General features: G+C 69.6%; 103 protein-coding genes and 1 riboswitch (1 of these 104 running past the window's edge). Of the genes, 33 read left to right on the top strand and 70 right to left on the bottom strand.

Annotation, left to right across the window (positions count from 1 at the left end; translation table 11 throughout):
* On the bottom strand, positions 1–4345 hold the 5' portion of the coding sequence (locus SSP08S_RS17220) for a PDDEXK-like endonuclease domain-containing protein (protein WP_019068852.1). It extends 275 nt beyond the left edge of the window; 4345 of the gene's 4620 nt are visible here — the first part of the coding sequence; its start codon is at positions 4343–4345; its stop codon lies beyond the left edge, outside the window.
* Between the two features lie 882 nt (positions 4346–5227).
* Positions 5228–5854 carry a TetR/AcrR family transcriptional regulator gene (locus SSP08S_RS17215; protein ID WP_019068851.1) on the bottom strand — a complete coding sequence of 209 codons (627 nt, stop codon included), beginning with the start codon at positions 5852–5854 and terminating at the stop codon, positions 5228–5230.
* Positions 5855–5937: 83 nt separating this feature from the next.
* On the opposite strand from SSP08S_RS17215, the gene SSP08S_RS17210 reads away from it, so the two are divergent.
* Positions 5938–6885: an aldo/keto reductase gene (locus tag SSP08S_RS17210; RefSeq protein WP_026178569.1), complete on the top strand. Its 948-nt coding sequence runs from the start codon at positions 5938–5940 to the stop codon at positions 6883–6885.
* Positions 6886–6963: 78 nt separating this feature from the next.
* Here SSP08S_RS17210 and SSP08S_RS17205 read toward each other — a convergent pair whose 3' ends face one another.
* Positions 6964–7851, bottom strand: a complete 888-nt coding sequence (locus SSP08S_RS17205; RefSeq protein WP_019068849.1) for a phytanoyl-CoA dioxygenase family protein — start codon at positions 7849–7851, stop codon at positions 6964–6966.
* Positions 7852–8359: 508 nt separating this feature from the next.
* On the opposite strand from SSP08S_RS17205, the gene SSP08S_RS17200 reads away from it, so the two are divergent.
* Positions 8360–9742, top strand: a complete 1383-nt coding sequence (locus tag SSP08S_RS17200) for an amidohydrolase family protein (RefSeq protein WP_019068848.1) — start codon at positions 8360–8362, stop codon at positions 9740–9742.
* A 157-nt stretch (positions 9743–9899) separates the two neighbouring features.
* Here SSP08S_RS17200 and cobT read toward each other — a convergent pair whose 3' ends face one another.
* The 4 genes from cobT to SSP08S_RS17175 form a co-directional block, all read right to left on the bottom strand.
* Positions 9900–11021: a nicotinate-nucleotide--dimethylbenzimidazole phosphoribosyltransferase gene (cobT, locus tag SSP08S_RS17195; RefSeq protein WP_019068847.1), complete on the bottom strand. Its 1122-nt coding sequence runs from the start codon at positions 11019–11021 to the stop codon at positions 9900–9902.
* Between the two features lie 91 nt (positions 11022–11112).
* Positions 11113–11292: riboswitch (cobalamin riboswitch) on the bottom strand.
* A 465-nt stretch (positions 11293–11757) separates the two neighbouring features.
* Positions 11758–13437 carry a sensor histidine kinase gene (locus SSP08S_RS55425; RefSeq protein ID WP_078532439.1) on the bottom strand — a complete coding sequence of 560 codons (1680 nt, stop codon included), beginning with the start codon at positions 13435–13437 and terminating at the stop codon, positions 11758–11760.
* Positions 13434–14144 carry a response regulator transcription factor gene (locus SSP08S_RS17180; RefSeq protein WP_019068844.1) on the bottom strand — a complete coding sequence of 237 codons (711 nt, stop codon included), beginning with the start codon at positions 14142–14144 and terminating at the stop codon, positions 13434–13436. Before SSP08S_RS17180 ends, SSP08S_RS55425 begins: the two co-directional genes overlap by 4 nt.
* Before the next feature lie 200 nt (positions 14145–14344).
* On the bottom strand, positions 14345–15799 hold the full coding sequence (locus tag SSP08S_RS17175; RefSeq protein ID WP_281176148.1) for a streptophobe family protein: 1455 nt from the start codon (positions 15797–15799) through the stop codon (positions 14345–14347).
* A gap of 415 nt (positions 15800–16214) precedes the next feature.
* Here SSP08S_RS17175 and SSP08S_RS58200 point away from each other — a divergent pair, with 415 nt between their 5' ends.
* On the top strand, positions 16215–16796 hold the full coding sequence (locus SSP08S_RS58200; RefSeq protein WP_051105916.1) for a TetR/AcrR family transcriptional regulator: 582 nt from the start codon (positions 16215–16217) through the stop codon (positions 16794–16796).
* Positions 16797–16841: 45 nt separating this feature from the next.
* Entirely contained in the window at positions 16842–18359 is a 1518-nt protein-coding gene (locus tag SSP08S_RS17165) for an MDR family MFS transporter (RefSeq protein ID WP_019068842.1), read from the top strand.
* 732 nt (positions 18360–19091) lie between these two features.
* Here SSP08S_RS17165 and SSP08S_RS55415 read toward each other — a convergent pair.
* Positions 19092–20066: a TrmB family transcriptional regulator gene (locus tag SSP08S_RS55415; RefSeq protein WP_019068841.1), complete on the bottom strand. Its 975-nt coding sequence runs from the start codon at positions 20064–20066 to the stop codon at positions 19092–19094.
* Between the two features lie 50 nt (positions 20067–20116).
* The gene (locus tag SSP08S_RS17155) at positions 20117–20911 is read right to left on the bottom strand and encodes a maleylpyruvate isomerase family mycothiol-dependent enzyme (protein WP_019068840.1); all 795 of its coding nucleotides are present in this window, start codon (positions 20909–20911) and stop codon (positions 20117–20119) included.
* Between the two features lie 104 nt (positions 20912–21015).
* On the opposite strand from SSP08S_RS17155, the gene SSP08S_RS17150 reads away from it, so the two are divergent.
* Entirely contained in the window at positions 21016–21681 is a 666-nt protein-coding gene (locus SSP08S_RS17150; RefSeq protein ID WP_019068839.1) for a TetR family transcriptional regulator, read from the top strand.
* 158 nt (positions 21682–21839) lie between these two features.
* Here SSP08S_RS17150 and SSP08S_RS17145 read toward each other — a convergent pair whose 3' ends face one another.
* From SSP08S_RS17145 to SSP08S_RS17130, 4 genes are all read right to left on the bottom strand, one after another.
* On the bottom strand, positions 21840–24014 hold the full coding sequence (locus tag SSP08S_RS17145; protein WP_019068838.1) for an MMPL family transporter: 2175 nt from the start codon (positions 24012–24014) through the stop codon (positions 21840–21842).
* Positions 24015–24126: 112 nt separating this feature from the next.
* Positions 24127–24795: a response regulator transcription factor gene (locus tag SSP08S_RS17140; protein WP_019068837.1), complete on the bottom strand. Its 669-nt coding sequence runs from the start codon at positions 24793–24795 to the stop codon at positions 24127–24129.
* Positions 24792–25988, bottom strand: a complete 1197-nt coding sequence (locus SSP08S_RS55410; protein ID WP_158697174.1) for a sensor histidine kinase — start codon at positions 25986–25988, stop codon at positions 24792–24794. The genes SSP08S_RS17140 and SSP08S_RS55410 overlap by 4 nt, the downstream gene beginning before the upstream one ends.
* 21 nt (positions 25989–26009) lie before the next feature.
* On the bottom strand, positions 26010–26522 hold the full coding sequence (locus SSP08S_RS17130) for a MarR family winged helix-turn-helix transcriptional regulator (protein ID WP_162473529.1): 513 nt from the start codon (positions 26520–26522) through the stop codon (positions 26010–26012).
* A 188-nt stretch (positions 26523–26710) separates the two neighbouring features.
* Between SSP08S_RS17130 and SSP08S_RS17125 the strand changes: the two genes are divergently transcribed.
* Both SSP08S_RS17125 and SSP08S_RS17120 read left to right on the top strand, forming a co-directional pair.
* Entirely contained in the window at positions 26711–27580 is an 870-nt protein-coding gene (locus SSP08S_RS17125; RefSeq protein WP_019068834.1) for an SDR family NAD(P)-dependent oxidoreductase, read from the top strand.
* 78 nt (positions 27581–27658) lie between these two features.
* Entirely contained in the window at positions 27659–28924 is a 1266-nt protein-coding gene (locus tag SSP08S_RS17120) for a metallophosphoesterase (protein WP_019068833.1), read from the top strand.
* A gap of 34 nt (positions 28925–28958) precedes the next feature.
* Here the strand turns inward: SSP08S_RS17120 and SSP08S_RS17115 are convergent, their stop codons facing one another.
* The 6 genes from SSP08S_RS17115 to SSP08S_RS17090 all read right to left on the bottom strand — a co-directional run bounded on the left by SSP08S_RS17115 (position 28959) and on the right by SSP08S_RS17090 (position 35291).
* Entirely contained in the window at positions 28959–29576 is a 618-nt protein-coding gene (locus SSP08S_RS17115) for a hypothetical protein (RefSeq protein WP_019068832.1), read from the bottom strand.
* Positions 29577–29633: 57 nt separating this feature from the next.
* Positions 29634–31766: a xanthine dehydrogenase family protein molybdopterin-binding subunit gene (locus SSP08S_RS17110; protein ID WP_019068831.1), complete on the bottom strand. Its 2133-nt coding sequence runs from the start codon at positions 31764–31766 to the stop codon at positions 29634–29636.
* Positions 31763–32755, bottom strand: coding sequence for an FAD binding domain-containing protein (locus tag SSP08S_RS17105; RefSeq protein WP_019068830.1), 993 nt, complete (start codon positions 32753–32755; stop codon positions 31763–31765). Before SSP08S_RS17105 ends, SSP08S_RS17110 begins: the two co-directional genes overlap by 4 nt.
* Entirely contained in the window at positions 32752–33318 is a 567-nt protein-coding gene (locus tag SSP08S_RS17100; protein WP_019068829.1) for a 2Fe-2S iron-sulfur cluster-binding protein, read from the bottom strand. Before SSP08S_RS17100 ends, SSP08S_RS17105 begins: the two co-directional genes overlap by 4 nt.
* A 127-nt stretch (positions 33319–33445) precedes the next feature.
* Positions 33446–33931 (bottom strand): FMN-binding protein, encoded by a 486-nt coding sequence (locus SSP08S_RS17095; RefSeq protein WP_019068828.1) that lies wholly within the window; start codon positions 33929–33931, stop codon positions 33446–33448.
* Between the two features lie 7 nt (positions 33932–33938).
* Positions 33939–35291 (bottom strand): ferredoxin reductase family protein, encoded by a 1353-nt coding sequence (locus SSP08S_RS17090; RefSeq protein ID WP_019068827.1) that lies wholly within the window; start codon positions 35289–35291, stop codon positions 33939–33941.
* A gap of 194 nt (positions 35292–35485) precedes the next feature.
* Here SSP08S_RS17090 and SSP08S_RS17085 point away from each other — a divergent pair, with 194 nt between their 5' ends.
* Together SSP08S_RS17085 and SSP08S_RS17080 are read left to right on the top strand one after the other, a co-directional pair.
* The gene (locus tag SSP08S_RS17085) at positions 35486–35998 is read left to right on the top strand and encodes a MarR family winged helix-turn-helix transcriptional regulator (protein ID WP_228049389.1); all 513 of its coding nucleotides are present in this window, start codon (positions 35486–35488) and stop codon (positions 35996–35998) included.
* A 149-nt stretch (positions 35999–36147) separates the two neighbouring features.
* Positions 36148–36906, top strand: a complete 759-nt coding sequence (locus tag SSP08S_RS17080) for a dienelactone hydrolase family protein (RefSeq protein ID WP_019068825.1) — start codon at positions 36148–36150, stop codon at positions 36904–36906.
* A gap of 83 nt (positions 36907–36989) precedes the next feature.
* Here SSP08S_RS17080 and SSP08S_RS17075 read toward each other — a convergent pair whose 3' ends face one another.
* Both SSP08S_RS17075 and SSP08S_RS17070 read right to left on the bottom strand, forming a co-directional pair.
* Positions 36990–37736, bottom strand: coding sequence for an SDR family NAD(P)-dependent oxidoreductase (locus SSP08S_RS17075; protein ID WP_026178564.1), 747 nt, complete (start codon positions 37734–37736; stop codon positions 36990–36992).
* A gap of 184 nt (positions 37737–37920) precedes the next feature.
* On the bottom strand, positions 37921–39195 hold the full coding sequence (locus tag SSP08S_RS17070; RefSeq protein WP_019068823.1) for an amidohydrolase family protein: 1275 nt from the start codon (positions 39193–39195) through the stop codon (positions 37921–37923).
* Positions 39196–39678: 483 nt separating this feature from the next.
* On the opposite strand from SSP08S_RS17070, the gene SSP08S_RS17065 reads away from it, so the two are divergent.
* The 3 genes from SSP08S_RS17065 (at position 39679) to SSP08S_RS17055 (ending at position 42699) form a co-directional block, all read left to right on the top strand.
* Positions 39679–40305: an NAD(P)-dependent oxidoreductase gene (locus SSP08S_RS17065; RefSeq protein ID WP_019068822.1), complete on the top strand. Its 627-nt coding sequence runs from the start codon at positions 39679–39681 to the stop codon at positions 40303–40305.
* Positions 40306–40380: 75 nt separating this feature from the next.
* Positions 40381–41244, top strand: a complete 864-nt coding sequence (locus SSP08S_RS17060; protein WP_019068821.1) for an aldo/keto reductase — start codon at positions 40381–40383, stop codon at positions 41242–41244.
* Between the two features lie 27 nt (positions 41245–41271).
* Positions 41272–42699 carry an FAD-binding oxidoreductase gene (locus tag SSP08S_RS17055; protein WP_245607894.1) on the top strand — a complete coding sequence of 476 codons (1428 nt, stop codon included), beginning with the start codon at positions 41272–41274 and terminating at the stop codon, positions 42697–42699.
* 22 nt (positions 42700–42721) lie between these two features.
* Here the strand turns inward: SSP08S_RS17055 and SSP08S_RS17050 are convergent, their stop codons facing one another.
* Both SSP08S_RS17050 and SSP08S_RS17045 read right to left on the bottom strand, forming a co-directional pair.
* Entirely contained in the window at positions 42722–43348 is a 627-nt protein-coding gene (locus tag SSP08S_RS17050; protein ID WP_019068819.1) for an NAD(P)-dependent oxidoreductase, read from the bottom strand.
* Between the two features lie 116 nt (positions 43349–43464).
* The gene (locus SSP08S_RS17045) at positions 43465–44046 is read right to left on the bottom strand and encodes a TetR/AcrR family transcriptional regulator (protein WP_019068818.1); all 582 of its coding nucleotides are present in this window, start codon (positions 44044–44046) and stop codon (positions 43465–43467) included.
* A gap of 241 nt (positions 44047–44287) precedes the next feature.
* Here SSP08S_RS17045 and SSP08S_RS17040 point away from each other — a divergent pair, with 241 nt between their 5' ends.
* Together SSP08S_RS17040 and SSP08S_RS55405 are read left to right on the top strand one after the other, a co-directional pair.
* The gene (locus SSP08S_RS17040) at positions 44288–45433 is read left to right on the top strand and encodes an XdhC family protein (protein ID WP_043259497.1); all 1146 of its coding nucleotides are present in this window, start codon (positions 44288–44290) and stop codon (positions 45431–45433) included.
* A 45-nt stretch (positions 45434–45478) separates the two neighbouring features.
* A complete protein-coding gene (locus SSP08S_RS55405) occupies positions 45479–46012 on the top strand; it encodes a nuclear transport factor 2 family protein (RefSeq protein ID WP_019068816.1) in 534 nt (177 codons plus the stop codon).
* 57 nt (positions 46013–46069) lie between these two features.
* On the opposite strand, the gene SSP08S_RS17030 is transcribed toward SSP08S_RS55405, so the two are convergent.
* The 7 genes from SSP08S_RS17030 to SSP08S_RS17000 all read right to left on the bottom strand — a co-directional run bounded on the left by SSP08S_RS17030 (position 46070) and on the right by SSP08S_RS17000 (position 53716).
* Positions 46070–46738: a response regulator gene (locus SSP08S_RS17030; protein WP_019068815.1), complete on the bottom strand. Its 669-nt coding sequence runs from the start codon at positions 46736–46738 to the stop codon at positions 46070–46072.
* Positions 46735–48024: a sensor histidine kinase gene (locus SSP08S_RS17025; protein ID WP_019068814.1), complete on the bottom strand. Its 1290-nt coding sequence runs from the start codon at positions 48022–48024 to the stop codon at positions 46735–46737. The genes SSP08S_RS17030 and SSP08S_RS17025 overlap by 4 nt, the downstream gene beginning before the upstream one ends.
* A 19-nt stretch (positions 48025–48043) precedes the next feature.
* Positions 48044–48877, bottom strand: coding sequence for an ABC transporter permease (locus SSP08S_RS17020; protein WP_026178562.1), 834 nt, complete (start codon positions 48875–48877; stop codon positions 48044–48046).
* Positions 48874–49812, bottom strand: a complete 939-nt coding sequence (locus tag SSP08S_RS17015) for an ABC transporter ATP-binding protein (RefSeq protein WP_019068812.1) — start codon at positions 49810–49812, stop codon at positions 48874–48876. Before SSP08S_RS17015 ends, SSP08S_RS17020 begins: the two co-directional genes overlap by 4 nt.
* A 183-nt stretch (positions 49813–49995) precedes the next feature.
* On the bottom strand, positions 49996–52215 hold the full coding sequence (locus SSP08S_RS17010; RefSeq protein ID WP_019068811.1) for a xanthine dehydrogenase family protein molybdopterin-binding subunit: 2220 nt from the start codon (positions 52213–52215) through the stop codon (positions 49996–49998).
* Entirely contained in the window at positions 52212–53207 is a 996-nt protein-coding gene (locus tag SSP08S_RS17005) for an FAD binding domain-containing protein (protein ID WP_019068810.1), read from the bottom strand. The genes SSP08S_RS17010 and SSP08S_RS17005 overlap by 4 nt, the downstream gene beginning before the upstream one ends.
* Positions 53204–53716, bottom strand: coding sequence for a 2Fe-2S iron-sulfur cluster-binding protein (locus tag SSP08S_RS17000; protein ID WP_019068809.1), 513 nt, complete (start codon positions 53714–53716; stop codon positions 53204–53206). Before SSP08S_RS17000 ends, SSP08S_RS17005 begins: the two co-directional genes overlap by 4 nt.
* A gap of 166 nt (positions 53717–53882) precedes the next feature.
* Between SSP08S_RS17000 and SSP08S_RS16995 the strand changes: the two genes are divergently transcribed.
* Positions 53883–54464: a TetR/AcrR family transcriptional regulator gene (locus SSP08S_RS16995; protein ID WP_019068808.1), complete on the top strand. Its 582-nt coding sequence runs from the start codon at positions 53883–53885 to the stop codon at positions 54462–54464.
* A 300-nt stretch (positions 54465–54764) separates the two neighbouring features.
* On the opposite strand, the gene SSP08S_RS16990 is transcribed toward SSP08S_RS16995, so the two are convergent.
* Complete coding sequence (locus tag SSP08S_RS16990; protein WP_043259496.1) at positions 54765–55466, bottom strand: siderophore-interacting protein; 702 nt, start codon at positions 55464–55466, stop codon at positions 54765–54767.
* 135 nt (positions 55467–55601) lie between these two features.
* Between SSP08S_RS16990 and SSP08S_RS58195 the strand changes: the two genes are divergently transcribed.
* From SSP08S_RS58195 to SSP08S_RS55395, 3 genes are all read left to right on the top strand, one after another.
* A complete protein-coding gene (locus SSP08S_RS58195; protein WP_078532437.1) occupies positions 55602–56183 on the top strand; it encodes a TetR/AcrR family transcriptional regulator in 582 nt (193 codons plus the stop codon).
* Between the two features lie 91 nt (positions 56184–56274).
* The gene (locus SSP08S_RS63040) at positions 56275–56493 is read left to right on the top strand and encodes a hypothetical protein (protein WP_218006650.1); all 219 of its coding nucleotides are present in this window, start codon (positions 56275–56277) and stop codon (positions 56491–56493) included.
* Positions 56490–57188, top strand: a complete 699-nt coding sequence (locus SSP08S_RS55395) for a Rossmann-fold NAD(P)-binding domain-containing protein (RefSeq protein ID WP_019068805.1) — start codon at positions 56490–56492, stop codon at positions 57186–57188. The genes SSP08S_RS63040 and SSP08S_RS55395 overlap by 4 nt, the downstream gene beginning before the upstream one ends.
* Before the next feature lie 338 nt (positions 57189–57526).
* Here the strand turns inward: SSP08S_RS55395 and SSP08S_RS63400 are convergent, their stop codons facing one another.
* Positions 57527–58072 (bottom strand): hypothetical protein, encoded by a 546-nt coding sequence (locus SSP08S_RS63400; protein WP_019068804.1) that lies wholly within the window; start codon positions 58070–58072, stop codon positions 57527–57529.
* 632 nt (positions 58073–58704) lie between these two features.
* Here SSP08S_RS63400 and SSP08S_RS16970 point away from each other — a divergent pair.
* The 4 genes from SSP08S_RS16970 to SSP08S_RS59305 all read left to right on the top strand — a co-directional run bounded on the left by SSP08S_RS16970 (position 58705) and on the right by SSP08S_RS59305 (position 63612).
* Positions 58705–58968, top strand: a complete 264-nt coding sequence (locus SSP08S_RS16970; protein WP_019068803.1) for a helix-turn-helix transcriptional regulator — start codon at positions 58705–58707, stop codon at positions 58966–58968.
* Between the two features lie 168 nt (positions 58969–59136).
* Positions 59137–60060: a DUF6083 domain-containing protein gene (locus SSP08S_RS63395; RefSeq protein WP_228049386.1), complete on the top strand. Its 924-nt coding sequence runs from the start codon at positions 59137–59139 to the stop codon at positions 60058–60060.
* Entirely contained in the window at positions 60057–61526 is a 1470-nt protein-coding gene (locus SSP08S_RS16965; protein ID WP_019068802.1) for a UvrD-helicase domain-containing protein, read from the top strand. Before SSP08S_RS63395 ends, SSP08S_RS16965 begins: the two co-directional genes overlap by 4 nt.
* A gap of 142 nt (positions 61527–61668) precedes the next feature.
* Positions 61669–63612: a TniQ family protein gene (locus SSP08S_RS59305; RefSeq protein WP_102133353.1), complete on the top strand. Its 1944-nt coding sequence runs from the start codon at positions 61669–61671 to the stop codon at positions 63610–63612.
* 260 nt (positions 63613–63872) lie between these two features.
* Here SSP08S_RS59305 and SSP08S_RS16955 read toward each other — a convergent pair whose 3' ends face one another.
* The 3 genes from SSP08S_RS16955 to SSP08S_RS16945 form a co-directional block, all read right to left on the bottom strand.
* On the bottom strand, positions 63873–65063 hold the full coding sequence (locus tag SSP08S_RS16955; protein WP_019068800.1) for a polyamine ABC transporter substrate-binding protein: 1191 nt from the start codon (positions 65061–65063) through the stop codon (positions 63873–63875).
* A gap of 109 nt (positions 65064–65172) precedes the next feature.
* On the bottom strand, positions 65173–66453 hold the full coding sequence (locus tag SSP08S_RS16950) for a sensor histidine kinase (RefSeq protein ID WP_078532435.1): 1281 nt from the start codon (positions 66451–66453) through the stop codon (positions 65173–65175).
* 8 nt (positions 66454–66461) lie between these two features.
* Positions 66462–67118: a response regulator transcription factor gene (locus tag SSP08S_RS16945; protein ID WP_019068798.1), complete on the bottom strand. Its 657-nt coding sequence runs from the start codon at positions 67116–67118 to the stop codon at positions 66462–66464.
* Positions 67119–67252: 134 nt separating this feature from the next.
* Between SSP08S_RS16945 and SSP08S_RS16940 the strand changes: the two genes are divergently transcribed.
* The gene (locus SSP08S_RS16940; RefSeq protein WP_019068797.1) at positions 67253–67861 is read left to right on the top strand and encodes a hypothetical protein; all 609 of its coding nucleotides are present in this window, start codon (positions 67253–67255) and stop codon (positions 67859–67861) included.
* A gap of 76 nt (positions 67862–67937) precedes the next feature.
* On the opposite strand, the gene SSP08S_RS16935 is transcribed toward SSP08S_RS16940, so the two are convergent.
* Complete coding sequence (locus tag SSP08S_RS16935; protein WP_019068796.1) at positions 67938–69377, bottom strand: gamma-aminobutyraldehyde dehydrogenase; 1440 nt, start codon at positions 69375–69377, stop codon at positions 67938–67940.
* Positions 69378–69542: 165 nt separating this feature from the next.
* Here SSP08S_RS16935 and SSP08S_RS16930 point away from each other — a divergent pair, with 165 nt between their 5' ends.
* The 7 genes from SSP08S_RS16930 (at position 69543) to SSP08S_RS16900 (ending at position 76150) form a co-directional block, all read left to right on the top strand.
* Entirely contained in the window at positions 69543–70058 is a 516-nt protein-coding gene (locus tag SSP08S_RS16930) for an Lrp/AsnC family transcriptional regulator (RefSeq protein WP_026178557.1), read from the top strand.
* A complete protein-coding gene (locus tag SSP08S_RS16925; protein WP_026178556.1) occupies positions 70043–71422 on the top strand; it encodes an aspartate aminotransferase family protein in 1380 nt (459 codons plus the stop codon). Before SSP08S_RS16930 ends, SSP08S_RS16925 begins: the two co-directional genes overlap by 16 nt.
* 202 nt (positions 71423–71624) lie before the next feature.
* Complete coding sequence (locus SSP08S_RS16920) at positions 71625–72365, top strand: ABC transporter ATP-binding protein (RefSeq protein ID WP_019068793.1); 741 nt, start codon at positions 71625–71627, stop codon at positions 72363–72365.
* The gene (locus SSP08S_RS16915; protein ID WP_019068792.1) at positions 72347–73687 is read left to right on the top strand and encodes a hypothetical protein; all 1341 of its coding nucleotides are present in this window, start codon (positions 72347–72349) and stop codon (positions 73685–73687) included. The genes SSP08S_RS16920 and SSP08S_RS16915 overlap by 19 nt, the downstream gene beginning before the upstream one ends.
* A 63-nt stretch (positions 73688–73750) precedes the next feature.
* Entirely contained in the window at positions 73751–74158 is a 408-nt protein-coding gene (locus SSP08S_RS16910; RefSeq protein WP_019068791.1) for a VOC family protein, read from the top strand.
* Positions 74159–74183: 25 nt separating this feature from the next.
* Positions 74184–75305 carry an LOG family protein gene (locus SSP08S_RS16905; RefSeq protein ID WP_019068790.1) on the top strand — a complete coding sequence of 374 codons (1122 nt, stop codon included), beginning with the start codon at positions 74184–74186 and terminating at the stop codon, positions 75303–75305.
* Between the two features lie 161 nt (positions 75306–75466).
* Complete coding sequence (locus tag SSP08S_RS16900; protein ID WP_019068789.1) at positions 75467–76150, top strand: LAETG motif-containing sortase-dependent surface protein; 684 nt, start codon at positions 75467–75469, stop codon at positions 76148–76150.
* A 61-nt stretch (positions 76151–76211) separates the two neighbouring features.
* Here SSP08S_RS16900 and SSP08S_RS16895 read toward each other — a convergent pair whose 3' ends face one another.
* From SSP08S_RS16895 to rpsB, 10 genes are all read right to left on the bottom strand, one after another.
* The gene (locus SSP08S_RS16895) at positions 76212–77246 is read right to left on the bottom strand and encodes an ABC transporter ATP-binding protein (protein WP_019068788.1); all 1035 of its coding nucleotides are present in this window, start codon (positions 77244–77246) and stop codon (positions 76212–76214) included.
* Positions 77247–78848 (bottom strand): ABC transporter permease, encoded by a 1602-nt coding sequence (locus SSP08S_RS16890; RefSeq protein WP_019068787.1) that lies wholly within the window; start codon positions 78846–78848, stop codon positions 77247–77249.
* A gap of 47 nt (positions 78849–78895) precedes the next feature.
* On the bottom strand, positions 78896–79975 hold the full coding sequence (locus SSP08S_RS16885) for a thiamine ABC transporter substrate-binding protein (protein WP_019068786.1): 1080 nt from the start codon (positions 79973–79975) through the stop codon (positions 78896–78898).
* A gap of 134 nt (positions 79976–80109) precedes the next feature.
* The gene (gene rlmN / locus SSP08S_RS16880) at positions 80110–81216 is read right to left on the bottom strand and encodes a dual-specificity RNA methyltransferase RlmN (RefSeq protein WP_019068785.1); all 1107 of its coding nucleotides are present in this window, start codon (positions 81214–81216) and stop codon (positions 80110–80112) included.
* Between the two features lie 62 nt (positions 81217–81278).
* On the bottom strand, positions 81279–81725 hold the full coding sequence (locus SSP08S_RS16875; protein ID WP_019068784.1) for an SRPBCC family protein: 447 nt from the start codon (positions 81723–81725) through the stop codon (positions 81279–81281).
* 121 nt (positions 81726–81846) lie between these two features.
* Positions 81847–83037: a phosphatidate cytidylyltransferase gene (locus tag SSP08S_RS16870; protein WP_043259495.1), complete on the bottom strand. Its 1191-nt coding sequence runs from the start codon at positions 83035–83037 to the stop codon at positions 81847–81849.
* On the bottom strand, positions 83037–83594 hold the full coding sequence (frr, locus tag SSP08S_RS16865) for a ribosome recycling factor (protein WP_019068782.1): 558 nt from the start codon (positions 83592–83594) through the stop codon (positions 83037–83039). Before frr ends, SSP08S_RS16870 begins: the two co-directional genes overlap by 1 nt.
* Before the next feature lie 130 nt (positions 83595–83724).
* Positions 83725–84483 (bottom strand): UMP kinase, encoded by a 759-nt coding sequence (gene pyrH, locus SSP08S_RS16860; RefSeq protein WP_019068781.1) that lies wholly within the window; start codon positions 84481–84483, stop codon positions 83725–83727.
* Positions 84484–84687: 204 nt separating this feature from the next.
* The gene (gene tsf, locus SSP08S_RS16855; protein WP_019068780.1) at positions 84688–85524 is read right to left on the bottom strand and encodes a translation elongation factor Ts; all 837 of its coding nucleotides are present in this window, start codon (positions 85522–85524) and stop codon (positions 84688–84690) included.
* A gap of 188 nt (positions 85525–85712) precedes the next feature.
* Positions 85713–86657 (bottom strand): 30S ribosomal protein S2, encoded by a 945-nt coding sequence (rpsB, locus tag SSP08S_RS16850; RefSeq protein ID WP_019068779.1) that lies wholly within the window; start codon positions 86655–86657, stop codon positions 85713–85715.
* 281 nt (positions 86658–86938) lie between these two features.
* Here rpsB and SSP08S_RS16845 point away from each other — a divergent pair, with 281 nt between their 5' ends.
* On the top strand, positions 86939–87508 hold the full coding sequence (locus SSP08S_RS16845) for a murein hydrolase activator EnvC family protein (protein WP_051105914.1): 570 nt from the start codon (positions 86939–86941) through the stop codon (positions 87506–87508).
* A gap of 89 nt (positions 87509–87597) precedes the next feature.
* On the opposite strand, the gene SSP08S_RS16840 is transcribed toward SSP08S_RS16845, so the two are convergent.
* The 18 genes from SSP08S_RS16840 to proS all read right to left on the bottom strand — a co-directional run bounded on the left by SSP08S_RS16840 (position 87598) and on the right by proS (position 102356).
* Positions 87598–88155, bottom strand: a complete 558-nt coding sequence (locus SSP08S_RS16840; protein ID WP_019068777.1) for a TetR/AcrR family transcriptional regulator — start codon at positions 88153–88155, stop codon at positions 87598–87600.
* A gap of 118 nt (positions 88156–88273) precedes the next feature.
* Positions 88274–89116, bottom strand: coding sequence for an RNA polymerase sigma factor WhiG (gene whiG, locus SSP08S_RS16835; protein WP_019068776.1), 843 nt, complete (start codon positions 89114–89116; stop codon positions 88274–88276).
* Positions 89117–89399: 283 nt separating this feature from the next.
* Positions 89400–90560, bottom strand: coding sequence for a DNA-processing protein DprA (gene dprA / locus SSP08S_RS16830; protein WP_019068775.1), 1161 nt, complete (start codon positions 90558–90560; stop codon positions 89400–89402).
* Entirely contained in the window at positions 90557–92185 is a 1629-nt protein-coding gene (locus tag SSP08S_RS16825; protein ID WP_019068774.1) for a YifB family Mg chelatase-like AAA ATPase, read from the bottom strand. The genes dprA and SSP08S_RS16825 overlap by 4 nt, the downstream gene beginning before the upstream one ends.
* Before the next feature lies 1 nt (position 92186).
* Positions 92187–92549, bottom strand: a complete 363-nt coding sequence (locus SSP08S_RS16820; protein WP_019068773.1) for a YraN family protein — start codon at positions 92547–92549, stop codon at positions 92187–92189.
* Positions 92550–92676: 127 nt separating this feature from the next.
* Positions 92677–92985, bottom strand: coding sequence for a DUF2469 domain-containing protein (locus tag SSP08S_RS16815; RefSeq protein ID WP_003965949.1), 309 nt, complete (start codon positions 92983–92985; stop codon positions 92677–92679).
* A gap of 56 nt (positions 92986–93041) precedes the next feature.
* Positions 93042–93581 carry an NUDIX hydrolase gene (locus SSP08S_RS16810; RefSeq protein ID WP_019068772.1) on the bottom strand — a complete coding sequence of 180 codons (540 nt, stop codon included), beginning with the start codon at positions 93579–93581 and terminating at the stop codon, positions 93042–93044.
* Complete coding sequence (lepB, locus tag SSP08S_RS16805) at positions 93571–94350, bottom strand: signal peptidase I (protein ID WP_026178555.1); 780 nt, start codon at positions 94348–94350, stop codon at positions 93571–93573. Before lepB (SSP08S_RS16805) ends, SSP08S_RS16810 begins: the two co-directional genes overlap by 11 nt.
* 78 nt (positions 94351–94428) lie before the next feature.
* A complete protein-coding gene (gene lepB, locus SSP08S_RS16800; protein WP_078532434.1) occupies positions 94429–95403 on the bottom strand; it encodes a signal peptidase I in 975 nt (324 codons plus the stop codon).
* Complete coding sequence (gene lepB, locus SSP08S_RS16795) at positions 95291–96403, bottom strand: signal peptidase I (protein WP_019068769.1); 1113 nt, start codon at positions 96401–96403, stop codon at positions 95291–95293. The genes lepB (SSP08S_RS16800) and lepB (SSP08S_RS16795) overlap by 113 nt, the downstream gene beginning before the upstream one ends.
* Positions 96396–97112, bottom strand: coding sequence for a signal peptidase I (gene lepB / locus SSP08S_RS16790; RefSeq protein ID WP_019068768.1), 717 nt, complete (start codon positions 97110–97112; stop codon positions 96396–96398). Before lepB (SSP08S_RS16790) ends, lepB (SSP08S_RS16795) begins: the two co-directional genes overlap by 8 nt.
* A 46-nt stretch (positions 97113–97158) precedes the next feature.
* Positions 97159–97509: a 50S ribosomal protein L19 gene (gene rplS / locus SSP08S_RS16785; RefSeq protein ID WP_019068767.1), complete on the bottom strand. Its 351-nt coding sequence runs from the start codon at positions 97507–97509 to the stop codon at positions 97159–97161.
* Between the two features lie 133 nt (positions 97510–97642).
* On the bottom strand, positions 97643–98476 hold the full coding sequence (gene trmD, locus SSP08S_RS16780) for a tRNA (guanosine(37)-N1)-methyltransferase TrmD (RefSeq protein ID WP_019068766.1): 834 nt from the start codon (positions 98474–98476) through the stop codon (positions 97643–97645).
* Positions 98476–99021 carry a ribosome maturation factor RimM gene (gene rimM / locus SSP08S_RS16775; protein ID WP_019068765.1) on the bottom strand — a complete coding sequence of 182 codons (546 nt, stop codon included), beginning with the start codon at positions 99019–99021 and terminating at the stop codon, positions 98476–98478. The genes trmD and rimM overlap by 1 nt, the downstream gene beginning before the upstream one ends.
* A 115-nt stretch (positions 99022–99136) precedes the next feature.
* On the bottom strand, positions 99137–99376 hold the full coding sequence (locus tag SSP08S_RS16770) for an RNA-binding protein (protein WP_005479813.1): 240 nt from the start codon (positions 99374–99376) through the stop codon (positions 99137–99139).
* A 2-nt stretch (positions 99377–99378) separates the two neighbouring features.
* Positions 99379–99798, bottom strand: a complete 420-nt coding sequence (gene rpsP, locus SSP08S_RS16765; RefSeq protein WP_019068764.1) for a 30S ribosomal protein S16 — start codon at positions 99796–99798, stop codon at positions 99379–99381.
* Positions 99799–100083: 285 nt separating this feature from the next.
* On the bottom strand, positions 100084–100680 hold the full coding sequence (locus SSP08S_RS16760) for a hypothetical protein (RefSeq protein ID WP_019068763.1): 597 nt from the start codon (positions 100678–100680) through the stop codon (positions 100084–100086).
* A 260-nt stretch (positions 100681–100940) separates the two neighbouring features.
* Complete coding sequence (gene proS, locus SSP08S_RS16755; protein ID WP_019068762.1) at positions 100941–102356, bottom strand: proline--tRNA ligase; 1416 nt, start codon at positions 102354–102356, stop codon at positions 100941–100943.
* Positions 102357–102554: 198 nt separating this feature from the next.
* Between proS and SSP08S_RS16750 the strand changes: the two genes are divergently transcribed.
* Complete coding sequence (locus SSP08S_RS16750; protein ID WP_174479391.1) at positions 102555–103412, top strand: class I SAM-dependent methyltransferase; 858 nt, start codon at positions 102555–102557, stop codon at positions 103410–103412.
* A gap of 19 nt (positions 103413–103431) precedes the next feature.
* On the opposite strand, the gene ftsH is transcribed toward SSP08S_RS16750, so the two are convergent.
* From ftsH to nsdA, 6 genes are all read right to left on the bottom strand, one after another.
* Positions 103432–105369: an ATP-dependent zinc metalloprotease FtsH gene (gene ftsH, locus SSP08S_RS16745; protein ID WP_019068760.1), complete on the bottom strand. Its 1938-nt coding sequence runs from the start codon at positions 105367–105369 to the stop codon at positions 103432–103434.
* A 100-nt stretch (positions 105370–105469) separates the two neighbouring features.
* Positions 105470–107023 (bottom strand): signal recognition particle protein, encoded by a 1554-nt coding sequence (ffh, locus tag SSP08S_RS16740; protein WP_019068759.1) that lies wholly within the window; start codon positions 107021–107023, stop codon positions 105470–105472.
* Positions 107024–107245: 222 nt separating this feature from the next.
* A complete protein-coding gene (locus SSP08S_RS16735; RefSeq protein WP_019068758.1) occupies positions 107246–109696 on the bottom strand; it encodes a [protein-PII] uridylyltransferase in 2451 nt (816 codons plus the stop codon).
* A gap of 25 nt (positions 109697–109721) precedes the next feature.
* Positions 109722–110060, bottom strand: a complete 339-nt coding sequence (locus SSP08S_RS16730; protein ID WP_003997576.1) for a P-II family nitrogen regulator — start codon at positions 110058–110060, stop codon at positions 109722–109724.
* Complete coding sequence (locus SSP08S_RS16725) at positions 110057–111391, bottom strand: ammonium transporter (RefSeq protein ID WP_019068757.1); 1335 nt, start codon at positions 111389–111391, stop codon at positions 110057–110059. The genes SSP08S_RS16730 and SSP08S_RS16725 overlap by 4 nt, the downstream gene beginning before the upstream one ends.
* Before the next feature lie 573 nt (positions 111392–111964).
* Entirely contained in the window at positions 111965–113449 is a 1485-nt protein-coding gene (gene nsdA, locus SSP08S_RS16720; protein ID WP_019068756.1) for a transcriptional repressor NsdA, read from the bottom strand.
* A 446-nt stretch (positions 113450–113895) separates the two neighbouring features.
* Between nsdA and SSP08S_RS16715 the strand changes: the two genes are divergently transcribed.
* Positions 113896–114561 (top strand): bifunctional DNA primase/polymerase, encoded by a 666-nt coding sequence (locus SSP08S_RS16715; RefSeq protein WP_019068755.1) that lies wholly within the window; start codon positions 113896–113898, stop codon positions 114559–114561.
* Positions 114562–114623 lie beyond the last annotated feature (62 nt).

Here is a 114623-nt window from a genome sequence, read left to right as displayed (position 1 = left end):
GCCAGCCCACCCGGCGCAGTTCGCGGTCACGCTGGTGGTCGCGGTCGATCTGCTCGCGTGTGGTGTGGTGGAAGTACTCCCCGTCGCACTCCACGGCGAGTCGTCCTCGGGCGCCGACGACGACCAGGTCGATGCTCTTCGTACCGGCGGGGTACTGGGGCAGGACGTGGTAGCCGCGTTCCTTGATCTGCAGATAGACCTGCTGCTCGAACAGGGACTGGAACGGCTGGGTGGGCACGTCGGGGCGGACCGGGCCGATGTCATGGGCCAAGGCCAGTGCCGCGGGCGGGTTGTCCATGTAGGTGAGGAGGTTGAGCCGCAGGTCGTTCGTCCTGAGGCGGTCGTGCGGCACGGAGTGGAAGAGCCACATCTGGTCCTGGGCCCGGCTGGCGGCGACGTTGTAGGCCTGCTGTTCGGGGCGGGAACCGCCGGCGATACGCGGTGGATCGGTGACGACCATCGACAGCAGGATGACGTGCCGTTCGTCGCCCTGGAACGATGCGGCGTTGCCGACCCGGATGCGGTGGTGCTCGCGGGCGGTCGGCGAGATCCGCTTCTCGATCAGGTTCTGCAGGAATTTGGTCTGCCCGAAGCCCTGCAACACGATCACGCCAATGGTCTTGTCCTGGTAGACCGCATCGGCCGTCATCCGTTCCAGGGTCTCGACGATGGCTTCGGCTTCCTTGGGGTTGTGGATGCGGCCTTCCCTGCCGACGGTCGCGGCGTCCTCGACGAAGGTGGTGCGCAGGGGTTCGAGGCGTTCGCCGCCGTACTGGCGCAGGGGCAGCAGCTTGTTGTCGTAGAAGGTGCTGGACGACCAGTTGATGATCTCCGGGACGCAGCGGAAGTGCTCGTCGAGCCGGATCACCTCGGGGAAGAAGGTGGTCAGCAGGCCGTAGAGGTTGGTGTGGGGCATGTACAGCTCGCGCAGGCCGGTGGGCATGTCGGGCAGGTGGGCCGCGAGTTTGTCGCGGATCGCCTGGTGGCGGCCCTTGCCAGAGAGCGGAGGGGCGCACTGTTTGTCGTCGCCGACGACAATCACCCGCGGAGCCAGCCACAGCAGGAACAGGGCGTCCATGCCGGCCTGGCTCGCCTCGTCGACGATCACGACGTCGAACGAGTGGCGCTGGGCCTGGATCATCTCGGCGACCTGAGCGATCGGCATGACCCAGGCGGGCACCGCGCCCTGCGCCACGGTCATCCGTTCGCGGGCGGCGGCCCGGAAGTGCCCGGCACTTCGTCCCTTGCCGCGTCCGACGGACGCCATGTGGGTGCGGTATGCCTGAAGGGCCGACTTCTGTTCCTGTGTCATGTTCTGGCGGCAGTGCAACCGGCCCCAGGCCGCGGCGAGTTCACCGGTCACCTCCTCCAGGCGTGTTTCCTGTTCGGTCAGCTGGGCATCGAGCTTGTGTTCCAGGCCGGGCGTACGTCGTACGGTGATGAACTGGGCGGCCTTGCCCCAGGCCCAGGCGCGTTCCAGCGCCGCCAGGCGGTGATCCCACGCGGGATCGTGGGCCTCGTCCAGCAGACGACCTGCCAGGAGCGGGTGCGCGGCGCGCAGGGTGTTGAGGAGCTGGGCGCACTGCCGTCGGTTCGCGTCCTGCCGGTGCGCCAATTCCAAGGCCTCGACAGCCTTGGCGTAGGCGTCGAGGTCCTGGTCGCGCAGGGCCGTGACGAGCGCCCGGGCCTCTTCTGATGGATGCTCGCCAGCCGGCGTGGCGCTCAGGTCCGCGTCCCAGCGGGCGAGTTGGGCGAGCGCGTCGTCGGCGGCGCGGCGCCCGGACAGCGCGGTCATCGCGAGCACCAGGTCCTGCCACGTCTCCCGGGTGGTGAGCAGCAGGCGCACACCTTGCCGGACCAGGAGCGCGTCGACGTTCTCGCGCGCCCGGGCGAATGCGGCGATGTGCTGCAACTGGGCCGTGCGGCCGTCGAGTTCGGCGAGCTGCACCTCGATGTCGGCGTTGGGGAGCGGGGCTCCGGCCTGCTGCCAGCGCACGGCCACCGCGTCCAGCGCGATATGGGCGCGCAACCGGGCCAGAACGTGGTCGAGGTCCTCGACCGTGCGTGGGGCGCGGCCGTCGATGGTGCACAGGGTGAGGATCTCGTGGGCGTTCTTCTGCGCGCGCGAGGCCAGAGGCTGCATCCGTTCGCGCACGGGGCGGCCGCCCTTGGCCTCCAGATGATCGCGTAACGCCTGGCCAGTGGTGACCATGCGCCCGGCTTGGTCAGCGTCCAGGTCCTGCGGCAGGCGGATGGGCCGCAGCCCGGACGCTTCCATGGAGCGCCGGGCTGCGGAGATCTCCGTGGTGGTGGCGGCGACGCGGTCCCACAGGGCGAGGTCGGTGCGAGCCAGGCGCTGGGTGAGTGCGCGGGTGATCCAGGAGTCGTTGCCCCAGCGGGTGGTGTCAGCGGTGAGACCGAGGTGGTGCAGGGAGGTGGCGGCACTCTCCAGGAGGAGAGTGACCTCGTCGGTGATCTCAGGGGCGAGCGTGGCGAGTTCATTGCGCAGCTTCACCGTCTGCGGCGTAAGCCCCTCGTCGGTGAGGCGGCTTGCGGCGAACGTGTTTGCCACCTCGTGCGCGGAAGGCACCTGCTCCAGCGCGGGCAGCGCGCCGCCGGACCGCGGTTCGCCCGCGCCGTCGCGCAGCAACAGCATTAGTTCCTGAGCCTGTTCGGCGGTGAGGGGCGGTGCGGTCGTGGCGCCCTCGGGCAGTGCTCCGATCCAGCCGTTCGCCTCTGCCTGGTCCTGGACCCGTTGCACGATCTGGGCGAGTGTCCCGTCGTAGCCGGGGGCGACAGCGCGGTGCCGGTACTCCTCCTCCCGCAGTGAGAGCACCTGTTCGGTGAGGGTGTTGATCCGGCCGCGGGTGTCCAGGCGCAACCTGCTGAGCCGCTCGATCTCGCCGTGCAGCGTCTCGGTGTCGGCGCCGGCCACCTGTTCGGTGAGCGCGGTGACGGTGCGGTCCAGCTCACTCGTGCCGTCCTGACGGGTGGAACTCAGCAGCAGCACGCACAGGTCACGAACGGCAGGCGGCAGCTTGTCGCGCAGCACCGTCAAGGGCTGGTCCCTCGCGCTGGTCACCAGGACGCGCTGGCCCTGCGCGAGCAGGGCAGACAACAGGTTGGCGATCGTGTGCGTCTTGCCCGTGCCCGGCGGACCCTGCACTACGACTCCGGTCTCCTTCTCCAGGCGCCGTAGCACGCTGCGTTGCTGTTCGTTCGTCTTGCCGGGGAAGAGCGGGTCGTCCCCGAACAACGGGGCCCGGTCCATCCCGCGACCGTCCCACGCCGCACGCTCGGCCGGGTCGGGGTTCATCACCATCTGGGCGAGCCCGAGCGGCGCGTGTCCCTCGGCCACGATGGCGTCGGCGATCTGGCTGTACACGCGCAGCAGAGCGTTGAGGTTCCGGGGCCGCAGCACCAGGGCCGGGGCATACGTCAGGCGTGCTGCGGGCTCCGGCGCCTGCGGCGGTTGCCAGCGTGCGCTGAAGGCGATGCGCTGCTCGGTGGCCCGCTCCTGCCACTGCGACAGCAGCTCCAGCGCGTCAGGGTGCAACGGGTGCGTCGACCGTGCGGCGATCTCCTCCGCCAGAGCCGCGCCCCGCTCCCGTACCCAGCCGTCACCGGTGTCCAGAAAGTCCTGGTCCTCCAGACGCAGAGCGCCCTCCGCGGACAGCCGCACGGTCACCCGTGCCGTACGGCGGTCCACGGATGTCTCGAGCCGCTGGGTGAGCAGATGCCGGTGCACCGTGTCCGCGTCCGGCTGGCTCCACGTCAACAGGCCGACCGCAAGCACGAGTTCGGTCCGGTCGTCCTCCAGGGCCAGCCGCTGGTGCCAGGCGTAGACCTTGTCGTACAGCGCGCGCAGCGGACGCTCGCGCCGCTCCCGCTCGGCCCACTTGCGCCACCGGTCCAGCCAGGGCCCGTACGCCCGCTGCACCTCGCCGGCCTCGTCGCGCGACACGGTGGCGCCGTCGTCCTCCGCCGTGGCGCCGCTGAGGGCCGGCAGGTGACTGCGCCCCGGTCCGTGCTCGGCCAATGGCGGGTCGATCCCGTCCGCGTCCATGCACAGCAGCGGGTCGACCCATCCGTCGAGTACCTCAGGCAACTCTGGCGGCGTGGACTGCGATACGTGGTCCAGCCGAAGGATCATTCCGTCGTCGCGCGGCGTGGGCCTGCTCACCTGCTCAGGCAGGTCGGCCAGCCACAGCCGCTCCCGCTCCCGGCTCCGGTCGTCGCGCTGCCGTTGATGGCTGCTGTGCACCATGTCCCGCAGGAAGTTCACAAGGCCGGTGGTCTGTGCGACGACATCGGGGTGGGCGGCGTGGCGTCGTTCAGCGTTCACTCTTCTCCTCCCGGTCGCTGACGAACGTTCCAGGATGAGGGGCGCCCCGGCGTGCGATGACGCGCTTCGATGAAGATGGCCTGATCGCCTCCACGGAAGGGATGTGGGCGGCAAAGAGCAGGCGTGCCACATCAGTTCGAGAAGGTGGTTGCGGCACCAGGTTGAAGCGCTTCGATCGTGGCGAGCAGGGTGTATCGCCTGTGTGCCGCCGCCGGGACTCTCGTTCAAGGCGCTTGGCGTGAAATCGGCTGATTCCCGGAACAGTGGGCACAGGACGCCCGCCCGTCCGACGGCGGTCATGACAAGGGGCTCTGATCAATAGTTCCGGCGGCGATATGGGTGCGCGGCTGGCTGAACGAACTGTTCACAGCCGAGTACTTCACTGACCGGTTATCCCGGCCGACGGGCGGCTTGACCTGTCGCCGGCCCGTCTCACGATGGTCTCGGTGCTGCTGCGCAGTACGCGGAGAACCCCACCGGCCGGCAGGCCGCCGAGTCCGTGCGATGCCGACTGGACCGGAAGTACCGCCTCAGCCTGAAGCTGGATGCCCCGGGCTCCGACTGCTCGCTGCTCGGCGACTTCCGGCGACCGCATGGCCGAGGGGGACCGCGCCGCCCCGGCTGCTTGCCGTGATAGTTGACCGCCTCGCGTCCGCGGACCTGCTCAAGCGGCACGCTCGGCTACGTACCGATGCACTCACTTGCTCGCCGCGGTCCGTCGACTCAACCGCGGCGAACTGGTCGCCGAAATCCTGCGGTTGACCCCGGGTGAACTCGCGGCGTAAGCCGAGGCCTGGTTTGCCGAGCTCATCACGCCACGGTGGGCCGACCGCGACGGCCTGCCGGTCCGCTTCGACCGGCTGCCTCGAATGGGGTGGACCCTCACCCCGCAGCACCGCTCCCCCGTGGCCTGAGCGCGTCACAGACGAGGTCGAGCAGGCGATCGACCTGCTCCCTGGGGGCGTCGGCCGCGATGGCGAAAAAGACGCCGACGAGCATCGCGGTGACGTCGTCGGGGTCGACGTCCGGCCGGAGGACGCCGGCCGCGGCGCCCCGCTCCAGGAACTCGGCGATCGCCGCGGTGACGCGCTCCCGCGAGGGAGGTGCGATACGTCCGGCAGCGAACCCTGCCCGCAGTGTTTCCATCATCCCGTGCTTGGTGGCAACAAAGGTGGCATAGCGGCCCATCCAGGCCCGGAACGCGACATCGGCAGGGTGCTGTGCCAGCAGGGCGGAGACACTCGCCGTGACGTCTGCCAATTCGCTTGCGTAGACGGCGTCAACGAGGCTTTCGCGGGTGGGGAAGTGGCGGTACAGGGTCCCGATCCCGACTCCGGCCTGGCGGGCGATCGCCTCCAGCGCGACGGGACCGTCGGCCGCCGCGAAGGCGGCCTGGGCGGTGGCGATGAGCTTTTCGCGGTTGCGCTGCGCATCGCGGCGGGTCGGCCGACCGCCGACATCGGACGTTCCGCCCGACTTGCGGGCCGGTGACGCTTCGGGCGGACTCAAAACGGAGGCTCCTCCGGTAGTGCTACGGTGAACGTAACGGAGACTCCTCCGCTTTCGTCATTTTCCCATGAGAGCAGGTAGCCATGACGTCCGCAGGCACCCCCTCCTCCGAAGCCGCTCCTGCCGGAGCCTCGCGCCCCGGTGGCATTGGTTCGCTGGCCGGTCGTACCGTGTCGCGCGTCGGGTATGGCGCGATGCAGCTGGCGCGTCTACAGGGCGACCGCAGCGCCGCCGTCACCCTCGTCCGCCAGGCGATCGACCTCGGCGTCGACCACGTGGACACTGCCCAGTTCTACGGCAACGGCTTTGTCAACGACGTACTCCGCGAAGCGCTTCACGGTCAGGACGACGTCCTGACCGTGAGCAAGGTCGGCGCCACCGCCGACCCCGACGGCCCGGTGCCGGTGCGTCTGGCGCAGCGGCCCGAGGAGCTGCGGGCCGAGATCGAGACCGAGCTCGCCACGCTCCAGCGGGAGCAGATCCCGGTGGTGAACCTCCGTCGCGTGGATGGGGGTCACACGGGGGTCCCCGTCCCGGACGACCAGATCGTCGACCTCGACGACCAGCTCGCGGAAATGATCGCGTTGCGCGAGGAGGGCAAGATAGGTGCGATCGGGCTGAGCAGCGTGACGCTGGACGTTCTGCGCCGCGGCCTGCCCGCGGGCATCGTCTGTGTGCAGAACCCCTACAGCCTCGTGTCGCGCGAGGACGAAGACATGGCCCAGTTCTGCGCGGACGAGGAGATCGCCTGGGTGCCGTACTTCCCCCTCGGCGGCGCGTTCCCGGGTCGACCGAAGGTGACCGACGAGCCGGCTGTGCTCGCCGCGGCCGAGAAGCTGGGGTGCGCCCCGGCGCAGGTCGGCCTGGCCTGGCTGCTGCACCGATCCCCCAACGTACTGCTCATCCCGGGCACCACCGACACCAGCCATCTCGTAGCGAACCTGGCGGCGGGCGCGATCACCCTGGACGAGGAGACTCTCGCCGCCCTCGACGCGATCCCGACACGCCCGGCCGCCGCGCCGGGCCACTGACGCAGCACCGGTTCCACCACGCCACCGCCACTCGATCCGCCGCCGGCCATTCCGGTCGGACACCAAGAGGGACCGCGCTCAGGACGAGCCGTCGAGCAGGCGCTTGGGGTGCATGCCGTCGACCATCCCGAGGAAGGGCGGATGGATGCTGTAGCCGAGCATCCGGCGGATGTCCTCGGTCACCGCTCGCACAGTGTCCCTGGTGGTGGAAAGGGTGAACGCCTCCTGCGGCCTGAGCCATGGCTCACAGTACTGGGCCGTGACGGCCAGTCGAGCGCGGTCGGAGGCGTTGGCGCCGCCTCCGTGCCACAGAGTGCCGACGAAGAAGACGCATGAGCCGGGTGACATAACGGCCTTCACTCGGGCGTCGCCGTCCTCCGGCCGACGGTCACCCCAGAGCTGGCTTCCCGGCAGGACCACGGTGGCTCCGTTGTCCTCCGTGAAGGCGTCGATCGCCCATACCGTGGCCGCGCTCAGCGGCGGCCGGGGACGGGGAATGGGGTACATGCCGTCGTCGGGGTGCAGAAGTTGGGGGTTCTCCCCGGGGAGGATATTGATGACCTGGAGCTGTGAGAGCAGGTAGTTCGGCATGAGCAGCCGGTCCAGAAGGGCCAGCACGCGCGGATGGTCGACCAGCCGGTCACAGGCCCGGGTCTTGTCGAGGACGCTGTAGAGGCGCTGCGTCAGCCGGCCCTCGAAGGTGTTACGGCCGGTCCTGTCCAGCAGAGGCGTCACGGCCGCCCGGATGTCCTGGCACTCCGCTTCGGTGAGCAAGTTGTCCAGGATGACGTATCCGTCCCGTCGCAGGGCGGCGAAGTCGGCATCGACCACGGCTTCAGGGACTGCGGTTCCACTGCTTTCCGTCGCCTTGTGCCGCCGAGCCAGGTCGGCGTGCAGGCCGTCGAGCGAGTCGATGGTGCCCACAGGGCTGTGGCCGGGTTCGGGCAGGTGGGGCGAGTGAGACATGGTGTCGTGCTCCTCGATGGGGAGGGCGGCTCAGCCGGGTCCACAAGCCCCAGGGGGCTGACCCGTTACGCCTGACGGTTGTAGTTGTCATGAACCAAACATGTCCTGCAGCCCGCACCGAGTGCGCCCGCCCGAGGTCACACCCCCAGGGCCATCTACGCCCGGTCCGAGCTCATGCGCATGATCTCGATGTCGACCCTGCCGAGCCTGCGTTCCTCGACCATTCCGTCTCGGCGGGTTCACGGCACCGAGCAAAGCGGACAACTGTCCACTACCAGGAACGATACCCGGCCCCCCGCTTGAACGGCAAGCGCGCCCCACGCGAGAAGCTCAATTCCTTCACTCTTGCCAACCGGACAGTCGTCCGGTACGTTCTCCCCAGCTACCGGACGACTGTCCGCTTAGCTTCATCCGTGACGTCCAGGCCAGCGGACGGCGCCCCAAGGCAGCGCCGCCGCAAGCGACGTCCCCCTCCCCCGCCAACGTCCCCAGACAACGGAGTTCCACCATGCATCTGCCTCGCCGAACCGTCCTGACGGGGGCAGCCGCCGCGGCCGCCGCCCTCTCGTCATCACCGGCGATCGCGGCACCCTCCAGGAGTCGGCACACCGGCCCGGCGCACCTGTCGAACACCCGCATCCTGCTGCGCAACGGTCATGTGATCGACACCGAGCCTCAGCCGGTCGCCCACGCCGGTACCGACGTCCTGATCGAGAGAGGCCGGATCACCGCCGTCGGCCGCAACCTCCGCGCGGGCGGCGCCACCGTCATCGACGCCACCGACCGGATCGTGCTTCCGGGCTTCGTCGACACCCACCGCCACGTGTGGCTGTCGGCGCTGCGCACCTCGACCGTGGGCCTCGACCTCAACGCCTACCTCGGCGTCCTGGGCCAGTACGGCCCGCGGCTGCGCCCCCAGGACATGTACAACGCGACCCTGGCCGGCCTGCTGGAGAGCCTCAACTCCGGGGTCACCACCCAGCTCGACTACAACCACGGCCTGTACTCGCCCGACCATGCCGACGCGGCCCTCGACGCAATGCAGGCGGCAGGTCTGCGCGCGGTGTTCGCCTACGGCGCCCCGATCGGACCGGCCGCCGACCTCGCGGATGTCCGCAGGGTCCGCACCAAGCGCCTGTCTGACGACAAGGCACTCGTCACCATGGCCTACGGTCCGCTCGGCCCTTCCTTCACACCGATCCAGACGGTGATCGAGGAATGGCGTATGGCGGACGAACTGGGCCTCCCCCTGACCTTCCACGTCAGCGCCGGCCCCGTCACGCAGACGCCCATCGCCGCACTGAAGGAGCGCGGTCTGCTGCGCCCCAACACGCTCTACGTGCACGGCAATTCGCTCTCCGACAGCGAGATCAAGCTGATCAGCGACTCGGGCGGCAAGGCCGCCGCCGCGCCCAGCTCCGAGGCCGGGATGCGCGTCGGCGCGCCCGTCTCCAGCCGCTTCCAGCGCCTCGGTGTCACCGCTGGCCTCGGCGTCGACGCGGTGTCCTCCGTCCCCGGCGACATGTTCTCCCTCATGCGGGCGGCGCTGCTCGCCAGCCAGGTCACCGACGACGCCCCGCTGACCGCCAAGGACGTCCTGCGGATGGCCACGATCGACGGCGCCTCCGCGCTGGGGCTCGACGACCGGATCGGTTCGCTGCGCCCCGGCAAGCAGGCCGATGTCGTCCTGCTCCGCCTGGAGGACCTCGACATGCTCACCGCCGAACGCGATCCGATCGCGGCCGTGGTCCAGTCGGCGAACCCGCAGAACGTGGACACGGTCATCGTCGCGGGACGGGTGATGAAGTCCGCGGGTCGGCTGCTCCACGCCGACCTCCGCCGCACCGCCCGGGCCCTGCGCTCCACGGCGGCCACGATCAGCGGCAACTGACCCTGCCTCCGACTGTTGGCCGCCCCCGAAACGGGACGTCGATCGCCGGCGTCGACGCTCTGATGCCCCTCCGCATCAGAGCGCGGGCCGGTCGCTCTGCGAGCCCGAAGCCGTGATGTTCCCCCCCACGACCTCGGGCTCGGGCCTGCCCGGCGTGTCAGGCGTTCTTCTCGGAGACCCCGGCAGAGTCGAAGGTGGCCATGTCACGCAGGGCACGGACCGCCGCCTGGACGAGGGGCAAGGCCAACAAGGCGCCGGTGCCTTCGCCGAGCCTCAGCCCCAAGTCGACCAGGGGATGCAGGTGGAGATGCCGCAGGGCGATGGCGTGCCCCGGCTCGACCGAGCGGTGTCCCGCCACACAGACGTCCAGGGCGGCCGGAGACAATGCCGCCGCGACCAGCGCCGCCGCCGCGGCGATCACACCGTCCAGGATCACCGGGACCCGGTGCGCGGCGGCGGCCAGTACGAACCCGGCGAGCGCGGCGTGTTCCAGACCGCCGACCGCCGACACCACGCCGATGGGGTCGCGAGGGTCCGGCTGATGCCGTGCGAGAGCCGTGCTCACCACCTGTGCCTTGCGCCGACGGGTCGGCTCGTCGACGCCCGCTCCATGGCCGGTGACCTCGTCCGGGTCGGCACCGGTGAAGGCGGCGATGAGCGCCGCGGACGCCGTGGTGTTGGCGATGCCCATGTCGCCGGTCAGCAGGCAACGGCTGCCACGGTCCACGAGTTCGTCGGCGACGCCGATGCCGACCTCGATGGCGCGGACGGCCTCCTGTCTGGTCATCGCGGGCCCAAGGGTCATGTCCGCGGTCCCACCCCGGATCCTGCGGTGCAGCAGTCCGTCCGACGCGCCCTCCCCATCTGGCACCGGAGTCGCCACGCCCACGTCCACCACGACCACCTCGGCTCCGAACTGCGCGGCGAAAGCGTTCACGGCACCGCCCGAGGCCAGGAAGTTGTTGACCATCTGAGCCGTCACCTCCTGCGGCCAGGCGCTGACGCCCTGGGCGTGGACACCGTGGTCGGCGGCGAAGACGGCGACTGCGGCGGGCTCGGGCATCGGCGGCGGGCAGACGCCGGCCAGGCCCGACAGTCGTATCGACACGTCCTCCAGGAATCCCAGCGACCCGGGCGGCTTGGACAGCCTGTTCTGCCGGTCACGGGCCGCGGCGAGGGCGCCGGGGTCCGCGGGGGTAATGGCGGCCAGTGTGCTGTCGAGCAGCAGGCCTTCGGCCAGGGACGACGAAGAGACCGGCTCGAAGCCGGGTGCGGGCATCACGAAGGAACACCTTCCGATGTCGGCGGTTTTCCACGCCACCGTGACGGACCGTGCCTGGGCGGGAGGTGCCTGGCCGCGGGACGGGCGGAATATCCTGGCTCCCGGATCTCGGTACGCGGCCGTACGACCTGGTGTCCGACGCCGACTCCCGGCCTTCCCAGCGGTCGGCTCACGCCGGTTGCCAGTGGCCATGCGCGGGAGGCGGCTCCCCGGTTACAGTGGCGGGCCCGCCCCGGAGTTGGGCCGTTCCGCCCGCACCGGAGTTCCTCCGCATCCGTCCCGCGCATCGTGCCATACGCCTGCTGCCGGTCAGCAGGCGGGGACCGGCCAACAACAGGTCCTGGATCTCCTCCGCGTCCCAGACGTCGGCAGGGTCAAATTGCGGCTCGGAGCCGGCGCCGATCGTCTGCTCGGCCCAGACGGTCTTTTGGTGGAACCGGCTGCCTCCGCGTCTGGCGAGTCGGGCCACCAGGAACAGGTCTCGCCCTCCGCGGTGACAGCGACCTCACTCGCCGCACGTCCTACGACACCTTCTGCCCCGTTGGCCCCTGGCTCGTCACCGCCGATGGCGTCAGCGAGTTCCAGCGACGGTGAACACCGGCACGATGAAGGTCCCGATCGACCAGATGATCACCTACGCCTCCAGCGTGATGCCCCTGCGACCAGGTGACCTGTCACGACCGATGCCCCCTCCGGGCGGCGCCCCCAGCGGCTGACCGGGGCTGCTGCGGGCTCACCACGTAACACGCGACCGGTGCGCGACCAGGCCCTGCGGACCGTCTCCGTTCCCCTCCTGGAGCGTTTCCGCTTCGGAGGGATCGACCGGTGTCTGCTCATGAGCCAGCAGGGGCAGCGAAAGCCGAAAGGTCGCCCCCTGGCCGGGGACGGATTCGACCTCAATCGTGCCTGCGTGAGCGGTGGCCAGAGAGTGCGCGATGGAGAGACCGAGACCGGCGCCCCCGGTGGCACGGGTGCGGGAGGTGTCGGCGCGGTAGAAGCGCTCGAAGATGCGGGCTCGCTGGCCCGGGGTCAGCCCCGGCCCCTCGTCGGCCACTTCCAGGACCGCGTGGTCGGCGATGACGCCCACGCCGATGCGGATGGGCGTACCGGCCGGTGTGTGGGAGACGGCGTTGCCGACCAAGTTGGTCACCACCTGGCGCAGCCGAGCCTCATCGGCGAGGGCCGGCGCGGAGGCCGGTGGGGTGTCGCCTGCCGGACCGGTGAGCGTGACGGTCCGCGCCGCGTCCAGGGCACGTACGTCGTGCAGGGCGTCCGCCGCGAGCGTGCGCAGGTCGGTGGGGGCTAGGTCGAGGTTCGACGCGTCGCCCGGCGCGCGACCGGCCGTGGGTTGCCCCGTGGCTTTGAGCGCGTCTTCGTCGAGACGAGCCAGCAGAAGCATGTCCTCGACAAGGCGGGTGAGGCGCTCGGACTCACGCGCGATGCGGGCCATCGTGGCGTCGATGTCCTCTCGGTCCGCGAGGGCACCCATGCCGTGGAGGTCGGTGAGGCCCTTGATGCCGGCGAGCGGCGTGCGCAACTCGTGGCTGGCGTCGGCTACGAAGCGGCCCATCCGGGCCTCGGACTCGGCACGGGCAGCGAACGCGGCCTCCAACTGGCCGAGCATGCCGTTCAGCGCCGTGGCAAGACGTCCCAGCTCCGTGTTCGGACCAGCCAGTTCGGGAACCCGGCGGGAGAGGTCACCGCCGGCGATCTCGGCTGCCGTCTGCTCGACACGGGACAGCGGCCGCAGCCCGGACCGCACGGCGAACCAACCCGCTACGGCCAGGACCGCGAGCAGAGCGAGCCCGGTGGTGCGGTAGTTCTCCCACATACGACCCACCGTGCCGTCCACCTGCTCCATCGACGTCGCCACGACCACGCTGCCGGAGCCGGAGGCCGACGTCACCGTGCCTCCCGGCAGCACGGCACGCGTCACCCTCGGCACCGCGATCACTCGCCAACGTGTGTCCCCCTCCGTACTGCCGACGGTGAAGGGGCGGCCACCGCGGGCGGCGACTGCGGCCACGTCCAGACGCGAAAGAGCCGGGCCCCGCGCCTCTCCGGCCCGGTGCTGTGACCCGACGGAGTCGATGCTGTTCTCGATGGCGCCGTCCGCCGCGACATAGGTGATGACCGGGTTGCCCAGGATGTCGGCGCGGAACTCGCTCACCCGCGCCGGCGGATCCCGGTCCGCTCCGTTCTGCGCCATCGTGGGCGGCAGGACAGCGAACACCTGGGCGGTCGCACGGAGTTGGGAATCGACGCGATCCTCCATGTACCCGCGCAACGCATTGCCGGTGACCAGAGAGAACGCCGTGAACCCAGCCGTCAGCAGGGCGACGGCCAGCACCAACACCCGATTGCGCAGGGATGCTCGCGCCCACAAGACACGCACGCGCCGGTGCCGGGTCATGACCTGGGGCCGCGCAGTACGTAGCCGACACCGTGCACGGTGTGGATGAGTTTGGGACCACCGTTGTCGATCTTGCGGCGCAGATAGCTGATGTAGGTGTCGACGATGCCGGTGTCGCCGTTGAAGTCGTAGTCCCACACCCTCTGGAGGATCTGCGGTTTGGCGACCGTGCGCCCAGCGTTGCTCATCAGGTGATGCAGCAGACGGAACTCCGTGGGTGACAAGCGCAGCGGCTCGCCCCCGCGTGCCACCTGGACCGCGTCGGGGTCGAGTTCCAGGTCGGCCACGCGCAGCAGGCCGGTAGGGGCGCCGCTGGTGCGTCGTAGCACGGCCCGGATGCGGGCGATCAGCTCCTGGAGGTCGAACGGCTTGGTCACGTAGTCGTCACCGCCCAGCACGAGTCCCTCGACCTTGTCCCGGGTCGCGTCACGAGCAGTGAGAAACATGACTGGGATGTGCGCGGTACGGGTTCCCGCGGCCGGGCGGTGCCGCTCGCGCAGTCGCCGGATCACTTCGAAGCCGTCCAGATCGGGCAGCATCACGTCCAGCAGCACCAGATCCGGCGCGACCTCGTGCGCACGGTCCAGGGCCTCCTGGCCCGTCCCGGCCGCAGCGACGGTGAAACCGGCGTACCGCAGGGCCGCGCACAACAGTTCTCGGACGGTGGGCTCATCATCCACGATCAACAGGTTCACGCCCGTGTCCATCACCGCCGGGTCGCTTCCAACTCCGGTACCGGGCAGGACGGAGCGCTCAACAGATGTCAAAAGATGCCTCCAGGCGAGCGGGAACAGGCTCCCGGCTCTGCCGGACTGGAACGTGCGACGGAAGTCACGGGACCCACGGCGGCCGGAATGCTGCCGGGCAGGATACGAAGGGGGCTGTTGTCACCGCGTAAAGCCCGGCGTCAGCGCACGCCACGGCCACGCACTGTGGACAGCAGGGCTCCGGTGAATCCGGCGACGCTGCCGACGAGACGGCCACCGCGCACCACGGACAGCAGGCTTCCGGCGAACCCCGCTGCCGCACCGATGAGGAGCCCGAAGCCGACCGTCGTCAGCACACTGCCGCTCAACTCGGCCCGCATGCCTCCCATTTCGCTGCCGAACATGCTGATGCCGAAGTTTCCGGACGCCCCGACCTCCCAGGTCGCCAGGCCCAGGACCACGGCGGTGACCACACCGAGCCGCTCGGCCATGACGAAGTGCCCGGCCAGCGGGCCCCGGTAGGGGAGCATTGGCCGCTTTCGGCGGGAGTGGGTCGTCCGAGCTGCCCGGCAGGCACAGGCGACCAGGATGAGGCCGGTCACCGTGAGAGCCACAAGCCACAGCGGCCAGCCGGCCACCGACAAGGACCTCAGATGTTCGACGCGGTCGGGTTGTTGTGTGTCCCCCATCCCGCCGGTGTCGGCCATTCCCCCCATGAGAGCGGCCATCGGATTGCTGCCGTCGCTCTGCACCTGGTGCATCGCGGCCGTCCACGAGGAACCGACGCCCAAGGTCAGGAACACCACCAGGGCATTCGGGGCGACCAACAAGGCGGCGCCCGCTGCCGAGCCCGCCCGGCCCCCGACCACCGCCCCGACGAATGCCACGGTCACCGTCGGCAGGGCGGCCAGGACGAGAACCGCGCGGACGACAGCCGAGAGGCTCCGCCCCCAGTCGGTGCGCAGCTTGTCGAGCGCACCGCCCAACGGCAGCCGCCCCCGGCGGCTGATCAAGCACCCTGTGCCGATCACGACGGCCACCCACAGCAACGCGCCCAGGCCTGCCAGCCCTGCATTCACCTCGTACGCCATCGACTGCGCCCCCGCACCGCCACCGCCCATGAGACCACCCATGCCTTCCGCGGACTGGTCTTCTCCTGGCCTCATCCCGGACATCGCCCCCTCGGGCAGGGTGGCCGATCCGTGACCGAGGCCCGCCACGATCATGAACGTGACCATGGCCGCGGCAGCCGCTCCAGCTGTCCGGACGGCCACTTCGCCGCCGGTGAACCGTCGTTGTCGCCCTTGACGCAGCCGTCGGGAGAAGGCGAGCCAGAGGACGACGGCACCGGTCATCGTCACGCCAAGCGGCACCACATGGGCCGCACCGGTCATCGACGCTCCCATTCCACCGCCGCCGAACATGGAGGTCAGCGCGTCCGTCGAGCCGGAGTCGGCGGAGGGATCCGGGCCCACGGTGACCGGGCCCCCGACGGCCATGGCCGTCACGGTCATTGTCAGACGCCACAGCGATCCGAAGGAACTCGCGCCGAGCAATGCGAGCGCGAGTACGGACACGGTCGCCATCGCGACCAGTGCGCACAAGGCGGCAGCCGCTCCTTCCGCCGCGTTCTGCCACGGACCGATCAACCCCACTGGCACGGTGCGCCGCTGGGACTGCCGCTTGCCGCCCGGCTGCGGGCCGTTGCCTGGCCTCTGACCGTCTCGAGGCCGCGGACTGTTCCGCGACCGTGGACTTGCAACAGTCCGACTCTGAACACGGGGCGTGGTGGCAGCCATGCGGGAAACTCTCCGCTCGCTCACAGGGGAGCACGCGGCGCCGACGGGGGAATTACGACGCCGCGTGCCATGGGGACTCGCACACCTTGGCGGTCCCGGCTACGACGCCCCCGAGAGGTTCTGGGAGATTTCTGAGAGTCGGCGGGAGAGCGTCCCAGGTCACGCAGTACGCACCGACGGAGTCTCCGGCCTCCTCTCAGAAAGTTCCCAGAAGGGCCTGCCACCTTCGACTCGATTGCACTACAGGAGTCGGCGTGCAAGGCTTGCATTTATGAAGGAAAGTGCAATCACGTTGAGGCGGAAGTGGGTCGCGGCACGCATCACTGCTTGCGCCCAGGCGCTCGCCGAGGAGCGCGGCATCGACGGATTCACGATGGACGATGTCGCCGAGTGCGCCGGGGTGTCGAGACGGACGCTGTTCAATTACGTGCCCGGGAAGCTGGACGCGATCCTCGGTGTGCCGCCCGATCCGGACCCTGCGCTGTTCTCCGAGTTCCTGGCCGGCGGGCCGACCGGCCGGCTCGGGGACGACGTCAGGGCGATCGTGGGCGCGCTGCTGGAAAGCAAGGACAGCGAGCCGGGTGACGTGGAACGCGTCCGACGGCTGATCGCCTCGGACGTCCGGTTGCACAAGGCGATGCACGAACGGTTCGGCAAGGTCACCACGTTCTTCGCCGAAGCGATCCTGACCCGCGAGGGCCCGGACGCCGATCCGCTCCGGGGGCGAGCGGTCGCCACGGTGACGTTGGCGCTGTTCGACCTGGCGCTCCACAACTTCGTCGCCGACCCGAAGACGAGCCTGGTCGACCACTACATGCGGGCCTTCGACAGCGCAGCGACCCTCTTCGACTGATCACCCGCCCCATTTCCTCGACACTCCCAGTCACTTGGAGCCGGCATGGCAAGCACCACCGTCCAACAGCCGGAAAAACTCGATCGCAGTGTCATCGTCACCGGGCTCGTCGTCGTGTCCGGAATGATCATGGTGGTCCTCGACTCCACGATCGTGAACGTGGCCCTGGACACGTTGAGCACAAAGCTCGACGCGCCGCTGTCCACCACCCAGTGGGTGATCACCGGCTATCTGCTCGCGGTGGGGCTGGTCATCCCACTCACCGGCTGGGCCATGGACCGGTTCGGAGCGAAGGCGACATGGATCACCTCCGTGACGCTCTTCGTAGCGGGTTCGGCCCTCTGCGCGATCTCCTGGTCGATCGAGAGCCTGATCGCGTTCCGGGTGATGCAGGGACTCGGCGGCGGAATGCTGCTGCCCGGTGGACAGGCGATCATCACCAGGGCCGCAGGTCCGCAACGCCTGGGACGCGCGATGAGCATCCTGGGCGTACCCATGCTGTTGGGGCCGGTGTTCGGTCCCGTGATCGGCGGTCTGCTCGTCGAGTACACGAGCTGGCAGTGGATCTTCCTGGTCAACGTCCCCGTCGGTGTCCTCGCCGTCGCACTCGCGGTATGGAAGCTGCCCGCCGGCGGCGCCCTGACCGAGCCCGGCCGCCTCGACCTGCGCGGCCTCGTGCTGCTTTCCGGCACCCTCGCCTCCCTGCTCTACGGGCTCTCCCAGGCCAGCTCGCACGGCGGCTTCGGCGAATGGAGCGTGCTCGGGTGGCTCATCGGCGGCGCCGCCGGCCTGGTCCTGTACACCTGGCACAGCCTGAGCAGGGGAGCCGCGTCAATCATCGATGTCCGCCTGCTGGCGGACCGGCTGTTCGCCAGCGGTACCGTGGCGATCTTCCTGGTCGCCATCGGGATGTTCGGCGGCATGCTGCTGCTTCCGCTGTACTACCAGACCGTCCGCCGCGAAGGCGCGCTGAACGCCGGCCTGCTGCTCGCCCCGCAGGGCCTCGGCGCGATCGTGGCGATGGTGATCGGGGGCAGGCTCACCGACCGGATCGGCGCAGGCTATGTGGTGCCCGTCGGCATCGTGCTCGCGCTGCTCGGCACCTTCCCGTTCACGCAGGTGGGCGTCGACACCTCGTACGCCTGGCTGAGCGCAGCGCTGTTCGTGCGCGGCATGGGGCTCGGGTCGGTGATGATGCCGACGATCGCCGCCGCTTACACGAAGCTCAGCAAGGACGCGGTCTCGCGGGCGGCGCCGACACTGTCCGCCATCCAGCAGGTCGGCGCGTCGCTCGGCAGCGCCCTGCTGGTGACGGCACTGACGCAGCAGTTCACCGACCGACTCACCTCGCAGGGTGTCCAGGCGTCCGGCGGCGGGGCCGACCAGATCAGCTCGGTTCCGCCGGAGCAGATGTCGGTTGTCGGGCCGCTCCTGGCCGACTCGTTCGGTTTCGCGTTCTGGGTCGCCTTCGCGCTCACGGCGGTGATCATCATCCCCGCGATGTTCCTGCCCCGCCACGCGGCCCGCGACCGGAAGGAGACACCAACGGCTCCCGGCGTCTAGATCCGGTCGAGCACTCCTCCGCGTGGGCCGACGACGATGACGTTGTCGCCATGGCGGGTGGAGGGCCGGGCCCTGCGCCGGAGGTGCCGCCGGTGATCAGGATGGCTTCGCGGACATGACGGCGGCAGCGCGTGCCGGTTCCAGGATCAGCACCGCCGCGGCTAGACCCACGGCCCACATGCCGGCGATCCCGGCACAACTCACCGCCCGCGAGCGAGGCCAGAACGCCTCCGGTGCTGATGACCGCGCCTCCCTCCGCGTAAGCATGCCTGACCGAAGCACGGCCGGAACGCGGCCACCTCGTCGGTGCGATGTGTGGAGATATCTGTCTCGTGTCCGGTCAGGCAGCCGGCGGAGCGCTCGGGCGGTCGCGTCGCCGTGCGGCGCGGGCTCGGTGATGAGGTACGAGCTCAGGCTCGCGTCGTTGGAGCGGTAGGTGCCGATGAAAGAGGCGATGCCCCAGCCGTTGTTCTGGCCCCGGTCCCAGTTGAGGAAACCGGAACACCGTCGCCAGACTGCAGTTGGACGTGATCATCGAAGGAACCACGTCCCAGTCTCAACGATCGATGGGCGCGTGGAACCGCAGGGCGGGCTCGGTCACTTCGGGCACGGTCGCGGAGTGCGGAGAATCGTTGCACCAGTGCATAGTTAGGCTACAAACGACGAACGCGGGCACAGGATGTCCGGCCTTGGGCCGGGGGCCGTCCGCTTCGGGAACGTTCAGAGGGGGGTTCAGGAGCCTGTGCGCGGACCCTTCCGGCGAGCCGTTGCCTGCCGTCCGGCCGTGTCGCCGCCGCGGCGGGGTCCGGCCGGCCGCAGCGGTTCTCGGGACGGTTCGACGGTGAAGGCCGACTGGTTCAGGCGCTGCAGCAGGGCCGCGGCGCGTCCCGGCGTCCTAAAGCGCTGCACCTCGGGATCGGTGGTGAGCACCTCCCGCGCCTCCCGCTCGACCCCGAGCTTGGACAGCACCAGCTGCATGCTCAGCTCGTAGCGGACCAGTTCGGTCGCGACCAGCACGATGGCCGGATCGTCCGCGAACACCCCCCAGGCCTCGTCCTCCACCAGACCACCGATGACAACCTGCTCGTTGTCCATCCCGACGATCAACAACCGGCAGCCCAGACTGGCGAGCGCCTCCACGTCGTTCGTCGTCCGGTGCAACACCGTGTAACCGACCGGCTCCTCCGGCTCGACCAGACTGGAGTACACCGTCTCCACCCGGACGCCGTTGCCGGCCGCCTGCCGCAGCAACGGCACCAGCTCCGCATACTCGTCCGGCCACGCGAACAGCAGCAGACTCTGCTGCGCCGCACCGATCAGATCCTCACACCGCTCGATCAACTGCTTACGGCCACCCAGCGGATGCGTCAGATGCGTCGTCTGCTGCGTCGTCACATGCCGCAGCGAACGCTCCAGACCATCCAGCGAAGCCTCCGTCTCCCGACGGATCCGACTCAGCAACATGTTCGGAGGCATCGGCACATACGCCGTCGCACCGCCCTCGCCCTTGACCTCGTACGCCGCGTTCCGGGCCGTGAGCTTGCCGAGAATCTCATACACCGTGCTGCGCGGGACTCCGGAGCGCTTGGCCACCTCATACCCGTTCAGCGCCTCACCCGCCGAGATCAGCGCGATATACGCCTTAGCCTCGTAACCCGACATACCAACGAACTGAAGCTGCGAGATGAGATCGTCCACACCGAACATCGTAGTCGTTGGCCAACACACGTCCAGCGTCATCGGCCCGGCCTGCTCGGTCAGTAGCCCGGGAAAACCGCCCGGAGCAGACCAAGATCAGCGGCGCCGGCCGACTCCACCCCAGCGGGGGAATTCCGGGGTGTGAGCCGACCGGCGACCAGCCGCACCCATGCCTCAGCGGGCAGGGTGAGTGTGCCGTCGGGCCGGTCGGGTACGTCGAAGTCCACGCTGACCGGCGCCTGGAGGCGCAGCGCGAACGTGGACGCGGGATCGGTCGTGTTGACCTGGATCACCGCTCGCAGGCCCTTCAGCCCTTCTGTCTCGCTGATCCAGGGGAGCAGGTTCGGCTTGCCGTGCAGCAGTATGGCGGTGGCCGCCGGATCCAGCGTGGCATGCTCGTCGAAGGCGACGCGCACGTCCCACGAGTGCAGGGTGAACTCACTCAGACGCAGCCGCGCGGTGCCCGCCACCACGTCGAACGGCTCGGTCAGGAAGCCCAGGTCCACGCGGAGCCGCGCGCGGGTGCCGACGTCCAGGGACTCATAGAGCGCCACGAGGGATTCGTTCGCCCGCAGGAAGGAACGGGCGCGCACCTGCCGGGACATGGCGTTCCACCGGTCCCACACCGCGAAGTTGAAGCCGTCTCCGAGGCCGACGCAGCCGTCGAGGGCGGCCAGGATCACGGATCGCGCGATCTCGGCGCCGCTCCCCAAGTGTCCGAGAACCTGCGAGACGTCCCAGTCGGACGCGCCCGAGCGCCGGGACAGATCGTCTTCGTCGAACCCGCGGACCACTGCGGCAAGGCTGTCGTGCCCGACGCGCAGGGCGTTGATGACCACGTCGACGTCGCTCACTTCCCAGTGCTCCGTTCGCTCGACCGGCTCCACTTTAACCGAACAATGTTCCCTTAACAACAGGTCTGGTGTTCTGTTAACGCAGGTCGTGACAGGATGCACGCATGTCCGAGTTTCTGCGCGCCAGGCGGCCTGAGCACAAAGAACAGCGTCGGCAGGCCATCCTCGACGCGGCGCGGAGGCTGGCTGTCGATTCCGGCGTCCACAACGTCACGCTCAGCGGTGTCGCCGCGGAGGTCGGGCTGGCCAAGTCCAACATGAGCCGGTACTTCGGTACTCGCGAGGAGATGTATCTGGAGCTGGCCTCGGAGTGCTGGCGCGACTGGGGCCGGGCCGTCGTCGAACGGCTCTCGACCGGTGACGCCGTCGTCGCGACGCTCACCGAGACCCTGCAAGCCCGGCCTATGTTCTGCGACCTGCTCGGCCACACGGCGACCAGCCTCGAACACAACGTCTCCGTCCCGGCGGCGAGTGGCCACAAGCGCGCCATGATCGTCGTCATCGACGAACTCGGCGACGCGATCGCCGCGGCCGACCGGCGCCTGACCGAGAAGGAGGGCCGTGATCTGGTCATGGCGGCGGCCGGGCTCGCCGGCGCCGTCTACGCGGCAGCCAACCCGCCCTCCTCGCTGGCCGAGGCGTACGAGCGCAACCCCGAACTCGCGGCGGCGCGGCTGGAGTTCGAGCCGACCCTGCGGCGGCTCCTGGGGGCGATTGCCGCAGGGCTGCCCGCTCTGCGGCCACACACGGCCTCCAGCGCGCCGAGTTGACCGGGACACAGACAGGGCGCACATCGCTGCCACTCCCCTCCTCGGGTCTCACATCTTCCGGAACACGGCCTGACGCTGACGAGATCTCATGTCAGGGCGCTCATGCCTCGGCCCGAGAACGAACCGGGGCATGAGCAGCCCCACGATGCGGACAAAGATCAGCGGGAGACCGGCTCGGGCTGCCGGTCCTCCTCGACCGTCTCCGCCGGGCCTTCGACGGACAGGTGCGGGAGGCGCTTGTCGAGCCAGCCGGGAATCCACCAGTTGGCCTTGCCGAGCAGGTACATCGTCGCCGGGACCAGGACCGTGCGCAGGACGAACGCGTCGATCGCCACGGCGGCGGCCAAGCCGATCCCGAACTCGGCGACGATCCGCTCACCGCCGAAGGAGAAGGCGATGAACACGCAGAACATGATGGTGGCCGCGGCGGTGATGACACGCCCCGTCTCCGCGATGCCCACCGAGACGGCCCGCTTGTTGTCGCGGGTGTGGATCCACTCCTCGTGCATCCGGCTGACGAGGAACACCTGGTAGTCCATCGACAGACCGAACAGCACCGACAGCATGATCACCGGCAGGAACGCCTCCACGGGTCCGGCCGCACCCCAGCCGAGGCGCTCCGAACCCCAGCCGTACTGGAAGAACGCGACGATCACGCCGAAGGAGGCGGCGGTGGCGAGGATGTTCATCACGGCGGCGACGAGCGGCACCATCAGACTGCGGAACGCCAGGAGCAGCAACAGGCAGCCGAGCGCGACGATCACCGTGAGGAACAGCGGGAGCTTGCCGGTCAGCACCTCGGCGAAATCGTCGAAGATCGCCGTCTGGCCGCCCACGTAGACCTGGAGCGTCGTGCCCTTCTCGGCGGCCGGGATCACATCGTCGCGGAGGTGGTTGATGAGGTCCGCGGTGTCCTCGGACTGCGGGGACGTTGTCGGGAAGACCTGGACGATGCCGACCTTGGCATCGGCCCCCGCCGGGAGCAGGGTCACGTCGGCGACGCCCTTGGTGTCGGAGACCTGCGTGGCCAGGCTCTCCAGAGCCTGCCGGTCGCCGGAGCCCGGCGTCTCCGCGACGAGCTGGAGCGGACCGTTGAACCCGGGGCCGAAGCCGTCGGCCAGGAGGTCGTATGCCTTGCGGGTGGTGGTGTCTTCGGGGTTGTTACCGGCGTCCGAGGAGCCCAGCCGCAGTGAGAGCACCGGCAGGGCGAGCACGGTGACCACCGCCAAAGAGATCACCGAAAGGACCACCCGGCGCCGTTCGGCGATCACGGCCCAGCGAGCCCACATGCCCGGCCGGTTTTCGCGGAGATCGGTCTGCGTGCGGCGTTCCTTACGGCTCAGCACCCGCATGCCGATGAAGCCGAGCAGCGCGGGCAACAGGGTGACCGCGGCGAGAACGGTGAAGACCACGGCCGTCGCCGACGCCACCGCCATGCCGTTGAGGAAGTCCACGCCGAGCACGAACAGGCCGAACAGGGCGACCACGACGGTACCGCCGGCGAACAGCACCGCGCGGCCGGAGGTGTCGATGGCCTTGATGACCGACGCCTCCATGTCCATGCCGGACTTCAGGTTGGAGCGGTGCCGGGTGACGATGAACAGCGCGTAGTCGATGCCGACGCCGAGACCGATAAGCGCGCCCAGGATGGGGCCGACCTCGCCGATGTTCATGACGTGGGTGAGCAGGGTGACGGTCATGAGGCCGACGCCGACCCCGGCGATCGCCGTGGCGATCGGCAGCAGCATCGCGAACAGCGAGCCGAACGCCACGAACAGCACGATCGCGGCGGCGACCACACCGACGAGCTCGCTCAGGCTCTGCTCGGACTCCTCGACCTGCCCGATCGGATCGCCGCCGAGCTCCACCTTCAGCCCGTCGACGCGCGCCTTCTCGGCCGTGTCGACGAACTTCTCCAGATTGGCCTTGTCCAGGTCCATGGCCTGCTTGGTGAAGTTCACGGCGGCGTAGGCGATGTGCCCGTCGTCGCTGATCTGCTTCGCGCCCTGCTTGCTGTACGGGCTGGTGATCGCGGCCACTTGCGGGATGTCGGCCAGTTGGTCGAGGGTGGCGGTCATCCGGTCCTTGACGGCGGCGTCCTCGACGTCACCGTCCGACTCCCACACGACCGTCGCGGTGGCGCCGGACTGGGCCGGCATTGTCTCCTGCAGCAGTTCGAGCGCCTTGGACGACTCGGTACCGGGCAGGGAGAAGCTGTCGCTGGCCTTGGTACCGGCGGCAGTCGACGCCAGGCCCACACCGGCTAGCAACGCCACCCAGAGGAGCACAACGACGAACCGGTGGCGGTAGCACCAGCGGGCAAGGGCGGACAAGGGAACTCCTCACGAGCGAGGCGGACACGATGCCTCCAGCGTCATCCGCGCGAGCCACCCGACCCGTCCGTCTGACGGATGGTTTCCGCCCTACCGCGATCGCGGTACCGCCCTACACCACGGGCGGAGAGCCAGCCCGGACCAGGCCCGTCTCGTAGGCGAGCATGACCAGTTGGGCCCGGTCATGCACACCGAGCTTGGCCTGCGTGCGGTTCACATGGGTCTTGGCGGTGGACGGGCTGATCCCCAGCCGTCCGGCGATCTGGTCGTTGCCGAGCCCGGCCGCCACCAGGACGAGGGTCTCCCGCTCCCGATCAGTGAGCACCCCAAGCCGCTCGGCGGCGGCACCGGTGTCCTGCGCGGGCCCGCGCAGGAACCGGGCGATCAACGCCCGCGTCGCAACCGGGGACAGCAGTTCCTCCCCCCGCGCCACCAAGCGGATCGCCTGCTGAAGCTCCGCCGGCTCCACGCCCTTGCCGAGGAACCCGCTTGCCCCGCTGCGCAACGCGGCAAACACGTACTCGTCGACCTCGAACGTGGTCAGCACCAGGACCCGGACGTGCGGCAGCGCGGAGGTGATCTGCCGGGTGGCGGTGAGGCCGTCCGCGCCGGGCATCCGGATGTCCATCAGCACGACGTCGGCCCCGGCGGCGAGCCGGACCGCCTCCCTTCCGTCGGACGCCTCGCCCACCACCTCCATGTCGGGCGTGGAGTTCACCAGGACCTTGAAGCCGGCCCTGACCAGCTCTTGATCGTCGGCCAGCAAGATTTTGATCGTCATGTTCCCGCCCCTTCGTGCGGCAGGAGGACGCGCACCTCGAACCAGCCGTCGGCCGTGCGCGCCGTGAACGTTCCGCCAAGGGCATGCGCGCGTTCCCGCATGCCGAGCAGCCCATGGCCGCCTTCCCCGCGTTCCAGGGCGTCCAGCCCGGTGGAGAGTCCCGAACGCGCCGCGGGATCCGACCGGTTGCGGACGTGGATCCGCAACGCGGACGGCAGATAGTGGAGTTCCAGCTCGGCGAAGGGTTGACAGGCGTACTTGCTCGCGTTCGTCAGCGCCTCCTGGACGACCCGGTACGCGGTGAGCCCCACCGCCGCAGGCAGGTCGACGGGCGGTCCGGTGACCTTCTGGTCGACGATCAGGCCAGCGGCTGCGAACCCCGCGATGAGGTCGGGCAGCGCGTCCACCCCGGGGGACGGCTCCACGGCCGCCTCGTCGGGGGCGTCCGGCCGCCGCAGCAGCCCGATCGAGGTGCGGACCTCCGTCAGGGAGGACCGGGCGGCCCGCCGGATGTGCGCGAGGGACTCCCTGGCCTGCCGGGGGTCCGTCTCCAGTACGTGGTCCACGACCGCCGCCTGCACGTTGATGAGGGCTATGTGGTGGGCCAGGACGTCGTGCAGCTCCCGGGCGATACGCAGCCGCTCGTCGATGACCCGGCGGTGCGCCTCCTCCTCCCGCGTCTGCTCGGCCCGCCGCGCCCGCTCCTCGACGGCGGCGATGTAGGCGCGCCGGTTGCGGACCGCGAAGCCGACCGCAGCGGCCGAGGCGCTCAACGCGATCAGCGCGATGCTCTCCGGGCCCAGCCATCCGCCGTGACCGAACACCACGCTCACGCCGGCCAGCAGGACCGCGACGACGGTGACCGCCGCCACCGCCTCGCGCCGCGGCCGGTGCAGTGCGCAGGTGTACATCGCGATCATCGTGGCCGGCATCAGCGGGCTCTTGTGCGGGCTGGACGCCAGGTAGACGGCCGTTCCCGAGGCCGTCGCGAGGAGCACCGCCCACGGCAGGCGCCGCCGGAAGACCAGGGACGCGCAGATCACGGCCCCGAAGAACGCGCCCCGGGCGGTCCACGGCCCGGTGCTGCTGTTCCCGTCCATGACCGGCACCAGCATCGAGATGCCGTACACCGCTACGGCCAACAGCACGTCCATGGCCGGTGGGCGCCCGGGACCGCTGGTTGCTGAAGTCACCTCTCGCCTCCCGAGCCGGGGTCAGCCTTGGCCGTAGGAGGGCATCTCTATGCCGCGTGCGCGCAGGGAGTCGCCCACCTTGGCCAGAAGCCTGAGCAGTTCGCTGCGTTCTTCGGACGTGAAGTCGTCGAAGAGTGCCGCGGCGGCTGCTTGCGAGGGGGCGAGTTCCTGCTCGACCACCTGTCGACCGGCCGGGGTGAGCTCGACCAGCCTGATTCGGCGATCACGGGGATGGGTGACCCGGCGGACGAGTCCTTCCTTCTCCAGTCCGTCGACCAGGACGGTCATGTTTCTGGGGGACAGGCCCAGGGGTTCGCCGAGCTCGCTCATTCCGGCCGGTTCGCTCTTGAGCGTCAGGCCGAGGAGCAGGATGGCGCGGGGCACCGTCATCGCGCCGATGGCCGCGGGCATGTTGACCTGTACCCACCGCCGCAGGCCCTTGCGGAGACCCGCGAACGCCGCGAGCAGCTGTTGGCCGGTCACAGAGGAGACGATCCCGCCGGGTGTCCCTGAGTCGTAAGTCGAAGTCGACACGGGACTCCTTATCAATTGACAGTATCTCCTTGGTTACATTAACAATGGTGTCAGAGGTGGTGCAGTTCCGGCAACCGGCAGTGAGTCGCCACCGTCGAGCCGCGCTCCAGGCCGCGCCGACAGAACCCCCACAGACCAGAACGGGACAACCAGCCATGAACCAAGTCACACCGCAGCGCGTTGTCGTCATGACCGGCGCCACCGCCGGGCTCGGCGCCCATGCGGTGCAGCGCATCGCTGCCCAGCCCAATACGCGGGTCATCATCGGTGCCCGCGGAAGCGGCACGGCACCGCGTGGCGCCGAGGTCATCCCGCTCGATCTGGCCTCGCTCGCGAGCGTCCGGGCATTCGCCGCCGCGGTGATCCAGGAGCTCGGTGAAGCCCGGATCGACATCCTGGTCCTGAATGCCGGCCGGCAGGCGGTCGGTGACGACCAGCGAAGCGCGGACGGCTTCGAGCTGACGTTCGCCGTCAACCACCTGGCCCACTATCTGCTGGCCCGACTCCTGATGCCGCACATGGCCAACTATGGCCGCCTGGTGATCACCACGAGTGACACGCATGACCCGAAGGTCACCCCTATCGGGCCCAAGACCCTTGAGCCCCAAGAGCTGGCGCACCCGAGCAAGAGCATCGGCGTGCGCGCCTATTCCTCGTCCAAGCTGTGCAACATGCTCACCGCGTTGTCCTTCGCGTCGCTGGACGAGGTGAAGGCCCGCGGCATCAGTGTGGTCGCCTTCAATCCCGGTCTGACCGGGGGCACCTCGCTCGGCCGCGAGGCCTCACGTGCCCGGCGGGTGCTCCTTACGGTCCTGATGCGCACCATCTTCCGCGTGGCCGGTCTCTTCAAGCCCGAATACGTCATGGGCACAGCCGAACGCTCCGGTGAAATGCTGGCGGAGGTCGCTCTCGGTACCGTCGCTCCACCGCCCGGACGGATCTACGTCTCCCTGGTCAAGGGCGACCCGACGTTCCCCGACCCCTCGGAACTGGCACGCAGCCGAGACGCCCAGGACATGCTGTGGCGCGAGAGCGCGGCGATGGTCGGCATCGCGTAGAAGCCGCCGAGGAGCGACGCGCGGAACACCGGGGCGTCGCAGCGCAAGACGTGGAACGCAAGAGAGGTCTGCTGCACTGTGGGAATCCTGTTCGTCCTGCTCATCCCGGTGGTCGTGGGGGTGATGGGCGGCCTGCACTGGTATGTCTGGCGCCGCGTCGTCCGAGACACGACCATGCCCGGCACAGTGGGGCGGCGGCTGGGCACCGCGGTGCTCGTCGCGGCCCCCGTCATCATGCTGGCGGCCTTCGTCGGCTCGCGGGTCGGGCTGCCGTTCCCCGTGGTGCAGGTCCTTTCATGGCCCGCATATCTCTGGGTCGCAGTCGCGCTCTACCTGCTCCTGGGCGTGCTCGCGGGTGAGGTGGTCCGGCCCGCGCTGACCTGGTGGCTGCGGCGCCGGGCCGGGCGGGCACCGCTTCCCGAGCGGAACGCCGAGCCGGTCAAAGTGCCTGATGACGCGACTGCTCCGACGCCACTCTCCGCACCTGCGGCCGACATCGGCGGCGAGGCCTCCGCAGACCTGTCACGGCGGATGTTCGCGGCCCGGCTGGTCGGCGGAGCGGCGGCCGCGGTGGCACTCGGCACCGTCGGCTACGGCACCTACGGAGTACTGCGCGGACCGCGGGTGAAGCGGGTGACGGTACCGCTGGCGAAGCTGCCCAGGTCGGCGCACGGCTTCCGGATCGCGGTGGTCAGCGACATTCATCTGGGCCCGATCCTCGGGCGCGGGTTCTCCGAGCGGGTCGTGGAGATCGTGAACTCGACTCAGCCCGACCTGATCGCCGTGGTCGGCGACCTGGTGGACGGGTCCGTGGCGGACCTGGGAACTGCCGTGGAGCCGATCTCCGGGTTCCGGGCTCGTCACGGGACGTTCTTCGTGACCGGCAACCACGAGTACTTCTCCGGCGCGGAGGAGTGGAAGGCCCATGTGCAGGAACTGGGACTCAAGCTGCTGGCGAACCAGCGGGTGGAGCTCCCGGCCTTCGATCTCGCCGGAGTGAACGACGTGACCGGTGAGGACCACCACGACGCCCCCGACCTCGCAGCCGCGCTGCGAGACCGGGACCCGTCACGGACGTCGGTTCTGCTGGCCCACCAGCCGGTGTTCATCGACGAGGCCGTACGGCACGGAGTCGACCTGCAGCTGTCGGGCCACACCCACGGCGGTCAGTTGTGGCCGATGAACTACGTGGCGGAGCTGGCGAACCCGACGGTGGCGGGGCTGGAGCGGTACGGCGACACACAGTTGTACGTGTCCCGCGGCGCCGGTGCCTGGGGCCCGCCGACCCGGGTCGGGGCGCCCTCAGACGTGACGGTGGTGGAACTGGCGTCGCTCCAGGCCTGAGACGGGTCCGGTCGGCGGGTTCGGTGCGACGACGCTATCTGCGCCATTCGGAAGCCAGGTGCGTCCCGGCCAACGCAACGACCAGTCCCCCACCCAGCGCCACCGCCAGCAGCGCCCCTCGCCCGGCACGCCACGGGATCACCTCCCCGTCGCGTCCGGGGCGGCGGCGCACTTCCGCGCCGATGAGGCGCGGAATGCGCCACACGTAAGCGAGGACATGCACCGTCATCACGGCGAGCCACGAAACGAAGCCAACTCTGTGCAGCATGAGCACGACATCCGAACCACTGCCGGGACCGAGCAGAGCCAACGCCACCCCGGTGCCCAGGACTACGACGCTCGTAATCACGACCAGCGGGCCCACGACCCGCAACAGCAGCGTCGGCGGCCCCTTGCGACGGTATGGGGACGATCCCGTGTAGTAGCGATAGAACCGGTAGCTGGTCGAACCGATCTTGAGGAAGACCGGGCCGATCAGCAGCAGCCCGACGAAGAAGTGCAGGGCGAGAAGTCGCCCAAGCAGGGGGATGGTGACGCCCTCGACGGCGAACAGCACCAGCAGCATCGCCCCGGTCGCGGCGGTCAGCCGCTCGTTCCCCTCCGGGCCGCCGGGCATCGCCCCCTGCCGATCGGCTCTGTCGTCCACCTGCATGTGGCGTCCGAGGGCGCGAGGTCTCATGGTTCTCTCCAACCCAACTCTCCCGAAGTATCAAGCACTTGGTGCTGCCAGGAGAACGCGGTCCGGTCGGATCGGCAGATGGCGGTGACGCACGCCGGTCGCGTGCCAGACCGCGTTGGCGATCGCCGCGGCGGCGCCCACGTTGCCGATCTCACCGATGCCCTTGACCCCGACCGGGTCGCCCGGGTCCGGGTCGTCCACCCAGTCCGCCTCGACGGCCGGAACATCGGCGTGCGCGGAGATGTGATAGCCCGCGAAGTCCGCACCCACCAGGCTGCCCGTGGCCTCGTCCAGGGCCGCCTCCTCGTGCAGGGCCATGGAGATGCCCCAGGTCATGCCTCCGATGAGCTGGCTGCGGGCGGTGAGCGGGTTGATGATCTGGCCCGCCGCGAACATGCCGAGCATGCGCCGCACACGCACCTCGCCGGTGGCGGGGTCGACTGCCACCTCGGCGAACTGCGCACCGTACGTGTGCCGTTCCTTGTCGTCGTGGTGGAGAGCACCGGCCTCCGCGAAGGTGTTGGCCATCACCGTGACGCCTTCCGGTGGAACGGCGGCGCCCTGGGACAACTGCTCCCGGAGTTGGGCGACCGCCTTCCTGATGGCAAACACCCAGGAACGGGTGCCTGCCGAGGCGGCCGCGACCATCGCGAACCCGAAGGCGGTGTCCCCGATCTCGACACGGACACGCTCGGGCGCCACCTCGAGCGCGTCGGCGGCCGCGAGGGTGAGCGCGGTGCGTGCTCCGGTCCCGAGGTCCGACGCCGCGATCCGCACCGTGAAGGTTGCGTCCGCGTTCGCGGTCACGGAGGCCGAGGACGGCATGACGTGCATGGGGTACGTGGCCGCGGCCGTGCCGGTCCCCAGCAGCCAGCGGCCTTCGCGGCGTACGCCGGGACGCGGATCACGTTCGGCCCAGCCGAACCTGCGGGCGCCTTCACGGAAGCAGGCAACCACGTTGCGGGCGCTGTACTCCCTCCCGGAGATCGGCCCACGCTCGGGCTCGTTGCGCAAGCGCAGTTCGATCGGGTCGATGCCGCACTTCTCGGCGAGTTCGTCCATCGCGCACTCCAGCGCGAACGAGCCCGGCGCCTCTCCCGGCGCCCGCATGAACCCGGGCGTCGGCACGTCCAGCCGCACCGCCAGGTTGGCCGTGTGGTGCGCGTCGGCGTCGTACATCATCCGGGTCATCATCGTGCTCGCCTCGACGTACTCGTACGTGGTCGAGGTCTGGCACAGGGAGCGGTGCTCCACCGCCCGCAGCTTCCCCTCGGGATTCGCACCGAGCCGGATCCGCTGGATCGTGGCGCTGCGATAACCGGTGAGGGAGAACATCTGGCGCCGGGTCAGCACCACACGGACCGGCCGGTCCAGGATGCGCGCGGCCATCGCGGCGGCCACATGGTGCGTCCGGGCCTGCGACTTGCTGCCGAACGCGCCGCCCACGTGCTCGGTCCGCACCCGGACAGCGGTCGGTTCGAGCGAGAAGACCTGCGCGAGAGCACCGGCCACGAACGGGCTGCCCTGGTTCGAGTCGAGGACTTCGAGCCGCTCCCCCTCCCAACGGGCCGTCACCGCGTGGGGCTCCATGGGATTGTGGTGCCCCTGCCCAGTGGTGTACTCGGCCTCGACGACGACGTCGGACGCGGCCAGCTCGGCGGCCAGGTCCCCCTTCTCCTCCGTCGCCGGCCTCAGCGGGCCGACCAGCGGGTAGACGCCAGGGTGGTCGTAGGAGAGGTCTACGTCATGCGACTCCTGGTCGTAGTCGACCTTGAGTGCCTCGGCGGCCTCCCTGGCCTGCTCGGACGTCTCAGCGACGACCAGTGCCACCGGCCATCCCGCGTAGGGCACCCGGTCGTGCTGGAAGACACCGAGCGTCGCGTCCGGGGGGCCCAGCTGCGGATCGACCCAGCTGATGTCGACCGGAAGGGCGTTGCCGTGATGCAGGACGGCGAGCACACCCGGCATGTCTAGGACGGGAGCCGTGTCGAGGGAGCGGACGCGGCCCCGGGCGATGGTGGACAGCACCAGCCAGCCGTGGGCGAGGCCTGGGAAGGGAACCTCCCCGGCGTAGCGGGCGGCCCCGGTGACCTTGTCCCGGCCCTCCACCCGGACATACGGGAGTCCGATGACTTTGCCGTGCGCCCCTGTTGTCGTGCTCATCGGGCGACCTCCTGGACCATCTCAGTCAGCACAGCCGCCACGAGGTTGTGCATCAGCCTCACCTTGTAGGCGTTGTGCGCAAGCGGCCTGGCCGCCGCGAGTTCGGCGTCGGCGGCCGCAGCGAAACTCACCGCCTCGGCCGGCGCCCCGGTCAGCATCTGCTCGGCGACGCGGGCCCGCCACGGCCGGGACGCCACCGCCCCGAAGGCCAGACGCACATCCCGTACGACGCCGTCCTGGATGTCGAGCGCGGCGGCGATCGAGCCGATCGCGAAGGCGTACGAGGCCCGCTCACGCACCTTGCGGTAGCGGGAGTTGGCCGCGACTGGGGTGGGCGGCAGGGTGACGCCGGTGATCAGCGCACCCGGCGGCAGTGCGGTCTCCCGGTGTGGGGTGTCGCTTACCGGCAGATAGAAGTCGGCGAGCGGCAGCTCTCCCGGCCCGTCGACCGTTTCGTACGAGACGACGGCGTCGAAGGCGGTCAGCGCCACGCCCATGTCGGAGGGGTGGGTGGCCACGCAGTGCTGGGAGGTACCCAGGATCGCGTGGTTGTGGTGCTCACCCTCGATGGCGGGACAACCGCTCCCGGGGACACGCTTGTTGCAGGCTTTGGTCACGTCGGTGAAGTAGCCACAGCGGGTGCGCTGGAGGAGGTTGCCGCCGACGGTGGCCATGTTGCGCAGCTGTCCTGAGGCGCCGGCCAGCACAGCCTGGGCCAACGCCGGGTAGCGGCGCCGGACTTCGGGGTGGACGGCGAGGTCCGTGTTGGTGACGGTGGCGCCGATGCGCAGGCCGCCGTCCTCGGTCGTCTCGATCCGGTTCAGGGGCAGTTCGCGTACGTCGACGAGCCGCGCCGGCCGCTCGACACCCGTCTTCATCAGGTCGACAAGGTTGGTGCCGCCGCCGAGGAACCGCGCCTCAGGATCGGCGTCGAGCAGTGCCACTGCGACGGAGACATCTGCCGCCTTCTGGTAGCCGAACTCCCTCATGCCGCTGTCGCCTCCTCGGTCCCGGCCTGCTCCGCGACGGTCGCCGCGGCCTGGGCGACGGCTTCGACGATGGCCACGTAGGCACCGCAGCGGCACAGGTTGCCGCTCATCCGCTCCCGGATCTCCTCCGCGCTCAGCGGCGCCGGCTGGGCCTCGGGTCGCACGTCATCCGTGACCGCGCTGGGCCAGCCGGCCGCGTGTTCCTCAATCACCGCGACGGCCGAGCAGATCTGCCCGGGGGTGCAGTAGCCGCACTGGTAACCGTCCAGGTCGAGGAACGCCTGCTGCACGGGGTGCAGTCGGCCGTCCTCGGACAGACCTTCGATCGTGGTGATCTCGCGGCCCTCGGCGGCCACCGCGAGTTGGAGGCAGGACACCGCCCGACGGCCGTCAAGCAGCACGGTGCACGCACCGCACTGCCCCTGGTCACAGCCCTTCTTGCTGCCGGTCAGATCGAGTCGCTCGCGCAGTGCGTCCAGCAGGGTCGTGCGATGGTCCACGGACAGCGTGTGTTTCTCGCCGTTGATGTTCAGGGTGACGGAACTGGACGTCGCTGGGGCCATGATCAGCCTTCCTGTAGCGCGCTCACGCGCCTTCGTTCATCCGTCGTCAAGCTATCTGAACACCGTACTCTTAACAAGAGGACAGTGTTCACTTAACTCCGCACGGGCGAAGCCCGGCCCCCCCGGGTCACTTCTTCGCGGCATCCAGCGCCGACTGGAGGGACTGCTGGTACCCCTGGCTCGTGTACGTGGCCCCGGACACCACGTCGATGTCCGCGCTCTGCGCGGAGAGCGCCTCCTGCTCCAGCTGCGCGACGGCGTAGTCGTTGAGCTGCTCCTCCAGCGGGTCGGCCTTGGGATACTCGACGGCCGCGACCTTGGTGATCTTGCCGTTCCGCAGCGTGACGCGGACCTGGACCGGACCGAACACTGTCTGAACCGAGTCACCGGTGACGGTCTTGGTCGCACGGGTGCCCATACCCGGGGACGCACTCGACCCGCCCGAATCGCCCGCCACGCTGTCACTGCTGGACGGAGCGGGCGCGGGCGCGGCCACGGTGATCTCCGGGGACGAATGCGGCTTCAGCGACAGCAGCAGCACCATCCCGGACACGGTGACGGCACTCGCCAGCACGATCCGGCGCAGCGGGCTCTTCCTCTTCAACGGGTGCATGACGACCTCACAGCTCGAACGACTCGTGATGGATCCGACGGGCCGGAACCCCTGCCGCACACAGCACTTCGTACATGTCCTCGGCGAACCCGGACGGCCCGCACAGGTACACGTCGTGGTCGACAAGCTCGGGCACCATGTTGTGCAGCGCGCCGGGCGTGAGGCGGGGCCGTTTGCCGTCCGCGCCGTTGAGTGCGTAGAGCACCTTGGCGCCGCGCCACCGGGCTATGGACTCCAACTCCTGCGCAAGGGCCAGGTCCTCGGCCGAGTGCGCCCGGTACAGCAGCGTCACCTCACCCGGCAGCGTCTCGAACAGGGCGCGCAGCGGGGTGATGCCCACTCCGGCCCCGATCAGCAGCGTCATGCCGGAGGTCTGCCGGTCGGCGGTCAGCGCGCCGTATGGGCCCGCCGCCCATACCCGGGTGCCCGGTCGCAGACGTGACACGGACGCGCTGTGGTTTCCGAGCGCCTTGACCGTGATGCGCAGCCGGTCGTGGCGGGGTGGCGCGGACAGCGAATACGGCGTCGACGTCCACCACATGCCGCTCGCGAGGAACCGCCACCGGAAGAACTGCCCGGGCTCGACACCGAGCTTCTCCAGGCGCCGGCCCCGGACGACGACGGACCACACATCCGGCGTTTCCCGTTGCACCGACTCCACCCGCAGCATGTGGCGCAGGTTGAGCCACACCGGGGTGAGGACCCGGAACCACACCACCAGCGCCAGGACACTCAGGTACAGAGCGAACCAGGCGGCCTTGGCGACCGGGCTCCCGATGAACTCAGCGCCGAGCTCGATCTGATGGCCGAAGGAGAGGAAGACCGACCCGTACGTCAGCAGATGCAGGTAGTACCAGAACTCGTAACTGACCCTGCGACGGACGGCGCGCGCCGAGACGACGCCGACGGCGAACAGGACGATCGTGCCGAGGGTGGCCGGGAGGACCCTAGGAAAGTGGAAGACGATGGTGGTCGTCTCACGCAGGAACGACGTCTGAGTGCGGGCCGCGTACCCGGCGATGATCAGCACGACGTGCGCGACCAGCAGACAGATCGTGTACCGCCCGGCCATCGCGTGCCAACGGGCCACCCGGTCCGAACCGATCCGCCGCTCGAGCAGCGGCACCCGGGCCATCAAGCCGACGAGCACCGCGCAGGAGTAGCCGCACAGCAGCCCCGCGATCCGCCCAGCCTCGGTCAGCCAGCCCGCGGCACCCACCACCGAGGTGGCGCTCTGCCACCACAGGGCGACCACGGCAGCCGCGCCGGCCCACAGCACAACCAGCAGCGGGATCGCCGGGGAACGACGTCCGGCGACCGGCGAGAAAGGAGGCGCCTGCTCCTCGTACACCGTGGTCATGATCTTTTCCTTTCGGGCGCGTCGACGCCGGAACGCGCAGGCGCAACTTCCGAGGCGGATGAGTGGGGCTCTGCCGGCCGCGGCATCGATCGCGACCCGACGGTGACGGCTCACTGCCGGTTGCCGGCACGGCGCCACCCTTGAGATCATTGTGAACGTAACCTCGGAGATAGTATCAATTGGTAAGGAAACAGTTGTCAAGATCTACTCATGAGTCAGGAACGCCCGGCAGATCCGGCTCGTCCGCGACCGGCCACCAACTGCTCGCCGGATTCGCGGGCCTACGCAAGGGCCTGCGGCAGTGGATGCAGATGAACATGCCCGCGGCCACCGGCACGATGACGGTGCCCCGCGCCACCCTGCTCCTCGGCCTGACCCTCAAGAGCGAACCGGCCGGCATGAGCGAACTCGGCGAACCCCTGGGCTTGTCCCCCAGAAACATGACCGTCCTGGTCGACGGGCTGGAGAAGGAAGGGCTCGTCCGCCGGGTCGCCCACCCCGACGACCGCCGGATCAAGTTGGTCGAACTGACCCCGGCCGGAAAAGACGTGGTCGAGCAGGAACTCGCCCCCTCACAGGCGGCCGCCGCGGCTCTCTTCGACGACTTCACCCCCGAAGAGCGAGGTGAACTACTCAGACTGCTGACAAAGGTGGGCGACTCCCTGCGCGCACGCGGCATCGACATGCCCTCCCGCGACCAGGGCTGACGCCACCTTGCCAAGCGGACTGCTGTCCACTACGGTCGAATACTAGTGGACAGCTGTCCGCTTAGCCTGTATTGCCGCATCCCAGTTGTTCACCGTTCAGAGGTGACGGCGCCACGGCCAGGCTCCACTCCCTCTGAATGGAGATCCCCATGACTGGAGTCCACGCGACGACCCTGAATCTGCCCACCCAGGGCGGAGTCGCCGACGCGTACCTCGCGCGCCCCGACGACGACGCCCCGCACCCGGCCGTCCTCTTCTACACGGACATCATGGGCGTGCGCCCGAGCATGAAGGGGATGGCGGACCGCCTGGCGGCGGCCGGCTACACGGTCCTGGTACCCAACGTCTTCCACCGCAGCAGCCCGGCACCTGTCGTGGAGATGCCCGAGGCCGTCACCGAAGACATCCTCTGGGACGTCGTCGGCAAGGCCGTGCCGGTGGCACAGGCGCTGACCCCGAGCGATGCGATGCGCGACGCCCAGATCTGGCTCGACTGCCTCCAGGCCAGCGAGTTCACCACCGACGGCCCAGTGGGCATCACGGGGTACTGCAATGGGGGCATGCTGTCCCTGCGCACGGCAGGCTCCTACCCGGACCGGGTCGCCGCCGCGGCCATCATCCACGGCTCCCACCTGATCACCGACGCGCCGGACAGCCCCCACCTGGCTGCCGAGCACATCAAGGGCGAGGTCTTCTTCGCCAACGGCGACAAAGACACGATCAACCCACCCGAGGAGGTCGAGCGCTTCAACGCGATCCTCTCCGCCGCCGGCGTCCGCCACCGCAGCGAGATGTACGCCGATGCCCAGCACGGCTTCTCCGCGCCCGACCTCCTGCCCCTCTACGACAGGGCGGCGGACGAGCGTCACTGGGCGGGCCTGCTCGACCTGTTCGGCCGCACCCTCTGACAGGCACAGACACCGCATCGACAGCGACGCCGCGTCCCGCACAGTGCGGGACGCGGCGTCGACTGGTACTTGCCGTACGAATGTCAGCGACGGGTGAGTCCCCCGTCTACGGCGATGATCTGGCTCGTGATGAACGCCGCCTCGTCGGAGGCGAGGAACGCCACCGTGTTGGCCACGTCCTCGGGCGTCTCCTGCCGCTTCAGGGCTTGCAACTGCATGTGATGCTCGAACACCTGCTCAGGAAGCCTGGAGAGCGTGAAGGGGGTCCGGACCACACTGGGAGCCACCGCGTTGACCGTGATGTTGTACTGCGCGAGGTCCGCCGCCATCGAGTAGGTGAGCCCGTTGATGGCGCCCTTGGAGGAGAGGTACGAGATAAAGCGCGGAGTGTTCTCCCAGTAGGCCGTGGTCGTCATATTGATCACCCGGCCGGCGCTGGATTCCTTGAGCTGGTCGAGGAACGCCTTGCACGTCAGGAAAATGCCTCCGGCGTTCACCGTCATGATCTTGAGCCAGCTGTCGAAGGTCGCGTTGTCGAAGTCGACCAGTTCCACGAGGGCCGCGTTGTTCGAGACGATGTCGACCGAGCCCAGAGCGTCCCGCACCCGCCCGGCGAAGGCGTTCATCTGCGCTTCGTCGGTGATGTCGACCTGCGCGCTGAAGAACTTCTGCCCCGTTGCTTCGACGAGTTCCCTGGTCTCGTCCGCCGGGTTGATGTCGGCGACCGCGATGTCGGCGCCTTCGGACGCCAGCTTCTTCGCGATCGCCTGACCGATTCCACTGGCGCCGCCGGTCACCACGGCGATCCTGCCTGCCAACTTTCCAGCCATGATGCAACTCCTCGGATTGAGATGAATCAGAAAATGACCCTCCACTGCCTGTCGAGCGAGCAGCGCGATACCCGCGCGCACCAGGTCGGGTATGACAGCTGTCTTGGAGCGGAGGGCCAGTTGGCCCGGCTGGACCGGTCGGCATCGCCGACCGGTCGTCGGGTCGTTCTTGGACGGGCCGCGGTCAGCTGCCGTTGACGACGGCCGCCGCGGCCCGCAGGGCCCGGGCCGCCCGGGGGAGGTCACCGTTGACCAGCCGACCCTCGGACTTCACCACCTGTCCGGCGACGAGGACCGTGTCCACGTTCTGGGGGTGGGCGGCGGTGACCACGGCCGCGATCGGATCACGGTCGGCGGTGAGGAGGCTGAGGTCGTCCAGTCGGAGCAGGATGACGTCGGCCTGCTTGCCGGGACGCAGCGAGCCGATCCGGTCGGCCAGCCCGAGCGCGGTGGCACCGTCCAGTGTGGCCATCCGCAGCACGTCCTTGACGCTCAGCCGCTGGTCGGCGTCGTCGGCGAGCTGGCTGGCGATCAGCGCGGCCCGCATGACGGAGAACATGTCGCCGGGCGCGGAGGTCACAGCGTCGGCGCCGAGCCCGGTGGTGACGCCGGCGCGGCGGTAGCGGCCCGTGACAGGCCGGCCGATGCTCAGCATCGCCTCCGTGCTCGGCGTGACCGAGGCGGTACCACCGGAGTCGGCAATCAGCTTCAGCTCGTCGTCGTCGAGCGAGTTGCCGTGCACGTAGAGGGCCTTGACGTCCAGCAGACCCTGCTCGCGCAGAACGGAGACCGGTTGCGTGGCGACGGGACCGGCGCTGACGTGGAACGTGACCGGCAGACCCAGCTCGGCCGCCAGACGCCAGTCCTCGGCCACCACCTCGGCCGGCGTGTACGACGGCCCGAGCGGGGCGAGCGCCATGGTGACGAGCGCGTCGTCGTCACCCAGCCGCTCTGCACGGATCCGGCGGGCATCGGCGTAGTTCCCGGCTCCGGTGAGAGGGAAGCCATAGCCGAAGACGGCGCGCAGCCCTGCCGCCCGCAAGCTGTCGACAGCCGCGTCGGCATGCTCGGGGGTGTGCAGCGCGTGCGAGAAGTCCATCAGGGTGGTGATGCCGGAGTCGAGGCTCTCCAGCGCGCCGACCAGGGTCGCGGCGTGGATGTCCTGCGGCCCCAGTCGCGCACCGAGCTGCCCCATGACACCGAGGTAACCCATGAGGTCCATGTCCACGGCCGCGCTGCGGAGCGCCGACTGCCACACGTGCCGGTGGGTGTCGACGAACCCGGGGAGAACGATCCGGTCGGTGGCGTCGATGACGGTGGCGCCTTCCGCGGGCAGGTCAGGGCCTACGGCGGTGATCCGGCCGTTCTCGATCAGGACGTCCGTGTGGGAGTGGACGACCGGTTCGGGCTCCGTGTCGATGACGTGGCCGTTGCGGAGCACGATGCGGGGGTCGGTCATGGTGTTGCCAATCTCTTCGACTCGAGAACGGGGCTGAAAGGCAGCGGTGAGCCGCGCGCCTCGACTCGATGGACGGGGGGTGCCGGCGTCGGCGAGCGATCACCCGCCACACCGGGCCGGAGTGTCCGCCGTGGTGGCCGGGACGGCCTCACAAGGTGCTCGCCGGGGCCGAGGCCGCTGATGCGGCCAACCTAAGCGGACTATTGTCCGCTAGGGAGCAACGTAGCGGACAGGTGTCCGGTTGGCAAGCGGTCCGAACCTCATCGTTCGCCATGAAGCCATGCACAGCGCTTCGCGCTGGACCGTTGGAGTGACAGCAGAGCGGACGCGCGCCCCACCACTGAACCCCTGGAGCACACCCCGCGACAGCCGCCTCGACGCAGCGTGCGGTTGCTAACCGGATAGCTGTCCGGTACGTTTAGAAGGCGCAACGGACAGTTGTCCGCTTAGGCTCCGCACACACCTCACGAAAGGTTCCACGCCATGAATCTGCTCATCCTCGGAGCGACCGGGCCCACTGGCCGCCACGTCGTCGATCTGGCCCTCGCGGGTGGCGACACCGTCACCGTCCTCGCGCGCAGGCCGGAGGCGTTGGAGGACCTGGCGGGCCAGGTCACCGTCGTCGCCGGAGACGCCACCTCGCAGCGCGATGTCGCCAAGGCCATGGCCGGGCAGGATGTCGTCGTCTCGGCTCTCGGCCGGAGCACGTCCGTGCGCGCCGACGACCTGTTCACGCGTGCCGCGACGGCCGTGACAGGCGCGGCCAGGGAAATGGGCATTTCCCGCCTGGTGTGGCTGTCCTCGTTCGGCGTAGGTGACACCTACCGGTCGGCGAGCCCCATGCAGAAGGTCATGTACAGCACGTTCCTGCGGAACATCTACGCCAACAAGGAGCTCTCCGAGAAGGAGATCCGCTCCAGCGGCCTGGACTGGACACTGGTCTACCCGACCATGCTGACCAAGAACCCCGCCAAGGGCACCTACCTCGTCGGCGACCGTCTCCCCATGAAGGGCAACCCGACGATCAGCCGCGCGGACGTCGCCGACTTCATGTACAAGGCGGCCCACAGCCCCGAGTGGATCCACCGCGACGCCGTCATCACCGACTGACGACGGGTCAAGCATCACCACGCACGCACGACTTCCGCCGCCACATTCCGTGGCGGCGTTCCGAACGGACCGACGATGAACCCTGTTTCCCCCACCTTCCTGCTCGGCGGTGACCTGCCGATCAACCGCATCGGCTTCGGAGCCATGCGACTGTCCACCAACGGCTTCACCGGTCCGGCCCGCGACCCCGAAGCCGGCCGCGCGGTCCTGCGCCGCGCCGTCGAGCTCGGCGTCAACCACATCGACACCGCCTCCTTCTACCGCAGTGACGACGGCACCGTCAGTGCCAACGCCCTGATCCACGAGGCGCTGCAGCCCTACCCGGCCGATCTGGTCCTGGCCACCAAGGTCGGCCCGTCGGACACCCCCGAGGGCGGACTGCACCAGACCACCGACCCCGCCGCCCTGCGCCCGATGATCGAGGCGAACCTCAAGACCCTCGGCGTCGACCGCCTCGACCTCGTCTACCTGCGCATCGGCACGATGGAACCGCCCCACGGCGAGTCCCTCGCCGCACGCTTCGAGACACTCGCCGCGATGCGCGAGGAGGGCCTTATCCGCCATCTCGGCCTCAGCAACGTCGACACGGAGCACCTCGCCGAGGCCCGCGCGATCGCGCCGGTCGCCGCCGTGCAGAACCACTTCCACGCCGGCAAGCGCGACGACGCCGAGCTCCTGGCGGCCTGCGAAGAGGCGAACATCGCCTTCGTGCCGTTCTTCCCGCTCGGCGGTGGCACGAGCGACGTCGACGCCGACCGTCTGGCACGGGTCGCCGAGCGCCATGGCGCCACGGTCCGCCAGATCGCCTTGGCCTGGCTGCTCGCCTCCTCCCCCGTCACCCTCGCCATCCCCGGCACGGGGTCTCCCGTCCACCTGGCGGAGAACATAGCCGCCGGGTCGATCGCCCTCACGCCGGAGGACCTCTCCGACCTCGAGTGACGCGGGAACCACTTCAGAAAGGCACACGTGAGCCCGACCAGCTCCATCCCCACATTGCCTGCCTACGACGACTTCGCGGACGGCTTCCGAGGCTCTGTCCTGCGCAGCAGGGACGACGGTTTCGAGGATGCCAGGGTCGTCTTCAACGGCCGTACCGCCGACACGACCCCCGCGCTGATCGCCCGCTGCACCGACAAGGACGACGTCGCCGCAGCCCTGCGGTACGCCTCAGCGCGCGACCTTCCTGTCGCGGTGCGCGGCGGCGGCCACGGCGCCGACGGCCACGCCATGCCGGGCGGCGCACTCGTCCTGGACCTGTCCGGCATGCGGGAGACCAGCGTTGATCCGCAAACCCGTACCGTGCGGGCCCAGGCCGGTGTCGTACTCGGCGAACTCGACGCAGCCACCCAGGAACACGGCCTGGTGGTGCCGTCCGGCACGGTCACCACGACCGGCATCGCGGGACTCACCCTCGGCGGCGGTATCGGCCACCTGATGCGCCGCTTCGGGGCCACCGTCGACAGCCTGCTGGCCTGCGAGATGATCACCGTCGACGGCCGGAAGGTCCGCGCGGACGAGAAGGAGAACCCGGACCTGTTCTGGGCCCTGCGCGGAGGCGGCGGCAACTTCGGCGTCGTCACCGCCTTCGAGTACCGCGCGCACCCCCTGGGCCCCGGCGTCGTCTCCGGCCAGATCGTCTTCCCCGGCGAACAGGCCGCCGCCGTACTGTCGAAGCTGCACGCCTTGATGGCCGACGCACCCCGCGAACTCGGCCTCGGGACCACGCTCACCGTCGCGCCCCCGTTGCCGGAGCTGACCGAGGCGACGCACGGCAAACCGGTCCTGATCCTCATCCCCTGTTACACCGGGCCGCTCCAGAACGCGGAGGAAGTCATCGAGCGGCTTTCCATGCTCGGCACGCCCGTCCTCAACACCGTGGGGCCCACCACCTGGCTCGCAACGAACAGCATGCTGGACGCAATCGTCCCGTACGGCCGGCGCACGACGATCCGGGGCGGCTACCTCGCCACACTCGACCAACCTGTGGTCGACGCACTGCTCGAGCGGCTGGCCGACGTGCCGGACACACCGGGCACGATGAGCACGATCAACGTCTGGTCGCTGGGCGGCGCGATCTCCGAGGACGTCGGCGAGGACGCCACCGCCTTCTCTCGTACCGGGGCCTCCTGGCTGTGGGAGTGCGCCCCGGTGTGGACGGAGCGGGACCACGACGCGCAGTTCGACAAGTGGGCCGACGCGACTGTGTCAGCGCTGCGCCCGTACACGCTTCCCAACGCCTACACCAACCTCACCCAGGACATGGGCGAGGCCTGGCGACGGGGGGTGTTCGGCAGTGAGGCCAAGTACCGGCGACTCGCCGAGATCAAGGCCGTATGGGATCCGCGGAACCTGCTTCGCCACAACAAGAACATCGCTCCTGCCACCGTCGAGTAGGTCCGGGAGCCCTCGACCGCCGTCAGTCGGTGATCACCGCGTCACGCCGGATCCACTCACTGCCGTGCACCGCCTGGTACATGAAGGCAGCGACGTCGGCACGGCTGATCATCCGGGCGCCCTTCATCTTGATCCGGTCGTCGACGCGGTAAGTGCCCTTGGCGGGGCGGTTGTTCAGCCCGGTCGGGAAGACCAGCGTCCAGTCCAGGCCGCTGGCTCGGATGCGGTCGTCGGCGATCTTCTTGTTCGCGTAGACCCGGCGCAGCAGTGTGCGGTACATGGTCTTCTGCACAGGGGTCGCCCAGTCGAAAGTCTCCCCCACGCCGAAGGACGACATCCACACCAGGCGGGAGACCCCCTGCTCCTTGGCCGCGCCGACGACAGCTGCGGACGCGCGGTCGAAGAGGCCGTCAGGGTTCAGTGATTTGCCCTGGCCCAGTGCGGAGATGATGGCGTCCTGTCCCAGGGCGGCTGCCGCGACATCGCGTTGCGAGGTGGCGTCTCCCATGACGACGGTGATCCGGTCCGCCAGATCGCCGAGGGCCGCTGGGTTGCGTACGAGGGCCGTGACCGAGTCACCAGATCGCAGGGCGAGGTCGACGAGTTGGCGACCGGTGGGACCGGTCGCGCCGAGGATGAGCAAGTTCATGGTGGGGGAATCCTCCACGCGCGACAGAGATAAGCGGACAGGTGTCCGATACGAAACCGTATCGGACACCTGTCCGCTTCGCAAGCTCGGTCACACAGGAGCCGACCTTCGGGCCATCAGCCAGGCCCGGGCGCCCCCGCACACAGCCCGTCCATGACGAGATCCAGAAGCCGCGCACTCTGGGCCTGCCAGTCCCCGCTGGAGTCGATCTGCCAGATGCCGGCGATGGCCAGGATGAAGTCGTCGGCCGTCAGCCCCGGACGGAGGGTGCCCACCTCGTGATTGGCGGCGAGCAGCGCCTCGATCGCCTCGACCACGAGCGCGTAGCCCGGCTGGGCCGGGCCGGCCGACGTTCCGACGATCTGCCGCATCGCGTCCGACAGGCCGACCTTGGCGACGGCGAAGCGGGCGAGCTGCTCCATCCACTCACGCAGCGCTTCGTCCGGAGCCCGGGTCTTGAGCAGTTCCGCCGCCGCGTCGGTGAGCACCATCACCTCGTGACGGTAGACCTCCAGGACGAGCGCTTCACGGTTGGGGAAGTTGCGATAGAACGTGCCCTGCCCGACCCCCGCCTTCTTGGCGATCAGGCTCAGCGGGACGTCCTCGGCGCGCGACAGCTCGGCAAGCGCCACCTCCAGGATTCGCTCCCGATTGCGCTGCGCGTCCGAGCGCTGAGGCCCGTCGTTCCTGGAGTCCACTTCCCCTCCTCCGGGGCTCATGCCCACAACCCTTGCTAACCGGATAACTGTCCGCTACGTTCTGACTTAGCGGACACCAGTCCGCTTATATCCACCATAACGCCCTCCACGTGCGCATCAGTGGGCGAGACCCCCGCAGGTCCGCATTGTCCTCCACTCTCCTCGCTGGCGCGGTCTGGCGTGCCCTGACGCATCCAGGCGCCCTCCCGTACTGATCGGGCCCTGTCCACGGAGTAACCAAGTGCTTGATATTTCCCGAGAATTGGGTCGCTGGCTCGAAGAGGGCCGGGAGTTCGCGGTGGCGACCGTCGTCGGCGTCAGCGGCAGCGCGCCGCGCGGGCTCGGGGCGGCCCTCGCCGTGGACAGCGACGGGACGGCCGTCGGATCGGTGTCCGGCGGGTGCGTCGAGGCGGCGGTGTACGACCTGTGCAGACAGGCGCTCCAGGACGGCAGGAGCCGCATCGAGCGGTTCGGGTACAGCGACGAGGACGCCTTCGCCATCGGATTGACCTGCGGCGGCACCATCGACATCCTCGTCACACCCGTCACCACCGACGCGCCGACCAGGGCTGTGCTCGGCTCCGCCGTGAGCGCCATCAGCCGCGGCGAACCCGTGGCCCTCGCCCGGATCGTCCGCGGCCCGGCCGACCTCCTCGGCGCAAGCCTGCTCGTCCACGCCGACGGCACCCACGAGAGCTCGCACACAGACGACCGCCCCGAGTTGGCACGCGCAGCCGCCACCCAAGCGCAGGGGCTGCTGCGGGCTGGGCGCACCGGCACGGTCGAACTCTCCGAAGACGGATCCCTCTGTCCCGGCGGCCTGACCCTGCTCGTCGAGACACACGCCCCGCCACCCCGCATGATCGTGTTCGGCGCCATCGACTTCGCCGCCGCACTCGTCCGCGCCGGCAAGTTCCTCGGCTACCACGTCACCGTCTGCGACGCCCGCCCCGTCTTCGCCACCCGCGCCCGCTTCCCCGAGGCCGACGAGATCGTCGTCGACTGGCCCCACCGCTACCTGCGCAACACCCAGACCGACACCCGCACCGCCCTGTGCGTCCTCACCCACGACGCCAAATTCGACATCCCCCTCCTCCAGCAGGCCCTGCGCATGCCGGTCGCCTACATCGGCGCCATGGGCTCCCGCCGCACCCACACCGACCGCGAGCGCAGGCTGCGTGAAGCCGGCCTGACCGAGCGCGAGTTGGCCCGGCTCCGCTCACCCATCGGCCTCGACCTCGGCGCCCGCACGCCCGAGGAGACCGCCCTCTCCATCGCCGCCGAGATCATCGCCGCGCGACACGGCGGCACCGGTGTCCCCCTCGCCGGCACCCAGACCCCCATCCACCGCACCCCGGCACCGCCCGCGGCCGTGGATGCAGCCTGAATCCCCGAAATCACCGCACTTCACCACACCCCACTGGAGACAGTCATGAAGTCCCGCAGACTCAGCCGCCGCGTCACTCTCGTCGGTGTCGGTGTCCTCACCACGGCCGCACTGACCGTAGGCACCACCGCGTTCGCCAACGCGGACACCGACACCGCACCCAGGTCGTCCACCACGGTCGCCACGCCGTCCGGTCACACCGCCAAGGAGACCCGCAACAAGCGGATCGTGCTCGGCTTCGTGGACCTCGGTATCAACCAGAAGCAGCCTCAGGAGGCCGCCGACCGCTACCTGGGCGACCTCGTCCAGCACAACCCCAACGTCGCCGACGGCAAGGAGGGGTGGGTCACCTGGGCGACGGGGTTCGTAAAGGCGGTGCCGAACGTGAACGTGGACTTCAAGCGGGTCCTCGTCGACGGTGACTTCGTGACGCTGCACACGCACATCACGGTCTCCCCGACCGACCGCGGCACCGCGGCGATCGACATCTTCCGGGTGCAGAACGGCAAGATCGTCGAGCACTGGGACGCCTCGACGCAGGTGCCCGAGACCTCGGCCAACGACAACGGCATGTTCTGACACACGCCACGTCCACCGCGTCCCGCCGGCCGCTCGGTCGGCGGGACGCGGTGCCGCTCAGCCGGACTTGGGGCGGGCGAGTCCCAGGTCGTAGGCGAAGATCACCGCCTGGATGCGGTCGCGGGCGCCGATCTTGGACAGGATGCTGCGGACGTGGCTCTTGACCGTTGACTCGGCCACGACGAAGTGGGCGGCGATCTCGCCGTTGGTCCAGCCCTTGCCGATGGCGACGAGGATCTCGCGCTCCCGGTCGGTGAGACCGTTCAACCTCGCTTCCTGGGCCGGGCCGTCGACCGGTTCCGGGACGTGCTGGGCGTACTCGTCCAGGAGACGGCGGGTGAGCGCGGGCGCGATCACAGCATCCCCGGCGGCTACGGCCCGGATACCGGCCAGAAGTTCCTCGGGGCGCACGTCCTTCAGCAGGAACCCGCTGGCGCCCGCGCGCAGAGCGGCGTGGACGTACTCGTCGAGGTCGAAGGTGGTCAGGACGAGGATGCGGGAGCGGTCCCCGGCGGCGACGATACGGCGGGTCGCCTCGATGCCATCCATGCCGGGCATGCGGATGTCCATGAGGACGACGTCGGGGCGCAGTTCGGCCGTGAGGCGGACCGCTTCGGTGCCGTGCGCGGCCTCGCCCAGCACGGTGGTCTCGGGGGCGGATTCCAGCAGCAGGCGGAAGGCGTAGCGCTGGAGCGGCTGGTCGTCGACGATGAGCACCGTGGTCACCGGTCACCTCCCTGGGGCGTGAGGTCGAGGGTGACCTCCACACTCCAGCCTCCCTCCCCCGACGGTCCCGCGCTCACGATCCCGCCGTAGAGTGCCGCTCTCTCCCGCATGCCCACCAGGCCGTGTCCTTCCTCGTTGCGCGGTGTCGCCGGGCCGCCCGGCGCGCCGGTGTCCTGGACGCGGATCTCCAGTCGCGTGTCCTCGACGGCGATCGACAGATTCACCCAGGTCTCGGCGCCGGCGTGCTTGAGCGCGTTGGTGAGGGCTTCCTGGACGATGCGATACGCCGTCAGCTGCACCCCTTGGTCCAGGGCGTCCAGGTCACCGCTGGTCCGATAGACGACCCTGGGGCCTGCGGCCCGAACGCCGGCACACAGCATCTCGATGTCCGTCATGCCGGGCTGCGGGCTGAGCGGAGGCCCGGACGACGGGCTGTTCGCAGCCTCGCGCAGCACGCCGAGCGTCCTGCGCAGCTCGCCGAGGGCCTGGCGGCCGGTGTCGCCGATCAGGTGCAGCGCTTCCTTGCCGCGTTCCGGAGCGGTGTTCGCGGCGTACGCGCCCGCGTCGGCGAGGCTGACGATGACGGCCAGGTTGTGGCCGACGATGTCGTGCATCTCCCGGGCCACCCGGGCGCGTTCGGTGGCGGTCGCCAGCCTGCTGCGCTGGTCGCGCTCGATCTCCAGCCGGGCCGCCCGCTCCCGCAACCCGGCGAGCTGGGCCCGGCGGAACCGGATCACGAGGCCGAGCGCGAGGGCCGCAGTCGCCGTGCTGAACAGGAAGAACAGCGCGTCCCAGACGGGCACGGACGCCGACACCCGGACCGCGGCCAGCGTCATCGCCCCCGCCGTGACGGCGCCGGCCCACGGCAGCTGCGAAAGTCTGCCGTGCAGGGCCAGGCTGTACAGGGCGACGAAGAGGGCGATGTCCGCGCGCAGTCCGGCACCGAGCGCCCACTGGAGCACGAACACGGCCGCGATGACCCCGAAGGCAGTCAGCGGTCTCCGTCGCCGCCACAGCAGGGGCAGTACCAGCCCGGCCTGCAGCGCCAGCGTCGCCGCCAGGGGCAGCTCGGTGAGCGTGAGACGAATCTTGCGCGGACCGTCGTCCCCGCTCCCCGCGGGCAGTACGTCCGGCAGACAGAACATCACGACGGCCACGACGACCACGGCGGTGTCCAGCACCCAGGGACGGGCACGGTCCGCGTTCCGCAACCGCTGGGCGCCGCGGTTCAGCCGGGCGACCAGGGGTCCCATACCGCCGGTGTCGTCGATGCTCACGAAGGTCACCTGTCTGCTGTCCAGGCGGTCAGACGTCGTTGCGCTTGAGCCGGTAGGCCGCGCCCGCCAGCGTGAGCGCCGTCCAGCCGAGGAAGACCACCAGTCCCGCCCCGGGGGACAGGGTGGTGGAGTCGTGTGTCAGGGCGAACATGGACTCGCCGGCGTTGCTCGGCAGGTAGGGGCTGATGTTGTCCTCCCAGGAGCTGGGCAGCAGCGAGGTCAGCCCGGGAAGCAGGACGAACACTCCGACCAGCACCGAGATGCCGCCCGCCACCGACCGCAGCAGCGCGCCGAGGCCCACACTGATCACCCCGATCAGACCGAGGTAGAGGCCCGCGCCCAGCAGCGACCGCAGGACGCCCGCGTCCGACAGGCTCTGCGCCGCCTCGGTGCCGGAGACGATCTGGCTGCCGACGAGGAAGGCCACGAACGCGCCGGCCGAGGCGACCACCGCCGCCACCAGCCCGTACAGCGCCGCCTTGGACCACAGCACCGGCAGCCGGCGCGGCACCGCCGCCAGCGTGGACCGGATCATTCCGGTCGAGTACTCCCCTGCCATCACGAGCACTCCGAGGACTCCGAGGGCCAGTTGCGCGAAGGGGACACCGAACAGGGACAAGTCCACGGCCTTGGACGTGTCGAAGTCGCTGTCCAGGTTTCCGGCGTTGAACTGCCAGGAAATGATCAGTCCGAACACGAGCAGGAACATCAGGCCGAGCGTCAGCGTGATCCATGTCGAGCGCAGGGACCAGAGCTTGGCCCACTCCGAGCGCAGCACGCGCCATCCGGTCACCCTGTAGGCGGGGCGGGGCGATTCGGCCGGGCTGAGCCGGGGCTCGGGGGTAGCGGTAAGGGAACTCATGCCACCCTCCCAAGGGTGTCGATGCCGGTCGTGGTGCCGTGGTACTCCACCGCATCCCTGGTCAGGTCCATGAACGCCTCTTCCAACGAGACCGTTCGCTGGCTCAGTTCGAACAGCGCGATGCCGTGCTCCGCCGCCTTCAGCCCGATCTCGCGGGCGCTGATCCCGGTGACGTGCAGTTCCTCGGTGCCGACCTGGCCGGTGATGTCGACGCCGGGTCCCGCCAGCACGTCCCGCAATCGCGCGGGGTCCTGGGTCGCCACCCGCACGGTGTCGCCGCCCGCCTCGCGGACGAGGTCCCGCACGGTCGTGTCGGCCAGCAGCCGCCCGCGCCCCACGATGATCAGGTGGTCCGCCACCAGTGCCATCTCACTCATCAGATGCGAGGAGACGAACACCGTCCGCCCCTCCTGCGCGAGCCCGGTCAGCAGATTGCGGATCCACAACACGCCCTCCGGATCGAGGCCGTTGACCGGCTCGTCCAGCATCACGATCTGCGGATCACCGAGCAGCGCCGCCGCGATGCCCAGCCGCTGGCCCATGCCTAGGGAGAAGGCCCCGGCCCGCTTCTTCGCCACGCTGCCGAGCCCGGCGAGGTCGATGACCTCGTCGACACGGCCGCGCGGGATGCCGTGCGTCAGCGCGAGCGCGTTGAGATGGTTGTAGGCCGAGCGGCCCGGGTGGATCGACTTCGCCTCCAGGAGCGCGCCGACCTCCTGGAGCGGGGCCCGGTGCTGGGCGTAGCGCCGGCCGTTCACCGTCACGGAGCCGCTCGTCGGGGCGTCCAGTCCGACGATCATGCGCATCGTGGTCGACTTCCCCGCGCCGTTGGGGCCCAGGAAACCGGTCACGGTCCCCGGCTTCACGGTGAAGTCCAGCCGGTCCACCGCGGTCTTCTCCCCATACCGTTTGGTCAGTACCTGTGCCTCGATCATCAGCGTGCCTTCCCTCGGCCACGGACGCCTGTCGGGCGCCTCACCAGCAACGCTAGGAGCGGGTGGGCCCCGATCCGGTCCCCCCGCGGGCGGGACCGCGGGGCGGGCGTCGTACCCCGGTACGAGACGGGTGTGCGACTCAGGTCCGGTGGTGCCGCCGTGGCAGCTCCCCCGCACGGACGATCACAGCAGCTTGTCCAGGGTGAGGGGCAGGTCGCGGATCCGCTTGCCGGTGGCGTGGTGAACGGCGTTCGCGATCGCGGCGGCGACCCCGGTGGGACCGACCTCTCCGATGCCGGTCAGGCCCAGGGGCATGGTCGGGTCGGGCTCGTCGAGGCACATGACCTCGATCTGCGGGATGTCGGCCTGGACGGGGAGGTGGTACTCCGCGAGGCTCGGGTTCATGATCCGCCCGTTGCGGGGGTCCACGAGGGTCTCCTCGCCCAAGGCCATGCCGATCCCCGCGATGATGCCGCCGCGGAGCTGACTGGTGGCCGTCTTCGTGTTGATCACGCGGCCGAAGTCGAACACGCCGGTCCAGCGCGCGACCCGCACCTCGCCGGTGTCCTGGTCGATCCGTACCTCGCAGAAGTGGGCTCCGTAGGCGGCCTTCATCCAGCGCCGCTGTTCGCGCAGGAACCTCGTGAAGAACTTCACCTGACCGGTCACCTTCCCGACCCGGGTGTCCGAACCGATCGCCACCTCAAGGGACGGCAGGCCCGCCCTGGCCAGCGTCTCCCCGTGGCTCTGGCCGGTGGTGCCGTGTCTGCGGGCCAGACTGCGCAGCCGCTTCTTGAGCTTCTCGCAGCCCTCCAGGAGACTGTTGGCGACGGTGGCGGTCTGGACCGAGCCGATCGCCGCGGCGCTGCTCGGCAGATCCGAGTCGCCGTATTCGACTCGTACGTTCTCGAACGGGACGCCGAGCGCGTCGGCGGCGATCTGCGCCTGTACCGTCGCGGCGCCCACGCCGATCTCCTGGAAAGCGCAGCGGACCACCACACTGCCGTCGACGGACAGCCGGACCGTGACGTTGGCCGCCATCTGCTGGGCCGGATGGAAGGCCGTGGCCACGCCCATGCCGACCAGCCAACGGCCGTCCCGCATCGACCCCGGCTCCGGGGTGCGCTCGCTCCAGCCGAACTGCTCGGCGCCCAGCGCGTAGGCCTCCGGCAGCCACCGGCGGGAGAACGCCTTGCCGTCGACGGGATTGGTCGCGGGCTCGTTGAGCATGCGGAACCGGATCGGGTCCATGCCGACCTGGTAGGCTAGTTCGTCTATCGCCGACTCCAGTGCGAAACTCCCGATCCCCTCGCTGGGCGTGCGCATCGGCGACGGCGGGATGAGGTCCATCTCGACCAGGTGCTGCTGGAGCAACATGGTCGGGGTGGCGTAAAGGTGTCGCGACGGGCTGGTCAGCGTCTCCGGGAGACCGCCCACCCGGCTGGTGCGGGCGACGGTGGTGTGGATGAGCGAGGTCAGCCTGCCGTCCTCGCCGGCGCCGAGCGCGACCCGCTGCGTGGCGGCTCCCCGCGCGCCGACGGTGTGGTAAACCGCTTCCCTGGTGAGCATCATGCGCACCGGCCGGTCGATGGCGCGCGCGGCCAGGGCTGTGAGAATCGTGCCGGCCCAGACCACGCTCTTGCCGCCGAAGCCGCCGCCCACGTACGTCGAGACGACCCGCACGTTCGCCGGTTGGACGTCGAACCGCAGCGCGAGGTGGGTGCGCAGCCAGTCGATGCTCTGCGTGCTGTCGTGCACGGTGAGCCGGTTGCCGTCCCACACCGCCGTCGTGGCGTGCGGTTCGATCGCGTTGTGGTTGTGGGGCGGGGTGGTGAACCGCAGGTCGACCTTGACCGGTGACGCCGCGAACGCCGCCTCGGCGTCCCCCTTCTTCGCCCCGCTCGGCAGCACCATGTTGGCCTTCTGGGGCTGGGCATTGCCTTCTTCGGCGGCGAAGTCCACGGCGGACGGACGTTCTTCGTACGCGACGCGGACCAAGGCGGCGGCCTCGTGTGCCGCCTCCAGGGTCTCGGCCACGACGAGCGCCACCGGCTGGCCGTCCCAGAAGATCTCGTCGGTCTTAAGGTAGTTGACTTGGGTGCCGGCCGCGAACGTGGCGAAGTTGAATGGATTGAACGGCTGCGGCGGCTTCAACTCGGGCGCGTTCTCGTGGGTGAGGACGGTGATCACGCCACGTACGGCGGTCGCGGCGGCGGTGTCGATCGAGGTGATCCGACCGCGACTGATCGTCGCGGGGACGAGCGTGGCGTACGCGAGATCCGGATAGGCGACCTCGGCGGAATAGACGGCGGCTCCGGTGGTCTTGGCGGGGCCGTCGACGCGGTCGATCGGCCTGCCGACGACGGGGTCGCCCGCCCCGGCGCGGGGCAGAGTCTCGGTCATGCGGCGCTCCCCTCCGTGAGAAGCCGGCGCAAGGTCGCCACGAGGGTGCGTCGCGCCAGGTCGATCTTGAAGTCGTTGTCACCCTGCCCGACCGCTGAGGCGAGTGCGGCGTCGGCTGCCCGGCCGAAGGACTCCTCGGTGGCCGGAGCCCCGAGCAGTGCCTCCTCGGCCTCGTGTGCCCGCCAGGGCTTGGGGGCGACGCCGCCGAGCGCCAGCCGTACGGCACTGACGCGCCCATCCCGGACCTCCATCGCCGCGGCCACCGAGACCAGGGCGAACGCGTACGAGGCCCGGTCGCGCACCTTGCGGTATCGGGACATCGCCGCGACCGGCACGCCGGGCACCTCGACGGCGGTGATCAGTTCGTCCGGGGCGAGTTCGGTCTCGATGTGCGGGGTGCTGCCAGGAAGACGGTGGAAGTCGGCCAGCGGAATCCGCCGGGTCCCGTGCTCGCTGCGCACCTCGACGACCGCGTCCAGGGCTACCAGCGCCACGGCCATGTCCGACGGGTGGGTGGCGATGCAGTGCTCGCTGGCGCCGAGGATCGCGTGGCCGCGGGTGAAGCCGCCGATCGCGGTGCAGCCGCTGCCCTGTTCGCGCTTGTTGCATGGTGACGCGCTGTCGTAGAAGTAGAGGCAGCGTGTGCGCTGCATCAGGTTTCCGCCGACCGTCGCCATGTTCCGCAGCTGTGCCGAGGCGCCGTGCAGGATCGCCTGGGACAGCATCGGATAACGGGTCCTGATCACGGGATGCGCGGCGAGTTCGCTGTTGCGCACCAGCGCGCCGATCCGGATGCCGCTGTCCGGCAGCTCCTCGATCCCGTTCAGCGGAAGGCGTGTGATGTCCACAAGCACGTCCGGACGCTCAACGTTCTCCCGCATGAGATCGACGAGATTGGTGCCGCCGCCCAAGAACTTGGCGTTGGGTTCGGCCGCGATGGCCCGGACCGCGTCTTCGACGTCGGACACGGCCACATAGGAGAAGGACTTCATCGGGCCACTTCCCCGATCGCGGCCACGATGCCGTTGTACGCGCCGCACCGGCACAGGTTCCCGCTCATCCGTTCCCGGATCTCCGCGTCGGACAGCTCACCGTCGCTCTCGGACAGGTGCTCGGTCGCGGCACTCGGCGCTCCGCCCTTGTGCTCGGCCAGCATCCCGATCGCGGAACAGATCTGGCCCGGCGTGCAGTAGCCGCACTGGAATCCGTCGTGCCGGACGAACGCCTCCTGCAGCGGATGGTCGACGCCCTCGATGGTGGTGATCTCGCGATCGTCGTACTGCACGGCCAGCGCGAGGCAGGAGTTGATCCGCACCCCGTCCAGCAGCACAGTGCAGGCGCCGCACGCCCCCTGGTCACACCCCTTCTTCGTACCGGTCAAGCCGACGTTCTCGCGGAGGACGTCGAGCAGGGAGGTGCGGTGGTCGACGCACAGCTGGTGCTTCTCGCCGTTGATGTGCAAAGAGATGACGCTGGATGCCGTCGAAGGGGTCAGACCCATGGTCATCCTCCTTTCCCGCCGGTCACCCATGCCACCGGCCATTCACACCGGCGCCGTCGGCCGGTTACAGTGAAACTAAGCGGACAACCGTCCGGTACCGAGGGAAAGTAGCGGACTGCTGTCCGGTTATCAAGTGCAGGGTCGGGTACGCCCGGGAGGAGGACGAGTGGAACCGAAGAGCGGGGCGCCTCAGCGCTCGGACGCACAACGCAATCGAGAGCGCATCCTCGCGGCGGCGTTGACCGAGCTGTCCTTGTTCGCGGACGCACCACTCAGCCTGATCGCCAAAAGAGCGGGAGTCGGGCAGGGGACGCTGTACAGACACTTCCCCAGCCGCGAAGCGCTCGTTCTCGAAGTCCACCAGCGCGAGGTGCAGCACCTCGCCGAAAGCGCGCCCCAGCTTCTGCTCAACGGAAGCCCCGATGAGGCCCTGCGCGAGTGGATGAGCCGTCTCGCATACTTCGCCACGGCCAGGGCCGGCCTGGCCGACGCGCTGCGCCAGGCCATCAGCGCGACGGGAGGCCCGGCGAAACCCGGATACTCCGTGGTCGTCGATGCGATCGAACTCCTCATCAAGGCCAACCACGAGGCCGGCACGATCCGCCCGAACATGACCACCGACGACTTCATCCTCGCCATTGCCGGCGTCTGGCAGATCAACGGCCGCGAGGACTGGCGGACCCGGTCCTGCCGCCTTCTGGACCTCGTGATGGATGGCCTGCGCGCGGGGGCACCCGGGCCGCGGTGAGGGTCCGCGGACCTGGGCACGTCGATGCCTGCGGCCTCGTCGGACGACGCGCCCCCGCAAACGCCGTAGCCCACCGATGGGCTCTTGGCCCCGAGGACGCAGGCGCGAGCTTCTCGTCACCACCAGCCGGGACAGGACGCTCGGCTCGTCCCGCCCCAGCCGCGGCAAGAAGCACTCAGCCTGGACCTCCCGAAGGCCGCGCACAGGCCGCGATCATGACGTACGACGCCAGCCTCGGCCGGGCCGGGCCACAGCCGCGCCCAGCAGGACGAAGCCGAAGAAGATCGTCGACCGAGCCGGTCAGTCCATTCCTCGGCGGCCCGGGGTCCAGAAGGGTTTGACCACGATGTCGCGGCGCGACCAACCGCGGTCGTTGAGCAGGTGGCGTTTGACGGCTTGGCAGGTCTTCGCCTCACCGGCGATGTAGGCGACGGTTCCCGGTATGAGCCCTTGCAGGGACGCGACGGCCTCCACCAGCCGTTCCGAGTCGAAAGCAGAGGCCGTGCCACGCTCGACCCACTCCACGTCGCCCTCGATCGGAAGCCGGTCGGCGGGATCGCCCGCCTCCACCACAACCCGGCCCCGCCCGCCCAAGGACCGCACCATCGCACCGAAGGCCACCGAGGCGGTCTCCTCGCCGACGAACAGGTGGTCCGGCGCACCCTCCCGCACGGTGAACCTGCCTTCAGGCGCCTTGAACATCACCGGAGCCCCCGGCTCGACCTCCTTGGCCCACCGCGCGCCGGGGCCCTCACCGTGCTCGAACACCCGGAGTTCCAGCGCGTCGCCGTCGTAGTCCCAGACGGTGTAGGTGCGCAGCAGGTCGCGCGGGGACCGCAAGGACAGCTCCCCCACCTGCACCCGCACATGGTGACCCGGCTTCCATTCGAGTCCACCCACCCCTTCCAGCCGGACGCGCCGCCATCGGCCCCCGACACTCTCGGCCGCGGTGGCGGTTCCCCGCACCAGCAGTCGCTCCAATACCCACTCGCTGCGTCCCATCACAAACCTCTCTCGTCATATCGGTGGACAAGGTCACGCGGCTTTCCGGGCGCCGGGCGAATGACCGCGCCGAGCGGCACGTTCCCAGACACTCACGAATTGCACTATCAACCATAGCGTGCAAAACTTGCACTCATGACCAAAAGTGCAAGCTCCCTGAATCGGAAGCGGACCGCCGCCCGGATCACGCAATGTGCGCAGAGCCTGGCCGAGGAGCGCGGGATCGACGGGTTCACGATGGACGACGTCGCCGAATGCGCCGGCGTCTCGCGGCGGACCCTGTTCAACTACGCTGCGGGAAAGCTGGACGCCGTCCTCGGAGCCCCACCGACCCCCGACCCGTCGAGGCTCGTAGAGTTCCGGGCCGGCGGCCCCACCGGCCGCCTCTCCGACGACATCAAGGCAGTCGTCGCGGCAGTCCTGGACAGCAAGGACGCCTCGGCCGAGGAAGCGGAACGGGTCCGGCGGCTGATCGCCTCGGACCCCCGGCTCCACAGAGCGATGCAGGACAAGTTCGCCAACTTCGCTACATTCCTCGCCGACGCACTGATGGAGCGCGAAGGTCCGGACTTCGACCCGCTGCGAGCGCGGGTCGCCGCCACGGTGACGTTGTCGCTCTTCGACGTCGCACTCGAGGCGTACGTCGCCGACCCGAGCACCACACTCGCCGACCACTACCTGGCCGCCTTCGACGGCGCGGCCGCTCTCTTCCACTGATCTCTCGGGCACGCGCTGTCACCGGCCGCCTCGCGCGCCCGGAAATTGCTGCCCGAGACACCCGAAAGCAACTCCTCACGAAAGGCATGACATGTCCCACAACTCTTCGCTCAACAGCCCTCGCGTCGTGGTGATGACCGGCGCCACCTCCCGCATCGGTGCCGCCGCACTCCAGCACATCGCAGGTGAGCCCGACACCCAGGTCATCGTGGGAGCACGCGGTTCCGGCGCACCGTCCCCGCCGGTGTCGAGACGATCCCGCTGGATCTCACCTACCTCGGCAGCGTCCGCGAGTTCGCCGACGCCGTGACGCGACGGCTCGGAGGCAGGGCCATCGACGCGTTGGTCCTCAACGCCGGCACCCAGTCCAGGAATCTGGACGGGCGGACGGCCGACGGCTTCGAGACCACCTTCGGCGTCAACCACTTGGCCCACTACCTGCTCGCGCCCCAACTCGCCGACAAGGCACGGCTGATCCTGACCACCAGCGACACCCACGATCCGGCGATCACACCCCTGGCGCCCAAGAGCCTCGACCCGCAGGCCCTCGCCCACCCGCCCAAGGCCGGACTCGGAGCCGGCATGCGCGCCTACGCCGCCTCAAAGCTGTGCAACCTGCGCACGGCCCGCTCTCTCGCCGACATCCCTGAGCTCGATACTCGCGGGATCACGGTGCTGGGGTACAACCCGGGCTTCACCGGCGGCACCAATCTCGGCGATGCGAGCCCGGGAGCGCGGCGGGTCATGAGCGCCGTGGTGTTCCCTGTCTTCTCCGTGATCGGCCGGTTCAAGCCCGCCTACGCCATGGGCAGGCCCGAGCGGGCCGGCCAGGTGCTCGCCGAACTCGCGACCAAAACCATCACGCCCCCGGCGGGCCGTACGTACGTCTCCTTGGTGAAGGGCGAGGTCACCTACCCGGACCCCTCGGAGCTCGCCCTCAACAACAGTGTCCGCGACGGCCTCTGGGAGCAGAGCGCCACCATGGTCGGGCTCGCACAGACCTGAGAGGTGCGTGCGTGCGCCCCCTGCGGCTACGAGCTGAAATCCCGACTGCGGAGACGCGACCCCGCCGCGTCAGAAACTGCCAGGACACTGCCAGGCCCGGAGAATCGGCTGTACAGAAGGCCGTTCCCACGATCCCAGCACGGGGGGTCTGGCTCTAGGTAAGAGCAGCGAGCGAGCAGCGCGGATTCGCGCCTGCCTGCACAACCACGAGCCTGCATCGTCACCCCCAGGTGACGGATCACGGGCGTACAAACTGCGCATGAACCGACGGCCCTCGGCCGAAAAGGTTCACCCGCCGCCGACACCGCGAGCTCCTGATCGACGGGACTCCAGGCAGGTCAGCACGGCCTGCAGGTCCAGCGCACCTCATCGGTTGCTGGATCAAGCTGCCAGCGATCAAGTGCGCCCACCCGAGCGAGTTGGTCAAGCAGGGTGGCCGCCGCAACGGAGGAGATGCCTGCAGTCCGGGTGAGGTGAATGATCTCGATGCTGCCCCGGCCGTGATCATCGGTGCATGCGGCAATTTGCAGAGCCACCAGGCGGGCGACGGCCCTCTGTCGCCGTACGGCCGGACGGCATGTCTGACGCAGCGCCCAGTCGGCGGCTTGAGCGCGGGCGCGCCGGCCGGGGACCTGGGTGAGCACCGAGGGGTCGAGCAGGTCGAAGCGGCGGAACCGCTGCGCCGAAGGATCGGGACGCAGCCAGGCGGCTTGTTCCAACTCGTGCCAGATGACGTGCAGATGCCCCAAGCGCATGCTGCGCATGAGCCCGTCCGCGAGCGCGACGCTCCCCTCGCCGTCGACACGAAGCGCGCACTGTAGCGCGATCAAGCGAGCGGCGGCACTGGTACAAGCCGGGAGGGCGGCCGCGAGGTAAGCGAGCATTTCCCGCACTCGGGTGGCCGACGGCAGTCCCGGACTCGTCGCGGCTCGCTGTGGCCGGACGCAGCCATCGCCTTCCCCGGGTACGGCCATGTCCGTGGCGGTGTCGGGGACCACTGCCGCGTAGGGAATTGCCCGGGCGCACGCGGTACAAGCGTCGGCCAGGCGCCAGTTGCGTCCGGCCCGGTCGCGGGCGAGCACAAGCCGGATGGGGCCGGCGCAGCCTCGATGCCGGGGATGCCAGCGGCATTCCCGCTGCCGACACTGGCACGTACGAAGATGTCCGGCGAGCGCGTCACCTCGCGCATGGGCCGCGAGATGCCGTAGGGCGTCGGACTTCGCCGCGGACGCCTGCAGCGAGACGGCCCTGGGCGCACAGCGCGGACACACGAGCAGCGGGCCGCCCGCCCGCGGCCGAAGCTCCACGGTCCACACCCGGGGGACCGCTGTGTGCAGGGAGAGCCTCATCGCTCTCGCTCTCCTCCTGTCCAAGGACTTGACATTGCGGGGCACGCGAAGGCCAGGCGCACCACTGCATCGCAGCGGCTCGCCCCCGGCAAACATCACCCCTTCCCTAGCAAATAGTGCAGAAGTCTGCACTGACGGGGCAGGGGTCTGCACCGTCGGATGGTGGGGTGACGATCTTCCCGCCCGACCCGAACCTCGACGCCTTGCGTGTCCAGCTCGCGCGGTTGAGGAGCGAGCGCGGGTGGACCTTCGACGAACTCGCCGACCGCAGCGGCCTCGCCCGGCGCACCCTCATCGACCTTGAGCACGGCCGTACCACCGGAAAGATCACCACATGGCACGCCTTGGCTCACGCCTTCGGCCTGCCCATCGATCAGTTGCTGGAACCGCTCTGCGAGGGCCACGAACCACCCAGCACCGTGGGCTCCTGACCGGCCGCTTCGCGAGAGAAGACCCGCCCGGTGATTCACCCGAACGGAAACCTGATATCGAACATGCGCGCCACTAGTCGCACGCCTGCCGTATCCGGTGAGCCATTCGCATGACCTGAGGCGGCCGCAGTGCCATGGTGCGGCGTGCAGCCTGGCACGTTGCTCGCCATGCAACCGCACGACTTCGCCCACCGCTGGGACAGCGCCGCCCCCGCAGTCCCTCGTCGCCGCCTGCGCGTCGCCACCTCCAGCCCCAGCCGTCTCCTGCGCCAGGGACAGAGCCGTAGGTGCCGAGAGTGCGGCAATCGCGTCGACTGGTATCCGCGCGCTGATCACCGGCCGATCGGACTGCATCCCTACGAGCTGCCCACCTGCCCGGTCCCCATCGCCTGTCACTGGCATCTGAGCGGCGGCATCGCCTACCGTGGCGCCGACTCCGCGTGGTGCCGCATCCCGCACGCCGCCGTCTGCCCACGGCGCGCTCCGGACAGCAACCTCACTCCCACCCTTACGGAACTACGGCGCCGCCTGGCCGTGCTCACCCGCCGCCGGATCGACGCGGGACTCTTCACCCCGCCACCCCCTGTCACATGCCCGACCACGGCGCAGCCGGATGAGCGGCCGGTGTTGCCGATCGTGGAGATCCTGCGCATCCGCTACCTCGCCGAGCAGCCCCTTGAGGAGCTGCGGTGCGTGTCCCAAACTCGCCGTGGCCACCGCTGCCCCCACCCGGTCCTGGACCCAGCCGCCCCGGGCGGCGTCTGGAGCTCGGCCGCCATCTCTTCGGGAACAGGTCAACTCGCTCTGCCGACGGACCATTTGGTCCTATACGACCTGAATGGCGTGCCGTATGCGGAGCAGCTGCGGTGGCGAACACAGCGCTGCCCCGCCCACATGGCGGCGAATACCGCCCCCGACCTCGCACTGGCCGGATGGCAGGTCTTCGACCCGCTCACCCACCACACCCACATCCGCACCAGTCTCCCCGACTCGCCCCCGTCTCTCCGGGGCCCTGAGGCCGACTCGACTGGGCCGCTCCCGTCTCCCACCCGCCGACGCACAACGTGCCGTGGACGAGGACGAAACCGTTGAACCCCACTGACGAGCAAACTGCCGCCGCGGACGCCTTCCACGCCGGCGACCACGTGGCACTGCAGGCCGGCGCGGGCACCGGCAAGACCAGCACGCTCGCGCTGCTCGCCCGCTCCACCCAGCGCCGCGGCCGCTACCTCGCCTACAACCGCGCCATCGCCCACGACGCCCGCGCCCGCTTTCCCTCCACCGTCACTTGCAAGACGGCCCACGCCCTCGCTTATGCCGCCGTCGGCCACCGCTACACGCGCCGCCTGAACGCTCCACGGCGCCCCGCCTGGCAGACCGGTCACGCCCTCGGCCTCTCCGAACCCCTCCAGATCGGCCACCGCAAGGTGTCCCAACGGACCCTCTCCAACGCCGCTTTGCGCACCGTCTCCCGCTTCTGTCACACCTCTGACCTCACGATCAGCCACCGGCACGTCCCGCGGCTCCGGGGACTCGATGACGACGATCTGCACTCCGAACTCGCCGAGCACCTCCTGCCGTTCGCCCGAAGGGCATGGATGGACCTGCAGCACTTCGACGACGGAGCCGTCCGTTTCGACCATGACCACTACCTCAAGATCTGGGCGCTCACCCGACCCCGGATCGAAACCGACTTCCTTCTCCTGGACGAGGCCCAGGACACCAACCCCGTCGTCGAACAGGTCTTCCTGGCTCAGCGCGACCACGCCCAGCTCGTCATGGTCGGCGACTCCGCCCAAGCCATCTATCACTGGCGCGGCGCCAAGGACGTCATGGCCGGATTCGAGGGCACTCAGCTCACCCTCACGCAGTCCTTCCGGTTCGGTCCCCGTCTCGCCGCCGAGGCGAACCGCTGGCTCGCCTTCGCCAACGCCCCACTACGCCTGACGGGAACCGACACCGTCCCCACCGAACTCGGACCCGTCCTCCGACCTGATGCCGTGCTGTGCCGCACTAACGTCGGGGCCATGACCCACGTCATGCGACTCATGGCGTCGGGCGGCAGGGTTGCCCTCGCCGGAGGCGGCCAGAGCCTGCAGTCCCTGGCGCAGGCAGCACGCGACCTCAAGGAGGGCCGCCGCACGCACCACCCCGAACTCCTGCTCTTCACTACTTGGGGCGAGCTCCAGGACTACGCCGCGTACGACCCCAGCGGCCGAGACCTGCAGCCTTTCGTCGACCTCGTCGACACCCACGGTCCCGATGCCATCCTGGCGGCGGTGGCCCGCCTCGCCCCGGAGGAGACCGCGGAGGTGACGGTGTCCACCGCGCACAAAGCCAAAGGCCGGGAATGGGGGTCGGTGACGATCGCCGACGACTTCGAACCCCCAGCTCCCGACGATCCTGGCGACGAGCAGTCGGACACACGTCAGATCGACGAGAGCGAGGCACGCCTGGCCTATGTCGCCGTGACCCGAACATGCCAGCGCCTCGACCTCGGAGGGCTGTCCTGGGTCACCAATCAGACGGCCGTGACAACTCGACAGGAAACTGGCTGACGTCCACCATCCGGACCCCGACGAACATCCGACGCCCTGAAACACTCCGGACCGAGTGAATTGAGAGCATTGCGATCACGCTCGCCCCCGCCCTGCACTACGCTCCGCGAGGATCCACACCCACAGCGATGAGGTTGCCATCGTGACCGACATACGCGACGGGCATCGCCGACTCGCCCGAAGCCTCGCCCCGTTACCGGAGGAGTCCCTGCCTGGCTTCCTCCTACGCCTGTCCCACCGGTTGGGTTGCTCGCCCACCCGCATCGCAGAGTTGGGCGGGTTGAGCAGTTATAGGCGGCACGTTCCTGCTCGCTACCTCTTGGACCTGCCGGAAGATCTGACACTGCAATTCGCCTGGGTGGCTCGGCTCAGCACCCATGAGGTCAAGTCGCTCACGCTGCAGCACTTCGCGGCGGCTCATCCCGTATTGCGCTCCCATCCGCATTCGGCGTCTCGTGCCAACGCGTTGACCTCCGTGGACTGGGGCATGAACGCGGCGAGCCGGTATTGCCCCGCATGTCTGCGCGGTGACGGCAGTTCCATTCAGCGGGAATTCGGCGGAGCTTGGAAACTGAGATGGCACCTGCCGTTCTCCTTCGCCTGCACCAGGCACGATCGCCTGCTCTCCGATACATGCCCCGACTGCCGTCAGCCGCTCAATGGCCTTGCCGACCGGCGTTTGAGCTTGGTCCAACGACCTCGAGTCCCTGGCGCACATCCAGCCGCGTGCCGCCATGCGGCCGTCGCTGGGGGCAACATCTACCGCGGCCGCTTCCCCACCTTCTGCGGAACTCGCCTGGACGCCAGCACCGAACCCGCCCTACCAAGCCTCACCTCGACCGAACGAGCGCTCTTAATCGATCTACAGCAACGGCTGGACGCCGACCTCCACTCCGACGGCAGCGCAGCCATCCCGGACCTGGTGCTCGTCACCCACCTCATCAAGTTGAGCTGGCCGCTCGGCACCTCACTACTTCCGACCGCCCCTCTCACCGAACTGCTGGACAGGCACCTCTCGCCCATCACTCAACTGCTCCACGAACAACCCGGCCCCGCCCCTGCCGGTTCCAAGAAGCTCACGGGAGTACGAACACCACCCACCGACCCCGGCGAATGCGCCGCACTCCTGCTGGCGGCCGACGCAGCCCTTGCCAACCGCGATCTGTCCTCGCTACGCGAGCGCCTCCGCCCACTGGCACAGGAGGCGCGCCAGCGCGCTCCGGGCTACATCGGCAATGTCGTCCGGGCCAGCGAGCACGTCTCGCCGGACCTGCTGCGGGCCATCGCGTGGCGCGCACACGGATATCAGCGACACTCAAGGCTGCGGCAACAAAAAGCGAGCCACCGCTACACGATCGAAGAGATCCCCTCGTTTTTGCCCAAGGAATGGTTCGACACCAACTTCGCGGAGTTGATGCATCGAATGAACACCCCCGATGCCCGGCTCGCCTATTCCTTGAGACGGGCTTCATCCCTACAGCTCGCCCAGTTCATCACCGGAGAAACGTGGCCATGTTGTGCACCGCAGATCGGAATTCCACCCGGCTACGCCGCAAAACTCCTCGCTTCCACTGGAAAACGACTCGACAGAGCAGGCCTCTGGCTGGAGTTCGAAAACCGCGTCAGAGCCGTCGCCTGTCAACTGGATGCCAGCGGAACTCGAGTCAACTATGCCCGCAGGCGGCAGAGGATGGCCGACTGGCATCTCCCCGATCAACACTGGGATGCCATCTGCCGCGGCGTTCCGCGCTTCCGGTCCGCGCACTACGGACATAACCCAGGTGTTGGAGAAGTCCTCGTGTGGTGCAATGTCACCCAGGGTGAACGCGCCCTCAGCCCTTTGGTACGGGCGCTCCGCGAGGACAACAAGTCCATGGCCGAGAACGTCGTCGCCCGAGCAGGGGTCTTCCACGGTCAGCTACACACACCTCGTCGACTCTTGCGCCTCCGTCTCGACCGTTACGCCTCCTTGCTGTCCCAGGCTTGCGACCTGCAGAAACCCTTGGACATCGACATCGACGAGATCGCCGCTACTCCTGCCATATCGATGCCTCAGGTATCCCAGGGTCCGACGCCGCTCCCCTGAACTCTCTACGCGACGCATGCGAGATAAACCTGCGACCATCGCACGGCGCTTCCGCTCGACATAGCCGTCGCAGCCGCGGAAGGAACGGCCATCCGCGCCTCAAACTCTGCAGCCTCGCCCCGACATAACAGCAGTTCAAAGCCCAGTCAGCAGCATCACTGAGAGATCTGCAGCGCCGCCGACGAACGTTGACCTCAGTGCCAACTATCCCTCTTTTGTGCCAACTAAAAATCCTCGTCACAGGGCAGGACGCGCCCCCCCTACAACCCCACGATCTTGTTCCACTCCTTCGCGAACTCCACCCGTTCCGTCGACGTGATGTCGCGGGCGATGGCGAGGTGCTTGCGCATGGTCGCGTCCGGGAAGATCAGGGGGTTTTCGGCGAGGGCCGCGGTGTCCTTGTCCTTGGAGGACGCGAGGACGTCCTGGGCGGCGGGGACGGGGCAGACGTAGTTGACCCAGGCGGCGAGTTCGGCGGCGACCTCGGGGTCGTAGTAGTAGTCGACCAGCTTTTCGGCGTTGATCTTGTGGCGGGCCAGGTCGGGGATCATCAGGGAGTCCGCCCAGAGCTCGGCGCCCTCCTCGGGGACGACGAAGCGGATGTCCGGGTTGTCGGCCTGGAGCTGGATCACGTCGCCGGAGTACGCCTGACAGGCCAGGACGTCGCCGCTGACCAGGTCCTTGGTGTAGTCGTTGCCGGTGAAGCGGCGGATCTGCTTCCTGCTGATCTGGGTCTGGACCTGGTCGCACACCTTGTGGAAGTCGGCGGCGGTCCACTTGGTGATGTCGACGCCGTTGCCCTGCATCAGCAGCGCGAACGCCTCGTCGAGCCCGGAGAGCAGCGTGACCCGGCCCTTGAGGTCGCTCGCCCACAGGTCGGAGACGTGCCGGATCTCGCGGCCGAGCTTGCGGTGGTTGTACGCGATGCCGGTGATGCCCGACTGCCACGGCACCGTGTAGCGGCGGCCCGGGTCGAAGGCCGGCGAGCTGAGCTGCGGGTCGAGGTACTTCGCCACGTTGGGCTGCGCCGCCCGGTCCATCCGCTGGACCCAGCCGAGGCGGACGAACCGCGCGCACATCCAGTCGCTCATGACGATCAGGTCGCGGCCGGTCTGCTGGTGGTTCATCAGGGCCGGGCTGATCTTGCCGAAGAACTCGTCGTTGTCGTTGATCTCCTCGATGTAGTCGACGGAGATCCCGGTGCGCTTCTCGAAGGCGTCGAGCGTGGGCCGCCTGGTCTCGTCGTTGTCATCGGTGTCGATGTACAGCGGCCAGTTCGCCCAGGTCAGCCGCTTGTCCGTGGCTGACAGATCGGCACCGGCACGGTCGCCCGCCTTCACATAGGCGGCGGGCACACCGCATCCGGCGAGGGCGCCGAGCGCGGCGGCGGAGCCGACCCCGCGCAGCAGGGAGCGGCGGGAGGGCGCGTACGGCTTCGGAGTCTTGGGCACCCGCGCAGCATGACGCGCCGACCTGGGTCCGATCAATGGACGCTGCGTCCAGCGGCTCCCCGCGGACCCGACACCTTGTCGATCGGTTGTCTGTGAAGTAACCGCCAGTTCACACGGCCGGTGCGGCGTGCGCCGGGCTCGGGTGCTCCGCCGGGGCGTACGGCGGGACGTACGGCGGCAGGCTCACCTCCACCACAAGCCCGCCCTGCGGCCGGGTCCGCGCCCGTACCCGTCCGCCGTGCGCGGCGACGACCGCCGCCACGATGGACATCCCGAGACCGAGCCCTTCCCGCCTGCCGTCCCGCTTCCCGACGCGTTCCGCGCCCAGTCTCCGGAACGGCTGGAACAGTCCCGCGGCCTGGTCGGCCGCAATCACCGGCCCGCTGTTCTCGATCCGCAGCCCGGGCCGCCCCCGCGCGTCCAGCCCGGTCCACACGCTCACCCAACTCCCCTCCCCCGCCGGGAGGTTGTGCCGTACGGCGTTGTCGGTGAGGTTGACGACCAGCCGCTCGACGAGCTGCGGATCACCGAGGACGGGAGCGGATTCGAGCCGGGCCCGCACGGACAGCTCCACACCTCGCAACCGCTCCGCCACGACCGTGGCGAGATCCACGAACTCCCTTGTCTCGAGCCCGCGTTGACTGCGCGCCAGCGTCAACAGCGCGTCGATCAGCCGCTCCTGCTCCTGCCCGGCCGCCCGCACCCGGGCCAGCGCCGCGCGCAGCACCGGCGCCGGTGCGTCTACGTCGGCGAGGGTGACGTCCACGATGGTCTGCTGGAGCGTGAGCGGGGTGCGCAGTTCGTGCGAGGCGTTGGCGACGAACTGCTTCTGCGCCTCGAACGCGCCCTCCAGCCTTGCCAGTACGGCGTCGAAGGTGTCCGCCACCGCCTTCAACTCGTCGTCCGGGCCGGGTACCGCGAGCCGTTCGTGCAGGTTGTCGGCGGAGATCCGGCGCGCCGAGGCCGTCATCGCGCGCAGCGGCGACAGCACCCGGCCGGCCATCAGCCAGCCCAGCGCGAGCGAGGCCAGCGCCATCACCGCGAGCGCGACACAGGCCTCGACGAGCAGTTGGTGCCGCTGGTCCGCGCGAACGGCGGCGACCACTGCGGTGACGGTCGGCCCGGCGTCCGCACCGGGTACCCCGCTCACCAGCCGGGGCCCCTCGAAGGTGGTGGCGGCCTGCCCAGCACTGTTGTGCGCGTACAGGAGATAGGTGAACGCCAGCAACAGCGCCCCGGCCACCACGAACAGCGAGCTGTAGAGCAGGGTCAGCCGCCACCGAACCGTCCGCGGCCCACGCAGCCGCATCCCCCGCACGACCGCCCGGGCCCCCACCGAACCCGACAGCCGGCCACCCACCCGTGGTGCCGTCTGCCCCCTCGCGCTCATCCTCATCCTCATCGGATCCGATACCCCGCCCGTTCCACCGTCTCCACCAGCGGCGGCTCCCCCAGCTTCCGGCGCAGTCTGCTGACGGTCACCTTCACGGTCTGGCTGAAGGGGTCGGCGGCTTCGTCCCAGGCCCGCTCCAGGAGTTCCTCGGTGGACACGACCGTCCCCTGCGCGCCGAGCAGGAGTTCCAGTACGGCGAACTCCTTGGGGCTGAGGGGCAGTTGGCAGCCGGCCCGGGTGGCTTCCCGGCGGGCCGGGTCGAGCCGGAGTTCGCCGCGGACCAGGACCGGCGGCAGCGCGGGCTGCGCACGGCGGGCCAACGCCCTTATCCGGGCGACGAGTTCGGTGAACGCGAACGGCTTGGGCAGATAGTCGTCGGCCCCGAGACCGAGCCCCGCGACCCGGTCGGCAACCGTCCCGGACGCGGTGAGCATCAGCACCCGCGCCCGGTTGTCCCCCGCCGCGAGCGTCCGGCACACCTGGTCGCCGTGGACCCCGGGCAGATCGCGGTCGAGCACGACGACGTCGTAGCCGTTGATCTCCGCGCGCTCCAGGGCCGTAGGACCGTCGAAGGCGAGGTCGACCGCCATGCCCTCGCGGCGCAGGCCCGCCGCCACGGTCTCGGCGAGTTCTTCGTGGTCCTCGACCACCAGCACACGCATGGCCGTCAGTGTGACGGGCGGGCGGTTACACGGGTATAAGGGCGGCCGTTCCCGTGGTGTAACCGCCGGGGCGGTTGTGTGGGCCACGTCCAGCGACACCCGCACACCGCAACCGCACACCAGCAGGAGGAACCATGCGCGCTCTGGCGACCAGGCCGCAGCGGATCGCCCTCGGGATCGCCGTACTGTCGGCCGCCGCGCTCGGCACGACGGCGGCACAGGCTTCCGGCACGACAACCACCGCACCCCGTACGACCGTTGTGTCCGGCTCCGGCTCCGGCTCCGGCTTCGAATTCGGCTCCGGCTCCGGCTCCGGCGTGACCACCGCGAAGGGCTCGGGCGGCGGCAAACACTTCGCGTCTCCCCGCCACGTGGCCTTCGCGGTCGCCTACCACCCGACCTCGAAGGCGCCGGGCGATCTCAACACCGCGAACAAGCACTTCGCCCGCTGCATGCGCGGGCAGGGCCAGACCGTCTTCCCCGGCTTCCACGCGGCCAAGGACTCGGCGGGGCACGTCAGCCTTCAAGTGACGGTCGCCAAGGGGGACTTCGACCCGACGACGGCCGGCTACAAGAAGGCCGTCACCACCTGTGCACCCGTCCTGGAGAAGGCCGGCCTCACCTTCCCGAACCCGGCCGACCTGCCGCCCCTGCCGACCCCCGGCAAGGCAGGCACGCCGGGCAAGCCCGGAAAGGTCACCTCCGAACTGCCCTCCCTCACCCGCGCCTTCGAGAACTCCTGACCATCCGGAGGGGGGAACGGCGCGGCCCCGGACGGATCAACTCCCGTCCGGGGCCACGCACTTACGCTCGTAACACCTACTCGCCCAGCGAGGTCATCACGTGCTTGATCCGCGTGTAGTCCTCGAAGCCGTAGGCCGAGAGGTCCTTGCCGTAGCCGGACTTCTTGAAGCCGCCGTGCGGCATCTCCGCGACCAGCGGGATGTGGGTGTTGATCCACACGCAGCCGAAGTCCAGCGCCTTCGACAGCCGCATCGCCCGCGCGTGGTCCTTCGTCCACACCGAGGACGCGAGGGCGTAGTCGACGCCGTTCGCCCACTCGATCGCCTGCGCCTCGTCCGTGAACGACTGGACGGTGATGACGGGCCCGAAGACCTCGTTCTGGATGATCTCGTCGTCCTGCTTGAGGCCGGAGACGACGGTCGGGGCGTAGAAGTATCCGACCTCGCCGACCCGGTGACCGCCCGACTCCACCTTCGCGTGCGCGGGCAGCCGCTCGATGAAGCCGGTCACCTGCTTGAGCTGGTTCGGGTTGTTGAGCGGCCCGTACAGCACGTCCTCGTCGTCCGGCTGCCCGGTCTTCGTCTCGGCCGCCGCCTTGGCGAGCGCGGCCACGAACTCGTCGTGGATGCCCTCCTGTACGAGCACGCGCGTGGCCGCCGTACAGTCCTGCCCGGCGTTGAAGAAGCCCGCGACCGAGATGTCCTCGACGGCCTTGGCGATGTCGGTGTCCTCGAAGACGACGACGGGGGCCTTGCCGCCCAGTTCCAGGTGGACCCGCTTGAGGTCCTTGGACGCGGACTCGGCGACCGACATGCCGGCGCGTACGGAGCCGGTGATGGAGGCCATCGCCGGGGTGTGGTGCTCGACCATCAGGCGGCCGGTGTCGCGGTCGCCGGTGACGACGTTGAAGACGCCCTTGGGGAGGATCGAGCCGATGATCTCGGCGATCAGGACGGTGGAGGCGGGGGTGGTGTCCGAGGGCTTCAACACCACCGTGTTACCGGCCGCCAGCGCCGGCGCGAACTTCCACACGGCCATCATCATCGGGTAGTTCCACGGCGCGACCTGCGCGCAGACGCCGATCGGCTCGCGCCGGATGATCGAGGTCATGCCCTCCATGTACTCGCCGGCCGAACGGCCCTCGAGCATCCGGGCCGCGCCCGCGAAGAAGCGGATCTGGTCGACCATCGGCGGGATTTCCTCGGAGCGGGTCAGCCCGATCGGCTTGCCGGTGTTCTCCACCTCGGCCGCGATCAGTTCCTCGGCCCGCTCCTCGAACGCGTCCGCGATCTTCAGCAGGGCCCGCTGGCGCGCCGCGGGAGTCTCGTCCCGCCAGGCCGGGAAGGCCGCCGCGGCGGCCGCCATCGCGGCGTCCACGTCCGCCGCTCCGGACAGCGGGGCGGTGGCGTACGCCTCGCCGGTCGCCGGGTTGACCACCTCGGTGGTCCGTCCGTCGGCGGCGTCCCGGAACTCACCGTCGATGTAATTGCGCAGACGACGCAGCTCGGTGCTCACTGCCGGCCCTCCAAGTTCAGGTGTCCAATCACTGAGACACCCACACTAATCGCCCGGCCCACGTTTTCAACACCCCCGGTCGCGCCAAGACTACGAAATCCGCAAGTCTCGACCTTGTAAACAACGAATTTCATCGAAGCGGCCTTGCGGAACGGTCGAGACGTCGTGCACAGTGAAGCCGTGGCCAGTCGTAGCGCAGAACACAGGGACTCCCGCGAGTCCAGGAACGGGACTCCGCATCTGGATTCCGTCTCCCTCGCCATCATCGAACAGCTCCAGGAGGACGGCCGCCGACCGTACGCCGCGATCGGCAAGGCCGTCGGCCTCTCCGAGGCGGCCGTGCGCCAGCGCGTCCAGAAGCTGCTCGACCAGGGCGTGATGCAGATCGTCGCCGTCACGGACCCGCTCACCGTGGGCTTCCGCAGACAGGCGATGGTCGGTGTCAACGTCGAGGGCGATGTCGAGAACGTGGCGGACGCGCTGACGGCCATGCCGGAAGTGGAGTACGTGGTGATGACCGCGGGCTCGTACGACCTCCTCGCCGAGATCGTCTGCGAGGACGACGACCACCTGCTGGACGTCATCAACAAACGCATTCGGGCGCTGCCCGGAGTGCGCTCCACCGAGAGCTTCGTTTATCTGAAGCTCAAGAAGCAGACCTACATGTGGGGAACCCGATAACCGTGAGCAAGGACCTCAGCCGCACCGCGTACGACCACCTGTGGATGCACTTCACCCGCATGTCCTCGTACGAGAACGCGCCCGTTCCCACGATCGTCCGTGGTGAGGGCACCTACATCTACGACGACAAGGGCAAGCGCTACCTCGACGGTCTCGCGGGTCTGTTCGTGGTCCAGGCCGGTCACGGCCGCGCCGAGCTGGCCGAGACCGCCGCCAAGCAGGCGCAGGAGCTGGCGTTCTTCCCCATCTGGTCGTACGCCCACCCCAAGGCCGTGGAGCTGGCGGAGCGTCTCGCGCACTACGCGCCCGGCGACCTGAACAAGGTCTTCTTCACCACCGGCGGCGGCGAGGCGGTCGAGACCGCCTGGAAGCTCGCCAAGCAGTACTTCAAGCTCCAGGGCAAGCCCACCAAGTACAAGGTCATCTCCCGCGCGGTCGCCTACCACGGCACCCCGCAGGGCGCCCTGTCCATCACCGGACTCCCGGCCCTGAAGGCCCCGTTCGAGCCGCTCGTCCCGGGCGCGCACAAGGTCCCGAACACCAACATCTACCGCGCCCCGCTCTTCGGCGACGACCCGGAGGCCTTCGGCCGCTGGGCCGCCGACCAGATCGAGCAGCAGATCCTGTTCGAGGGCCCGGAGACGGTCGCCGCGGTCTTCCTGGAGCCGGTGCAGAACGCCGGCGGCTGCTTCCCGCCCCCGCCCGGCTACTTCCGGCGCGTGCGCGAGATCTGCGACCAGTACGACGTACTCCTGGTCTCCGACGAGGTCATCTGCGCCTTCGGCCGCCTCGGAACGATGTTCGCCTGCGACAAGTTCGACTACGTGCCGGACATGATCACCTGCGCCAAGGGCATGACCTCGGGCTACTCCCCGATCGGCGCCTGCATCATCTCCGACCGCCTGGCCGAGCCGTTCTACAAGGGCGACAACACCTTCCTGCACGGCTACACCTTCGGCGGCCACCCGGTCTCCGCCGCGGTCGGCCTCGCCAACCTCGACATCTTCGAGCGCGAGGGCCTCAACCAGCACGTCCTCGACAACGAGGCCAACTTCCTCCAGACCCTCCAGAAGCTGCACGACCTCCCGATCGTCGGCGACGTCCGCGGCAACGGCTTCTTCTACGGCATCGAGCTCGTCAAGGACAAGGCCACCAAGGAGACCTTCACGGACGAGGAGTCGGAGCGCGTGCTCTACGGCTTCGTCTCCAAGAAGCTCTTCGAGTACGGCCTGTACTGCCGCGCCGACGACCGCGGTGACCCAGTGATCCAGCTGTCGCCGCCGCTGATCTCCGACCAGTCGACCTTCGACGAGATCGAGGGCATCGTCCGCCAGGTGCTGACGGAGGCCTGGACGAAGCTCTGACCCCAGGTTCAGATCTTCCTTCTGGATGATCAACACCGGCCCCGGCGCCGCCGTTCGAGTGAGAAACGGCGGCCCGGGGCCGTGTGCTGTCCGGGCTCCCGCCGACCGCTCCTTAGCGTGCCAGTGACCGATCGGCCCCCTCTTCGTTCCCCCGGACGGGGGATGCGATACGGGAAAACGGATCTGAACGAGGTGTACGCGCATGGTGGCCCCGCCGGACAACGACGTGCTCTGGGCACGTGCCCTGCACTTCCAGCACCACGACGGAACGCCCGCGCTCAGCGGGGTCTCGCTCGGCGTCCGGGAGGGCGAGATCCTCGCCGTCAACGGCCCGCGCGGCAGCGGCAAGACGACCCTGCTGCGCTGCCTCTCCGGTCTTGAGCGCCCGAACCGCGGCGAGGTCTGGTTCAACAGCGTGCCCGTGCACACCATGGGCCCGATGACCCGCGAGCGGCTGCGCCGCGACCGCTTCGGCTGGATCGACCCGGCGCCCGTGCTCGTCCCGGAGCTGAACGTCTGGGAGAACGCGGCCCTCCCCCTCATGCTGCGCGGCACCAGCCGCCGTCGCGCCAAGACCGCCGCCCTGGAGTGGCTGGACCGCCTCGACATCGGCGAGCACGCCCGCAAGCGCCCCCACGAACTGCGCCAGGCCGAACGCCAGCGCGTCTCGATCGCCCGCGCGCTGGCCCCGGCGCCGACGGTCCTGTTCGCCGACGAGCCGACCGCCCCGCTGCACCGCGCGGACCGCGCCCACGTCCTGCGCACGCTCACCACCGCGGCCCGCTCGCACGGCATCACGGTCGTCCTCGCGACCCACGAGGCGGAGACGGCGGCCCTCGCGGACCGCACGGTGTCGCTCCTCGACGGCCGCCGCGTGAACACGGTCCACCTTCCCCCGGTCACCGAAGCGGAAGGCCGGGCCGAGTGCTCGCTCTCCGTCTGACCCGCGGCTCGCACCCCGCCGTCCAACTCCGCCGCCTGCTGGTCGCGGTGGCCTCGGCGGGCACGGGCTTCCTCCTCCTGTGCACCCTCGGCTACGCGATGGGCCACCCCGACTCCCCCGCCGCCGCGGCCCTCCGCCTCGGCTGGTGCGCGACCCCGCTGGCCGCCACCGTCTACTTCGCGGTGGCCGTCGCCCGCACCGACCCGGCGACGAAACCCCGCCCCGGCCTCTCCGCGATCGGCCTCGGCCCCGGGCGCCTGATGGCCATCTCGGCGACCACGACCGCGCTGGCCTGCACCCTCGGCTCCATGCTGGCCCTCCTCTTCTTCCTCCACCTCCGCGGCGACCTGACCGGCATGCCCTTCGACGGAGCGGCGGCGGAGTTCCTCGCCTCGGACCAGCCCCTGCCGCTCCCGGCAGCACTGACCCTCCTCGCCCTCGTACCGGTGACCGCCTCCGTCTCCGTGGCACTCGTCCTGCGCCCCCGGGACCTCCGCCCCGCCTCGGAGAAGGGCCCGGCGAGGTCGTACGGCCGCTTCGGCGTGCAGGGCCGCCCGGACCGCCGCGAGACCTTCGGGGCGTACGGCCGTTTCGGCGCGCATCTGCGTGCGGGGGCGCGTGGCAGCGAGCCGGCCGAACAGCTCGCGCAGACGGAGCAGTCGGAAGGCGCGGACACCACTACTCACGACCCCTCGCGCCCCCCGGCTCCCAGGGAAGCCCCCCGAGGTCTCCCCTGGGGCATCGCCGTACTGGCCGCCGGACTCGCGGTGGAGGCGTACGCGAACCGGACGCGGGACGGCGGCGGGCTGTCGCTCCCCGGCGGGCTCGCCGACGGGCCCGCGAGTGTCCTGGCCGGCTGGGTGCTGACCGCGATCGGGCTGGCGCTGGCCGGCCCCGGGCTCACGCACCTGTGCGGCCGGCTGCTCCAGTCCGTCAGCCCCGGCGCGCTGCGGCTGCTGGCCGGACGCGTGCTGATGGAGGAGGCGACCCGGATCGGGCGCCCTCTGGGCGTGGTGTGCGCGGTGGCGTCCGGCGGCTTCGCGATGACGGCGCTCTACGACGCGGACGCCCCGGCCTTCGGCCCCCTGACCACCCTGGGTCTGCTCCTGGTCACCGGCTGCACGGTGGCGACCCTGCTCACCGCCGCGCTGGAGGCCAAGCACGCCCGCGCCGACACCACGGCCGCGCTGCTGCGCCTCGGCGCCCCCGCCACCATGCTGCGCAGCGCGGCGGCCCTGCGCGCGGGCGCGCTGCTGGCCCTGTTCCTCCCGCTGACCCTGTTCGTGGCCGAGCTGGCGGCGCTGCCGCTGGCCGGCCGATGAGTTTCGTACGCACGGCCGGTCTACCCACCGAACAGCACGCACGCCCGATGGGAGAGACCTCGCATGTACCAGCAGATGATCTTCGTGAACCTGGCCGTGAACGACGTAGACGCGTCGAGGAAGTTCTTCACGGAGCTCGGCTACTCGATCAACCCCCAGTTCAGCACCGACGAATGCGCGTGTGTCGTGATCAGCGACACGATCATCGCGATGCTCCTCAGCAAGCAGCGGTACAGCGACTTCACCAAGAAGGAGATCGCCGACTCGACGACGACCAGCGAGGTACTGCTGTGTCTGAGCGCCGAGAGCCGCGAGAAGGTCGACGAACTCGTCGACAAGGCGTTCGCCGCCGGCGCCACCGGCAGCACGGACGCCATCGACCAGGGCTTCATGTACGGCCGCTCCTTCGACGACCCCGACGGCCACTCCTGGGAGGTCGTGTGGATGGACCCGGCGGCGGTCCAGGGCTGACCGTGCCGGTGCCTAGCATGGGCCCGTGCAGACGAGCCCGGCCCATGCGGCCCCCCACGACGAACGCGAGATCGAGACGGTCGAGGACTTCGACGCGACCGTCTCCGCCCGCGGCACCCTCGCCGGATACCGCGTCCAGGCCGTCGATCTGACGGACCGTACGAAGGAGTTGCTCACCACCGACACCGCGGGCGCCGTCTTCCTCGGCTGCCCGATGCGCGACGAGGCCGCGGCGAAGATCCGCGCCGACGGCGCCCTCGTCTTCCCGCCGGTCCCGCACCTCCCCTTCGACCCCTACCGCGGCCGTCTCTACACGCCCGCCGAGCTGTTCGCCTCGCTCGACCAGGGGTACGAGCGGACTCCGGACGCGCTCGCGTACGCCTGGTTCCAGCGGACCAAGGCGGACGGCGACATATACGCGTCGATGCTGCGCGCCGTCCACGACGACTCGATCTCCGACGCCCTCGACGAACTCCTGCGCGGGGCGCGGGTGGTGGGCGTGATGGGCGGCCACGCGATGGCGCGCGGGACGGCGGCCTACGGCGGTGCCGCACGCCTGGGCCGGGAGCTGAGCCGCGCCGGGTTCACCGTGGCGACGGGCGGCGGGCCCGGCGCGATGGAGGCGGCGAACCTGGGCGCGTACGCGGCGCCGTACGAGGACGCGATGCTGGAGGAGGCGTGCGAACTCCTGGGCGCGTCCCCGTCGTTCAGCCCCTCGATCACCGACTGGGCCCACGTCGCTTTCCAGGTCCGCACCCGCTGGCCCAAGGGCAACCACTCGATCGGCATCCCGACCTGGTTCTACGGCCACGAGCCGCCGAACGCCTTCGCCTCGCACATCGCCAAGTACTTCGCCAACGCCACCCGCGAGGACGGCCTGTTGGCCCGCTCCAACGCGGGCGTGGTGTTCCTGCCGGGCGCGGCCGGGACCGTACAGGAGATCTTCGACAACGCGACGCCGAACTACTACGAGTCGCGCGGCGAGCCCACGCCGATGGTTCTGGTGGACCGGGAGCACTGGACGGAGCGGCTGCCGACCTGGCCGCTGCTGCGTGCACTTGCCCGGGAACGGTCGATGGAGAGCCGTATCGCCCTCGTTGACCGGATCGAGGAGGCTCCGGAGGCGCTGAAACGTCTCGCTCATTAAAGTACAGGTAAAGCCAACTGCCGCACACCGCATATGCATTGACACTGCTTACGCAGCACTTATAGACCAGTGAGACTCCTGGGGGTGGTGGTGCCTCACCTCGAACGCTGCCTCATCTCCCCCTAAACCCCCCGCAGTTGCACATCCCGTGAAGGGCAAACGTGTCCATATCTCGACGTTCCGTACGCATCCTCGGTGTCGCGTCCGCCTCGGCCGCACTCGCGCTCGGATTCGCGGGCAACGCGCTCGCCTGCAACATCAGCGAGTTCTCCGCCTCAGCCAGCTGTGACGGCGACAAGGGTGTCATCACCGTCACCGACAAGGACGCCTCGGCCACCGAGGCGACCATCACGGTGTTCCTGGAGAACAACGGCTCGGACGCCAAGCAGGTCGGCGAGGCGCAGACCGTCAAGGGCTCGGCCACCGGCGAGACCGTCACCTTCTCCGAGGACTGGCAGCCGAACGCGACGTACCGTGTCCGCGTCACGGCCACCAACGGCCTCAACAAGGACATCAAGCCGAACCTGACCACCCCGTCCAAGGCCTGCGCCACGGAGTCGCCCACCCCGACTCCGACCGAGGCTTCCCCGACCCCGTCGGAGACCGCCTCGACCCCGGCCGAGTCCGACACCCCGACCCCGTCGGCCTCGGAGAGCAGCAGCACCGCCCCCGCCACGACGACGGACAACGCGCCGTCTCCGGCGGCCGGTAGCTCGAACCTCGCCGAGACCGGTGCCAACTCCAACACCGGCATGATCGCCGGTATCGCGGGCGCGTTCGTCGTCGCGGGCGGCGGAGCCGTCTACTACGGCATGCGCCGCCGCGGTGCGACCAACGGCCGCTGATCCACCCGCTGTTGCTGTTGTGGCCCGTCCGGTTCGTGGGGACGGGCCACACGCATGTCCGCTAGCCGTCGAGTACGACGGTCTCGGCCGCGTCGAACTCCACCCCGACCGTCTCCCCTACCTCCGGCGCCTCCCGCAGCGCAACCGCCGCCTCGAGACGCGGAGCGCCCTCCGGCTGCAGCTGTACGGCGACATGGGTGCCCCTGAAGGTGCGGGCGGCGACCGTGCAGCGCAGGCCCTCCTCGGCGGGCAACAGGCGTACGCCCGCGGGACGTACGAGGAGCGTGCGGGTGCCCTGGGGGGCGTCCTCGGGGACCGGCACCTTGCCCCAGGGCGTGTCGGCGGCCTCTCCGGCGACCGTGGCACTCACCACGTTGTCGAAGCCGAGGAAACGGGCCACGAACTCGTCGGCGGGGCGCTGCCAGACCTCGAGTGGCGTACCGGACTGGGCGATCCGCCCGTCCCGCATCACCACGACCCGGTCGGCCAGCGCGAACGCCTCGCCCTGGTCGTGCGTGACCGCGAGCACGGTCGTGCCCAACGCCCCGAACAGCTCCCGGAGTTCGACGACCAGCCGCTCCCGCAGTGACCGGTCGAGCTGGCCGAGTGGTTCGTCGAGCATGAGGAGCCGGGGGCGGGGCGCGAGGGCGCGGGCGAGCGCGACTCGCTGCTGCTCACCGCCGGACAGCCCCGCGACGGCACGGCGGGCGGCACCCGGCAGTCCGACGAGGTCGAGCAACTCCCCTACCTGGTCCTTCTGTCGCCCCTTCGACGCCCCGTGCATCCGCAGCCCGAAGGCCACGTTGCCGGCCACGTCCCGCTGCGGGAACAGCTGATGGTCCTGGAACATCAGGCCCACCCCGCGTTTGTGCGCGGGCACCCCGGTCTGGTCGCGTCCGTCGAGCAACACCCGCCCGGAGTCCAGGGGTTGCAGCCCGGCGACCGCCCGCAGCAGCGTCGACTTGCCGCTGCCGCTCGGACCGAGCACACACACGATCTCGTGCTCGGCGACTCCGAGATCGACGGCGTCCAGCACCGGACACCCGCCGAACCGTACGGTCGCGTCCGCGAGACTGAGCAGCATGTTCGGCGGCATCTAGAACTCCCCCGTCCGGTCCGTGCGCAGCCGCTCGAGGACCAGCAGGGCCACCGCGCACACCACCATCAGAATCGTCGAAAGGGCCATCGCCTGGCCGTAGTTGAGATCACCGGGCCGGGACAGCAGCCGGGCCACCGCGACCGGCAGCGTCGGGTTGTCGGGCCGCGCGATGAACACGGTCGCCCCGAACTCCCCCAGCGACACCGCGAACGCGAACCCCGCGGCGATCAGCAACGCCCGCCGTACGAGGGGCAGATCGACCTCGCGCCACACCCGCCAGGGCGAGGCCCCGAGCACGGCCGCCGCCTCCCGCAGCCGCCCGTCCACCGCCCGCAGCACGGGCAGCATGGTCCGTACGACGAAGGGGACGCCCACCAGCGCCTGCGCGAGCGGCACCAGGATCCATGAACTCCGCAGATCCACCGGGGGTTTGTCGAGCGAGATCAGGAACCCGAAGCCGACGGTCACCGCCGACACCCCGAGCGGCAGCATCAGCAGGGCGTCGAAACCCCGGACCAAGCGGCCCGCGTCGCGCCGGGTCAGAGCCGCGGCGGCGAGCCCCCCAATGACCACGGCGATCGCGGTGGCGGCGACGGCGTACTCCAGCGAGTTGCCGATCGCGGCGATCGGCGGGACCAGGAAGGTGCCGCCGTCGTCGTGGGTCAGCGCCCGGTAGTAGCCGAAGTCCGGTGAGTCCAGCGACCGTTGGACCAGCACGGCGAGCGGCAGCACGAGCAGGAGCAGGACGGAGACCAGGACACCGGCCAGCAGGGACCACTGGCCGGCTCCGCGCGGGCGGCGTGCGGTCACCGCCGGGTCCACGAGCCGCAGGGCCGTCTCCCGTCGCCGTACCGTCCAGGCGTGGACGGCGAGGATCGCGCCCACCGCGACGAACTGGACGATCGTGAGCACGGCGGCCGTGGAGAGGTCGAAGACTTCCGAAGTCTGGCGGTAGATCTCCACTTCGAGGGTCGAGAAGGTCGGGCCGCCGAGGATCTGCACCACGCCGAAGGACGTGAACGTGAAGAGGAAGACCATCAGCGCGGCGGCGGCCACGGCGGGCGCGAGCGCGGGCAGCGTCACCTTCCGCCAGGCCCGCAGCCGGGAGGCGCCGAGCATCCGCGCGGCCTCCTCCTGACGCGGGTCGAGCTGGGCCCAGAGGCCGCCCACCGTCCGTACGACGACCGCGTAGTTGAAGAAGACGTGCGCGAGCAGGATGGCCCACACGGTGGTGTCCAGCCGTACGCCCCACAGGTCGTCGAGGAGTCCGCCCCGGCCGACGAGCGCGAGGAAGGCCGTACCGACGACGACCGTGGGCAGCACGAAGGGGACCGTCACGACGGCCCGCAGCACGTGCCTTCCCGGGAAGTCGAAGCGCGCGAAGACATACGCGCCGGGGAGCGCGATCAGCAGCGTGAGCGCGGTCGAGGCGAGCGCCTGCCAGGTGGTGAACCACAGGACGTGCCGGATGTCGGACTGCGCCAGCACGTCACCGATCCGGCCCAACTGCCAGGCGCCGTCCACCTTGAGCCCGCGCCCGACGATCGCGGCGACCGGGTAGGCGAAGAACACCGCGAAGAACGCGACGGGCAGGACCATGAGGCCGAGCCGTGTCGCGTTCCCGCTGCGGGAGGACTTCCGCGGGACTACTTCAGTACGAGCGAGGTCCACGACTTGACCCACTGGTCCCGGTCGGCGGCGATCTTCGTGGGGGCCATGGTCTCGGGGTCCTTGGCCTGCGGACCGTACTTCGTGAACTCGGCCGGCACGGTCGCGCCCTCGATGACCGGGTAGACGAACATGTTGAGCGGCATGTCCTCCTGAAACTCCTTGGTCAGCAGGAAGTCGATGAAGGCCTTGCCGCCCTTGGTGTTCTTCGCGTTGCTGAGCAGTCCCGCGTACTCGGTCTGCCGGAAACAGGTGCCGTACGACACCCCGGTGGGCGCGGTGGTCGGCTTCGGGTCGCCGTAGATGACCTCGGCGGGCGGCGAGGAGGCGTACGAGACGACGAGGGGCCGGTCGCCGCCCGCCTTCTTGCCGCCGGCCGAACCGGAGAACTCCTGGTCGTAGGCCTGCTCCCAGCCGTCGACGACCTTCACGCCGTTCGCCTTGAGCTTCTTCCAGTACGACTGCCAGCCGTCGTCCCCGAACTGCGCGGCGCTGCCCAGCAGGAAGCCGAGGCCGGGCGAGGAGGTCGCTGCGTTCTCGGTGACCAGGAGGTTCTTGTACTCGGGCTTGACCAGGTCGGCGAACGAGGTCGGCGGGGTCAGCTTGTGCTTGCTGAACCAGGCCTTGTCGTAGTTGACGCAGATGTCGCCGGTGTCGATGGGCGTGACCCGGTGCTTGGTCCCGTCGACGCGGTACGCGGGCTTGACGGTGGCGGAGCCCTTCGCGTCGTAGGACTGGAAGAGGCCGTTGTCGAGCGCGCGGGAGAGCAGGGTGTTGTCGACGCCGAAGAAGACGTCGCCCTGGGGGTTGTCCTTGGTCAGGATCGCCTTGTTGACGGCCTGCCCGGCGTCGCCGTCCTTCAGGACCTTGACGGTGTAGCCGGACTGCTTCTCGAAGTCCTTGAGGACGCTCTTCGAGACGGCCCACGAGTCGTGGCTGACGAGCGTGACGGTCTTGTCGGATCCGGAGCCGCTGCTCCCGTCCGACCCCGACCCGCACGCGGACAGCGTGACCAGGCCGAGGCCCACGAGGACAGCACAGTACTTCTTGGTGTTCACGGTGATGACCGAACTTCCTACCCAGAATGACCTGGGCGAGGTTCAGAGGGTCTGCGGCCCGATTGCCGCACTCTCAGCGCTGCGCGCTCCCCTGTCGGATATGAAGATGTACGTACAGGTCGTACGGGTGAAGGTTACCTCTCGGTGGCCGCGAGCTGGCCACACGCTCCGTCGATCTCCTGGCCACGGGTGTCCCGGACGGTGACCGGCACCCCATGGGCCGCGATGGCCTCGACGAACGCCTTCTCGTCCTCGGGGCGGGAGGCGGTCCACTTGGAGCCCGGCGTCGGGTTCAGCGGGATCAGGTTGACGTGCACCGGCTTGCCCTTGAGGAGGCGGCCGAGGCGGTCACCGCGCCACGCCTGGTCGTTGATGTCCCGGATCAGCGCGTACTCGATGGACAGCCGGCGCCCCGACTTCGCCGCGTACTCCCAGCCCGCGTCGAGCACCTCGCGCACCTTCCACCGGGTGTTCACGGGGACCAGGGTGTCGCGCAGCTCGTCGTCGGGCGCGTGCAGCGAGATCGCGAGCCGGCACTTGAAGCCCTCGTCCGCGAAGCGGTGGATCGCCGGGACGAGTCCGACCGTCGAGACGGTGATCCCGCGCTGCGAGAGGCCGAGACCGTCCGGCTCCGGGTCGGTGAGGGCACGGATGGACTGGACGACCCGCTTGTAGTTGGCGAGGGGCTCGCCCATGCCCATGAAGACGATGTTGGACAGCCGCGCGGGACCGCCGGGGATCTCGCCGTCGCGCAGCGCGCGCATGCCGTCCACGATCTGGTGCACGATCTCACCGGTAGACAGATTGCGGTCGAGGCCGGCCTGTCCGGTGGCGCAGAACGGGCAGTTCATGCCACACCCCGCCTGCGAACTGATGCACATGGTCACCCGGTCCGGGTACCGCATCAGCACCGACTCGACGAGCGTCCCGTCGAACAGCCGCCACAGCGTCTTGCGGGTGGTCTCCTGGTCGGTCGACAGATGCCGTACGACCGTCATCAGCTCAGGAAGCAGCGCCTCCTGCAGCTTGGCGCGCGAACCGGCGGGGATGTCGGTCCACTCCGCCGGGTCGTGCGCGAGGCGCGCGAAGTAGTGCTGCGAGAGCTGCTTGGCGCGAAAGGGCTTCTCCCCGATCGCGGCGACGGCTTCCTTGCGCTCGGCGGGCGTGAGATCGGCAAGGTGCCGCGACGGCTTCTGGGCTCCGCGGGGGGCGACGAATGTGAGTTCTCCGGGCTTAGGCATGGCTGTACCAGTGTCGCAGATCGTTTACCGTGATCCGTTACGGTGATCCGCTTCAGCCGATCTCAGCCGATGTGCTCCAGGTGCTCCTTCAGGAGCTTCTCGTTGTGGGGCAGCTCGCGGCGGACCTGGGGGCGGACGACGAGCGGCAGCAGGACCTTGCCGATGCCGTGCCCCTCGAAGTCGAGGTCCATGGTCACCCGGGTACGGCGTCCTTCGTCGAGCGGTGCGATCTCGCCACGGAAGTTTCCCCTGATGGGGCCGTCGATCCCGCGCACGGTCCAGGCGTGCGGCGGCTGGAACTCGGTGCACTCCATGGTCATCGCCATGTCGCGGCGACCCACGTGCCGGGTGACGCGGACCCGGGAGCCGAGGCCGAAGGGCCGGTCGTCGAGCTGCTGCGCGGACACCGCGCTCTCCTGCCACTCGGGCATGTGGGCCGGGTCGATGACGTACGCCCAGGCGTCCTCGGGACGGCAGTCCACGTCGAACTCTTCATGGAAGGCGGACATGACGCCCTCCTTCATTCAGGGCGGTCCCCCTTTTGCGAGGGCTTACACCGAAATCGTACGACCGGGCGCCCCCGTCCTGTACAGGTCAGGGGCGCCCGGAATGCCGTAGGACGGGACGACCTCAGGCCGAACCCACGAACAGCACGAACAGCAGCCATACGACCGGAGCCGTCGGCAGCAAGGAGTCCAAGCGGTCCATGATGCCGCCGTGGCCCGGCAGCAGCGTGCCCATGTCCTTGATGCCGAGGTCGCGCTTGATCATGGACTCGCCGAGGTCGCCCAGCGTGGCGCTGGCCGCGACCGCGAGGCCCAGCAGCAGCCCCTGCCACCAGCTGCCGTCGTCGATCAGGAACTGCATGCACAGCGCGCCCGCCACCATCGCGAAGGACACCGCCCCGAAGAGGCCCTCGCGGGTCTTTCCGGGGCTGATGCGCGGGGCGAGCTTGTGGGTGCCGAAGCGCCAGCCGACGGCGTAGGCGCCCGTGTCGCTGACGACTGTCAGCAGCAGGAACGTCATGACCCGCCAGGCGCCGTCGTCCGCGGTGAGCATCAGGGCGACGAACGTGGCCAGGAACGGCACGTAGAACGCCGCGAAGACACCCGCCGTGACGTCCTTGAGGTAGCCCTCCGGCGGTTCCGTCATCCGCCATACGAGGACGGCGAGCGCCGTGAGCGCCATGGCGACCCAGGCGCCCTCTGCACCCCGGACGTAACCGGCGACGACCATCGCCGCGCCACCGACCGCGAGGGGCACGAGGGGCGCCTTGATGCCCTTGCGCTCCTGCAGCCGCGAGGTCAGCTCCCACAGACCGACGACCACGGCGACCGCTATCACGCCGACGAACACGGCCTTGACGACGAACAGGGACGCGATGATCACCGCTCCGAGTCCGACGCCGACCCCTATGGCCGCACCCAGGTCCCGGCCCGCGCTCTTCTTCTGCGGGGCGGGCGCCGGTGGCGGGGCGTCGGGCATGGGCTCCGGATTCTGCGGCACCGCCCCGTAGGGCTGCGCCTGCGGCGTGTCAGAGGGCTGCGTCCGCGGGTCGTACGACGGCGACTGCCGTGCGTCGTACGGCGGTTGCTGCGTCTCGTCGCGGAACAAGGGGCCGCTCAGCCGAGCGGCCCCCCGGTCGTCATCCTGGTGTCCGCCGTATGCGGGCTCGTCGGGCACGATGGGCATGGGGCGAGTCTGCTGCGCCTCAGGCGCATCGTACGTGGGACCCGCCGGGGCAGCCCCCTGGACAGGCCCCTGGTCGGACGGCCCCCAGTACCCGGCTTGTGGCGGTGCCCCCCAGGAAGAGTCGTTCATCAGACCTCGAGCAGCTCCGCTTCCTTGTGCTTGAGGAGTTCGTCCACCTGGGCGACGTACTTCGCCGTGGTGTCGTCGAGCTCCTTCTCCGCGCGACGGCCCTCGTCCTCGCCGACCTCGCCGTCCTTGACGAACTTGTCGATCGTCTCCTTGGCCTTGCGGCGGATGGACCGGATCGAGATCTTGGAGTCCTCGGCCTTGGTCTTGGCGACCTTGATGTACTCCTTGCGGCGCTCCCCGGTGAGCTCGGGGAACGTCACCCGGATGATGTTGCCGTCGTTGCTCGGGTTGACGCCGAGGTCCGAGTCGCGGATCGCCTGTTCGATGTTGCGCAGTGCGCTCTTGTCGAACGGGGTCACCACGGCCATGCGCGGCTCCGGCACGGAGAACGAGGCCAGCTGGTTGATCGGCGTCAGCGCCCCGTAATAGTCCGCCACGATCTTGTTGAACATCGCCGGGTGCGCACGGCCGGTGCGAATCGCGGCGAAGTCCTCCTTGGCGACCACGACGGCCTTCTCCATCTTCTCCTCGGCCTCGAGGAGGGTCTCTTCGATCACCACTTGCTCCTGCGTGTCTTGAGTAGGCCCGGCTGCTGTGCTGTGTCGGCGTCGGCGGCCGGCTGCGTCGCGTCTTCTTCCTGCACGGTTCCCGACCGGCAGGACATTGTCCATCCCCCGGTCAGGGTCATCAGCCCTGGCTGCCTTGGTCACCCACAAGCGTGCCGATCTTCTCACCCTTGACGGCGCGGGCGATATTGCCCTCGGCGATCAGCTCGAAGACCAGGATCGGAAGCTTGTTGTCGCGGCACAGGGTGATGGCGGTCATGTCGGCGACCTTGAGGTCCTGGGTGATGACCTCGCCGTAGCTCAGCGAGTCGAACTTGACGGCCGCGGGGTTGGTCTTCGGGTCGGAGTCGTAGACCCCGTCCACGCCGTTCTTGCCCATCAGCAGCGCCTCGGCGTTGATCTCCAGGGCGCGCTGGGCGGCGGTGGTGTCGGTGGAGAAGTACGGCATTCCCATACCGGCGCCGAAGATGACCACACGGCCCTTCTCCAGGTGGCGCACGGCGCGCAGCGGGATGTACGGCTCGGCGACCTGGCCCATGGTGATGGCGGTCTGGACGCGGCTGTCGATGCCCTCCTTCTCCAGGAAGTCCTGGAGGGCGAGGCAGTTCATCACGGTGCCGAGCATGCCCATGTAGTCGGAGCGGGCCCGATCCATGCCGCGCTGCTGGAGTTCGGCGCCGCGGAAGAAGTTGCCGCCGCCGATGACGACGGCGACCTCCGCGCCGTCCCGTACGACGGCCGCGATCTCACGGGCGATCTTGTGCACCACGTCGGGGTCGACGCCCAGGCCACCGCCTCCGGAGAAGGCTTCTCCGGACAGCTTCAGCAGAAACCGGCCGCGTACTTTGCCGTCGTCGCTCTTCTGGGGCTTGGTGGTCATGACGTTCTCGCCTCTTTTACGTGGTCGCACATACGAAGAAGGCCACTGCCGGTGGGGTGTCTGTCGCATCCCATGCTCGGCAATGGCCTCCTCGTCAGATCTGCTGTCGTCCGCCACGCGCGCGTGCGCGACGGCGTACCGGCTCGACTGCTGACGACCCTAGCGGGATTCCGCGGGGCGCCGCGCGTCGATCGCGGTACGGACTCAGATGCCGACCTTGATGCGCGTGAAGCGCTTCAGGGTGACACCCGCCTCGTCCAGAACCTTCTGGACGGACTTCTTGGGGTCGAGCGCGTACGGCTGACCGAGCAGCGTCGCGTCCTTGAAGAAGCCGTTGACGCGACCCTCGACGATCTTGGCGATCGCGGCCTCGGGCTTGCCCTCGGCGCGGGTGGTCTCCTCGGCGATACGGCGCTCGGACTCGACGACCTCGGCCGGCACGTCCTCCTTGGCCAGGTACTTCGGCGCGAAGGCGGCGATGTGCTGGGCGACACCGCGGGCGACCTCGGCGTTCGGCTTGTCCAGCTCGACGAGGACACCGATCTGCGGGGGCAGGTCGGGCATCGTGCGGTGCATGTACGCGGAGACGTAACCGTCGGCGTACTGGGCGAAGCGGTCCAGGACGATCTTCTCGCCCAGGTTCGCGTTGGCCTCGTCGACGAACGCCTGAACCGTCTTGCCGGGCTCGATCTCGGACGCGAGGAGCGCCTCGATGTCGGCCGGGGCGGTGGCGGCGACGTGCTGGGCGATCTGGTTGGCGACGGCCTGGAACTTCTCGCCCTTGGCGACGAAGTCCGTCTCGCACTTCAGCTCGACCAGGACACCGGAGGTGTTGTCGTCGGCGATGACGGAGACCACGGCGCCGTTCTCGGCGGAGCGGCCCTCGCGCTTGGCGACGCCCTTCTGGCCCTTGATCCGGAGCGCCTCGACGGCCTTCTCGACGTTGCCGTCGGCCTCGTCCAGCGCCTTCTTGCAGTCCATCATGCCGGCGCCGGTGAGCTCACGGAGCTTCTTGACGTCGGCGGCGGTGTAGTTCGCCATGATCTGAAAATCTCTTCTCGGAGTTCGAAGTCTCGAAGTCGGCGGCGGCCGCGTGGTGAGCGGGCTTCCGCCAAAGATCTACGGGCTACGAAGATCTAGGGGCTGTGAGTGAACGGCGGGTGGCGCGGTCGGCACCACCCGCCGTCACTTCAGCTCAGCCCTTTGGCCCGGAAGGTCAGGCCGTCGGGTCAGGCCTGCTCGGCGTCGGCGGCCGGCGCGGCCTCGGCGGCGGGGGCCTCGACCTCGGCAGCGGCCTCCTCGACGGCGACCGGAGCCTCGGCCTGCTCGGCGTCGGCGACCTTCTCCGTCTCGGCGGAGGTCTGGACCTCGGCGTCGGCGGCGGGGGCCTCGTCGGCCTTCTTCTCGCCCTCGAGCAGGTCGCGCTCCCACGCGGCGAGCGGCTCGCCGGCGGCCTTGTCACCCTTGGCCTCGGCGGCGACACCGGAGCGGCTGATGAGGCCCTCGGCGACGGCGTCGGCGATCACGCGGGTGAGCAGGGTGACGGAGCGGATCGCGTCGTCGTTGCCCGGGATCTTGTAGTCGACCTCGTCGGGGTCGCAGTTCGTGTCGAGGATGGCGACGACCGGAATGTTGAGCTTCCGGGCCTCACCGACCGCGATGTGCTCCTTCTTGGTGTCCACGATCCAGACGGCGCTGGGAACCTTGGACATCTCGCGGATACCACCGAGGGTCTTCTCCAGCTTGGCCTTCTCGCGCGAGAGCACGAGAAGCTCCTTCTTGGTGAGACCGGACGCGGCGACGTCCTCGAAGTCGATCTGCTCGAGCTCCTTGAGGCGCTGCAGACGCTTGTAGACGGTGGAGAAGTTGGTGAGCATGCCGCCCAGCCAGCGCTGGTTGACGTAGGGCATGCCGACGCGGGTGGCCTGCTCGGCGATGGCCTCCTGCGCCTGCTTCTTCGTGCCGACGAACATGACCGTGCCGCCGTGGGCGACGGTCTCCTTGACGAACTCGTAGGCGCGGTCGATGTACGACAGCGACTGGAGCAGGTCGATGATGTAGATGCCGTTGCGCTCGGTGAAGATGAAGCGCTTCATCTTCGGGTTCCAGCGACGGGTCTGGTGACCGAAGTGGACGCCGCTTTCCAGCAGCTCCCGCATCGTGACGACGGCCATGGCCGTTCTCCTTGATTTTCTCGGTTGTGCCGCGGGTGCCGGGACGGCACTCGCGCCTGACGCCCACGTGCGCGTGCCCAGAGGACCGAGGAGCGCTGACACCGGATTTCGTCTCTCGACGGAGGACCAGATGTCGGGGCGTGCGAAGTCGACCCGGTGACCCGGATCGCCAAAGGAAGTGTACGGGACCCGCGAGGTACCGGGTGACGCCGTTGTCCACAGGCATCCGCCGGTCCACAGGTCCCGGCCATGATCGACACGGGTACGGCACGGTTTGTGCCATGCGAACACGACGAAACCGGCACACAGCGCTGGGCTTGGTACTGGCCCTCTTCCTGACCCTGCTGACCTGCGCGGCCCGGGCGGCCGACGCCCCTCCGCCGACGCCCGGGGCCCCACCCGTGTCGGTCCCGGCCCTGGCCCGCACCTGGCCCGTCGGTTCCCACCCCGTGGTCCTACGAGGCTGGGAGCCCCCGGCGACGCTCTACGCCCGGGGCCACCGGGGCGTGGACCTGGCGACCCCGGCCGGCGCTCAGGTACGGGCGGTGGCGGCGGGCCGGGTGTCCTTCGCGGGCCGGGTGGCGGGGAGAGGGGTGGTCGCGGTGGAACTGACGGGCACGGACCTGCGCACGACCTACGAACCGGTGACCGCGTCGGTGAAGAAAGGGGACGAGGTGGAGGCGGGCGGGGTGGTGGGGACGGTGGAACTCACGGGCTCGCACTGCGGCGCGACTTCGTGCGTGCACTGGGGCTTGCTGAGAGGGGAGGCGTACTTGGACCCACTGGGGCTACTGCCACCGTGGCTGCTGAATCGGGGGCCATCACGCTTGTTGCCGGTGCTCAGCTCTTAGGGGCGAGCCCGTCCCTCTTGCCTCGGGTCCTGGCTTTTAGGGGCGCGGGGAACTGCGCGACCAGCCCCCACCGGGCCCGCAGACGAAATTCAACCCTCAACACCCCGCAAAGCCATACTCACCGCAGCCTCAGTAATCACCGAGGGATCCTCCGCAGCCCCGAGCTCGATCCGCCGCACAGCCGCATCGACAACCCCCTGAAGCAACATCGCCGCCAACCGCGGCTCCGCATGCCCCATCTCCGCCAGCGCCTCGACGATCATCGCGACCAGCCCACCATGCGCGGCCCGGATCTTCTCCCGCGCCCCGGCGTCCAGTTCACTCGCGGAGATGGCGACCACGGCTCGATGCCGCCTGTCCCCGACCAGGGCCAGCTGCTGCCGCACATACGCCTCGACCTTGCCCTCGGCGGAGCCGGCCCGCTGCATCGCCGCCGACACGTCCGCCGCCCAGACAGGGAAGTCGACCTCGCAGAGTTCCTCCACGACGGCGGCCCGCGAGCGGAAGTACTCGTACACGGAGGACCGCGCGAGACCCGTCCGCTCGGCCAGGGCCGGGAAGGTCAGCGCCTCCGTCCCGCCCTCGGACAGCAGTGAACGAGCCGCGTCCAGCAGGGCGGCTCGCTGCATCGACCGGTGCTCGGCCACGGAGGCCGCTCGAATCCTTGGCACGTCAACCACTCTACGGACGGTCCACCCCCGGCGGGAGTGACCGGGGCCATGCAGGCACGATTCTGCGAGGTCGAGAAGGCAGTGCGGCTTTCGCTCAACGGCCGAAACTGGCCAGCTTGGCGCGCAGCTGCAGCACGGACTTGGTGTGGATCTGGCTGACCCGACTCTCGGTCACCCCGAGCACATTGCCGATCTCGGCGAGGGTCAGCCCCTCGTAGTAGTACAGCGTGACGACGGTCTTCTCCCGCTCGGGCAAGGTGTTGATCGCCCGCGCCAGGAACCGCCGCAGCTCCCGCCCCTCCGCCACCTCCACCGGGTTGTCGGCGGCGGTGTCCTCCAGGGTGTCCATGAGGCTGAGCCGGTCGCCGCCCTCGCCGCCGGCGTGCAGCAGCTCCTCCAGCGCCACCACGTTCGCCAGCGACAACTGGCTGAAGACGGCGTGGAGTTCGTCCACCGCGATGCCCATCTCGGCGGCCACCTCGCCCTCGCTGGGGGTGCGCCTGAGCCGCGCCTCCAGCGTGGCGTACGCCCGCTCCACGTTCCGCGCCTTCTGCCGCACCGAGCGCGGGATCCAGTCGAGCGCGCGCAACTCGTCGATCATCGCGCCCCGGATGCGGGTGATCGCGTACGTCTCGAACTTGATCTCCCGCTCGATGTCGAACTTCTCGATGGCGTCGATCAGTCCGAACACCCCCGACGACACGAAGTCCGCCTGCTCGACGTTGGGCGGCAGCCCGACGCTCACCCGTCCCGCGACGTATTTCACGAGCGGCGAGTAGTGCAGGATCAGCTGCTCGCGCAGCCGCTCGTCGCCCGTCGTCTTGTACGACCGCCACAGCTCGTCGAGCGTCGAGGGAGCGGGCGGCCGGACGCTGCCACCGTCACGGGCGGCTGGGGGGATCGCCGCCCGGTCGGACCCGGAGGTGTGCTGGGGCATTCGTCGCCTTGTGCCGTTCTGCTGTGAAGTGGGGATGCCTGGGTGAGCTGTCGGAGTGATGGGGAGTTACCAGTCTGTTTGCCGGTCTGTGCCGGAATCCCCGTGAGCGTAGCGTGACTGGAGTGTCGCGGTGTGCGAAGGGAAGCGCTCGGACCGGCCACGGACGCGTTCGACAGGGTGCCGGAACGGGTCACTCCAGTCGCTCTGCGTGATCATCGGAATGCGCCAACTGCGGGAATTCCCAAGGGTGTCGGGGTTCCCCCGGACGGCCGAACACACTCGGTCAGCGGCGCCCCCGATCCGGCCGGACCGAGATCATCGCCTGGCGTGTCAACTTCCAGCCGTCGCCGTGTCGTTCGACGTAACCAAGTGCTCGGAGTTCGTACAGTCTCGCGACCGCGTCGTCCTCCGTGGTCTGCGCGCCCCGGGCGATCTCCCGCACCGCTGCGGCCCTGTTGCCGGGGAGGGCGGCGAGGATGCGGCGGGCGGCCGGTTCCAACAGGTCGCGCGGGAGCACCGGTCCGCGGCGGTCCGGGGCCAGTTCGCCCATGTCACCGACCAGTTCGACGACTTCGGCGGCGTCGGTGACCAGCACCGCGTCCCCGCGCAGGAGTTCGTGCACACCCGCGGACAGTCCGCTGGTGGCCGGGCCGGGCACCCCCATGGTGTGGCGCCCCAGCCGCTGAGCCGCCCGGGCCGTGACGAGCGATCCGCTGCGATACGCGGCCTCGACCACCACGGTGCCCCTGGTGAGCGCCGCGATCACCCGGTTCCGGAGGATGAACCTGCTCGGTGTCGGATGCTCGCCGGGCGGCAACTCGCCCACCACCAGCCCCTGTTCGGCGATCCTGCCGATCAACTGGGCGTGGCCGCGCGGGTAAGGCTGGTCCACTCCGCAGGCGAGCACGGCGACGGTGGCACCGCCCGCGCCGAGGGCGCCGCGATGTGCGGCACCGTCGACGCCGTAGGCACCCCCGGACACGACGATCCAGCCGTCCTGGGCGAGGTCGGCGGCGAGGGTGGCCGCCATGTGTGCGCCGTACTCGGTGCAGGCGCGGGCGCCGACGACGGCGACGGACTTGAGCGCCCACACCCGCAGGCTGGGCCGCCCGCGCACCCACAGTCCGATGGGCCGCGCGTCCCCGAGGTCGTCGAGCTGGGCGGGCCACTCGGTGTCGCCGGGGCACACGAACCGCACCCCGGCCTCCTCCGCGGCCTCCAGATCCCGCCTCGGCTCGACCGACTCGGCCCGTGTGCACAGCCCGGCCCACCGCTTGTCGGTGACCCCGACGAGCTGCGGCCCCCCGTCCCGCAGCCGCCGGGCCACTTCCACGGCACCCAGCTCCCGAATCCACCGACCGGCCACCTCGTCGCCGGGCTCGACTACCCGGGCGAGGAAGACGCGAGCGAGGAGTTCGTAGCCCGTCTCGTCGCTCGCGGTCATGCCAGTGCCCCGATGGACATCGACGCGCCTCGTGAAACGCCTGTGCGCAGTTGCAGGGCGAGGAGCACGTCCGTGTCGTCGGGCCGGTCGTGACCCTTGAGGTCCGCGACCGTCCAGGCCACGCGCAGGACCCGGTCGATCCCCCGCGCGGTCAACGCGCCCCGCTCCAGACTGCGTTCGGCCTCGTCCATCGCCCCGCGCACGGCGTGCCAGCGGCTGCGCAGTTCACGGCCGGGCACCTCGCTGTTGGTGCGCCACGGAGTGTCCGCGAGGCGTGCCAGGGTCCGCTCCCTGGCCGCCCGTACCCGGTCGGCGACCGTCGCGGTGCTCTCTCCTCGCGCGCCGCGCATGCTGAGCTCTTCCCGCGTGACGCGGTCCACCGTGACCCGCAGGTCCACCCGGTCGAGCAGTGGGCCGGAGACCCGGGCCTGATAGCGGCGGATCGACGTGGGCGGGCAGTCGCAGAGGTCGTCCCTGAGGGAGTAGCGGCCGCAGGGACACGGATTGGCCGCGAGCACCATCTGGAACCTCGCCGGGAACCGCACCACACCCGCACTGCGGGCGATGACCACATACCCCGACTCCAGTGGCTGCCGCAGCGCGTCGAGGGCCTGGCCGCTGAACTCCGGAGTCTCGTCGAGAAAGAGAATTCCCCGGTGCGACAGGGAGACGGCTCCGGGCCTCGCCATATGGGATCCGCCCCCGACGAGGGCCTGCATCGTGGCCGAGTGGTGCGGGGCGCAGTAGGGGGCGATGTCGATCAGGGGTTTCCCCGGCGGCAGCAGACCCGCCACCGAGTGGACCGCCGTGACCTCCAGCGAGTCCTGCCGGCTGAGCCGGGGCAGGATCGCGGGCAGCCGCTCCGCCAGCATGGTCTTGCCCGCGCCCGGGGGGCCTTCGAGGAAGAGATGGTGTCCGCCGGCCGCGGAGATCTCCACCGCTGTGCGCGCCGCGTCCTGTCCGACGACGTCGGCGAGGTCGTGGCCGGGGTCGTGATGTGCCGCTCCCACGCTGTGCATCCCCGTGGCCGCCCCGGTGCCCGGCACGCGCAGGCCGGCGAGGAGCGGATCGGGCCGGCCCACCAGGTCGTCCGGTTCCTCGTCGGGGACGGGCTCGTCCGCGAGTACGGCGATCAGCTGCCGCAGGCTGCGGACGCCCAGCACGGACACCCCGGGCACGAGGGACGCCTCGGCGGCGGCGCACTCCGGCACCACCACCTGCTCATACCCCGCGTCCGCCGCCGCCAGCACCGCCGGCAGGATCCCGCGGACCGGGCGGACCCTCCCGTCGAGGCCCAGTTCGCCGATCATCACGATGTCGGCGAGCACCCGTGGATCGACCCGTTCCGCCGCGCCGAGTACCGCGGCTGCGACGGCCAGGTCGAAGCCGCTGCCGCTCTTGGGTACGGACGCCGGGCTCAGGCCCACCGTCAGTTTCTTCTGCGGCCACGCGGCGCCCGAGTTGACGACCGCGGCGCGCACCCGGTCCTTGCTCTCCGTCAGGCTCTTGTCGGGCAGTCCCACCAGGGTGAACGCGGCGACGCCGGGTTCGAGGTCGGCCTGGACCTCGACGACCACGCCTTCGACGCCCACCAGCGCCACCGAGCACGTACGAGCGAACGCCATCTCAGAGCACCCCCCGCGCGTGCTCGACGACCGCTGCGCCGCAACGGGGCACGAGCACGCCCACCAGGTCGATGCGGACACCGCCCGGTGGTGCCCCTCCGTGGGCGTGGATCCAGCATTCGGCGAGGCCGCGCAGGCGCTCCGCCTTCTCGGGGGTCACCGCGGCCATCGGGTGCTCGTAGGCACCGGCCCGCCGTGTCTTGACCTCGCAGACGACCAGGACGTCGCCGTCCCGCGCCACGATGTCGATCTCACCGGTCCTGCCCCAGCGCCAGTTGCGCTCCAGGACCGTCATACCGGCCGCGACCAGCCGTCGCGCGGCGAGCGTCTCGCCGTACTTGCCGAGTGCACTGCGTGCGTTCATGTCGGCACCACCTCCGCGCCAACCGTCACGCAGAACGGCCCACCGAGTGGATCTTGGTGGACCGTTCAGTGCTTGTGGAGAACTCCGTCACCCACACGAGCGACGGGTGCTCCGCGAAGAGCCGCCGTCAGCCGCCCGGCAGCTCCAGATCGCTCTTGTTCAGCTCCTCGATGTTCACGTCCTTGAATGTGAGGACCCTGACCTGCTTGACGAAGCGAGCCGGTCGATACATGTCCCACACCCAGGCATCCGCCATGGACACCTCGAAGAAAACCTCGCCCTGGACCGAGTGCACCTGCATCTCGTAGTCGTTGGTGAGGTAGAAGCGCCGTTCGGTCTCGATCACGTATTTGAACAGACCGACGACATCGCGGTACTCCCGGTAGAGCTTCAGCTCCATCTCGGTCTCGTACTTTTCGAGGTCCTCGGCGCTCATGGCATGTTCCCCTTCAGCCGTGCGATCCCACCATTGTGCGCCAGTCCCGTGCGTCCCTAGACGATTTCCGTGTCAAGGGTCACCGGCCCGGCCGGGGGCCCTTCGTCGATCAGCCTGCGGAGCAGCTCGGCGAGTCTGGTCGGATACACCGTCTCATGCGCCCGCTCCAGTTCCCGGCACGTCCACCAACGTGCTCCGGAGACGCTGCGCCGCTCCAGCTCGGTGAGGGCCGTGGCGCCAGGCACCCCGTCGGCCGTGGCGGGCGTCCTGGCCAGGTAGTACCACTCGTCCTGGTCCCAGCGGCGTCCCGCGAACGGGAAGGAGCACGTCCGGGTCCACAGCACCGGGCCGAGCTCCACCCGGGTGATCCCGGTCTCCTCCGCGAGCTCCCGCAGCGCGGCCTCCTCGTGGGTCTCGTCGCCCTCCAGGCCGCCGCCCGGCGTGAACCACCAGTCGTCGGCCGGATCCTCCGGCTCGTGGCCGTGCAGCAGCAGGATGCGGTCCTGCGGGTCGAGGAGGACCACCCGGGCGACCCTGCGCAGCCCGCCCTCGTACGAGTCGCCGTAGGCGCCCTCCTCGGTGGCCTCAGCGGGCACCGGCGGGCTCCGTACGGGTCCGGGAGCGGCGGCCGGCCAGCCGCTTGGCCACGGGGCCGTAGGCGCCGCCGCCGAGGACGAGCACCGCGCCCGCGACGATGAGGGCGACGACCGTGCGCAGCGGGCCCGGCTGGGAGAGGCCGCCGAGTTCCTCGAAGCCCGTGGGGCGGTCCAGCATGCCCTTCATGGGCCAGACGACGGCGTCCACGCGGGCGTTCACGGCGCTGCTCGCGACGGTGCCGCTGGCGACGTCCGTGAGGTGGGCGCTGGAGTCCAGGGAGCCCTGGCGCTCGTCGCCGAGCAGGAACAGACGGCCCTTGGGGACCTTCACCGTCGGGATCGTCTTGTCCTCAACCGCGCCGCCCTTGAGGTAGCCCTCGTCGATCTGCTTGCCGTTGACGACCAGCTTGCCGTTCGTGCAGCAGGAGACGGTGTCCCCGCCGACCGCGACGACGCGCTTGACCACGGGCGCGTTCGTCACCCAGGTCTTGTCGGTGAAGACGACGACGTCACCCCGGCGTACTTCGCTGCCGTCGATGCGCTGCGCCAGCACCCGGTCGCCCATGTCGATGGTCGGCGTCATGGAGCTGGTGGGCACCGTGTACGGCCGGTAGACCACCGCTCCCCAGCCGAACCCACCGAGGAACAGCACAAGGCCCAGTGCGACGGCCAGCCCGGACAACCGCTGTCCGGTCCGGCTGCCCACCGGGCCCTTGCCAGTGCCACCGCCGGTACGCGGGGCCGTACGTGTTGCGCTCTCGCCACCCATGGGTCCGCACCCTACCCGGCGGTACCGAGGGTGGTCAGCCCTTCCTCCGGGACCAAGGTCACAAGCTCTACATGGCCTTTACCAGGCCTTGGCGGACCGCCTGCGGCGCCACAGGGCCAGCGGCAGCACGCCGACGAGGGCGAGGCCCTCCGGTGCGGCCGTCAGCAGGCGGGAGGCCGAGGCCCGGGTGTTGATGCCGGTCTGGTCGAAGGTGTCCGGGATCGGCAGCGTGCCCCAGCGGTTGATGGGCCAGGCCTTGACGATCGCGCGGCCGACGACCTCCTTCACCGGGACCATGCCGTGGTTCTTGTCGGACTGGTTGTAGCGCGAGTCCCGCGAGTTCTGCCGGTGGTCGCCCATCACCCAGATGTCACCCTTGGGGACCTTGACGGTGAACTGACCGCCCTGGTCGTCGTTGGTGCACGGGGTGTTGCCCGGGTAGACGTACGGCTCGTTCAGCGCCTTGCCGTTGACCATCAGCGGGCCGGTGCCGCTGCAGGAGACCGTGTCGCCGCCGACGCCGATGACCCGCTTGATCAGGTCCTTCTCCTGGGCGGACGGCATCAGGCCGATCCAGCTGAGCACCGTCTGCAGGGCGTTGGGGTTGGCCGTCGGCTCGCCCGCCAGCCAGTCGGCCGGGTCGTGGAAGACGACGACCTCACCGCGCTCGGGCTCGGAGCCGAACCACGGGGTGAGCTTGTCGACCAGGACCCGGTCACCCTGCTGGAGGGTGTTCTGCATCGAGTCGGAGGGGATCGAGAACGCCTGCACCAGGAACGTCTTGATCAGCAGCGCCAGGACGAGCGCGATGACGATGAGGATCGGCAGCTCCTTCCAGAAGGAGCGCTGCTTCTTCGCCTGGGGGGGCGAGTCGCCCGACCCCACCACCTCGGTCCGGGCCGTGTCGCCCGGCGCCGTACCGTCCTCGTCCGCTCCGGCGTCACTCCCGGAGGTCACGGCGCTGTCCGCGGCCGGGACGGGTGCTTCCACGGGATGTCCCTGGTGCTCCTCGCCGTCGTGTCCGGACCGTGCGCCAACCGCCACATCCCCCACGCCAACTCCTCACTCTGTGCCGCCGCCTGCCCCATCCTCGGCGCAGGCCCACCACTCCCATAACGAGCGGGAGTTCCGCAGGGCTCGGGAGTTGGACCGATCCGTTCGGATCGACCGGGGCAACCCTATGCGACAGTTCGGGACCGGCGGTCGTCCCCGACACGGAGTTGGAAACCGATGCGAAGGTTTTAGGTTCGTTCAGGCTGGTCCAGTGGCCCATGGGCCAGGCGATCACCTTGGCCCGCCCCACCACCGAGGAGAGCGCGACCGTGCCGCCGTAACTGGTGTTCTGGTGTGCCCGGGAGTCGGCCGAGTTGCCGCGGTGGTCGCCCATCACCCACAGCCGGCCCTTGGGGACGGTGATGTCGAACGGCGTCTCGGACGGCGCGTTCCCGGGGTACAGGTAGTCGGCCTCGGTCAGGGGCACCCCGTTGACGGTCACCCGCCCTTCCGAGTCGCAGCACTTGACGTGGTCGCCGCCGACGCCGATGACCCGCTTGATGAGGTCCTTCTCGTTGTCGGACGGCAGCAGGCCGATGAACTGGAGCCCTTCCTTGACCTGCTTGACCACCACGGGGTCGTTCTTCTTGGTGGTCTGCTCGTCCGCGAGCCAGCCTCCCGGGTCGTGGAAGACGACGACGTCGCCGCGCTTGGGCTCGGAGCCGAACCACGGCGTGAACTTGTCGACCAGGACCCGGTCCCCGATACGGATCGTCTGCTCCATGGAGCCCGACGGGATCACGAACGCCTGGACGAGGAAGGTCTTCAGAACGAGGGCTATGAGGACCGCGACGCCCACCAGGAGCGGTATCTCCCGGACCGCGCCGCGCCTGCGCCGCCGCTTGACCTTGCGCTGGAGCTTGCGCCGCTCGGCCCGGCTGCGGCCGGCGCCGCCCGCCGGGGCGAGCGCGCCCGCGCGCCGGAAGCCGGTGGGCAGCAGGTTCTCGTTCCCGAAGTTGCCGCCCGGCGCCGCGCCGCGCGGTTTGCCGCGGTTACCCATGGGCGCCGTCCACGGCGGGTACGCGCGCGTAGGCGCCGGGTCGGACGAGGTGGGTCCAGTGCCCGGCGGGCCAGACGACCCAATCGGCTCGTCCGATGACGTCACCAACGGGAATCATGCCTCCGCCCGGGTCGCCCAGGTGATCCCGGGAGTCGCTTGAGTCGCTGCGGTGGTCACCGAGGACGAAGAGGGTGCCGGAGGGCACCACGACGTCGAACGGAACGCTGGACGGGGTGTCCCCGGGGTACAGGAACGCCGACTCGTCGACCGACCGCCCGTTCACCTGGAGTCTCCCCTCCTTGTCGCAGCAGACCACGTGGTCACCCCCCACACCCACAACGCGCTTGATGTAGTCGGCGTCCCCGAAATAGCCGGTGCCGTCGAACACAACGATGTCGCCGCGCCGCGGATGGGCACCGAAACGGTACGCCAACTTATTTACGAGAACGCGGTCGCCGATCCTCAATGCGGATTCCATGGATCCGCTGGGAATCTGGAAAGGCTGGACCAAGAAGGTGTTGAGCAGCAGCAGAAACACCAGGCAGACCAGGGCAGTCAGGGTGATCCTGCCGCCGGGCAGCCACTCGACGGCACGGGACAGCAACGCGAAACGCGACCGTCCCTCCGGTCCTCCTGCGTCCGAGGGGTCCTCGGAGTCGGAAGGGCGGGAGGAGCGGTCGCGCTCCGTCGGCTGTGCTTCGGTGTCCATCGGAGCCAGATGCTATCCGGCCCCGATATGAACCCCGTAGAGGCGACTAGTTGTCGCGCTTCTCCTTGATCTTCGCGGCCTTGCCGCGCAGGTCACGGAGGTAGTACAGCTTCGCGCGACGGACGTCGCCACGGGTCACGAGCTCGATCTTCTCGACGATCGGGGTGTGCACCGGGAAGGTGCGCTCCACGCCGACGGAGAACGAGACCTTGCGGACCGTGAAGGTCTCGCGGACACCAGAACCCTGGCGGCGGATGACTACGCCCTTGAACTGCTGCACACGGGAGCGGTTGCCCTCGATGACGCGGACGTGGACGTTGACGGTGTCACCCGGGCGGAAGGCCGGGATGTCGGTGCGCAGCGAGGCGCCGTCGACGATGTCGAGCAGGTGGGACATTTCGTCTGCTTTCTTCATCGATGCCACAGGTCACCGACGGGAGATAGGTGAAGTGAAGGATGTTGTCCGTGTCGGGGCGGGCGTCGTGTCCCCCTGTGGCAGGGGCGCACGCCGGACGACGCACAACAGCGACCTATTCTTCCACGCCGTCCGGCCTGCGCCAAAATCGGCCGTACGGCTCCCCCGCCGGGTCCGGGGCCCAGCCCAGGATCGAGAGCATCTCGCGGTCCTTCTTGTCGAAGGCCTTGGGCTCGCAGCGCTCGATCAGGTCGGGCCGGTGGGCGGCCGTGCGCTTCAGCGCCTCGTCGCGCCGCCAGCGGGCGATCTTGCCGTGGTGGCCGCTGAGCAGCACGTCCGGGATCTCCCGGCCGCGCCAGGCGGGCGGCTTGGTGTAGATCGGCCCCTCCAGGAGGTTGGCCATGGCCCCGGGCGCGAAGGAGTCGTCGCGGTGGGACTCGGCGTTGCCCAGGACACCCGGCAGCAGCCGCGCCACGGCCTCGGTGACGACCAGGACGGCCGCCTCGCCGCCGGCGAGCACGTAGTCGCCGATGGACACCTCGTAGACGGGCATACGGGTCGCGTACTCGTCGATGACCCGTCGGTCGATGCCTTCGTAGCGGGCGGGTGTGAAGACCAGCCAGGGGCGCTCGGAGAGCTCCACGGCGAGTTCCTGGGTGAAGGGCCGGCCGCTGGGCGTGGGCACGATGAGGGCGGGCGCGCCGGAGCCCGTCTCGTAGCCGTCGGCCAGGACGGAGTCCAGGGCGTCGCCCCAGGGCTCGGTCTTCATGACCATGCCGGGGCCGCCGCCGTAGGGGGTGTCGTCGACCGTGTTGTGGCGGTCGTACGTCCAGGAGCGCAGATCATGCACGTGCACATTCAGCTGTCCACGCGCGCGTGCCTTGCCGACGAGGGAGACGTTCAGCGGTTCGAGGTACTCGGGGAAGATCGTGACGACGTCGAGCCGCATTACGCCTCCTCCTCCTTGGAGGACACGATTTCCGCCTGGTCGTCGATCAGTCCGGGCGGCGGGTCGATGACCGCGCGCTGCTCCTCCAGGTCGATCTCCAGGACGATCGACTCGACGAAGGGGATCATCACCTCGCTGCCGTCGGGGCGCTCGACGATGAAGAGGTCCTGGGAGGGCAGGTGGGAGATCTCGGTGATCCGGCCGACCTCGGTGCCGTCCTTGGTGACGACGTCCAGGTCCATCAGCTGGTGGTCGTAGTACTCGTCCTCTTCCTCCGGCAGCTCCTCCGGGTCGACCTCGGCGATCAGGAGGGTGTTGCGCAGGGCCTCGGCGCCGGTGCGGTCGCTCACGCCCTCGAAGCGCAGGAGGAGCCGGCCGCTGTGGACCCGGCCGGTCTCGATGGTCAGGGGACCGGTGGCGGCGGGTTCCGTGGCCAGGACGGCTCCGGGGGCGAGCCTGAGTTCCGGCTCGTCGGTGCGTACCTCGACGGTGACCTCGCCCTTGATGCCGTGGGCGCGGCCGATGCGAGCGACTACCAGCTGCACTGTGCTTGCTCTCCTGTAGTACGACGAGTACGACGACTGGTACCAGGACCAGTACGACAACGGGCCGGGGACGGCCCGCAGGCCCTCCCCGGCCCGAGCCGGTTTGCGAAAAACGTCAGCGGACGTGGTCCACGTCGACGAGGTCGACGCGGACGCCTCGGCCGCCGATTGCGCCCACGACGGTGCGCAGAGCGCGAGCGGTGCGGCCGTTGCGGCCGATCACCTTGCCGAGGTCGTCGGGGTGCACCCGGACCTCCAGCACGCGCCCGCGACGCAGGTCGCGCGAGGCGACCTGCACATCGTCAGGGTTGTCGACGATGCCCTTCACGAGGTGCTCGAGAGCCTCCTCGAGCATGCTCAGGCCTCGGTCGACTCGGACTCGGCCGGGGCCTCGTCCTTCTTTTCGGCCTTCTTCTTCTGGGTGATGGCCTCACCCTTGCTCGCGTCGTCGCCACCGAGGGCGTCGAACACGGGGCGGGCGGCCTTCGGCTCGGCCACGAGCAGCGGAGCCGGGGCCGGCAGGCCCTTGAACTTCTGCCAGTCGCCGGTGAGCTTCAGGATGGCGAGGACGGGCTCGGTCGGCTGCGCGCCGACACCCAGCCAGTACTGCGCGCGGTCCGTGTCGACCTCGATGCGCGAGGGGTTCTGCACCGGGTGGTACAGACCGATCTCCTCGATGGCCCGGCCGTCACGGCGGGTACGGGAGTCGGCGACGACGATGCGGTAGTGAGGCGAACGGATCTTGCCCAGACGCTTCAGCTTGATCTTGACTGCCACGGGAGTGGGTTCTCCTGGTTTTGACGTGGTTGGGCACGGCAGATGGCCGCGTGGGGTTGCGGTACCCGAGTGCCCGATGGACGCGTCAGCCGGAGGCGAGAGGGTTCCTGTGCGGCTGTCGAGTACAGCTAGCCATTGTGCCACACCCTGGCGGTTCGCCCGACCGGGGAGCATGCCCCCGCATGCCCCCGCCCATGCGGAAGCGACACCCGGCGCCGGGAGGTGACCGGCGCGGGTGTACGCAACCCGGCCTGCGGGGTGCGGCTGCCACGAGCAGCCGCGCCCTCAGGCCGCGCCCACGACCTCCGGAATGCGGAAGGGCTTGCCGCAGCCCCCGCACACGATCGGCGCCTGGGCCAGCACCGACGGGACGACCCGTACGTTACGACCGCAGTCGCACACCGCCTTGACGCGGACCCCGCCACCGGACGAGCCGTGCCGGGCGGCCGGGCCGCGGAAGGTGCGGGAGGTGTCCGCGGAGGTGGCGACGGTGTGCGCCTTCAGCGCGCGCTGGAGACGCTCCATCGTCGGCCGGTAACGCCGCTTGGCCTCGGGGTTGAGCTGGACCAGCGAGAAACCGCTGCTGGGATGCGGTTCGTCGGGGTGGTCCAGGCCCAGCTCCTCGGCGATCGCGAGGAATCTCCGGTTGTGGTAGCGGCCGGCACGGGACGTGTCGCGCACGCCGCGCGCGGCGGCGATGCCATGGACTGCCTCATGGAGCAGTCGCTCGAAGGAGAGCTCGTGTCCGCAGGCGGACGACGACTCTCCGATCAGGGACTCGGGCGCGGCCAGATCGGGCAGTTCGGGGTGGTACCGCTGAATGTCGGCCCACGCCTCTGCCAGCTCTGCGGCGAGAACAGGTGGTGTCTGTGTCGTGCTCACGTAATGACAACGAGCCGGAGTGCCCCTGTGTTCCGATTCCGGGGCATCCCAAATAATTTGCACGTACCCGTCAGTTGCCGCTGATGCGTCCTGACGAGGGCGGGTGCGCTGATCTGCGGAGAAGCCTCACAGCTCATACCAAGCTGGTGCGTAGTCCTACGTACGACCCGGCGCGTAGACGGTGTCCGCGCGCCGGGGGAGCTGTCGTCCGCCGTTGCGCAAGAGGCCTTTCGGTCGCTCTGCCGCCGGAGGACGCCGCCTCAGTAGGCGCGCGCGACGACCGCGACGTTACCGGGTGCCTTGTCGGCGTCCGGTACCGACCCGTCCTCGGCGACGAGACACCGTACGGTGACCGCGTGCTCGGCCAGTTCGGCCTCGCCCTCCTCGCCCAGTGTCGCCCACGGGATGCGCGCCCAGCCGCCGGCGGTGGCGGCCTCGACGGCCTCCGCGATCGTGGACACCTCGGAGGTGCGGGACTCGCGCCGCTCGCGGGACTGCTTCAGCAGCAGCGCCTGGTCCTCCTCGAGGATGACGGGAAGCCTCTCTACGAGGGAGTCGATCGCCACCGGCTCCTTGCCTCCCGGGATCCGCCGGGCCAGCATCGCGGTGCCGTTCTCCAGGTCACGGGGCCCGATCTCGATCCGTACGGGTACGCCCTTGAGCTCCCAGTCGACGGCCCGGCGCCCGAAGGGGACGTCCGTACGGACGTCGACCCGTACGCGCACGCCCACCGCCTTCAGCCGGTCCCCGAGCTCGCGGACCTTGGCCAGAACCGCCTCGTCGCCCTTGATCGCGAGCACGACGGCCTGGATGTGTGCGAGACGCGGCGGTACCCGGAGGCCGTCGTCGTCACCGTGCATCATCACCAGGGCGCCGATCATGCGGGTGGTGGAGCCCCAGGAGGTCTGCCAGACCAGTTCCTGCTTGCCCTCCTTGGACAGGTACTGGGTGTTGAAGGCCTTGGCGAAGTTCTGGCCCAGCTCGTGACTGGTCGCCATCTGCAGCGCCTTGCCGTCGCCCATCATCCCTTCGAGGGTGAGGGTGTTGATCGCGCCCGCGAACCGTTCCTTGACCGTCTTGCGTCCCGGTACGACGTCCATCGCGAGGACGTTGACCATGAAGTCCTCGTAGACCTCGCGGTGGATGTGCGCGGCGAAGTCCCGCGCCTCCTCGTAGGTCGCGTGCGCCGTGTGGCCCTCCTGCCACAGGAACTCGCTCGTGCGGAGGAAGAGCCGGGGGCGCAGCTCCCAACGGACCACGTTCGCCCACTGGTTGATCAGCAGGGGCAGGTCGCGGTAGCTCTGCACCCACTTCGAGAAGTACTCGTTGATGATCATCTCGGAGGTGGGCCGGACGACCGCGGGCTCCTCCAGCTCCTTGCCGCCGCCGTGCGTGACCACGGCCAGCTCGGGCGCGAAGCCCTCGACGTGGTCGGCCTCGCGGGCGAGGTAGGACTGCGGGATCAGCAGCGGGAAGTACGCGTTCTCGGTGCCCGTCTCCTTGATGCGGGCGTCCATCTCGGCCTGCATCCGCTCCCAGAGGCCGTACCCGTACGGTCGGATGACCATGGAGCCGCGCACCGGGCCGTTGTCGGCCAGCTCGGCCTTGCTGATCAGATCCTGGTACCAGCGGGGGAAATCTTCCGCCCGCGGTGTGAGTACGGGTGCCTTCGCCATGGCGCGATGGTACGGGCCCACGTTGCCGTCATGTGAATTCTCGCCACTCCCACAGAGAAGCCACAAGCCGGGCCCCACAAACCCTGGACGCCGTAGCGAGCGCGGAGTTTGCTGGCATACGGGGGAAGTGCGGGCGCACATCACGGGGGCCTCGGAAACGGGCACGGCCACAACTCTCGGCGGATTGGGGCGCTTTCGATGACACCTACGCTCGTGCGGCACTACCTGCCTCATGCGGGGCCCGCGCCCCGTGTGGACCTGGGTGCACGCGCGCGTGACTGGTCCGAGATCCAGGAGCGGATGCTGGTACCGCTCTACGAAGCCGTCTACGAGCGACTCGAAGTGGGGCCCGGCACCCGGCTGCTCGGCCTCGGCTGCGGCTCCGGGCTCGCCCTGCTGATGGCTGCCTCCAGAGGCGCGTCGGTCACCGGTGTCGAGCGCTCCTCCCCCGAACGGCTGGCCCTCGCCCGGGAGCGGCTGCTGCCGGACGTGTGGTCCCCACGCACGCGTGCGCACACCCGGCTCGTCTACGGCTCCCCCAGGGACGCGGCCGACGCGGAGACGCCCGCGTACACCCTGGTGACCGCCTTCGAGCCCATCGGGTGTCTCGCGGGCGACGCGGAGGGACTCGGCGAACTGCTCGCGTCCGCCACGCCGTTGACCGAGCACGGGGCGCCCGTGGTGCTGGCCGGCTGGGGTCCGCCGGAGCGCTGCGCCACGTCGTCCGTGCTGCGGGTGGCCGGCCGGATGGCAGATCCGCTGCGCAGCGCGGGCAGTTGGCGACCGGCTCTGCGCGACGACCTGGAGGAGGTCGCCCAGCGCGCCGGTCTGCGGCCGGACGGCTCCGGGCGGGTGTCGTGCCCCTTCGGGTACGCCGATGTGGAGAGCGCCGTACGAGGACTGCTGTCGACGGGGCTCTTCGACGCGGCGATCACCGCGACGGACCAGGTGCAGGTGGAGAAGGAGTTGGCGGAAGCGTTGCATCCGTATCGGCGGCAGGACGGAACGGTGTGGATGCCGAACGTCTTCCGGTATGTGATCGCGCGTACGACCTGAGGACTGGAGGACTAGGGCCCTAGGAGTCCTCCTTGAAGAGGCGCGTGACGCCTGCGATGCGGTACGCGTCCGTCTCCTCCAGGGTCTCGTTCTCCAGGAGGGCCGCCGCGAGGTCGTCCAACTGGCCGCGGTGGTCGCGGAGTTTGCGGCAGGCCTCGTCGTAGCACTCGTCGACGATGCGGCGCATCTCGTGGTCGATCACGTCGAGGGTCCCCGGGGCCGCTGCGAGGCCGTAGGCCTGCTGGGCGTCGTTCGGGAGGGCGGAGAGGCGGCCGACGCGCTCGCTCATGCCCCAGCGGGCGACCATCCCGCGCGCGATGTTGGTGACCTGTTCGAGGTCGTTCTCGGCGCCGGTGGTGATCACGCCGTAGACGACCTGTTCCGCGGCCATGCCACCGAGGGCGCCGATGATCCGGCCGCGCAGGTACTCCTCGGTGTACGCGTACTTGTCGGCGTCCGGGGTGGAGAGCGTCACGCCGAGTGCCCTCCCGCGCGGGACGATGGTGATCTTGCGGACCGGGTCGGCGCCGGGCTGGAGCATGCCCAGGAGAGCGTGGCCGCTCTCGTGGTAGGCGGTGCGGCGGCGTTCCTCCTCGGGCATCACCAGCGGGCGTTCGGCGCCCAGTTGGACCTTCTCCAGGGCCTCCGAGAGGTCGGACTGGGTGACCTCGCTCTGCTTGCGCTTGACGGCGAGGAGGGCGGCCTCGTTGGCGAGGTTGGCGAGTTCGGCGCCGGTCATGCCCGGGGTGGTACGGGCGACCTGGGCGAGGTTCACGTCCTTCGCGAGCGGGATCTCGCGGGTGTGGATCTCCAGGATCGCCTCGCGGCCGCCCCGGTCGGGCGGTGAGACCACGACCACCCGGTCGAAGCGGCCGGGGCGGGTCAGGGCCGGGTCCAGGACGTCGGCGCGGTTGGTGGCCGCGATGACGATGACGCCCTCGGAGCCGGAGAAGCCGTCCATCTCGGTGAGGATCTGGTTCAGGGTCTGCTCGCGCTCGTCGTGACCGCCCATGCCGCTGCCGCCGCCGCGGGCCCGGCCGATGGTGTCGATCTCGTCGATGAAGATGATCGAGGGGGCCACCTTGCGGGCCTCCGCGAAGAGTTCACGCACGCGTGAGGCGCCGACACCGACGATCATCTCGATGAACTCGGAGGCCGAGGCCGAGAAGAACGGCACCCCCGCCTCCCCCGCGACCGCCCGCGCGAGCAGCGTCTTGCCGGTGCCGGGCGGACCCGCGAGCAGCACGCCCCGGGGCATCTTGGCGCCCATCTTCCGGTACTCGTCGGGGTTCTTGAGGAAGTCGACGACGTCGTTCAGCTCGCCCTCGACCTCGTCGATGCCGGCCACGTCCTCGAACGTCGTGCGGGGCTTGCCCGCCTCCAGCTCGACCGGTTTCGGCGGGGCCTTGCGGCCGAGCATCCCGCCCGCGCCGCCGAGCCCCGAGCTCATCCGCCGCGCGATGAAGATCCACAGGACGACCAGGAGCAGCATCGGCGCCAGCGCGATCAGCAGATTGGCCAGAAAACTACGGTGTTGTACGACCGGTTCCGCCGTGACCGTGACGTTGTGCTTGGTCAGGTCCTCCCAGAGCTGGTCGTCCGCGAAGGTCGGCCGCTCGGTGTCGAACTTGGTGTACTTGCCGCCGCCGTCCGGGTTGTCCTGGCCCTTCTTCAGCTGGCCCTGGATCGCGTTGCCCTTGGCGTAGATCTTGGTGACGTTGCCCGCGTCGACCTGCTTGCTGAACTCCGTGTACGAGATCGTCGGCTCGTCGCCCTCGTTGAAGAAAGACAGGATCAGGTTGGCGATCAGGTACACGACCAGCGCGGTGAGGATCAGGCTCCACCAGCCGCCGCGCATCTTCTTCCCGCCCGGCGACGGCTTCGGGGGCTCGTCGGGGGTGCCCTCCGTGCGCCAGGGCTGATCGGGCGACTTGCGCGGCGGCGCGGGGTTGGTCATACCGGCAAGTTACGACACGGGCCAGGCGTCGGCACGCCCGGCATGCGCCGAGGGCGCCCTTCCGGAGAGGGGCGCCCTCGGTGACGTAGCGAACAGGCCGTCAGCCCATGAACTTCTTGAACTCGTCCGGGAGCTCGAAGTCCTTGCCGCCCTGCTCGGGCAGTCCGAACGCGTTGCCGCCCTGGGCCGCGCCGGCCTCGCGGCGCCTGGCCTCTTCCAGCTCCTGCTGCTTGCGCTTCATCGGGTTGCCGGAACGCTGCTTGCCCTTGGCCTGCTTGGGCTGCTTCTTCGTGCGGCCGGGGCCGCCGCCCATGCCCGGCATCCCCGGCATGCCGGGCATCCCGCCGCCCTGCGCCATGCGGGACATCATCTTGCGGGCCTCGAAGAACCGCTCGACCAGACCCTTCACGGCGCTGACCTCGACGCCGGAGCCCTTGGCGATACGGGCGCGGCGCGAGCCGTTGATGATGGTCGGCTCGGCGCGCTCGGCCGGGGTCATCGACTTGATGATGGCGGCCGTACGGTCGACGTCGCGCTCGTCCAGGTTGTTGATCTGGTCCTTGATCTGCCCCATGCCGGGCAGCATGCCGAGCAGCTTGCTGATGCTGCCCATCTTCCGGACCTGTTCCATCTGGGACAGGAAGTCGTCGAGGGTGAAGTCCTGGCCCTTCTTGGACGCCAGCTTCGAGGCCATCTTCTCGGCCTCTTCTTGGCTGAACGTCTTCTCCGCCTGCTCGATCAGGGTGAGCAGGTCACCCATGTCGAGGATGCGCGAGGCCATCCGGTCCGGGTGGAAGGCGTCGAAGTCGTCCAGCTTCTCGCCGTTCGACGCGAACATGATCGGCTTGCCGGTGACCGAGGCGATCGACAGGGCGGCGCCACCGCGGGCGTCGCCGTCGAGCTTGGAGAGCACCACGCCGTCGAAGCCGACGCCGTCGCGGAACGACTCGGCGGTGTTGACCGCGTCCTGACCGATCATCGCGTCGACGACGAACAGGATCTCGTCCGGCGAGACGGCGTCGCGGATGTCCGCGGCCTGCTGCATCAGTTCCTGGTCGATACCCAGGCGGCCCGCGGTGTCCACGATCACGATGTCGTGGACCTTGGACTTGGCGAACTCGATGGAGTCCTTGGCGACCTTGACCGGGTCACCGACGCCGTTGCCCGGCTCGGGCGCGTAGACCGCGACACCGGCGCGCTCGGCGACGACGCTCAGCTGGTTCACCGCGTTCGGGCGCTGGAGGTCGGCGGCGACGAGCAGCGGCGAGTGCCCCTGGTCCTTGAGCCACTTGCCGAGCTTGCCCGCGAGGGTCGTCTTACCGGCACCCTGCAGACCCGCGAGCATGATCACGGTCGGCGGGTTCTTGGCGAACCGAAGCCGCCGGGTCTCGCCGCCGAGGATCGTCACGAGTTCCTCGTTGACGATCTTCAGGACCTGCTGGGCCGGGTTCAGCGCCTTGTTGACATCGGCGCCGAGGGCTCGCTCCTTGACGTTCTTGATGAACGTACGGACTACGGGCAGGGCTACGTCGGCTTCGAGGAGGGCGATGCGGATTTCGCGCGCCGTGGCGTCGATGTCCGCTTCGCTCAAGCGCCCCTTGCCGCGCAAGTTCTTGAAGGTCGCTGAAAGGCGATCGGAGAGAGTATCGAACACGGCGGAGTCGGTCCTCGGAGTCGGGGGCAGTGTGGGCGTCTTCCAGGGTATCCGGCCGCGCAAGACAATCGTCCCCGCCTGCTGGGTTCAACGGGCGGGGACGGGCAAAACCCCACGCCGGCGGGGAGCACGCGGCCTCGGAGAGCCGCCCATCGCCGCGCAGCGGACCACCCCCGCCGCTGCGATGAGCGCATCAGGTCAACGCGTGGCACGACCGCACGGTCACGCCCGCAACGTCTCCTCCAGTTTGCGCGCGACCGCCGTAGCCTCCTCCGCCGGCAGGGGCGAGCCCTCCGCCCCGGTCACATAGAAGGCGTCCACCGCGTTCGAGCCCAGCGTGCTGACGTGCATGCTCCGGACCCGCACCTTCGCCTCGTCCAGTGCCCGGCCGATCCGGTGCAGCAGCCCGGGTGCGTCGTGTGCGCGCACCTCGATGACCGTCGCGTGCCGGGAGGCGGCCGGGGCGACCGTCACGCGGGCCGCCGGTGCCACGACACCCCGGCGGCGCGGATACGCGGCGTCCCGCTCCGCCAAGCGGCCCGCGATGTCCAACGACCCGTCCAGGGCCCGTACGAGATCGGCGCGCAGCCGGGCCGCCTGGGGCAGGGAGCCGTACTCGGCGGCGACCCGCCAGTTCAGCAGCAGCACCGAGCCCTCCACGCCGTCCGGCAGGTCGAGCGCGCGCAGTTCCGCCGTGCGGACCGTCAGGCGGTGCATCGCCAGGACGCCGGCCACCGCCGGGAGCACGCCCGGCTGGTCCGGTACGGCGATCAGGAGCTCCACGCCGAGCGGTTCGGGGTCGCCGGAGGGCTCGTCCTCGGACGGGGGTTCGGTCTGGGCGCGGAGCGCCAGCACAGGCCCGCCGGTCGCCACGGCCTCGATCGCGAGGCGCTCCTGTTCCGCCGTGGCCGCGCCCGCCTCGGGCTCGTCGGGGGCGTCGCCGGAGAGGACGGCGGCGACCCGCTTCACCAGGTCGGTGACGAGGGAGGACCGCCAGGAGGACCAGGCGGCCGGTCCGGTGGCCAGCGCGTCCGCCTCGGTCAGCGCGTGCAGCAGCTCAAGCGTGCTCGTCGTACCGACCGCCTCGGCGACCGAGCGGACCGTCGCCGGGTCCTCCAGGTCGCGCCGGGTGGCCGTGTCGATGAGGAGGAGGTGATGCCGTACGAGAGTCGCGAGCACGGCCACGTCCGCGCGGTCGAAGCCGATGCGGGCCGCTACGTCCTTGGCGATGATCTCGCCGGCCACCGAGTGGTCGCCGGGCCAGCCCTTGCCGATGTCGTGCAGCAGCGCGGCGACCAGCAGGAGGTCGGGGCGGCTGACGCGGCGGGCGAACTCCGAGGCGCGGACGGCGGTTTCGATGAGGTGCCGGTCGACGGTCCAGATGTGCACGGCGTTGCGCTGCGGACGGCAGCGGACCCGCTCCCAGTCGGGGAGAAGACGGGTGATCAGGCCCTCCGCCTCCAGCGCCTCCCACACATCCACCGTGGGCTGCCCGGAGCCGAGCAGCGTCACGAGCTGTTCGCGCGCCTCGGCGGGCCACGGCGTGGGCAGCGGGCGCGCGGTGGTCGCCATGCGCCGTACGGCGTGCAGGGAGAGCGGGAGCCCGGCCTGCGCGGCGGCAGCGGCGGCGCGCAGCGGGAGGACGGGGTCGCGTTCGGGGCGGGCGGCGCGGGCGAGCACCACCTCGCCGTCCTGCTCCACGACGCCCTCGGCGAGCGGGGAGCGCTCGGTGGCCGGCTTGGCGCCCCCGCCGAGCATGGCGCGCAGCCTCGGCCGCACGGCCCGCGACCGCAGCACGCGCCCCACCTCGCGCCAGGTGACGTCACTGGCGTACGACACGACGCGTGCCGCTTCGTAGACCTGGCGCAGCAGGGTGTCCGCGTCGAGGAGGCCGAGCTCGGCGGCGACCTGGTCCTGTTCCTGGAGCGCGAGCCGGTCGGTGGCACGGCCGGTGGTGAGGTGCAGGGCGTCGCGGACGTCGAGGAGGCGGCGGCGGGCGTCGGCGAGGCCCTCGCGCGGGGCGTCGGCGAGCCAGGAGGCCGCTACGGCGCGCAGCGCGGTGGCGTCGCGGAGGCCGCCGCGGGCCTCCTTGAGGTCGGGTTCGAGGAGGTACTGCAACTCGCCCTGGCGCTCGGCGCGTTCGGCGCAGAGTTCCTGGAGTTCGGGGAGGCGCTTGGGCGCCTGGTTGCGCCAGTCGGCGAGGACGGCCGTGCGCAGGGAGGCGGTCAGGCCGAGGTCGCCGGCGATGTGGCGGGCGTCGAGGAGGCCGAGCTGGACCTTGAGGTCCTCGCCCGCGGTCTTGCGGGCCTCGGCGGGGGTGCGCACGGAGTGGTCGAGGGCGAGGCCCAGGTCCCAGACCGGGTACCAGATGCGGTCCGCGAGCGCGGCGACCGCGCCGGAGTCACTGCCGTCGTGCAGGAGGAGCAGGTCGAGGTCGCTGCGCGGGGAGAGTTCACCGCGGCCGTAGCCGCCGACGGCTACCAGGGAGACGCCCTTGAGTGCTTCGCTGCCGGCGGCGAAGAGGCCGGTCAGCCAGTCGTCGGTCAGTTCGGCGAGGGCGGCACGGCGCGGCGGCCCGGACCGCGCCCCCTCAGTGAGGAGGCGCAGCCGGGCCGCCGCGTAGCCGCTGGGTCCGGAGTCCTCTGCATCCTTGCGCACGTCCGTACTCGTCACCCAGCGACTCCTGTTCTGTTTCTTTTTAGAGCGCGTCCGGTCCGCGCTCGCCGGTCCTGACCCGGACGGCCGTCTCGACCGGGAGGGACCAGACCTTGCCGTCACCGATCTTGCCGGTTCGGGCCGCCTTGACGATGACGTCGATCAGCTGCTCGGCGTCGTCGTCCTCGGCCAGCACCTCGATGCGGATCTTGGGGACCAGGTCGACCGTGTACTCGGCGCCCCGGTAGACCTCGGTGTGTCCCCGCTGACGACCGTAGCCGCTCGCCTCGGTGACCGTCAGACCGTGGACCCCGAAGGCCTGGAGGGCTTCCTTGATCTCGTCGAGCCGGTGGGGCTTCACAACGGCGGTGATGAGCTTCATGCGTCCACCTTCTTCGTCTCCGTCGCAGCGGTGAGGGTGCCGCCGCTGAGGCCGCCGCCGGCGCCGCTGAAGTCGTATGCGGTCTCCGCGTGCTCGGCCTGGTCGATGCCGGAGACCTCTTCGTCCTCGGTGACCCGCATACCGATGGTCTTGTCGATGAGGAAGGCGAGGACCGCGGAGGCGACCAGGGAGTAGCCGAGGACCGCGCCGACACCGGCGAACTGCTTCCACAGCTGGGTGAAGGAGTGGTCGCCGTAGAAGACGCCGGTCGCGGTGGACTGGCCCTTGCCGGTGGCGAAGAAGCCGATGAGCAGGGAGCCGAGGATACCGCCGACCATGTGGACGCCGACGACGTCGAGGGAGTCGTCGATGTTGAACTTGTACTTCAGGCCGACGGCCGCGGCACAGCCGACACCGGCGATGGCGCCGACGGCGATCGCGCCGAGCGGGGAGACCGCACCACCGGACGGGGTGATGGCGACCAGACCGGCGACGGCACCCGAGGCCGCGCCCAGCGTGGTGAACGCGCCGTGGCGGATCTTCTCGTAGGCGAGCCAGGCGAGCATGGCGGCGGCGGTGGCGACCTGGGTGTTGACGAACATCAGCGCGCCGACGCCGTCGTCGTTGCCGAGCCACGAACCGGCGTTGAAGCCGAACCAGCCGAACCACAGGAGACCGGCACCGAGCATGACCAGCGGAAGGCTGTGCGGACGCATGGGGTCACGCTTGAAGCCGACGCGCCTGCCGATGACCAGGATGACGCCGAGGGCGCCGGCACCGGCGTTGATGTGGACCGCGGTACCACCGGCGAAGTCGATCACGCCGAGCTTGAAGGCCCAGCCGTCGGCGCCCCACACCCAGTGGGCGACGGGGACGTAGACGACGGTCAGCCACAGGGCGACGAAGAGCGACCAGGCCGAGAACTTCACGCGGTCGGCGATGGCACCGCTTATCAGGGCCGGGGTGATGACGGCGAACATCATCTGGAAGACCATGAAGACGAAGATCGGGATGGTGTAGCCGGGCCAGAGGTCCGTCAGTCCGACGTCGCTCATGCCCAGCCAGTGGGAGTCGTAGCCGATGAAGCCGTTACTCGAACCGAAGGCGAGCGAGAAGCCGTAGAGAACCCACAGGATGGTGACGATCCCGATGCTGATGAAGCTCATCATCAGCATGTTCAGGGTGCTCTTGACGCGGACCATGCCTCCGTAGAAGAAGGCGAGTCCCGGTGTCATGAGCAGCACCAGGGCAGAACAGATCAGCATGAAGCCTGTGTTCGCGGAGGACAGTTTGGGTGCCTCAGCGGCAAGCGTGATGGCGGCTGATGCCATCGGCGTCTCCTCGTCGGTTGTACGGCCCCGTGCGGGCGAAGCCTGGATGCGGTCCGGTCAAGGCGGGGGGTCCGGTTATGCGCCATGAGATTGGCGCAGCGCGGTTTCCGTCGAAGCCCCACGTTGTTTCGCCGGAGTGACGAAGGCGCCGCGCGTGTTACGCGTCGATGAACTGCCGGATCTCCGGTCGGGCGATCGTTATCGTCGCGCAACCTTCCCCGACGGCGGGAAACCGGCCGCGGCCGGAGTTGCGGCGGCCCGGCGCGGGGGCGCCGGGGCATGGGGTCCGGGCCCCTTCGGCGCTCTCCCGCGGCCCGTTCGGGAGCCTCCTGGCGGGGTCGGCGATTGCGGCCGGAGATCCGGCGCCGCGCACCGCCGCGCGGACGGTCTTTCGAATACGAGTCAGGAAGGGCCGGCCGGTCCTTCGACCACCCGGCCCGCAACTGCCGTACCGGCGCCGCCCGGTCGGCGGCCGGACATGAAACCGGCCGCGGTCGGCCTTCCGATGACCTGGCATGGGGGAGCCGAGTCGGGCGGTTCGGGAAGGCCGGCCGCGGCCGGGGTACTGGGTTTTCAGACCGCCTCTGCGGTCTCCGGGAGCTCGATGGCGAGCCGGTCGGTGAGGTCTATGACCTCGGCCAGCTCACCGAAGTCGCGGACCGCCGTGTCGATGGTCTTTCGGATACGAGTGTTGACGCGCTCGGAGCGCACCTTCTTGGCGACGGTCATCGCCTCGGCCGCGAGCACCGCGCTCCGCTCCGGCTCCCGCTGCAACAGGTGCACGGTGGCCATGCCGATGAGATTGAGCGCGTACGACCGCTTGTGGTCGTCGTCCTTGGCGAAGAGGTCCACCGCCCGCTGCATGACGGGCTCGGCCAGCGAGGCGTAGGCGGGGCTGCGGCCGGCGACGTAGGCGAGGTCGCGATAGGAGTGCGAGTTCTCGCCGTACAGCTCGGCCTCGGAGAAGAAGCGGATCCAGTCCGGGTCCGGGTCGTCCCAGTCGTGTACGTCGGCGAAGGTGTCCTCGGCCATCCGGACGGCCCGCTTGCACTTCCCGGGCTGCCCCATGTTCGCGTAGGCGCGGGCCTCCATCGCATACAGCATCGACTGGGTGCGCGGGCTCGCGCAGTCCCGGCTGCCGTACTGCGCGAGGTGGATCAGCTCCAGCGCGTCGTCGGGCCGGCCCAGGTGGATCATCTGGCGGCTCATGCTGGACAGCACGTACGACCCGAGCGGCTTGTCGCCCGCCTCCTTCGCGGCGTGCAGCGCGAGCACGAAGTACTTCTGCGCGGTGGGCTGAAGCCCCACGTCGTACGACATCCAGCCCGCCAGCTCGGCGAGTTCGGCGGCGACCTTGAACAACTTGCGGTTGGTGGCGTCGGGTTGGGGCTCCTGGAGGAGGTCGGTCACCTCGTGCAGCTGTCCCACGACCGCCTTGCGGCGCAGGCCGCCGCCGCACTGGGCGTCCCACTTGCGGAACATCGCCGTGGTGGACTCCAGGAGCTCCAACTCCGGCTTGGAGAGCCGCCCGATGTGCCGGGAGGAACCCGTCGGCTCGGGCTCCGGCGGGAGGGCGGAGGGGCCGGGGACCAGCCAGCGCTGCATGGGCTCGATGAGGGACGGCCCCGCGGACAGGGCCAGCGAGGTTCCGAGGAAGCCGCGCCGCGCCAGCATGAGGTCGCTGCGCGAGAACTCGCTGAGCAGGGCCACCGTCTGCGGGGCCGTCCAGGGCAGGTCGACGCCGGACACGGACGGTGCCTGGCGGGCGGCGCGCAGACCCAGGTCCTCGACCGAGACGACACAGCCGAAGCGCTCGGAGAACAGCTCGGAGAGGATCCTCGGGATCGGCTCGCGCGGGTTCTCGCCGTCCAGCCAGCGGCGTACGCGGGAGGTGTCCGTGGAGATGTGGTTGGCGCCCAACTGGCGCGCCCGGCGGTTCACTTGGCGTGCCAGCTCGCCCTTGGACCAGCCGCTGCGCACGAACCACGAGCCGAGCAGCTCATTGGGGCGCTTGTCCGTACTGGCCGCGGTCGTCCCGCTTCCGCCGTTGCCGCCCACTGGAACGCCCCCATCCCTGGAACCACTTGTCGCCGCTGTGCGCCAAGCCCTATCAGAATGCCGGTAAATACGGCTTCCCGTCCCGCACTTGTCACCCTTCGAACGAGATGACGAGTTGCCTCCGGCATACCCACGAGTGCATGTGCCCCGAGGGCTTGTGCACACAAAGTAATCCTACGATCACCCGTCCAGCCACGGCGATCCCGGAAACGCCACCATTCGCCACCCCTTCGAATGAACCTACGGTTGCCCGCGCACGATTCACTTGACATAGGACGGCCGGAGGTGGGCGCAGCGGTGCACGCAGGGGCGCGTGCCGCCAAGCACACCACCCGGGATGCTCCTGGGCGCCGCCTGGACCCAGCGGCACCGGGTAGGCGTGGACGCAGAGTGACGATCCGCATCCGTCTCGTAACCACCGGTGCGTTGGACCCGTTGGAGGGGGCATGGGCTTCACGATCGGCAGCAGCCGGGGTATCCGCGACATCCGGTCCGGCACGCGCCGCCGCGGCCGCACCTCGGAGTGCACGGCCGTGGCCGAGTTCACCGGGCTGTGGGGCTGGGACGTGGTCGCGGGCGCGCGGGCCGCGGGCGGCGCGTGCTCCTGCGGCGACACCAAGTGCCCCGCGCCGGGCGCACATCCCCTGGCCTTCGCACCCGAGGTACGGGCCGGCGCGACCCTCGACGAAGTCACCGAGGCCTGGGCCGAGTTGCCCGGTGCGTCGGTGATGCTGCCGGTGGGCCGCGCCTTCGACGTCATCGAGGTCGCCGAGCCCGCAGGCCGCCGCGCACTCGCCCGCCTGGAGCGCATGGGCCTCCCCCTCGGCCCGGTGGCGGCGACCCCCGACCACCGCGCCCACTTCTTCGTGGCCCCCGGCGCGGCCGCCGAACTCCCCTCCCTCCTCTACCGCATGGGCTGGGACGACCCCACGTCCCTGGACCTACGCGGCCTGGGCCCCGGCACCCACATCACCGCCCCGCCTTCCGACCGAGGAGGCCTGGGCCCGGTCCACTGGCTCCGCTCCCCCGCCCTCGACTCGGCGACGAGGCCCCCGGCGGCCCGCTTGCTGCTGGGCACACTGGCGTACGTGGCACACAGGTCGCGCGCATAAAAGTGCCCTTCCTCAACGACGAGTCGAGGAAGGGCACTTCTCTGAACGGGGCTGACTACAAC

This window comes from Streptomyces hokutonensis (assembly GCF_000376565.1).
GTDB lineage: Bacteria > Actinomycetota > Actinomycetes > Streptomycetales > Streptomycetaceae > Streptomyces > Streptomyces hokutonensis.
Note: the sequence above shows the minus strand (reverse complement) of the source record. Positions and strands in the feature narration are given on the sequence as shown.

What these genes read in the sequence shown, in the direction of transcription:
- SSP08S_RS17140 (WP_019068837.1), bottom strand. Translation starts at nt 24,795, where the DNA reads ATGACGATCAAAATCTTGCTGGCCGACGATCAAGAGCTGGTCAGGGCC.
- SSP08S_RS17075 (WP_026178564.1), bottom strand. Translation starts at nt 37,736, where the DNA reads ATGGCTGGAAAGTTGGCAGGCAGGATCGCCGTGGTGACCGGCGGCGCC.
- SSP08S_RS16730 (WP_003997576.1), bottom strand. Translation starts at nt 110,060, where the DNA reads ATGAAGCTCATCACCGCCGTTGTGAAGCCCCACCGGCTCGACGAGATC.
- SSP08S_RS16920 (WP_019068793.1), top strand. Translation starts at nt 71,625, where the DNA reads ATGGTGGCCCCGCCGGACAACGACGTGCTCTGGGCACGTGCCCTGCAC.
- SSP08S_RS16820 (WP_019068773.1), bottom strand. Translation starts at nt 92,549, where the DNA reads ATGAACGCACGCAGTGCACTCGGCAAGTACGGCGAGACGCTCGCCGCG.
- pyrH (WP_019068781.1), bottom strand. Translation starts at nt 84,483, where the DNA reads ATGACCACCAAGCCCCAGAAGAGCGACGACGGCAAAGTACGCGGCCGG.
- SSP08S_RS17005 (WP_019068810.1), bottom strand. Translation starts at nt 53,207, where the DNA reads ATGAAGTCCTTCTCCTATGTGGCCGTGTCCGACGTCGAAGACGCGGTC.
- SSP08S_RS16725 (WP_019068757.1), bottom strand. Translation starts at nt 111,391, where the DNA reads ATGGCATCAGCCGCCATCACGCTTGCCGCTGAGGCACCCAAACTGTCC.
- trmD (WP_019068766.1), bottom strand. Translation starts at nt 98,476, where the DNA reads ATGCGGCTCGACGTCGTCACGATCTTCCCCGAGTACCTCGAACCGCTG.
- SSP08S_RS17200 (WP_019068848.1), top strand. Translation starts at nt 8,360, where the DNA reads ATGCATCTGCCTCGCCGAACCGTCCTGACGGGGGCAGCCGCCGCGGCC.
- SSP08S_RS55425 (WP_078532439.1), bottom strand. Translation starts at nt 13,437, where the DNA reads ATGACCCGGCACCGGCGCGTGCGTGTCTTGTGGGCGCGAGCATCCCTG.
- SSP08S_RS16890 (WP_019068787.1), bottom strand. Translation starts at nt 78,848, where the DNA reads ATGGTCCTGCCCGTCGCGTTCTTCGCGGTGTTCTTCGCCTACCCGGTC.
- SSP08S_RS16990 (WP_043259496.1), bottom strand. Translation starts at nt 55,466, where the DNA reads ATGGGACGCAGCGAGTGGGTATTGGAGCGACTGCTGGTGCGGGGAACC.
- lepB (WP_019068769.1), bottom strand. Translation starts at nt 96,403, where the DNA reads ATGGGTAACCGCGGCAAACCGCGCGGCGCGGCGCCGGGCGGCAACTTC.
- SSP08S_RS63395 (WP_228049386.1), top strand. Translation starts at nt 59,137, where the DNA reads ATGCAACCGCACGACTTCGCCCACCGCTGGGACAGCGCCGCCCCCGCA.
- SSP08S_RS17105 (WP_019068830.1), bottom strand. Translation starts at nt 32,755, where the DNA reads ATGAGGGAGTTCGGCTACCAGAAGGCGGCAGATGTCTCCGTCGCAGTG.
- dprA (WP_019068775.1), bottom strand. Translation starts at nt 90,560, where the DNA reads ATGACCGCGAGCGACGAGACGGGCTACGAACTCCTCGCTCGCGTCTTC.
- SSP08S_RS17180 (WP_019068844.1), bottom strand. Translation starts at nt 14,144, where the DNA reads ATGGACACGGGCGTGAACCTGTTGATCGTGGATGATGAGCCCACCGTC.
- SSP08S_RS17060 (WP_019068821.1), top strand. Translation starts at nt 40,381, where the DNA reads ATGAACCCTGTTTCCCCCACCTTCCTGCTCGGCGGTGACCTGCCGATC.
- SSP08S_RS17205 (WP_019068849.1), bottom strand. Translation starts at nt 7,851, where the DNA reads ATGTCTCACTCGCCCCACCTGCCCGAACCCGGCCACAGCCCTGTGGGC.
- SSP08S_RS58200 (WP_051105916.1), top strand. Translation starts at nt 16,215, where the DNA reads ATGAAGGAAAGTGCAATCACGTTGAGGCGGAAGTGGGTCGCGGCACGC.
- cobT (WP_019068847.1), bottom strand. Translation starts at nt 11,021, where the DNA reads ATGCCCGCACCCGGCTTCGAGCCGGTCTCTTCGTCGTCCCTGGCCGAA.
- SSP08S_RS16715 (WP_019068755.1), top strand. Translation starts at nt 113,896, where the DNA reads ATGGGCTTCACGATCGGCAGCAGCCGGGGTATCCGCGACATCCGGTCC.
- SSP08S_RS16940 (WP_019068797.1), top strand. Translation starts at nt 67,253, where the DNA reads ATGCGCGCTCTGGCGACCAGGCCGCAGCGGATCGCCCTCGGGATCGCC.
- SSP08S_RS17010 (WP_019068811.1), bottom strand. Translation starts at nt 52,215, where the DNA reads ATGACCGAGACTCTGCCCCGCGCCGGGGCGGGCGACCCCGTCGTCGGC.
- SSP08S_RS63040 (WP_218006650.1), top strand. Translation starts at nt 56,275, where the DNA reads ATGTCCCACAACTCTTCGCTCAACAGCCCTCGCGTCGTGGTGATGACC.
- SSP08S_RS16950 (WP_078532435.1), bottom strand. Translation starts at nt 66,453, where the DNA reads ATGAGCGCGAGGGGGCAGACGGCACCACGGGTGGGTGGCCGGCTGTCG.
- SSP08S_RS16895 (WP_019068788.1), bottom strand. Translation starts at nt 77,246, where the DNA reads ATGCCGCCGAACATGCTGCTCAGTCTCGCGGACGCGACCGTACGGTTC.
- SSP08S_RS16845 (WP_051105914.1), top strand. Translation starts at nt 86,939, where the DNA reads ATGCGAACACGACGAAACCGGCACACAGCGCTGGGCTTGGTACTGGCC.
- SSP08S_RS55405 (WP_019068816.1), top strand. Translation starts at nt 45,479, where the DNA reads ATGAAGTCCCGCAGACTCAGCCGCCGCGTCACTCTCGTCGGTGTCGGT.
- SSP08S_RS17115 (WP_019068832.1), bottom strand. Translation starts at nt 29,576, where the DNA reads ATGCAGGTGGACGACAGAGCCGATCGGCAGGGGGCGATGCCCGGCGGC.
- SSP08S_RS16825 (WP_019068774.1), bottom strand. Translation starts at nt 92,185, where the DNA reads ATGGCGTTCGCTCGTACGTGCTCGGTGGCGCTGGTGGGCGTCGAAGGC.
- lepB (WP_019068768.1), bottom strand. Translation starts at nt 97,112, where the DNA reads ATGGACACCGAAGCACAGCCGACGGAGCGCGACCGCTCCTCCCGCCCT.
- SSP08S_RS17210 (WP_026178569.1), top strand. Translation starts at nt 5,938, where the DNA reads ATGACGTCCGCAGGCACCCCCTCCTCCGAAGCCGCTCCTGCCGGAGCC.
- SSP08S_RS16815 (WP_003965949.1), bottom strand. Translation starts at nt 92,985, where the DNA reads ATGAGCGCCGAGGACCTCGAAAAGTACGAGACCGAGATGGAGCTGAAG.
- SSP08S_RS17165 (WP_019068842.1), top strand. Translation starts at nt 16,842, where the DNA reads ATGGCAAGCACCACCGTCCAACAGCCGGAAAAACTCGATCGCAGTGTC.
- SSP08S_RS17150 (WP_019068839.1), top strand. Translation starts at nt 21,016, where the DNA reads ATGTCCGAGTTTCTGCGCGCCAGGCGGCCTGAGCACAAAGAACAGCGT.
- SSP08S_RS16770 (WP_005479813.1), bottom strand. Translation starts at nt 99,376, where the DNA reads ATGCTCGAGGAGGCTCTCGAGCACCTCGTGAAGGGCATCGTCGACAAC.
- SSP08S_RS17065 (WP_019068822.1), top strand. Translation starts at nt 39,679, where the DNA reads ATGAATCTGCTCATCCTCGGAGCGACCGGGCCCACTGGCCGCCACGTC.
- rpsB (WP_019068779.1), bottom strand. Translation starts at nt 86,657, where the DNA reads ATGGCCGTCGTCACGATGCGGGAGCTGCTGGAAAGCGGCGTCCACTTC.
- SSP08S_RS55415 (WP_019068841.1), bottom strand. Translation starts at nt 20,066, where the DNA reads ATGTTCGGTGTGGACGATCTCATCTCGCAGCTTCAGTTCGTTGGTATG.
- SSP08S_RS17080 (WP_019068825.1), top strand. Translation starts at nt 36,148, where the DNA reads ATGACTGGAGTCCACGCGACGACCCTGAATCTGCCCACCCAGGGCGGA.
- SSP08S_RS63400 (WP_019068804.1), bottom strand. Translation starts at nt 58,072, where the DNA reads ATGCTCGCTTACCTCGCGGCCGCCCTCCCGGCTTGTACCAGTGCCGCC.
- whiG (WP_019068776.1), bottom strand. Translation starts at nt 89,116, where the DNA reads ATGCCCCAGCACACCTCCGGGTCCGACCGGGCGGCGATCCCCCCAGCC.
- lepB (WP_026178555.1), bottom strand. Translation starts at nt 94,350, where the DNA reads ATGGGTGGCGAGAGCGCAACACGTACGGCCCCGCGTACCGGCGGTGGC.
- SSP08S_RS16910 (WP_019068791.1), top strand. Translation starts at nt 73,751, where the DNA reads ATGTACCAGCAGATGATCTTCGTGAACCTGGCCGTGAACGACGTAGAC.
- SSP08S_RS16945 (WP_019068798.1), bottom strand. Translation starts at nt 67,118, where the DNA reads ATGCGTGTGCTGGTGGTCGAGGACCACGAAGAACTCGCCGAGACCGTG.
- SSP08S_RS17110 (WP_019068831.1), bottom strand. Translation starts at nt 31,766, where the DNA reads ATGAGCACGACAACAGGGGCGCACGGCAAAGTCATCGGACTCCCGTAT.
- SSP08S_RS17015 (WP_019068812.1), bottom strand. Translation starts at nt 49,812, where the DNA reads ATGATCGAGGCACAGGTACTGACCAAACGGTATGGGGAGAAGACCGCG.
- SSP08S_RS16750 (WP_174479391.1), top strand. Translation starts at nt 102,555, where the DNA reads ATGACACCTACGCTCGTGCGGCACTACCTGCCTCATGCGGGGCCCGCG.
- tsf (WP_019068780.1), bottom strand. Translation starts at nt 85,524, where the DNA reads ATGGCGAACTACACCGCCGCCGACGTCAAGAAGCTCCGTGAGCTCACC.
- SSP08S_RS17100 (WP_019068829.1), bottom strand. Translation starts at nt 33,318, where the DNA reads ATGGCCCCAGCGACGTCCAGTTCCGTCACCCTGAACATCAACGGCGAG.
- SSP08S_RS16875 (WP_019068784.1), bottom strand. Translation starts at nt 81,725, where the DNA reads ATGTCCGCCTTCCATGAAGAGTTCGACGTGGACTGCCGTCCCGAGGAC.
- SSP08S_RS58195 (WP_078532437.1), top strand. Translation starts at nt 55,602, where the DNA reads ATGACCAAAAGTGCAAGCTCCCTGAATCGGAAGCGGACCGCCGCCCGG.
- SSP08S_RS17090 (WP_019068827.1), bottom strand. Translation starts at nt 35,291, where the DNA reads ATGACCACGGTGTACGAGGAGCAGGCGCCTCCTTTCTCGCCGGTCGCC.
- SSP08S_RS17000 (WP_019068809.1), bottom strand. Translation starts at nt 53,716, where the DNA reads ATGGGTCTGACCCCTTCGACGGCATCCAGCGTCATCTCTTTGCACATC.
- SSP08S_RS17070 (WP_019068823.1), bottom strand. Translation starts at nt 39,195, where the DNA reads ATGACCGACCCCCGCATCGTGCTCCGCAACGGCCACGTCATCGACACG.
- SSP08S_RS17020 (WP_026178562.1), bottom strand. Translation starts at nt 48,877, where the DNA reads ATGAGTTCCCTTACCGCTACCCCCGAGCCCCGGCTCAGCCCGGCCGAA.
- rplS (WP_019068767.1), bottom strand. Translation starts at nt 97,509, where the DNA reads ATGTCCCACCTGCTCGACATCGTCGACGGCGCCTCGCTGCGCACCGAC.
- SSP08S_RS17050 (WP_019068819.1), bottom strand. Translation starts at nt 43,348, where the DNA reads ATGAACTTGCTCATCCTCGGCGCGACCGGTCCCACCGGTCGCCAACTC.
- proS (WP_019068762.1), bottom strand. Translation starts at nt 102,356, where the DNA reads ATGGCGAAGGCACCCGTACTCACACCGCGGGCGGAAGATTTCCCCCGC.
- SSP08S_RS17095 (WP_019068828.1), bottom strand. Translation starts at nt 33,931, where the DNA reads ATGCACCCGTTGAAGAGGAAGAGCCCGCTGCGCCGGATCGTGCTGGCG.
- SSP08S_RS16870 (WP_043259495.1), bottom strand. Translation starts at nt 83,037, where the DNA reads ATGAACGACTCTTCCTGGGGGGCACCGCCACAAGCCGGGTACTGGGGG.
- SSP08S_RS17125 (WP_019068834.1), top strand. Translation starts at nt 26,711, where the DNA reads ATGACCGGCGCCACCGCCGGGCTCGGCGCCCATGCGGTGCAGCGCATC.
- ftsH (WP_019068760.1), bottom strand. Translation starts at nt 105,369, where the DNA reads ATGACCAACCCCGCGCCGCCGCGCAAGTCGCCCGATCAGCCCTGGCGC.
- rlmN (WP_019068785.1), bottom strand. Translation starts at nt 81,216, where the DNA reads ATGCCTAAGCCCGGAGAACTCACATTCGTCGCCCCCCGCGGAGCCCAG.